This is a genomic window from Pseudomonas sp. MONT-RG-20F-20-E-7-02, from assembly GCF_022662395.1.
Lineage (GTDB): Bacteria > Pseudomonadota > Gammaproteobacteria > Pseudomonadales > Pseudomonadaceae > Aquipseudomonas.
Genome location: NZ_JAKNQN010000014.1, coordinates 1 through 83676, shown reverse-complemented (window position 1 = coordinate 83676; position 83676 = coordinate 1). Strand labels below are relative to the sequence as shown.

At 61.2% G+C, this 83676-nt stretch carries 76 protein-coding genes and 1 pseudogene; 40 read left to right on the top strand and 37 right to left on the bottom strand.

All coding sequences use genetic code 11. From position 1 onward, the window contains the following. Positions 1 to 18 precede the first annotated feature (18 nt). Positions 19 to 177 carry an aldehyde dehydrogenase family protein gene (locus L8I05_RS27820; RefSeq protein ID WP_242175775.1) on the top strand — a complete coding sequence of 53 codons (159 nt, stop codon included), beginning with the start codon at positions 19 to 21 and terminating at the stop codon, positions 175 to 177. A 195-nt stretch (positions 178 to 372) separates the two neighbouring features. Beyond that, positions 373 to 2265: a penicillin-binding protein 2 gene (gene mrdA / locus L8I05_RS27815; RefSeq protein ID WP_177017588.1), complete on the top strand. Its 1893-nt coding sequence runs from the start codon at positions 373 to 375 to the stop codon at positions 2263 to 2265. A 1-nt stretch (position 2266) separates the two neighbouring features. Here the strand turns inward: mrdA and L8I05_RS27810 are convergent, their stop codons facing one another. Further along, positions 2267 to 2668 (bottom strand): GFA family protein, encoded by a 402-nt coding sequence (locus tag L8I05_RS27810; RefSeq protein WP_242175754.1) that lies wholly within the window; start codon positions 2666 to 2668, stop codon positions 2267 to 2269. 96 nt (positions 2669 to 2764) lie between these two features. Here L8I05_RS27810 and L8I05_RS27805 point away from each other — a divergent pair, with 96 nt between their 5' ends. Further along, positions 2765 to 3232 (top strand): SRPBCC family protein, encoded by a 468-nt coding sequence (locus tag L8I05_RS27805; RefSeq protein WP_242175709.1) that lies wholly within the window; start codon positions 2765 to 2767, stop codon positions 3230 to 3232. 96 nt (positions 3233 to 3328) lie between these two features. Here L8I05_RS27805 and L8I05_RS27800 read toward each other — a convergent pair whose 3' ends face one another. After that, positions 3329 to 5563 carry a TonB-dependent siderophore receptor gene (locus tag L8I05_RS27800; RefSeq protein WP_242175688.1) on the bottom strand — a complete coding sequence of 745 codons (2235 nt, stop codon included), beginning with the start codon at positions 5561 to 5563 and terminating at the stop codon, positions 3329 to 3331. 217 nt (positions 5564 to 5780) lie between these two features. On the opposite strand from L8I05_RS27800, the gene L8I05_RS27795 reads away from it, so the two are divergent. The 4 genes from L8I05_RS27795 to L8I05_RS27780 all read left to right on the top strand — a co-directional run bounded on the left by L8I05_RS27795 (position 5781) and on the right by L8I05_RS27780 (position 10186). Beyond that, positions 5781 to 8138: a DNA polymerase II gene (locus tag L8I05_RS27795; RefSeq protein WP_242175661.1), complete on the top strand. Its 2358-nt coding sequence runs from the start codon at positions 5781 to 5783 to the stop codon at positions 8136 to 8138. Between the two features lie 73 nt (positions 8139 to 8211). Next, complete coding sequence (locus L8I05_RS27790) at positions 8212 to 8790, top strand: GNAT family protein (protein WP_242175650.1); 579 nt, start codon at positions 8212 to 8214, stop codon at positions 8788 to 8790. Positions 8791 to 8803: 13 nt separating this feature from the next. Next, entirely contained in the window at positions 8804 to 9436 is a 633-nt protein-coding gene (locus tag L8I05_RS27785; RefSeq protein WP_242175647.1) for a glutathione S-transferase, read from the top strand. Between the two features lie 165 nt (positions 9437 to 9601). Further along, on the top strand, positions 9602 to 10186 hold the full coding sequence (locus tag L8I05_RS27780) for a DUF4174 domain-containing protein (protein WP_242175643.1): 585 nt from the start codon (positions 9602 to 9604) through the stop codon (positions 10184 to 10186). Between the two features lie 48 nt (positions 10187 to 10234). Here the strand turns inward: L8I05_RS27780 and L8I05_RS27775 are convergent, their stop codons facing one another. The 12 genes from L8I05_RS27775 to L8I05_RS27720 are packed head-to-tail and all read right to left on the bottom strand — an operon-like array spanning position 10235 to position 25610. Further along, complete coding sequence (locus tag L8I05_RS27775; protein ID WP_242175634.1) at positions 10235 to 11290, bottom strand: acyltransferase family protein; 1056 nt, start codon at positions 11288 to 11290, stop codon at positions 10235 to 10237. 22 nt (positions 11291 to 11312) lie between these two features. Beyond that, the gene (locus L8I05_RS27770; RefSeq protein ID WP_242175623.1) at positions 11313 to 12722 is read right to left on the bottom strand and encodes a lipid II flippase MurJ; all 1410 of its coding nucleotides are present in this window, start codon (positions 12720 to 12722) and stop codon (positions 11313 to 11315) included. 2 nt (positions 12723 to 12724) lie between these two features. Next, positions 12725 to 14158, bottom strand: a complete 1434-nt coding sequence (locus L8I05_RS27765; RefSeq protein ID WP_242175614.1) for an O-antigen ligase family protein — start codon at positions 14156 to 14158, stop codon at positions 12725 to 12727. Further along, on the bottom strand, positions 14155 to 15258 hold the full coding sequence (locus L8I05_RS27760) for a glycosyltransferase family 1 protein (RefSeq protein WP_242175604.1): 1104 nt from the start codon (positions 15256 to 15258) through the stop codon (positions 14155 to 14157). Before L8I05_RS27760 ends, L8I05_RS27765 begins: the two co-directional genes overlap by 4 nt. After that, positions 15249 to 16466: a glycosyltransferase family 4 protein gene (locus L8I05_RS27755; RefSeq protein WP_242175588.1), complete on the bottom strand. Its 1218-nt coding sequence runs from the start codon at positions 16464 to 16466 to the stop codon at positions 15249 to 15251. Before L8I05_RS27755 ends, L8I05_RS27760 begins: the two co-directional genes overlap by 10 nt. A gap of 8 nt (positions 16467 to 16474) precedes the next feature. Beyond that, positions 16475 to 17803, bottom strand: coding sequence for a cellulase family glycosylhydrolase (locus L8I05_RS27750; protein ID WP_242175572.1), 1329 nt, complete (start codon positions 17801 to 17803; stop codon positions 16475 to 16477). After that, entirely contained in the window at positions 17793 to 18983 is a 1191-nt protein-coding gene (locus tag L8I05_RS27745) for a glycosyltransferase (protein WP_242175554.1), read from the bottom strand. Before L8I05_RS27745 ends, L8I05_RS27750 begins: the two co-directional genes overlap by 11 nt. Further along, positions 18983 to 20974: an exopolysaccharide transport family protein gene (locus L8I05_RS27740; RefSeq protein ID WP_242175537.1), complete on the bottom strand. Its 1992-nt coding sequence runs from the start codon at positions 20972 to 20974 to the stop codon at positions 18983 to 18985. The genes L8I05_RS27745 and L8I05_RS27740 overlap by 1 nt, the downstream gene beginning before the upstream one ends. Before the next feature lie 14 nt (positions 20975 to 20988). Beyond that, positions 20989 to 21765, bottom strand: coding sequence for a polysaccharide biosynthesis/export family protein (locus L8I05_RS27735; protein ID WP_242175525.1), 777 nt, complete (start codon positions 21763 to 21765; stop codon positions 20989 to 20991). A 29-nt stretch (positions 21766 to 21794) separates the two neighbouring features. Next, positions 21795 to 22706 carry a glycosyltransferase gene (locus tag L8I05_RS27730; RefSeq protein ID WP_242175523.1) on the bottom strand — a complete coding sequence of 304 codons (912 nt, stop codon included), beginning with the start codon at positions 22704 to 22706 and terminating at the stop codon, positions 21795 to 21797. Position 22707: 1 nt separating this feature from the next. Beyond that, entirely contained in the window at positions 22708 to 24171 is a 1464-nt protein-coding gene (locus L8I05_RS27725; protein ID WP_242175512.1) for a mannose-1-phosphate guanylyltransferase/mannose-6-phosphate isomerase, read from the bottom strand. Continuing rightward, entirely contained in the window at positions 24171 to 25610 is a 1440-nt protein-coding gene (locus L8I05_RS27720; protein WP_242175502.1) for an undecaprenyl-phosphate glucose phosphotransferase, read from the bottom strand. The genes L8I05_RS27725 and L8I05_RS27720 overlap by 1 nt, the downstream gene beginning before the upstream one ends. 509 nt (positions 25611 to 26119) lie before the next feature. Between L8I05_RS27720 and L8I05_RS27715 the strand changes: the two genes are divergently transcribed. Beyond that, entirely contained in the window at positions 26120 to 26749 is a 630-nt protein-coding gene (locus L8I05_RS27715; protein ID WP_242175492.1) for a LysE family translocator, read from the top strand. A gap of 37 nt (positions 26750 to 26786) precedes the next feature. On the opposite strand, the gene inhA is transcribed toward L8I05_RS27715, so the two are convergent. Beyond that, a complete protein-coding gene (gene inhA, locus L8I05_RS27710; RefSeq protein ID WP_242175480.1) occupies positions 26787 to 27467 on the bottom strand; it encodes an isonitrile hydratase in 681 nt (226 codons plus the stop codon). A gap of 90 nt (positions 27468 to 27557) precedes the next feature. On the opposite strand from inhA, the gene L8I05_RS27705 reads away from it, so the two are divergent. Both L8I05_RS27705 and L8I05_RS27700 read left to right on the top strand, forming a co-directional pair. Continuing rightward, a complete protein-coding gene (locus L8I05_RS27705) occupies positions 27558 to 28526 on the top strand; it encodes a GlxA family transcriptional regulator (protein WP_242175469.1) in 969 nt (322 codons plus the stop codon). 108 nt (positions 28527 to 28634) lie between these two features. Then, positions 28635 to 30845 (top strand): ATP-binding protein, encoded by a 2211-nt coding sequence (locus tag L8I05_RS27700; protein ID WP_242175460.1) that lies wholly within the window; start codon positions 28635 to 28637, stop codon positions 30843 to 30845. A gap of 3 nt (positions 30846 to 30848) precedes the next feature. Here the strand turns inward: L8I05_RS27700 and L8I05_RS27695 are convergent, their stop codons facing one another. From L8I05_RS27695 to L8I05_RS27685, 3 genes are all read right to left on the bottom strand, one after another. Then, the gene (locus L8I05_RS27695; RefSeq protein ID WP_242175262.1) at positions 30849 to 31754 is read right to left on the bottom strand and encodes an alpha/beta hydrolase; all 906 of its coding nucleotides are present in this window, start codon (positions 31752 to 31754) and stop codon (positions 30849 to 30851) included. Positions 31755 to 31984: 230 nt separating this feature from the next. Then, positions 31985 to 33811, bottom strand: coding sequence for a glycoside hydrolase family 15 protein (locus L8I05_RS27690; protein ID WP_242175260.1), 1827 nt, complete (start codon positions 33809 to 33811; stop codon positions 31985 to 31987). Beyond that, complete coding sequence (locus tag L8I05_RS27685) at positions 33804 to 34604, bottom strand: glucose 1-dehydrogenase (RefSeq protein WP_242175258.1); 801 nt, start codon at positions 34602 to 34604, stop codon at positions 33804 to 33806. Before L8I05_RS27685 ends, L8I05_RS27690 begins: the two co-directional genes overlap by 8 nt. A gap of 162 nt (positions 34605 to 34766) precedes the next feature. Here L8I05_RS27685 and L8I05_RS27680 point away from each other — a divergent pair, with 162 nt between their 5' ends. The 7 genes from L8I05_RS27680 to L8I05_RS27650 all read left to right on the top strand — a co-directional run bounded on the left by L8I05_RS27680 (position 34767) and on the right by L8I05_RS27650 (position 41500). Beyond that, positions 34767 to 35267, top strand: a complete 501-nt coding sequence (locus L8I05_RS27680; RefSeq protein WP_197629554.1) for a sigma-70 family RNA polymerase sigma factor — start codon at positions 34767 to 34769, stop codon at positions 35265 to 35267. Between the two features lie 29 nt (positions 35268 to 35296). After that, positions 35297 to 36247 (top strand): FecR family protein, encoded by a 951-nt coding sequence (locus tag L8I05_RS27675; protein ID WP_242175256.1) that lies wholly within the window; start codon positions 35297 to 35299, stop codon positions 36245 to 36247. 97 nt (positions 36248 to 36344) lie between these two features. Then, entirely contained in the window at positions 36345 to 38750 is a 2406-nt protein-coding gene (locus L8I05_RS27670) for a TonB-dependent receptor (protein ID WP_242175254.1), read from the top strand. A gap of 194 nt (positions 38751 to 38944) precedes the next feature. Then, positions 38945 to 39919 carry a hypothetical protein gene (locus L8I05_RS27665; RefSeq protein WP_242175253.1) on the top strand — a complete coding sequence of 325 codons (975 nt, stop codon included), beginning with the start codon at positions 38945 to 38947 and terminating at the stop codon, positions 39917 to 39919. A gap of 312 nt (positions 39920 to 40231) precedes the next feature. Further along, positions 40232 to 40402, top strand: coding sequence for a type III secretion effector protein (locus tag L8I05_RS27660; RefSeq protein WP_242175237.1), 171 nt, complete (start codon positions 40232 to 40234; stop codon positions 40400 to 40402). Between the two features lie 185 nt (positions 40403 to 40587). Then, positions 40588 to 40950 (top strand): hypothetical protein, encoded by a 363-nt coding sequence (locus L8I05_RS27655; protein ID WP_242175236.1) that lies wholly within the window; start codon positions 40588 to 40590, stop codon positions 40948 to 40950. A gap of 13 nt (positions 40951 to 40963) precedes the next feature. Further along, positions 40964 to 41500, top strand: coding sequence for a type III secretion effector protein (locus L8I05_RS27650; protein ID WP_242175228.1), 537 nt, complete (start codon positions 40964 to 40966; stop codon positions 41498 to 41500). A 26-nt stretch (positions 41501 to 41526) separates the two neighbouring features. Here L8I05_RS27650 and L8I05_RS27645 read toward each other — a convergent pair whose 3' ends face one another. Beyond that, positions 41527 to 42678 carry an MFS transporter gene (locus L8I05_RS27645; protein WP_177017618.1) on the bottom strand — a complete coding sequence of 384 codons (1152 nt, stop codon included), beginning with the start codon at positions 42676 to 42678 and terminating at the stop codon, positions 41527 to 41529. A gap of 700 nt (positions 42679 to 43378) precedes the next feature. Here L8I05_RS27645 and L8I05_RS27640 point away from each other — a divergent pair. The 5 genes from L8I05_RS27640 (at position 43379) to L8I05_RS27620 (ending at position 50473) form a co-directional block, all read left to right on the top strand. After that, on the top strand, positions 43379 to 44356 hold the full coding sequence (locus L8I05_RS27640) for a diaminopimelate epimerase (protein ID WP_242175221.1): 978 nt from the start codon (positions 43379 to 43381) through the stop codon (positions 44354 to 44356). A 300-nt stretch (positions 44357 to 44656) separates the two neighbouring features. Then, entirely contained in the window at positions 44657 to 46690 is a 2034-nt protein-coding gene (locus tag L8I05_RS27635; protein WP_242175219.1) for a type VI secretion system tip protein VgrG, read from the top strand. Further along, positions 46690 to 47523 (top strand): DUF4123 domain-containing protein, encoded by an 834-nt coding sequence (locus L8I05_RS27630; protein WP_242175217.1) that lies wholly within the window; start codon positions 46690 to 46692, stop codon positions 47521 to 47523. The genes L8I05_RS27635 and L8I05_RS27630 overlap by 1 nt, the downstream gene beginning before the upstream one ends. Further along, positions 47520 to 48302: a hypothetical protein gene (locus tag L8I05_RS27625; protein ID WP_242175757.1), complete on the top strand. Its 783-nt coding sequence runs from the start codon at positions 47520 to 47522 to the stop codon at positions 48300 to 48302. The genes L8I05_RS27630 and L8I05_RS27625 overlap by 4 nt, the downstream gene beginning before the upstream one ends. 14 nt (positions 48303 to 48316) lie before the next feature. Next, positions 48317 to 50473 (top strand): lipase family protein, encoded by a 2157-nt coding sequence (locus L8I05_RS27620; protein ID WP_242175215.1) that lies wholly within the window; start codon positions 48317 to 48319, stop codon positions 50471 to 50473. A gap of 9 nt (positions 50474 to 50482) precedes the next feature. Here L8I05_RS27620 and codA read toward each other — a convergent pair whose 3' ends face one another. The 6 genes and pseudogenes from codA to L8I05_RS27590 form a co-directional block, all read right to left on the bottom strand. Continuing rightward, the gene (codA, locus tag L8I05_RS27615; protein ID WP_242175213.1) at positions 50483 to 51718 is read right to left on the bottom strand and encodes a cytosine deaminase; all 1236 of its coding nucleotides are present in this window, start codon (positions 51716 to 51718) and stop codon (positions 50483 to 50485) included. A 27-nt stretch (positions 51719 to 51745) separates the two neighbouring features. Beyond that, positions 51746 to 51961: pseudogene (locus L8I05_RS27610) on the bottom strand (helix-turn-helix domain-containing protein); the annotation flags it as partial. Between the two features lie 7 nt (positions 51962 to 51968). Then, positions 51969 to 53237: a cytosine permease gene (gene codB, locus L8I05_RS27605; protein ID WP_242175209.1), complete on the bottom strand. Its 1269-nt coding sequence runs from the start codon at positions 53235 to 53237 to the stop codon at positions 51969 to 51971. Positions 53238 to 53426: 189 nt separating this feature from the next. After that, complete coding sequence (locus tag L8I05_RS27600; protein ID WP_242175207.1) at positions 53427 to 53867, bottom strand: GNAT family N-acetyltransferase; 441 nt, start codon at positions 53865 to 53867, stop codon at positions 53427 to 53429. Positions 53868 to 53990: 123 nt separating this feature from the next. Beyond that, a complete protein-coding gene (queD, locus tag L8I05_RS27595) occupies positions 53991 to 54347 on the bottom strand; it encodes a 6-carboxytetrahydropterin synthase QueD (RefSeq protein WP_003237990.1) in 357 nt (118 codons plus the stop codon). 76 nt (positions 54348 to 54423) lie between these two features. Continuing rightward, positions 54424 to 55503 (bottom strand): patatin-like phospholipase family protein, encoded by a 1080-nt coding sequence (locus L8I05_RS27590; protein WP_242175200.1) that lies wholly within the window; start codon positions 55501 to 55503, stop codon positions 54424 to 54426. A 159-nt stretch (positions 55504 to 55662) separates the two neighbouring features. Between L8I05_RS27590 and L8I05_RS27585 the strand changes: the two genes are divergently transcribed. Genes L8I05_RS27585 through L8I05_RS27570 form a run of 4 tightly spaced genes read left to right on the top strand, consistent with a single transcriptional unit; the run spans position 55663 to position 58263 of the window. Continuing rightward, positions 55663 to 55965, top strand: coding sequence for a PepSY domain-containing protein (locus L8I05_RS27585; RefSeq protein ID WP_159955252.1), 303 nt, complete (start codon positions 55663 to 55665; stop codon positions 55963 to 55965). Next, positions 55965 to 56279 (top strand): PepSY domain-containing protein, encoded by a 315-nt coding sequence (locus L8I05_RS27580; RefSeq protein ID WP_242175190.1) that lies wholly within the window; start codon positions 55965 to 55967, stop codon positions 56277 to 56279. The genes L8I05_RS27585 and L8I05_RS27580 overlap by 1 nt, the downstream gene beginning before the upstream one ends. Further along, positions 56279 to 56947: a response regulator transcription factor gene (locus tag L8I05_RS27575; protein WP_197629509.1), complete on the top strand. Its 669-nt coding sequence runs from the start codon at positions 56279 to 56281 to the stop codon at positions 56945 to 56947. Before L8I05_RS27580 ends, L8I05_RS27575 begins: the two co-directional genes overlap by 1 nt. Continuing rightward, entirely contained in the window at positions 56944 to 58263 is a 1320-nt protein-coding gene (locus L8I05_RS27570) for a sensor histidine kinase (RefSeq protein ID WP_242175188.1), read from the top strand. The genes L8I05_RS27575 and L8I05_RS27570 overlap by 4 nt, the downstream gene beginning before the upstream one ends. A gap of 147 nt (positions 58264 to 58410) precedes the next feature. Here L8I05_RS27570 and L8I05_RS27565 read toward each other — a convergent pair whose 3' ends face one another. Continuing rightward, entirely contained in the window at positions 58411 to 60558 is a 2148-nt protein-coding gene (locus tag L8I05_RS27565; RefSeq protein ID WP_242175187.1) for a methyl-accepting chemotaxis protein, read from the bottom strand. 245 nt (positions 60559 to 60803) lie between these two features. Here L8I05_RS27565 and L8I05_RS27560 point away from each other — a divergent pair, with 245 nt between their 5' ends. Continuing rightward, positions 60804 to 62123: a Na+/H+ antiporter NhaC family protein gene (locus L8I05_RS27560; protein ID WP_162530306.1), complete on the top strand. Its 1320-nt coding sequence runs from the start codon at positions 60804 to 60806 to the stop codon at positions 62121 to 62123. Between the two features lie 67 nt (positions 62124 to 62190). Beyond that, entirely contained in the window at positions 62191 to 63870 is a 1680-nt protein-coding gene (locus L8I05_RS27555) for a methyl-accepting chemotaxis protein (RefSeq protein WP_242175178.1), read from the top strand. A gap of 190 nt (positions 63871 to 64060) precedes the next feature. Here L8I05_RS27555 and yegQ read toward each other — a convergent pair whose 3' ends face one another. After that, a complete protein-coding gene (yegQ, locus tag L8I05_RS27550; RefSeq protein WP_242175159.1) occupies positions 64061 to 65374 on the bottom strand; it encodes a tRNA 5-hydroxyuridine modification protein YegQ in 1314 nt (437 codons plus the stop codon). Between the two features lie 171 nt (positions 65375 to 65545). On the opposite strand from yegQ, the gene L8I05_RS27545 reads away from it, so the two are divergent. Next, positions 65546 to 66094: a thioredoxin family protein gene (locus tag L8I05_RS27545; RefSeq protein WP_242175141.1), complete on the top strand. Its 549-nt coding sequence runs from the start codon at positions 65546 to 65548 to the stop codon at positions 66092 to 66094. 107 nt (positions 66095 to 66201) lie between these two features. Beyond that, positions 66202 to 67269, top strand: coding sequence for an AI-2E family transporter (locus L8I05_RS27540; protein ID WP_242175123.1), 1068 nt, complete (start codon positions 66202 to 66204; stop codon positions 67267 to 67269). A gap of 3 nt (positions 67270 to 67272) precedes the next feature. Here L8I05_RS27540 and L8I05_RS27535 read toward each other — a convergent pair whose 3' ends face one another. The 3 genes from L8I05_RS27535 to L8I05_RS27525 form a co-directional block, all read right to left on the bottom strand. Beyond that, positions 67273 to 67455, bottom strand: a complete 183-nt coding sequence (locus L8I05_RS27535) for a hypothetical protein (RefSeq protein ID WP_242175121.1) — start codon at positions 67453 to 67455, stop codon at positions 67273 to 67275. 91 nt (positions 67456 to 67546) lie between these two features. After that, the gene (locus tag L8I05_RS27530) at positions 67547 to 67741 is read right to left on the bottom strand and encodes a hypothetical protein (RefSeq protein WP_104502410.1); all 195 of its coding nucleotides are present in this window, start codon (positions 67739 to 67741) and stop codon (positions 67547 to 67549) included. Positions 67742 to 67974: 233 nt separating this feature from the next. After that, the gene (locus L8I05_RS27525) at positions 67975 to 68328 is read right to left on the bottom strand and encodes a hypothetical protein (protein ID WP_078741781.1); all 354 of its coding nucleotides are present in this window, start codon (positions 68326 to 68328) and stop codon (positions 67975 to 67977) included. Between the two features lie 156 nt (positions 68329 to 68484). Between L8I05_RS27525 and L8I05_RS27520 the strand changes: the two genes are divergently transcribed. Continuing rightward, a complete protein-coding gene (locus tag L8I05_RS27520) occupies positions 68485 to 69303 on the top strand; it encodes a shikimate 5-dehydrogenase (RefSeq protein WP_242175119.1) in 819 nt (272 codons plus the stop codon). A 133-nt stretch (positions 69304 to 69436) separates the two neighbouring features. Here L8I05_RS27520 and L8I05_RS27515 read toward each other — a convergent pair whose 3' ends face one another. Then, positions 69437 to 70084 (bottom strand): DUF480 domain-containing protein, encoded by a 648-nt coding sequence (locus L8I05_RS27515; protein WP_242175103.1) that lies wholly within the window; start codon positions 70082 to 70084, stop codon positions 69437 to 69439. Between the two features lie 116 nt (positions 70085 to 70200). On the opposite strand from L8I05_RS27515, the gene L8I05_RS27510 reads away from it, so the two are divergent. Further along, on the top strand, positions 70201 to 70710 hold the full coding sequence (locus L8I05_RS27510; protein WP_053255427.1) for a DUF1993 domain-containing protein: 510 nt from the start codon (positions 70201 to 70203) through the stop codon (positions 70708 to 70710). A 67-nt stretch (positions 70711 to 70777) separates the two neighbouring features. On the opposite strand, the gene sstT is transcribed toward L8I05_RS27510, so the two are convergent. Beyond that, positions 70778 to 71998, bottom strand: coding sequence for a serine/threonine transporter SstT (gene sstT / locus L8I05_RS27505; RefSeq protein WP_242175095.1), 1221 nt, complete (start codon positions 71996 to 71998; stop codon positions 70778 to 70780). Between the two features lie 240 nt (positions 71999 to 72238). Between sstT and L8I05_RS27500 the strand changes: the two genes are divergently transcribed. Beyond that, positions 72239 to 73393 carry an MFS transporter gene (locus tag L8I05_RS27500; RefSeq protein WP_242175093.1) on the top strand — a complete coding sequence of 385 codons (1155 nt, stop codon included), beginning with the start codon at positions 72239 to 72241 and terminating at the stop codon, positions 73391 to 73393. Between the two features lie 4 nt (positions 73394 to 73397). Here the strand turns inward: L8I05_RS27500 and nhaR are convergent, their stop codons facing one another. Further along, the gene (nhaR, locus tag L8I05_RS27495) at positions 73398 to 74300 is read right to left on the bottom strand and encodes a transcriptional activator NhaR (RefSeq protein ID WP_242175091.1); all 903 of its coding nucleotides are present in this window, start codon (positions 74298 to 74300) and stop codon (positions 73398 to 73400) included. A gap of 134 nt (positions 74301 to 74434) precedes the next feature. Between nhaR and L8I05_RS27490 the strand changes: the two genes are divergently transcribed. The 4 genes from L8I05_RS27490 to mnmH all read left to right on the top strand — a co-directional run bounded on the left by L8I05_RS27490 (position 74435) and on the right by mnmH (position 77687). After that, positions 74435 to 74686, top strand: a complete 252-nt coding sequence (locus tag L8I05_RS27490) for a hypothetical protein (RefSeq protein ID WP_242175083.1) — start codon at positions 74435 to 74437, stop codon at positions 74684 to 74686. Positions 74687 to 74714: 28 nt separating this feature from the next. After that, the gene (locus tag L8I05_RS27485) at positions 74715 to 75464 is read left to right on the top strand and encodes a TerC family protein (protein WP_071483460.1); all 750 of its coding nucleotides are present in this window, start codon (positions 74715 to 74717) and stop codon (positions 75462 to 75464) included. Positions 75465 to 75558: 94 nt separating this feature from the next. Continuing rightward, positions 75559 to 76593 (top strand): selenide, water dikinase SelD, encoded by a 1035-nt coding sequence (selD, locus tag L8I05_RS27480; RefSeq protein WP_159955269.1) that lies wholly within the window; start codon positions 75559 to 75561, stop codon positions 76591 to 76593. Beyond that, the gene (gene mnmH, locus L8I05_RS27475; protein ID WP_242175081.1) at positions 76593 to 77687 is read left to right on the top strand and encodes a tRNA 2-selenouridine(34) synthase MnmH; all 1095 of its coding nucleotides are present in this window, start codon (positions 76593 to 76595) and stop codon (positions 77685 to 77687) included. The genes selD and mnmH overlap by 1 nt, the downstream gene beginning before the upstream one ends. Before the next feature lie 109 nt (positions 77688 to 77796). Here the strand turns inward: mnmH and L8I05_RS27470 are convergent, their stop codons facing one another. Then, complete coding sequence (locus L8I05_RS27470) at positions 77797 to 78852, bottom strand: permease (protein WP_242175080.1); 1056 nt, start codon at positions 78850 to 78852, stop codon at positions 77797 to 77799. A gap of 47 nt (positions 78853 to 78899) precedes the next feature. Further along, positions 78900 to 79601, bottom strand: coding sequence for a histidine phosphatase family protein (locus tag L8I05_RS27465; RefSeq protein WP_159955273.1), 702 nt, complete (start codon positions 79599 to 79601; stop codon positions 78900 to 78902). Positions 79602 to 79855: 254 nt separating this feature from the next. Between L8I05_RS27465 and L8I05_RS27460 the strand changes: the two genes are divergently transcribed. The 3 genes from L8I05_RS27460 (at position 79856) to hemB (ending at position 82491) form a co-directional block, all read left to right on the top strand. Then, the gene (locus L8I05_RS27460; protein ID WP_159955275.1) at positions 79856 to 80554 is read left to right on the top strand and encodes a glutathione S-transferase N-terminal domain-containing protein; all 699 of its coding nucleotides are present in this window, start codon (positions 79856 to 79858) and stop codon (positions 80552 to 80554) included. Between the two features lie 3 nt (positions 80555 to 80557). Then, positions 80558 to 81400, top strand: coding sequence for a PhzF family phenazine biosynthesis protein (locus L8I05_RS27455; protein ID WP_242175075.1), 843 nt, complete (start codon positions 80558 to 80560; stop codon positions 81398 to 81400). Positions 81401 to 81516: 116 nt separating this feature from the next. After that, positions 81517 to 82491 (top strand): porphobilinogen synthase, encoded by a 975-nt coding sequence (gene hemB, locus L8I05_RS27450; RefSeq protein ID WP_159955279.1) that lies wholly within the window; start codon positions 81517 to 81519, stop codon positions 82489 to 82491. Positions 82492 to 82610: 119 nt separating this feature from the next. Here hemB and L8I05_RS27445 read toward each other — a convergent pair whose 3' ends face one another. Both L8I05_RS27445 and L8I05_RS27440 read right to left on the bottom strand, forming a co-directional pair. Next, positions 82611 to 82907 (bottom strand): contact-dependent growth inhibition system immunity protein, encoded by a 297-nt coding sequence (locus L8I05_RS27445; RefSeq protein ID WP_242175072.1) that lies wholly within the window; start codon positions 82905 to 82907, stop codon positions 82611 to 82613. Next, positions 82904 to 83676: RHS repeat-associated core domain-containing protein (locus tag L8I05_RS27440; RefSeq protein ID WP_242175070.1), on the bottom strand; the 773-nt coding region annotated here is incomplete at its 5' end. The genes L8I05_RS27440 and L8I05_RS27445, both read right to left, overlap by 4 nt.

Here is an 83676-nt window from a genome sequence, read left to right as displayed (position 1 = left end):
TGGACGGTCGGAAAGCCAATGGAAGCGCTGACCATCGCCAATACGCCTTACGGTCTCCAGGCTTACATTCTGACTTCAAATCGACACAGAGCCGGCCCACTCGCCACACGCATCGATACAGGTCGTGTGCTGATCAACACGCTGGCCCACGAACCCCGCGCGCCTTCGGGGCTTTAAACAATCGGGCGGCACGTTCGGTTTGGAAGCCTTTCTGGAGCCAAAATCAGTCCTCGTCTGACAAAACAGCATGCCGTTGGGGAAATCGATGCAAAGTGTTTCTGCATTTTTGGTATGGTGCAGCACATTTTCACAAGGATTGATCTTTCATCCGCAGGACGCGGCGTCCACCTTCTTCAACGAGATGCTGTAGAAATGCCTGAACCGATACCGATCAAGGACCACGAAAAAGAAAACCGCCTGGTCAACAAGCGCCTGCTCGCCTGTGCGCTGTTGGTCATCGGCATCACCTGCGCCCTGGTGGGCCGCATGTATTTCCTGCAAGTGGTGCAGTACGACTACCACTCCACGATTTCTGAAAACAACCGCGTCCACGTACTGCCTATTACGCCGACGCGCGGGCTGATCTATGACCGCAACGGCGTGGTGCTGGCCGACAACCGCCCCAGCTACAACCTGACCATCACCCGCGAACGCACCACCGACCTCAAGGGTGAACTGGACGCCATCGTCAGCCTGTTGCACTTGCCCGCCGAAGACCGCGCTGTGTTTGACAAGGCGCTGAAGCAGGCGCGTCATCCTTTCGTGCCTGTAACGTTGTTCTACGAGTTGACCGAAGAACAGATCGCCGTACTGGCGGTTAACGAGTTCCGTCTGCCCGGTGTGGACGTCGAGCCGCAATTCGTCCGGCATTACCCGCTGGGCGCGCACTTCGCCCACTCGATTGGTTATGTCGGTCGCATCAACGAAAAAGAATCCAAAGCCCTCGACTCCGTGGAGTACCGCGGTACGCAGTCCATCGGCAAGACCGGCATCGAGCGTTTCTACGAGTCCGAGCTGCACGGCCACGTGGGCTATGAAGAGGTCGAGACCAACGCCCAGGGGCGCGTATTGCGCGTGCTCAAGCACACCGACCCGATCCCCGGCAAAAACATCGTCCTGAGCCTCGACGTCAAATTGCAGGAAGCGGCGGAAGAAGCCTTGGGCGACCGGCGTGGTTCGGTGGTCGCCCTCGACCCGCAAACCGGCGAAGTACTGGCGATGGTCAGCAAGCCCAGCTTTGACCCGAATCTGTTCGTCACCGGCATCAGTTTCAAGGAATACGCGGCGCTGCATGATTCCATCGACCGTCCGCTGTTCAACCGCGTGCTGCGTGGGCTCTATGCGCCCGGTTCGACCATCAAGCCGGAAGTCGCCATCGCCGGTCTGGACAGTGGCGTGGTCACCGCGCAAACCCGCGTGTTCGATCCCGGCTACTACCAATTGCCCGATTTTGACCACAAATACCGTAACTGGAACCACAGCGGCGACGGCTGGGTGGACATGGACGCCGCGATCATGCGTTCCAATGACACCTACTTCTACGACCTGGCCCACAAGCTGGGCATCGACAGGCTGCACGACTACCTGGCCGAGTTCGGCCTCGGCCAGAAGGTCTCCCTCGACATGTTCGAAGAGTCAGCCGGCCTGATGCCTTCCCAGGCCTGGAAGCGTGCGACACGGCGCCAGCCGTGGTTCCCGGGCGAAACCGTGATCCTCGGTATCGGCCAGGGCTACATGCAAGTTACCCCGTTGCAGTTGGCCCAGGCCACTGCGTTGATTGCCAACAAGGGCGTGTGGAACCGGCCGCACCTGGCCAAGACCATCAACGGCGTGCCACCAGTGGATGAAAACCCAATGCCCAACGTGGTCCTCAAGGACCCGCGTGACTGGGAGCAGGTTAACCACGGTATGCAGCTGGTGATGCATGACCCGCGCGGCATCGCCCGGGCAGCGGCGCTGGGCGCGCAATACCGCATCGCCGGCAAGAGTGGTACGGCACAAGTGGTGGCGATCAAGCAGGGCGAGCGTTACAACCGTAACAAGACCCTGGAACGCCATCGCGACAACGCCTTGTTTGTCGGGTTCGCGCCGGCCGAACACCCGAAAATCGTGATCTCGGTGATGATCGAAAACGGCGAGGCCGGTGGCCGTGTGGCAGGCCCCGTGGTGCGGCAAATCATGGACGCCTGGTTACTCGACCAGGAAGGTCACCTGAAGCCGCAATACGCGACGCCGGCCAAAGCTCCCGGTGACCCGCACGTCTAAATCAGGCCTTCCACTCGTCCCACTGCTCGACGCCCTCATAGGCAAGCCAGGGCACATTGTGGGACGTCCAGATGTGCGCGGTGGGCCGTACGCCCGGATCATCATCCAGCGTCGCCACCCGCACAATCACATGGGGCTGATGCCCACGCTCCGCCATCAGGTGTGAGCCGCAGCGCGAGCAGAAATGCCGGAGCTTGCCCGGCGACGATTCAAACGAGGACAGCAGCGCTTCGCCCTGGGTCCAGCGGAAATGCTCGCGCATCACCCCGGCCGTGGCCACAAACGCGGCGGCATGCACCTTGCGGCAGCTGTCGCAGTGGCAATGGCTGATAGGCATGTCCAGGTTGTCCACTTGGTAGCGCACGGCTTTGCAGAAGCAACTTCCATTCAACGGGTCAGTCATACACGTATTGCCTGATCAAGGAGAGGCTCATCATCGCGCACAACCCAAGGTTGCGCATCGGTCGATGTCGCCTACTGTCAATGGAGGAGGTGACTTATGCACGTATTAGATCGCATCGAACGAAAAGTCCTGCTCAACGCTTCACGTAAACAGGTGTGGGAAGCACTTACTGACGCCGAGCAATTCGGCAGCTGGTTTGGCATCGCCCTCAAGGGCAAACACTTTGCCACCGGGGAAACCATCAAGGCTCAGATTACTTATCCTGGCTACGAACACGTGGTATGGAACGCCAAGATCGAACGCATCCTGCCGCAAACGCTGTTCTCGTTCCGGTGGCACCCTTACGCGGTTGAAAAGGGCGTCGACTACGACAGCGAAACACCGACCCTGGTGGAGTTCACCATTGAAGACCGTGCGCCGGGCATTCTGCTGCGGGTAGTTGAATCCGGCTTTGACGCGGTGCCCGAAGGCCGACGCCAGAAAGCCTTCAAGATGAACTCCCGCGGGTGGGATGAACAAATGAGCAACATCGAAACCTATCTGGACCAGGCCCGTCGCGCCTGAGCCGAACGGGCATCTTGCTGATGCCCGCCCTTATTGTTGTCAGCCTTCGTGAGTCAGCGGTGCGCAAATCCGCTGACCCACTGCTTAGTCATGCGTTTAGAAATCCACCGTCGCCGAGAGCTTGGCCACGCGCGGGTCGCCTTGGGTCAGATAGCCTCCCAATGCCGATTCCCAGTACTTGGTATTGGCGACGTTCTCCACCGTCGCGCCCAAGGTCACATCACGCTGGGCGACCTTGAAGTTGTAGCGTGCGCCCACATCGAAGCGGTTCCAGGTCGGCAGGCTGAGGTTGTTGGCCGGGTCGGCGTACTGGCCGCCAGTGCGCAGCATGCGCCCGTTGACGGTCACGCCTTGCAGGCCCGGTACATCCCAGTCCACGCCGGCGTTAAGCTGGAACGTCGGCACGCCCACGGCGCGGTTGCCGTCGTTGGCGCCGTTCTGGGTGCCGTTGACTTCGGTGTGAATAATCGTCGCGCCGCCCAACAGGCGCAGGCCGGCAATCGGCTCACCGAATACGTTCAGCTCCACGCCTTTGTTGATTTGCTCACCCTGGAATACAAAGGTCGCACTTTGATCGGCGTTCAGTTGGGAGAAGCCCTGAGTCGGTTGCTCGATTCGGTACACGCCCAAAGTTGCCCCGTAGCTGCCCATATCCAGTTTCACCCCAGCCTCGGTCTGTTTCGAGCGCGCCGGTGCGAAGGTCTGGTTGGCGTTGGTGACCTTGGAGCCGCCAAACGTCGTCGGTGCAGTCGGCCCGGACGCCAGGCCTTCAATGTGGTTGGCGTAGAACGACACATGCTCCCACGGCTTGAACACCAGGCCATACACCGGCGTGGTGATGCCCTTGGCGTAGTTGGCGGTGCGCTCACCGGTTCCGTACGCATAGCCCTGAACCACCAGTTCCTGGCGACGCAGGCCGGCCGTGAACAGCAAGCGGTCATCCATAAACCCAAAGGTGTCCGACACCGCCGCGCTGCGGGCGAAAGTCTTGGCGGTGATGCCTGGGTCGTTCAGGTCGCTGCCGGAGGTGAAGCCGCCCTTGGCCGGTGCGCTCACGTCCGCCGGGTTGTAGATATTCGTCGGCTGGCTGCCGGACGCGAAGTCAAAGGCGTTGCGGGCCTGGGTCCAGATGCCGGTCAGGCCCAGGTTCAATGTGTGGCTGACCGCGCCGGTCTGGAACTTACCGTTGAGGCCGGCCATCAGGCTGGTGTTGTCTTCCTGGTGCGCGATGTTCGAGCCGCTGACGGTGGCGTTACCGAGTGAGTCGATCAGGGTGACCGACGAATAACGCCCGATCTCGTTGGTGTGCTTGGCGCCGCCGGCGATGTAGGCGGTCCAATTGTCGTTGAGGTCGTACTCGCCACGCAGCATGCCGAAGGTGTCTTCAAGGCTGGTGGTGCCCCAGCTCGGCGCGTAGTTGGTATCGGCCGACGGCGCGCTCGGAAGATGGGTCAACCCGTTGCCGAGCAATACCGTATTGCGCCCGCCGTTGACCTGCTGCTTCTGATACACAAAGTCGCCCGACACGCGCAGCGCATCGCCGCGGTAATCCAGGCCGATGGAGAACAGCTTGGAACGCTGGTTTTCATCATCGATGCCGGTATCGCCTTCGCGCTGGGACAGGTTCACCCGCGCGCCAAAGCGGTTGTCCTCACCAAAACGCTGGCCGATGTCGAGGTGTTCGCCCACGCGGCCATCGTTGCTGATGTCTGTGCTGAACCGGCGCAGCGGCACATCATCGGCGCGCTTGGGTTGCAGGTTCACACCGCCGCCAATCCCTGAACCGCCCGGCGTTACCCCGTTGATAAAGGCGTTGGGGCCCTTGAACACTTCAACCCGCTCCAGCGCGTCGGTGGACATGATCTGGCGTGGCAGGATGCCGTACAGGCCGTTGAAGGAAATGTCGTCGCCATTGAGCGGCAAGCCACGAATCACAAAGGCCTGGGCCTGGTTCGCATAGCCCGATGCCTGGCGCACGGACGAGTCATTGAGCAGCACATCGCCGACGTTTTCCGCCTGCTGGTCGCGAATCAATTTCTCGGTGTAGGAGGACATGCTGAACGGCACGTCCATGATGTCCTGGTTGCCCAGCACACCCAGTTGTCCGCCGCGTGCCACTTGGCCTCCGGCGTACACCGGGGGCAGGGCGTTCGGCGCGGGCGCGTCGGCATTGATGTTGGTGGCACCCAATTCCAGTGTGTGGCCGTCCTGACGGTTATTCGCATCCTGCGGGGTGACTGGGGTTTCAGCATGAGCAGCAAGGCTCACGGAGCAGCAAAGGGCGAGCAGGGTAGGGCGAAACGGCACGCAAGGTCGGGTACGGGAGGGCATGGTCGATCCTGACGGCGAACCGTCAATGGTGAGGAAAAGGGCAACAACGTTGCGCGTCCTCGCTGCGCGGATACGACTCCGGTGCGAATGATAGTGATTGTTATTAATGTTCTGCAACAAATTTGTGAGATTGCGGTCTGCGTGCGCGTTAACGTGCCGCGTGACGCGGATGCCGAGTAGAATCACGCCCTGAAAGCGATTCCTGAGGTGCGGTACGGTGGATTTACAGCAGGGTTTTGTCCTGACCCGGCATTGGCGCGACACGGCAGCGGGCACGGAGGTCAGTTTCTGGCTGGTGACCGACCAAGGCCCCCGGTGCGTGCGCCTACCCGTACAAACTTCGGTGATGTTTATCCCTGAGGCCTACCGCAAGCCGCTGGGCTGGCTGCTCAACGGCGAGCGCGATGTCGAACTGCGCCCGCTGCAACTGTGCGATTTCCATCACCGCCCGGTACTGGGCCTCTACACCCGACAGCATCGTCAATTGATGGAGCTGGAAAAGCGCCTGCGCGCCGCCGGTGTGGATGTCTACGAAGGCGACGTGCGCCCGCCCGAGCGCTACATGATGGAGCGCTTCATCACTGCCCCGGTGTGGTTCGGTGGCACACCTGACGCCAGCGGCACCTTGATCGACGCGCAGATGAAACCCGCGCCCGACTACCGCCCGCCGCTGAAGCTGGTGTCCCTGGACATCGAGACCACCGCCCAAGGCGATCTCTATTCCATCGCCCTCGAAGGCTGCGGCGAGCGCCAGGTGTACATGCTTGGCCCGCCGAACAAAACCGACGCGGTGGACTTCAAGCTCGACTATTGCGACACCCGCGCCCAACTGCTCGAACGCCTCAACCAGTGGCTGGCCACCCATGACCCCGATGCAATCATCGGTTGGAACGTGGTGCAGTTCGACCTGCGTGTGCTGCACGAACACGCCCAGCGCCTCAACGTGCCGCTGCTGCTTGGGCGTGGCGGCGAAGCCATGGCCTGGCGCGAACACGGCAGCCGCAATCACTACTTCGCAGCGGCGGCGGGGCGCCTGATTATCGATGGCATCGAAGCCCTGCGTTCGGCGACCTGGAGCTTTGAATCCTTCAGCCTGGAAAACGTCGCGCAAACCCTGCTCGGCGAAGGCAAGGACATCTCCACGCCGTACCAGCGCATGGACGAAATCAACCGCATGTTCGCCGAGGACAAGCCCGCCCTGGCGCGCTACAACCTCAAGGACTGCGAGCTGGTCACGCGGATTTTCGAGAAGACCGAGCTGCTCAAGTTCCTGCTCGAACGCGCCAGCGTCACTGGGCTGCCGGCCGATCGCAACGGCGGCTCCGTGGCGGCGTTCACCCACTTGTACATGCCGCTGATGCACCGCCAGGGCTTTGTCGCGCCGAACCTGGGCGACAAACCGCCCCAGGCCAGCCCCGGTGGATTCGTCATGGACTCGCGCCCCGGCCTCTACGAATCGGTGCTGGTGCTCGATTACAAAAGCCTTTACCCGTCGATCATCCGCAGCTTCCTGATCGACCCGGTGGGGCTGATCGAAGGCCTCAAACACCCCGAAGACAGCGAGTCGGTGGAAGGCTTTCGCGGCGCGCGTTTCTCCCGCACCCGGCACTGCCTGCCGTCCATCGTTACGCGCGTTTCCGAGGGCCGCGAAGCCGCCAAGCGCGACCACAACGCGCCACTGTCCCAGGCCTTGAAAATCATCATGAACGCCTTCTATGGCGTACTCGGCTCCAGCGGTTGCCGCTTCTTCGACACGCGGCTGGCGTCCTCGATCACGATGCGTGGGCACCAGATCATGCGCCAGACCCGCGAGCTGGTGGAGGCCAAGGGTTACGAGGTGATCTACGGCGACACCGACTCCACCTTCGTCTGGCTCGGCAGCGCGCATGCGGCTCAGGATGCCAGCCGCATCGGCCGGGAACTGGTGCAGCACGTCAACGATTGGTGGCGCGCGCATTTGCACAGCGAATACGGTCTGCAAAGCGCCCTCGAACTGCAATACGAGACCCACTTCAGCCGCTTCCTCATGCCAACCATTCGTGGCGCCGAAGAGGGCAGCAAAAAGCGCTACGCCGGCCTGGTCGTGCACGCCGATGGCCGCGAAGACATGATCTACAAAGGCCTGGAAACCGTGCGCAGCGACTGGTCGCCCCTGGCCCGGCAGTTCCAGCAGGAGCTTTACCAGCGCATTTTCCATCGCCAGCCCCATCAGGACTATGTGCGCGACTACGTGCGCCGTACCCTTAGCGGCGAACTCGACGACCTGCTGATCTACCGCAAACGCCTGCGCCGCCAACTCGACGACTACGAGCGCAACGTGCCGCCGCATGTGCGCGCCGCGCGCCTAGCGGATGACTACAACGACCGCCTGGGGCGCCCGCGCCAATACCAGCGCGGCGGCTGGATCAGCTACGTGATCAGCGTCAACGGCCCGGAACCGCTGGAAGTACGCCAGGCGCCCATCGACTACGACCACTACGTGACGCGGCAACTGCAGCCGGTGGCGGACGCGATCCTGCCGTTCGTCAATGATGATTTCGCCACCCTGGTCGGTGGGCAAATGGGCCTGTTCTAAAACGCTTGCTTCGCGCCGATCACAGCCTGCACTCTTGGCCTCTGATGACCACCCGCAGACGGCGCAGCTTTCCATGACCCAGATCACCTTGACCGGCACTCACGTCGAACTTCAACCCCTGCAGCGCGAGCACGCGAGCGCCTTGCTCGAGGCCGCCGCCGACGGCGAGCTGTGGAACCTTAAAGTCACCAACGTGCCCGGCCCGGACACTGTCGACAAGTACATCGACACCGCCTTGGCCGGGCGCGATGCAGGCAGCGTGATTCCGTTCACCATCGTGCGCAAAAGCAGCGGCCAGGTGGTCGGCAGCACACGGTTCTGGAAGGTCGACCGGGCCAATCGCAAACTGGAAATCGGCCACACCTGGTTGGCGCAGTCCACGCAAAAATCCGCAATCAACACCGAAGCCAAACTGTTGCTGCTGACCTACGCCTTTGAAGTCCTCGACTGCGTGCGCGTGCAATTCACCACCGACGAACTCAACGAAAAATCCCGCGCCGCGATCCTGCGCCTCGGTGCCGTGCAAGAAGGCATCGTGCGCCACGAGCGCATCATGCCCGACGGGCGCAAGCGCAACTCGGTGCGCTTCAGCATCATCGATTCGGAATGGCCGCAGGTGAAGGCCAACTTGCAGGCCAAATTGCTGCGATAAGGAGGAAACGCCCATGTACACGCTCTACGGCATTGATGAGTCCGGCTCCTGCATGATCGAAATTGCCCTGCAGCGTTGCGCCGTGCCATGGCGCCGCATCGACGCCAGCTCGTGGGCGGACGGCGAGGGCAGCGAGGCCTTGGCGCGTATCAACCCACTCAAACAGATTCCCACGCTGGTCACGCCCGACGGCCAAGTGCTGACTGAAAGCGCCGCGATCCTGATCCACCTGGGCCTGGAGTTTCCCGCCTCCGATCTACTCGCCGGCAACCGCGCGCAGATCCTGCGTGGGCTGGTGTACATCGCCGCCAATTGCTACTCGGCGATCGGCATCATCGACTACCCGCAACGCTGGCTGGGCCCCGCAGATGAAGCGCTGCAAACCCAACTCACCACCGGCACGCGGCGCTATCTGCACCATGCCTGGGTGGTGTTTGCCCAGCAGTTTGCCGAGCAGTTGTTTGCGCCCACGGGTGTGCCGAATGCACTGGGCATCATGGCCGCGGCGGTGTCGCGCTGGGATGAGGCGCGGGAGGTGTTGAACGACCTGTCGCCAGGCTTTGCTCAGGCGCTGGCGCAGGTGGACGCCGACCCCGTCGTGGCGCCTGTATTTGCTCGGCATTGGCCGGAGTGGGGCGCCGCGTAATTGTTTCCGCAATCAAAAGAAACAATCACCGTAGTGCCTGTCCAACCCCTTGCGTAGCAGACTTCCTGACCTACGCTTCTTAACGAGGTGTAGGAATCATCCTTGAAATTGACTGTCGCAGACATGAAACTCAAGAACCCTGCATGGAATTCAAAGGAGGTGCGCATGCTCATCCGGTCGCTGACCCTGGCTACCTTGATGGCTTTTACGGGGCCGCTGTTGGCCGTGGATGATATCAACCCACTCAAGCAGGACTTGAACAAGTCCCGCCCGCTGGTAGTGGTGGAACTTGATTCCGGCAACGAAACATTGGCAACCCTCAAGAAACAGCTGGACGAGCCTGCCAACAAGCAGTCCTTTGAAGAGCGCAATATGGTGTTCTACACCGTGAAGTTCGGCAGCATCGGTGCCGAAGGGGAGAAGTTCGCCAAGGACGCCAAAGACAACAAAAAGCTCACGCCACCTGAAACCAACGCGCTGATCCGCGCCCTCAAGCTGGGCGCCGGCAGCGGCACCAAAGTAATTCTGGTGGGCAAGGACGGCGAGAAGAAACTCGAGAAGACCGTGCCACCGGATACCCTCGACCTGAAGGAATTCTTCAGCGCCATCGACCAGATGCCCATGGCTGAAAAAGAACTCGCCGCGCCAGCGGAACCAGAGCCTGCCGCCGCTGCGCCAGCCAAGGGCGCCAAGGCTGCCAAGCCCGCCAAAGCCAACAGCAAACCTGCTCCCGCGCAACTCGATGATTAAACACACATAACCCCCTGTGGGAGCGGGCTTGCCCGCTCCCACAGGGGGTTATTGGTTTGCTGAAGGTTTAGCCACCTTACGCACCGGAAACGGAAAGTAGAAAAACCGCAAAAACGCCACCCGCTTGATCACTTCCCCGATCAACAACGGCACCACCACCGCAATCACCAACCCCACACACGCCGCCAGGAAGGGATGCACGCCCAGACGCTCCATCAGGTCGACGCTCTTGTGCTGGATCTCGCCATGAAAGATCAACAGGATCAGGGTCGACTGGCCGATGTAGGTCATCACCCGGGTCAGCAACGTCGACACCATCAACACCTGCGCCAGCGCCCAGCAGGCGTACACGCCGATCACCGCCAGCAGGCTGGTCCACAACCAGCTGTCATAACGACGTTGCGCCAGGTCCATGGTGGCCCAGGTCGGTATGAACACCACGGCAAACAGAACCACCGACACCAACAGCGTCAGCCACGAGCCGGCGTGCGTGCGCAGCCAATCGCGCAGCAGGTAGCCGGCAATGAAGTAAGTGCTGCTGATCAAGGTGATATCCAGGCTGAACGGCAGCCCCGGCAGCACCCAGTTGTAGCCGCCGAGTGTCACCGGCAATTGCCAGAACAACGGCAACAGCCAAATCCCGAGCAGCAGTTGAGCCGCGATCAGCAGGCCGCTCATCCACAGCGACAGCTTCAGGCGCTGGATTAGCCGCAGCATCACCCAACTGAACAGAATCGCCACCCAGAAGTGCGGCAGGAACCACATGGCCTGCCACGGAATGGTGTCCACCGAGGCATACAGCACGCCGCCAATATCCGGCAGCAGCGGTTGCCCGCGCAACACGGCGCGCACGATCACATACACCAGCATGGTGAAGAAAAATGGTTTGAGCAGGCCGTCGGCCTTGCGTATCGCCATCTCCACAAACGGCTGTTCGGGCTTGAAGAACACCCCCGAGAGGAAAAAGAACAGCGGCAAGATGAATGAGGCGAGGATCGGGTAAAGCAGGTCCGGCGAGGTCGCGACGAACCAGCTGTGGGCGAACACGATCACCAGGATGCCAATGCCTTTGGCGATGTCCATTTGTATCCAACGATGTTTCATCTGACGGTTCCCGATCGATCGTTCATGCCTTGCGCCACGGCTTCAGCCACAGCCCCATGCCCAGCAACACCACGGCGCCTGCCAGGGTGCTCAAACCCAGTTGCAGCCACACGCCTTGAATCCGAAACAGCACCAGCGCCGCCAAGCCCATCACCACGGCACTGAGCAGCCATTGCCGCGCCCAGGGCAGGGCTGCGAGCAACTGTTGGCGCTGCATCAGCAGCAGCCCAGTACAGATCACGCCCGCCAGTGCCGACAACGGAATACCCGCCAGGCCAAACACAAAGGGCAGGGCGCCGAGCAACAGCACATTGACCAGGCTGCCGAGCAGTTCGCAACGCAGTGGCTGGCGCGTGTCGCCGGCCGCATAGGCATAGCGTGCGAGCAACGCATTCCAGGCGCCGAACACCAGCGGCACGGCGAACCAGGCCAGCAGCAAGGGCAGCGGCGAATCCGCCGATTGCTTGGGCAGCAGCAACGCCACCAGGCTCGGCGCCGCCGCCACCAGGCCGACACCGGCCGGCAAGGTCAGCACACTGGCGGTTTCCAGGCCGCGCTTGAGCAGGGCCAGGCGCTCGTCGCCCTGACGGCGGCTCATCATGCCCAGCAGCACTTGGTTGAGGCTCATCAATGCAATCAGCGGCAGGTTCATCAGCTTGCGCGCGAGGTTGACCCAGGTCACTGCGCCTTCACCCAGCAGCGACGCCACCAACCGCTCGATCAACGCCAAGCCCTGGCTGGCGCCATTGCTCAACAGCAGTGGGCCGATGCGCTGGCCGAGTTCGCGCAGCGGCGTGAACGTCAACTGCCAGCGCCACGGCCGCCAGCCCTGACGCCAGATCGACGGCAGTAGTGCCAGCGGCATCAACAGGCTGCCGGCCAGACACGCCAGCGCAAGGGCGTGCGGCTGAGTCGCTGTGCCCGCCAGCGCGAGATACGTCACCGGCGGCAAATTGAACAGCAGCGAACCCAACCCCGCCAGCACAAAACGCTCACTGGCCTGCAGCGGGATACTGAACAGCGCATGCAGCATCAACCCCGGCACGCACCAAGCGACGATTTGCAGGTTGCTGCTGGCAAGCAGCGTCGCGCTGGCCGCCAGGCCCGGCCCGAGCAATTGCACCAGCCACGGCGCCAGCAGCGTCAGCAACAGGCTGGTGACCAGCGCGATCAGCAGCAACGCCGGGAACAACACCGCCAGCCAGTCCAAACGCTCGCCGTCCTTGCGCGCCAGGTACAGCGGCAGCGCGGCGGCGCTCAACACGCCACCGGCCAACGACATACGCAACGCTTCGGGCAAAAACAGCGCGATCAGGAACGCATCACTGCGCTCACCCGCGCCCCAGGCCGCCACCAGCAACCACTCACGGGCGAACCCCAGGCACAGGCCCAGCAGGGTTGCGAGCGTCAGCCAGACGGCGGAGCCAAGCACGGCTAAGGCTTCGCGCCGTCAAGCATCGGCTTGCGAAAAGCCACCGCCTTGACCTGCGGCAGGCGCGCCGGAAACAGCCGCCGCGCCTCCAGCACATTGAGGCCGACCATCAGCCAGAACAGCGCCACCATCACCACGGCAAAGCTGAAGTAGTGGTCAAACAGCCCGCTCACCAGGGCCGAGAGAATCCCGGCGGTGGTGCCCAGCCACAGCGCGTTGTCCTTGGTCAGGCGGATTGGGCCTTTTTCCGGGCGTGCTTCACGCCACCAGCGCACGGTGACGGCCACAAACAGCAACATGCCGACGATGCCGGTTTTGTAGATGAAGTTCAGCCACAGGTTGGAGATCCCCAGGAAATGGGTGCCCGGCACCGGCGGGTCGACCTTGAAGCCGATGCCGAACGGGTACGCCGCCATGGCCTGGGGGAACATGCGGTATTCATCGAAGCGCACTTCGGTACTGGCGTTGTCCGAGGAAAAAATCGTCGCCAGGCGGTCCTGCAACGGTGGGTAGGCCATCACCAGCGCGACCGTCAACGCCGCGCCGATCATCAACAGCCGCCCGGTGTAGGGCACGCGCCGCGTGGCCATCCAGATCAGCACCAGCGCCAGGCTGACCATCGCCCCCCGGCTACTGGCCAACAACAACGCAGCGGCGCCGAGGCATGCCACGCCCAGGCCCAGCCCGCGCTTCCAGCCTTGCTCGGTCATGCCGTAGCAAAACGCCAGCGGCAGCAGCAGCGCCATGATCCCGCCGATGGCATTCGGGTGCATCCACGGCGAGCCCATGCGCGACGACATCGCCTCCAGGCCGAATTTCAACATGTCGAAGTTGCCGTAATTGAACACCGCCAGGATCGGCGCAATGCCGGCCCCGGAACGCGTGCGCACAAACACCGCAATCGACAGCACCAGCATCGCCAGCGTGCCCAGCAGCAGGGCGATCACCAGCGCTTCACGGTGCTTGTAATCGGTGAGCAACTTGGCGCACAGGAACACCGCCGACAGGCTCAGCAACCAGCGCAGCCAGTTGGCCACGCCGCTGGTGTCGGCGTGGATGGTGACCTGGCCGACAATAAACGGGAACACGCTGAACAGCATCAGCCACAGCAGCATCTGGTCGGTGGGGCGGCGTGCCAGGCGCGGGGTGTCGGGCACGCGCGCCAGAAAGCTGTGCCACAGCACGGCGCCCCAGGTCAGCGCGAGGATGGCTTCGCTCACCGTACTGCGAATGCCCAGGTTGACGGTGGAGTAGGGCATGAAGGTCGCGATCCCGGCAAACAGCAGCAGGCCCCAGAGCGGGAAGCGCAGGATGGTCACCGCAGCCGCCAGGCCGATCACCGCGAGGAAGGCCTTGGCCGGTGACAGCAGCAAGGCGAGTGCGCCAAACAACAGGCCGAAGAGGATTGCGACGAGGCTGGCCAGGGAAAATCTCATGTCAATTCCTCGATCAATTCGGCCAGGCGGCGGCGATAGGCTTGATGGTTGAAACGTTGCGCCCAAAGCCTGCGTTGTTCGGGTGACTCTTCGGTAGGGCGAGCCACCAGGTCGAGCATCAATTGCACCAGCGCCGGGCCGTCGGTGGGCGAAAAACGCGGGGCCGACGGCGGGGTAATTTCATCCAGTGAGGTGCCGCTGGCGACCGCCACCGGCGTGCCGACGCTCAAGGCTTCAATCACCGGCAAACCAAAGCCCTCGGCATACGACGGCTGCCACAGGCGCGCGGCCTGGCGGTACAGCGCGTGCAACTCGGCATCCGACACGCCGCTCAAGGCGCGAATGCCCGGCAGGCTGCGCTGGGCCTCGGGCAAGTGGTCGAGGCTGCCCACCAGCACTAACTCCGGTACGGCGGCTGACAGGCTGCGCGCCTGCTGCCAGGCATCCACTAGAAATGGCACGTTCTTGCGCAATTCGCGGGTGCCCACCAGCAGCCAGTAGTGCGTGGGCAGGTTGCGCGCGCTGAGGTCCGCCGCCAATTCGACAAACCCATCCACCTGATTGGGCAGCACCCGAATCTTGCCCGCCGCCTTGGGAAACAACCGCGCGGTTTCATCGGCACTGTACTGCGAAGGCGTCCACACGCGGTCGGCGCTGTGCACCGCATACGCAATCGACAGGCGATCACTGGTCTTGTAGACCAGCGCTTTCAAGCGGTTGGCGTGGTAGTTGTTCAAGGTGATCTGGAACAGGTCATGCAACAGCACCACGGTGCGCAAGCCTTTGGGTTTGGGCGGCAGGGGCAGGCCCATATTGAAGGTGCTGATGTACAGGTCGATGTGCTGTTCGCGCAAGGCACGCGGCAAAAAGCCCGCTTCAAAACGCAGGCGATTCTGCGGCTGGTGCATCGCGGTTTTTGCGCAGCCCCAGGCCGGGCACTGTGCCTGCAAGCGGGTTTCGTCGCCCAGGGGCGCGACGGTAAAGCGCGTCAGCTCTACATCCGGCAGGGTGCGCAGAGCATTTTCCAGCGCGTACACCTGGCGGCTGATCCCCGATTGTGGCGAGGTGCCGACGGTGCGGTAATCCAGGCCTACACGCATGCGGGCTCCTTTTGATTGAGCGGCGCGAGCATCGCATACACCTTTTCCAACTGGCTGGCGGCGACACTCCAGTCATGGGCGCGGCGCACGTACGCGCGACCGGCTTCGCCCATGGGCGCTGCAGCTTCGGGAAATTGCAGCAGGCGCACCACGGCATCCGCCAGGCTGGCGGCGCTTTGCCCGCCGAGGTAATCCAGGCCTTCCACCAGGTCCAGGCCGGAGACGCCTTGCTCGGTACTCGCCAGTGGCAGCCCGGCGGCCAGTGCTTCGAGGACTTTCAACTTGGAGCCGCCGCCATGGCGCAACGGCGCCAGGAACACCGAACAGCTCGATTGCAAATTCAACAGGTTCGGCACAAACCCTTGCCACTCGATGCGCGGGTCTTGCCAGCGTTCACGCCAACTGGCGGGCATGCCGAAGCCGCACACGCTCATGCGTGCGTCGGGGCAGTGCTCCCAGACTTTGGGCAGGATTTCATCCAGGGCCCACTCGATGGCGTCGACGTTGGGCGCGTATTCATAGTTGCCAAGGAACAGCACGCGGCGGGTCGACGGGTCCGGATGCGCGGCGGCGAAGTGATCGCAATCCACGCCGTTGACCACCACCGGCACCGGTTTACCGGCGATGTTGGCCAGCACTTGCGCGTCACTGTCGGTGACCGCCACCACCTGCGCCGCCTGGCGCATCACGCGGTGTTCCCAGCGCGTGTAGCGCCACTGATCGTAGCGAATGAACGGCAGCGCCCAGCGGGGCAGGCGATCGTAGGTGGCCGCGCCGAGCGCCGATTCAACGTTGTGTTCGGTCAGCACGAACGGCTGGGATTTGCGCGCCAGCGCGTCTTCGTACGGCTGGAACGTGTAGCTGTGTTCGATCTGCACCGCGTCCCAATGTTCGTTGAGCAATTGATTGAAGGTGTCCTGCAGCGCGCCCGACAGGCCGTTGACGCTGGCCAGCAGCGGGTAGGGCGCAAACAGCCCGGCCACCAGGGTTTTCAGGCTGCGCAGCGGGCGGCGCGGCAAGATGATCAACTGCTCAAGAAAGGCTTCCAGCACTTGGCGATCGGTCAGCGACACCGGGTTTTTATCATGCAGCAGCAAAGTGATGCGATGCCCACGCGCCGCCAGGCTGCGCAGCAGATGGAACTGGCGCGTCTTGCCGCCGCTGGTGGCGGGCCAGGGCGAATAGGGCAGGATCCATAAAATGCGCATGGCGGGCTTCAATCCCATAACAGAATTTGCAAGTTCGACTTGACGGGTACGGTCAACCCATCGCTGCCGCTGACCGGGGTTTGTGTACCGCGCAGCGGATCGTACAGGGTGGCGCTGGTCAGGCCCGGCAAATGCGCGTTGCCGCCTTCGGCCGACCAGAATAACCACAATTTGTGGCCGTCGGCACGGGTCCAGCCGATGCTGAACAGGCCGTCCGGCAATTGGTCGGCGCTGGGCGGGTCGCCGGGGGTGAGTTGCGGCCCACTGACGTCGAGGAAGTTCTTCAGCGCGGTGTAGACCGGCTTGGGGTTGGCGTCGATGTCGAGCAAGCCGTAGAACTGGTCACGCACGCTGGCGCGCTGGTCGAGGTCGCTCAAGGTGAATAGGAAGATTTTGTCGTAATCCATCGCGCTCATCAGGGCCACGCGGCGCACCACGTAATCGGCCTGGCCCTGCAGGGTGATGAGGTCCTGGGCGTCTTTTGGCCCTGGGTAGGTTGACCAGCCCCACTCGGTGCTCCACAGCGTTTGCACGCCGGCGTTGCGCAGGGCCTGGTTGAGGGCGGTGGTCTTGGCAATAAAGTCCAGGTTGGAAGGGTCGTTGCCCTCGGGCAGTTGGGTATAAGGATGGTAGGAAATGGTGGTGTTCAGGCTGGCCACGCCGAGGGCGCCCAGGGCGTCGAACATGGTCTGGCCATTCGGCATTTCGCTGAAAAAGGCCATGCCGGCCGCCACCACCGGTTTGTTCGGGTCCACCGCGCGCAGTGCGCCGGCGGTGGCGGTCAGCAGGTTGGCATAGCCGGCCGGGTCGGCCACCGGTCGCCAGAAGCCGAGCAGGTTAGGTTCGTTCCACACCTGCCAGGCGTTGACGCTGGGGTAGCGTTGCGACAACAGCGCCATGCGGTTGGCGAACACGTTCGGGTCCTTGGGCGGGTACTGGTCCTGATACGGCGCACCGGCCGGCGCCGTGGTAGCGAAAGGCGCCGAGCCGACGAGGTAGAACACGGATTTGAGCTGGTTGGTTTGCAGGTTGCCGACTAACTGATCGAGTGTGGCGAGCTGGTACTGATTCTCTGCAGGCTCCAGCTGATCCCAATGCAAATCCAGGCGCACCCATTCCAGGCCCAAGGCCTTGAGGCGGTTGATCTGCAGTTGATACAAGCTGGGGCTGAACCACATGAACTGCGCGTTCACACCGAGGAAATCCTTCCACACCACCACCTTGTTGCCCTTGAGCACATGGCTCTCGGCGTCGGCCTGGCGCCCCCACATGAAAGCCGTCAGGCCGAGCGCAGCCACCACCGCAAGCATGGCGAGGTAGGTCCGTTTACGCGCCATAGGAAGCTCCTGCAATCGCCTGTTCAAAGAGCTGCTTGAACCTCTGCGCGGTCAACGGCCACAGACGCTCACGGCCAATTTCCCCGGCGCGTTCGGCCCAATCCCTAGCCAACAGCGGGCTGCGTGCCAGGCGCAGCAGTTGTGCGCTCAAGGCCGCCACGTCGCCTTGCGGATAGATCGCGCCATTGCCGCTGGCGACCTCTTCGGCAAACGCACGCGCATCCGAAGTAATTGCCCCGCGCCCGCATGCAGCGGCCCAGGACAGCGCGCCGCTGGTGCCACGCTGGCGTCCCAGCAGGCCGAGTTTTTTCGATTCGCGGTACGGCAGCACCATCACATGGTGTGCCTGGATTGTCTGGGCAATCTCGCTGGCCGGCAGGTTCAGCCGCCAGTCGATCACGCCCGCCAGGCCGAGTTCGGCGATTTGAGTGTTCAACTGCTCCAGATAATTGCCGCCCGCGCCAAAGGCCATTTCGGCAGCCGTGCCACCAGCCAGGGTCAGGCGCACGCGGTCACGCAATTCGGGGGCTTGCTTGAAGACGTCGGCCAGGGCCTGTAACAGGTCTTCAATGCCTTTGCCGCGGTAGATAAATCCGAAATACAGCAATTGCAACGTGTCCAGCGCCGGTAACGGCGCCGGAGCAATGGCCAGGTTGGCGTGATTGATCACCGCCACTTTGTCGGCCGGCAATTGCATGCGTTGGCTCAGGCATTCGGCACCCAGGCGGGTGAGGGTGATCAGCCGCGTCAGGCCCTGGGCGACGTGGCGTTCTTCGCGCAATGTAAGTGGGTCTGCCAACACCACCGCCGCCTGGGGCAGCGGGCTGGGCAAGCGTTCCAGCAGGTTCAGCGGAAAGGGCAGGTGCTCGCGGCGCCAGACGATGCGTTCGGGGTCATGCACGGTGGCCGTCAGCGGCAGCGTGGGGTGAGCTTTGCGTAACTCGCGCAGCGCCAGGAATTCCCCCAGCCGCCCGCCACCCAGCTCGGCGTGGACCAGGTCCACGCGCTGCCAGTCGAATCGGGCGATTGCCTGTCGGATCGCTTCGGTGCTGCCGTCCACGCCACTCAACGGTGTCGCCACCGTCACGCCCAGCTGCTCCAAGGCCGTCTTGAAATGGTTCGCGTAGTCGGCGATGCCATTTTTTTCCGGTGGCAATGGGGCGAGCAGGGCGATGCGCATCAGAACGCCCCCCGGTACTTGGCGATGGTCCTGAGCACCTTGGCCGGCACTTCGAATTTGCGGCGGTTGATGATGATGCCGTCCACTTTGCCGAACGCGGTGTTGAGGATCGACAGCGCGTGTTCCACCACCGGCACCGTGCTTTTCTGCGCTTCCACCACCAGGCCGATCAGGTCCGCGCGGCGCAAGGTGATGAACGCATCACGGTTATCCAGCAGCGCCGAGGCGTCCAGCAGCACCACTTCGCCAGGTTCGGCGATGGCCACTCCGCCCACGCGCACATTGATGCCGTTCTCCTGCAGCAACTGGCGCAGTTGCTCCACCACAAAGGTCACGCCTTCGCCGTGGCGCGCCGAGGTCAGCCCGAGGGTCAGGCCCTGCTCGGCAATGCGCTTGGGCTGCAGCAAGCTGTACAGCCGGTAGATGCTCGCATTGAACGCGTTGGTACTTTGCGCGGTGCTGGTGTCCAGCTCCGGCAAGGTGGTCCACAGCGGCAGGCCGAACTTGCGCTCCACCAGGCCACCGTCGTGAATACGCTGGTCGAGCAGGTAGCACAGGTAAATCACCAGCAAGCCGACGACGATTGCAAACGGGATCGCCAACACCAGCATCACCAGGGTTTTCGGGAAGATGCGGCCTGGGTTCAGGGTGGCTTCTTCGATCACCGCGATGTTGCTGATCTGGCTGTCATCCAGCTCGCGGTCGATGCGCGATTTTTCCAGGTTGTCGACATACAACGCGTAGTTGCGCTCGGTGGCATTCAGCTCGCGGGAAAGGCGTGCCAACTCCGGTTCAATCTCCAAGGCTTGCTTGCGCTGCGCTTCGAGGTTGACCAGCTGTTTCTGCTGCTGCACCAGCTGGGTACGCAGCGCCTGGTTGTTGCTCGATTCATCCAGCAGCACGCGCTGCAAGTGGATTTCCAGGGTGTTCGGCGCACGGTTTTCCGAGGCTTGCACGGTATTGCTCTCATTCGCCACCTGGGCTTGCATCGCCCGAATCGACGCGTCCAGGGCTTTGACCGGCGGCGCGTTGTCCGTGTAGGTGCGCATCATGTCGGCTTTTTCCAGCAGCTTCTGGTTGAGCAGGCGACGCAAATCCTGCTGCTGCGGGTTCAGCGCAATCTGGCGAACCGTGGTCACTTCCTTGGGCTGGCTCTTGAGCTGGGTGCGCGTGCTGTCGATGGCGCTGTCGGAGGAGGCGATCAAGCGGGTGGTATTGAAGGTCTCGCCGCGCAGCACGTTGATGCGCTCGGACAAGTCCTCCAGGCGATCGGTAATGCTCGCCGCACCAATCTCATTCAGGTGCGTGAGGATCTGCTGCTTGTAGCTCTTGATCTCGTTGGCGCTGGTGTTGACCTGGCCTTCGTAGAAAGCGTACAGGCTCTTGCGCCCCAAGGCCTGGGTGCGTTCGGCGATGTAGGTCTCGACCCAATCCTTGACCACCGCCTGGGCAATTTCCGGGTCGCCCCACTTGAAGCTGATGTCCATGACTGTGGAGCCCGCGGCGTGGCTGACCTCGAAGCTCTTCTCCAGGCTGGCGGCGAGACGCTCCACCGGCGTGGTTTTTTCGACGATGCCAACGGTTTCCAGCACCACGCGAATGCCGTCGAACACCGCGCCTATGCCGGCCTTTATGTAGTGCTTGGTGCGCTTCCAGAAGCCTTCCGGCGGCGGCGCGTTTTCGATCACTTCCAGGTAATGCTCGGCCACCGTGCGCACAATCGGGCGACCGGTGAGCAAGCGTTCCTCATCGACAATCGGGTCGCGCTGGGTGCTGGGCATTACCAGCGCCTGACGGTTGCTGATCTCGATCGGCAAGGTCGAGTCGCGCCCTGGCTTGACCAGCAGGCGTGCGGTGGATTCGTACTTGGCCGGCAGCAAAAACGCGCCCAGCAGAATGATCACCAGCGCCGCGATGGCCGCCAGTTTGAACTCGTGCCGGAAGATGAAAAACAGGCGCAGAAGATCACGAAAAGAACGGATCTCGATCATGGGATGTCGCTCCTTTAGTTATTGCCGCCGCTGGTTTTGGTGTAGTTGTAGCCAACCCCAATGGATTTGGTGAACGGGATCAGTTGGTTCAAGTAGGTATCCACCCCTTGGATGCGTTCGCCCACATTCGATTTGGGCACGAACACCACGTCACCGCGTTGCAGGTGCACCGGTTTACGCCCATTCGGGCCGGGCTTGAGGTACTGGCTGAAATCCAGGAAGTAGGCGTGGTAGGCGCCCTGGGCATCTTCGCGCAGCAGCGCGACCATGCTGGCATTGCCCGACGGGTTCACCCCGCCGGCGGCGACAATCGCTTGTTCCAGGGTGTTGGCCGTGCCCAGCTGCACCGCCGTCGGGTTATTCACCGCGCCGCCGACGATCACCGAGTTACCCGGCGCCTGGTTGATGTTCACCGTTACCCGAGGCTCGCGATACACCGGCGCGAGCTTGTTGCTCAGCTCAGCGGCCAGTTCCGATGGCTGGCGCCCGGCGACCTGAATGGGCCCCAGGAACGGGTAGTTGATCTTGCCGTCGGTCTGCACCGTGTACAGCGTCAGCTCATAGATGGTGCTGACGTTGAACGCCGACAGCGTCGGCATCTCCCCGGCATCGCGCACAATACGCAATTGGTCGCCGATGCGGATGCGTTCCACCGCCGGCGGCAGCTGTGCAAGCTGGTCGAGGGCGCGCTTGCCGTCTTCCACGGTCTGGTCGTCCGGGGGCACGATGCGAGCCGGCGTATTGCAGGCGGCCAAGGCCATCATGGCCAGGATGAGCACGGTTTTTTTCATACGGGGGGATTTCCTGTTGGTCATGCTGCTCACCTCCAATAACCGGGGAACATGCTGATGCGCCGCTTGAGGGCGATGGGGAGCCGGCGTTCCAGATGGCCCAGCCGATAGCCGAGCAACTTGAACGCGCTGCGCACCAGTACTTCGGGTACGCGGTGCAATGCACCGGCTGCGCGCAATGCCGCAAGCTCAGCCAGTACATAGCGTTTACCTTCACCGCCGGCATCGCCAAAGGCCTGGCGAATCCACGGCTCGCGACCGTAAAACACGCCAATGTCGAAGTAGCGGTGAAACTCATCCATGAGTCGGTAATCGTGGGAGTGGTACACCCGGGCCGACGCGGCGTAGCGCACCTTGTAGCCGTCGAGCAGCATGCGCGCCGCGACGTAGGCGTCTTCGCTGCCGATCACATCGGCGGGGAAACCGCCGACCGCCTGCAACGCGCTGCGTCGGTATACGCTGAACGAGTCCGAGCTGAAGCAGGTCTTGATCCCCAGCTCTGGCGCATCGGCCAGGCTTTTGCTGCGGCTGTGTTCGGGGTAATTGAAGTGCCGCGATTGCGCGCCCAACACGCCGGCGCCGGGGTGCGGCAGTTGGCGGCCGTAGGCCACGCCGTTGAGCGGGTCTTGCTGCAACTCGTCGAGCAGGTTGGCGAAGGTCTCGGCGTCGGCCGGGATCGCGTCCTGGGTCATCACGATCAGCGCGTCGCCGCCGACTTGCTCACTGGCCCAGCGCCGCGTGCCGCCGTGGTTGAAATCGCGCGCGTCAATCACCTCGACCCGCGCACCGAAGTCGCGAAAGCGCGCCACGGTGTCGTCGCTGGAGGCGCTGTCGACCACCAGCATCTCGTCCGGTTGCACGGTCTGCATGCTCAGTGCGGGCAGCAACCGCGCCAGGTGGCTGGACGCGTTGCGGGTCGGGATGATCAACGAGGTACGCATATCACTTTTTCACTTCTGCGGCGGGCGCACGCCCGTAGATGTCGTCAAAGCGCACGATGTCGTCTTCGCCCAGGTACTCGCCGCTCTGCACCTCGATCATCACCAGGTCGATGATGCCGGGGTTGGTCAGGCGGTGTTTGTGCCCGGCCGGGATGTAAGTGGACTCGTTGGCGTTGATCAGGAATTCGCGATCGCCATTGGTGATCTGCGCCGCGCCGCTGACCACCACCCAGTGCTCGCTGCGATGGTGGTGCATCTGCAACGACAGCGAGGCCTGGGGCTTGACCACGATGCGCTTGATCTTGAAGCGGCTGCTTTCTTCCAGCACCGTATAGGTGCCCCATGGCCGGGTAACGGTGCGGTGCAGGCTGAACGCCGGATGGTCCTGGCGCTTGAGTTCGGCGACGATGTAACGCACATCCTGGCTGCGGTGGGCGTCGGCGATCAGCAGGGCGTCGGGGGTGTCGACGATGATCAGGTCACGCACGCCGACGGCGCCGAGCACGCGCTTGGGCGAGTCGATGTAGCAGTTGTGCACGTCATGCAAAATCGCTTCGCCATTCACCTGGTTGCCCTGCGCGTCGCTGGGCGTGAGCTGGCGCAGCGCTTCCCAGGAACCGATGTCACTCCAGCCGATGTCGCAGGGCACCACGGCGACTTGTTTGGATTTTTCCATCAACGCCACGTCGATAGAAATATCCGGCGCGGCACCGAAGCCTTCGGCGCTCAATTCGCGCTGGCGTGAGGTTTTATTCTGCAGGGCCTGGCTGTGCTCCAAGGCGGCTTTTGCGGCGGCCAATACATCGGGGGCGTGGGCGGCGAGTTCGTCGACCAGGGTGCTGGCCTTGAAGCAGAACATGCCGGCGTTCCACAGGTGTTTACCGCCGTCGAGGTAACCCTGTGCGGTGGCCAGGTCGGGTTTCTCGACAAAGCGTTTGACCCGGTTGCCGGTGCCCAGCGCTTCGCCTTTTTCGATATAGCCGAAGCCGGTTTCCGGGTGGTCGGGCTGGATGCCGAAGGTCACCAGGTAGCCGGCTTCGGCGAGGTCGCGGGCTTGGGTGACGGCGGCGGCGAACGCGTTTTCGTCGCTGATCAAGTGGTCGGCCGGCAACACCAGCAGTTGCGCCTGATCGCCGAAATGTTCCTGCACATGCAACGCCGCGACCGCGATGGCCGCCGCCGTGTTGCGCCCGAACGGTTCCAGCAGCAGGTCCAGCGGCAGGTGCGCCGTGTTGACCACGCGGTAGTCATCCAGGGTGCGAAACAGCAGGTCGCGGTTGGTCACCGTGAGCACGCTTTCCACGCCCGGCAGGCGCGCGGCGCGCTCGAAGGTCTTTTGCAGAAGGCTCTGGCCGTCACGCATGCGCATGAAGGGCTTGGGCATGTTCTGCCGCGACACCGGCCACAGCCGTGTGCCCGAACCGCCGGAAATGATGCAGGGAATCAATCCGTTGAGGGTATTCATCAATAGACCTCCTTGGTGGAGAGGACGGCCGGGACCGTCATGAAGACGATGTACAGGTCAAACCACACCGACCACTTCGAGATGTATTCCAGGTCGTACTCGACGCGCTTCTGGATCTTGAACAGGGTGTCGGTCTCGCCACGGTAGCCGTTGATCTGCGCCCAGCCGGTGATGCCCGGCTTGACCCGATGCCGCGAGCTGTATTCGCTCACCGCCACTTCAAACGGGACGCCCGCCGCCTTGGTCGCCGTGGCGTGAGGGCGCGGGCCGACCATGGACATGTTGCCCAGCAGCACGTTGAACAGCTGCGGCAACTCGTCGATGCTGGTTTTGCGGATGATGCGGCCCACGCGCGTGATGCGTGGGTCTTTGCGGGTGGTTTGTTGCTCGGCGGTGAAGTCGCTCTGATCGGTGAACATCGAGCGGAACTTGAACACGCGGATTTCGTTGTCGTTGTAGCCATAACGGTTCTGACGAAACAGCACCGGGCCTTTGGAGTCGAGCTTGATCGCAATCGCCGTCGCCAGCATCACCGGGGACAGCGCCACCAGCGCCAGGCTGGCCAACAGGACATCCTCACAGCGCTTGATCACCGGCGACCACCCACGCAGCGGCAACTGCGAGGTGTTGAACATCAGGATGCCGCCCACGTCGGTGATGCGGCTGTGGCCGTAGCGCAGGGCGGCCATGTCCGGCACCAGCATCACGTTCACCGACATCTGGCGCAGGCGGTTGACCAGCCCGTGGATGCGTTGCTCGGCCGCCCACGGCAGGCAGATCATGACTTGATTGACCTGCTCGGCGCGGATCAGCTTTTCCAGGTCACGGGTATTGCCAAGCAAGGGCAGGTTGCTCAGTTCCTTGGGAATGCGCTCGGTGCGGTCGTCGATAAAACCGATCAGGCCGGAGCGGATATCACCATTGCGTTGCAGGTGGTCGGCGACATGCACGGCGGTGTCGGTGAAGCCCAGGATCACCGTGCGTTGCAGGTATTTGCCCTTGCGCATCAGGTTGCGGTACAGGCGCAGCATCACCAGGCGCTCAAGGCACAACAGGCCGAGACTGGCGAAATACCAGGCCACCAGGTTACGCGGGGTCAATTGCGGGAAAAACTGCAGGATCTGGTACATGAACAGCAAAATGCAGAACGCCGCCGACCAGGCAACTATCTTGGCACGCAGGCGCAGGCGGTTGCTGAACAGCTCTTCGGAATAGATGCCCAGGGCCTGGAACAGAATAATGGTCAGCACCGCGAAAAACAGCAGCAGGCCGAGAAAATGGGAGCGCAGCTCAGGGGCCAGTGGGTCGAGGAACAACACCAGGACCAGAGGCGGCAAAATGGCAGTCAGGCCATGGATCAACTTGACGAAAACTACAAAGAATTCAACAAAACCGGCGCGGGTCAGAAACAGGCTGTCGACTGACGACTTTTCTCGCATAAAAACATCCCTCATTGCACTCCAGACTTTCTGTTCTGCCTGCTTAAGTAGTTGGCAAGATGAACGACGGCTACTCTGGGTAAAACGCAACTGTCCCTTCAGTTGGAACTATCCAAATGAAGGCGTTTGCGGGGGCAGTGACTTAAGGAGTGTTCCTTTGAGTTGCTTTGTCAATTAATTGACCGTGGAGCGGAGGTGGCGTGCTAGACACGTTAATTAATCTTTTTTGTGGCATTTTATTGACTTTCCTTGTCTGGACACGCGGTGATTGGGTGTGTTTTTGAGTGTAGGAACAAATGTGAGAATTTTCCTGCTAGTTGCGGAAACCTTTTTTTGAAAGGTGGTAGGAAAAGGTGACAGTAAGAGCACGCTAAGTGCCGGAAAGTAGGGCGTTAAGGGCGGAAGACGTTATTTTCAAAGGGCAGATGAAAATGTATCCAGCACAATTTTTTGTGGGTTTTTTGACGGCCATTTAATCTGTTGGCTCTTATTCGGCGGGCGGCTTGGGCATGATCGATTTCACAACGTTGCTGATGTTCTCGGGTGCTGTCTTGCTGTTGCTGCTATCGCCGGGGCCGAACATGGCGTTTGTGATCAGCCATGGCATGAGTGATGGCTGGCGCGGTGGTGTGGCCTCAAGCCTGGGCATCTGCGTGGCCGATGTACTGCTCACCGTGTTGACTGCCAGCGGGGTGACGGCGCTGGTTGCCAGTTGGCCGCCGTCGTTTGATGTGATTCGCTACGCCGGAGTCGTCTACCTGTTGTGGCTGGTGGTTAAAACCTTGCAGAACCGTGCGCGCCTGGACACTGCCCGGGTCAAGCGCGTGCGCCTGAGCCGTGTGTTTGTGCAGGCGCTGCTCAACAGCCTGCTCAACCCCAAGGCGCTGCTGTTTTTCCTGGTGTTTTTGCCGCAGTTCGTCCGGCCCGAGGCCGGGAGCATCGCGGTGCAACTGCTGGTGTTGGGCGGTGTGCTGACCCTGATTGCCGGGGTATTTCACGCGCTGCTGGGGATTTTTGGTGGTGCGCTCAGCCGGGTATTTGCGGGAAATGCCCAAAGCGCCAGGCTGCAGAAATGGGGCCTGGCGAGCGTGCTGATGCTATTGGCGGCGCGGCTGGCGTTGATGTCGCGGCCAGCGTGATGCAGTTGTGGCGAGCGGGCTCGCCACTAATAAGCTCTCAGCCCAACCGAGCCGCCGCCCGCGCTACGATCTCGCCACGCACCCGACGCGATTCCGCTGTGCGCTTTCTGGCTTCTTCCAACACGTGCTTGGGCGCGGTCTCCGGGCTGCCCGAATCGAACGGCGGTGCCGGTGCGTATTCGATCTGCAACTGCACCAATTGCGCGGCAGCCTCGCTGTACAACTCGGCGGCCAGGGTCAGCGCAAAGTCGATGCCGGCAGTGATCCCGCCACCGGTCAACAGATTGCCGTCACGCACCACGCGCGCTTGCACCGCGTTGGCGCCGAGTGGGGCGAGCAGGTCGTGGTAAGCCCAGTGGGTGGTAGCCCTGCGGCCGCGCAGTAAACCCGCCGCGCCGAGTACCAGCGAACCGGTGCACACCGACGTCACGTAGCGCGCGGTCTGGGCCTGGGCCTTGAGGAAGTCCAGGGTGTGCGGGTCTTCCATCAAGGCGCCAACGCCGGAGCCACCGGGCACGCAAATCACGTCCAGGCGCGGGCAGTCGGCATAGGTCATGGTCGGGGTAAACACCATGCCGGTACTGGAGGTGACCGGCGCCAGGTCTTTCCACACCAGGTGCAGCTTCACGTCGGGCAGCGACCCCAATACGTCATACGGCCCGGTGAGGTCCAGTTGCTGAATGTCGGGGAACAACAGAAAGCCGATCTGCAAGGTCATGAATGAAGCTCCGATAAAGGGGTAGACGGCTTCACTCTAGAGGCCTAGGCTTTGGCGAATACGCCATTGAACCCACACATTACGCCAACCATGCCTCGGATCATTCACGTACTCACATTCCCTAATGCCCAGGTGCTTGATGTGACCGGTCCGTTGCAGGTGTTCGCCACCACCAACGACCTGGCGCGCCAGCGCGGTCTGCCGTTGCCCTACGCGGTGTCAGTAATCGCTGCACAGACCGAGCCGGTCATGACCTCCGCCGGCCTGGCGCTGGTGGCCGAGCCGCTGCCTGCGGCTGACGCGCCGTGCGACACGCTGGTCATTGCCGGCGGCTGGGGCGTGTACGGCGCCGCCGAGGACCTTGAGTTGGTCGATTGGGTCAAGCAAAAAGCCCGGCACACCCGGCGCATGACTTCGGTATGCACTGGCGCTTTCCTGCTCGCCGCCAGTGGTTTGCTCGACGGCTGCCGCGTGGCCACGCACTGGACGCGCTGTGAGGAGCTGGCGCGCAAATTCCCTGCGCTGACCGTCGAGTCCAACCCGATTTTCATCCAGCAAGGCGCGGTGTGGACGTCCGCCGGCGTCACGGCCGGCATCGACTTGTGCCTGGCCCTGGTGGAAGAAGACCTGGGCCGCGCGGTGGCCCTGGAAGCCGCGCGGCACTTGGTGGTGTTCCTCAAGCGCCCGGGCGGCCAGTCACAATTCAGCGCGGCGCTGGCCCTGCAAAAAGGCGACAGCCGCTTCGCCGACTTGCACGCCTGGATGGTTGAAAACCTCACCCTCGACCTGAACATTCCCACCTTGGCCGCCCAGGCTGGCATGAGCGAGCGCAGTTTTGTGCGTCACTACCGCGCCGAAACCGGCCAGACCCCCGCGCGGGCGGTCGAGCTGATTCGCGTGGAAACTGCGCGCCGGCAACTGGCCGACAGCACGGCGTCGATCAAACGCATCGCCGTGCAATGCGGTTTTGGCTGTGAAGAGACCCTGCGGCGCAGTTTCCTGCGCGCTTTGCAGGTCACGCCCCAGGCCTACCGCGAGCGTTTCTGCGACCCGGTTTGAACGAAAACGTACACAGTTGTACCAAGGTGCTATGTTGGCGGGACTCTCTTACGCAGTGACTTCTCCAACTGCGCCGCTTTTCCCTCCGCCCCCGGCGTGACCTGCCCCATGAAGCCATTGCCTGCGATCAGCGCCGATCCCCTGCGGGACGATTGCGCGAGCGAGCCGATTCACATCCCTGGGACGATCCAGCCCCACGGCCTGTTGCTGACCTTGAGCGAGCCGACGCTGGTGGTGCTGCAAGCCAGCTCTAACCTGAATGTCGCGTTGGGCCTGGGCCCGGAAGCGTTGTCCGGGCAGGGCTTGGGCAGCCTGATCGGCGTTGACGCGCTGGCGCAGATTCGCCTGGCTCTGCTCGAGCTGGATGCCGATGAAGACGAGCTGCATCAGGTGATGCTCAACGGCGCACTGTTTGACGCATTGCTGCATCGCCATCAGGGCCTGTTGTTTCTCGAGTTGGAACGCTCCGAGGCGCCCCGGCACGCTGCTGCGCTGCACGTGGCGCGCACCCTGCGTCGTTTGCAGGCGGCCAAAACCCTCGATGGTTTGTACCAGACCTGCGTCACCGAGATCCGTGCCTTGACCGGCTATGACCGGGTCACCCTGTACCGCTTTGAGCAGGAGGGTCACGGTAAAGTCATCGGCGAATCCCTCAGCGACGGCATGCAGCCGTACTTGGGCCTGTGCTTCCCGGCTTCGGATATTCCGCCCCAGGCCCGCGAACTCTATCGGCTGAACTGGATCCGGGTCATCCCTGATGCGGCGTACATGCCGGTGCCGATCTTGCCGGCCCTGCGCCCCGACACCGGCCAGGCCCTGGACCTCAGCTTTGCAGTGCTGCGCAGTGTCTCGCCGGTGCACTGCCATTACTTAAAAAACATGGGCGTGCACTCGTCGATGAGCATTTCCCTGCTCAAGGACGATCAACTCTGGGGCTTGATCACCTGTGGCCATCGTGAACCGCTGCGCGTGCCCTACGAATTGCGCACGGCGTGCATCAGCATCGGCCAGTTGTTGTCGATGCAGATCACCTTGCTGCAGAACAAAGATGCCCACCGCCAGCAGTTGGAAAAAACCAGCATGATCGATGCATTGGTCAGCGCGATGGCGGCGGGTGCGGGGGATGTGGTGGAGAGCCTGCTGCCGTACACGCAAACTCTGGTGAACCTGACCACCGCCGATGGGCTGGCGATTCTGGTGGAGGAGCGCCTGCACCGGTTTGGCGTTTGCCCGACGGAAGATGAAATTCGCGCCCTGTACCCTTGGATTGAGCAGCAGGGCAAAGGCGTGGTTGCCACACACCAATTGTCCGCCGACTTCGCCCCGGCCGCCGCCTATCAAACCGTGGCCAGCGGCCTATTGGCCTTTCGCTTGCCCAAGCCCGTGGACAACGCGGTGATGTGGTTTCGCCCGGAGGTCAAAACCACGGTGCAGTGGAGCGGCGAACCGATCAAACACCGCGAGGCGGGGGCCACGGCGTTGAGCCCACGGCTATCCTTTGAACGGTGGAAGCAGCAGGTCGACGGCAAGGCATTGCAGTGGTCGGGCTCCGAGCTGCAGGCGGTGGAGAACCTGCGCCGCAACGCCCTCGAACATGACCTGGCGCGCCAGGTGCAGCGTGAACATGCCGCCGTACGCGCGCGCGATGAGATGGTGGCGGTGGTCTCCCATGACTTGCGCAGCCCGCTGACGATTCTGCTGATGCAATGCGGCATGATGAGCAAAATGGTGCCCGTCGATGACACCAAGACCACCCATCGTTTGAACATTGCGATTCAAACCATGCAAACCGCAACGTCGCGCATGAACACGTTACTCGAAGACTTGATCGATATTTCCCGCATAGAGGCCGGGCGCTACCACGTGAACCTGCAACCGCTGGAAGTGGCGGCGACCCTGGAGCAGCTCGGCCTGATGTGGCACCCGCTGGCGGCGGCCAAGGGCGTCAACCTCACTTGGCGCAGCGAGCCAGGCCTGCGTATTCAGGCCGACCCGGAGCGGCTGTTTCAGGTGTTTTCCAACTTGCTTGGCAATGCGCTGAAATTCACCGACGTGGGCGGGGCCATTGAAGTGATTGCCCAGGCGGCAGGCGCAGAAGTGCTGTTTCGCGTGTGTGACAACGGCGCCGGCATCGGCGCGGCGCAACTGCCCAACATTTTCGAGCGCTACTGGACATCCCGCGAAGGCAACCCCAGTGGCAGCGGCCTGGGCTTGTATATTTCCCACGGCATTATCGAGGCCCACGGCGGCACCATTTGGGCCGAAAGTGCAGAGGGGCAGGGCAGCGTCTTCAGCTTCAGAATCAGCGCTGCCTGGTAACGTTCAGCCTCGATCCAGTAACTCGCAGATTGCCGCGAGTGTCGCCTGCGGTGCTTCCTGGGGGATGTTGTGACCCACGCCGGGCAAAACGTGGCGGCGGTAATAGCCGCTGAAGTTTTCCACATCGTCATCCACCGCTGGCGCCGGGCCCACACCATCATCGGCGCCACACAGCGAAATAGTCGGCACTGAAATCGGCGGCTGCGCGGCTAAAGCCTGTTCGATGCCTTCCAATGCCGGGTCGCCCGGCGCGTACATGAAGCGGTGGCGATAGGAGTGAATCACCACCTCGACAAAATCCGGGTTATCAAACGAAGGCGCGGTGTTGCCGTACAGGTGTGGCCCTTCAGCCCAGGTCGGTGACCAGAGTTTCCACAACAACTCGCAGAGCTCGCGGCGGTTGGCCGTCAGCCCGTCGACCCCGCGCTGGGTGTGGAAGTAAAACTGATACCACAACCGATGCTCCGTTTCAGGCGCCCGTGGCTTGAGCGACTTGGCAATGTCCTGGATGTTGTAACCGTCCCCGGTCACCAACCCGCGCACCCGCTGCGGCCACAGCGCCGCGACGATGCATGCGGCGCGGCCACCCCAGTCATAACCTGCCAGGGTCGCTTGCTGGATGGACAAGGCATCCATGAAATCCAGCAGGTCCTGGGCCAACGCCGCCTGTTGGCCAGAACGCATCACCTGATCATTGATAAACCGCGTCGGGCCATACCCGCGCAGATACGGCACTAGCACCCGGCACCCACGCGCGGCCAGCGCCGGCGCGATGGCATCGTAGCCGCGTGGGTCGTAGGGGAAACCGTGCAGCAGGATAACCGGGGCGCCGCCTTCCGGGCCGTGGGCTTCATAAGCCACGTTGAGCATGGGCGTGCACACATGGAGCAGCGGGGCGACAGTGGTCATGATCGGTTCCTTGGGGCTGGCCAAAAGTGCTGCGACTCTAGTCGAATGCTGTGACTGGACATCGGTCGTATAGATGGCATTGCGCTGACTTGTCTAGTCACCGCAACTGCAGATCGGCGCTGCTCACCACATGTTTGAAATGATGCAGCCACAGATCCACACCCAATTTCCCCGAGCGGTCCCACATTTGGATCTCATTAGATCAGGAAGCGCTGTGTTTTAAGGTCTGCTCAAGGTTGCCAGGTGGTCTTTTCCCCGCTGAGTTTGCGGTCCAGGAAGGTCGCCGCGCTGATCAGGGCCAAATGGCTCAACGCCTGGGGTGTGTTGCCCAGGTGATGCGCCTGGCTGTCGAACTCTTCGGCGTACAGCCCCAGTGGGTTGGCGTAGCGCAGCAGCTGTTCGAATTCCAGGTGGGCTTTCTCCACTTGGCCGGCGCGGGCCAGGCATTCGACGTACCAGAACGAGCAGGCGGCAAACGCGCCTTCGGTGCCTTGCAGGCCGTCGATCTGGCTGTCGTCGTTGCGGTAGCGGTAGACCATGCCGTCGCGTACCAAGCTTTTCTGGATCGCTTCGAGGGTCGACAGCCAACGCGGGTCGGTGGCCGCGACGAAGCGCACCAGCGGCATCAGCAGCATCGAGCCGTCCAGTGCGGTGCTACCGATATGCTGCACAAAATGCCCGCGCTCTTCATTCCAGAAATTGCTCCAGATATCCGCATAGATCGCCTGGCGGGTCTGGTCCCAGCGCGCGAACGGGGCGGGCAGCGAGCGCTTGGAGGCCAGGCGGATTGCGCGGTCCAGCGCCACCCAGCACATCAGCCGTGAATGCAGGAAGTGATGTTGTTCCCCGCGCATTTCCCAGATGCCCACGTCCTTGGTGTTCCAGATTTCGCAGACCTGATCCGCCACTTCCACGGTGTGTTTCCAGCCTTCGTGGGAAATCGCTTCGCCGTACTTGTTGACCAGGTACACCGCGTCCATCAGCTCGCCGTAGATATCCAGCTGGATCTGATCAAACGCTTCATTGCCGATGCGCACCGGCTTGGCGCCGCCGTGGCCGCTGAAGTGATCCAGCGTGGTTTCCGGCAGCTCCTGGCGGCCGTCGATGCCATAGAGGATATTGATTTTGGTCGGTTGGCCGCAGCAGTCGCTGACGCGGCCTTTGAGCCAGCGCATGTAGGCGTTGGCTTCTTCGATAAAGCCCAGGCGCATGAACGCGTAGACGGTGAACGAGGCGTCGCGGATCCAGGTGTAGCGGTAGTCCCAGTTGCGCTCGCCGCCTGGGGTTTCCGGCAGGCCGAACGTCGCGGCGGCGATAATTGCGCCGTGTTTGCGCGAGGTCAGCAGCTTCAACGCCAGCGCCGAGCGGTTGACCATTTCGCGCCAGCGCCCACGGTAATTCGATTGCGCGATCCAGCCGCGCCAGAACTTCAAGGTGTGCGCCAATGCCAGGTCAGTGCAGCCGTTGTTGACGCGCGGGTCGTCCTGGCCGCCGAGCACGAACTCCGCGCCTTCTTCCTGGGCCAGGGTGAAGCTGGCCACGGCGGCATTGTCTTCGATCTGCAGCGCGTGGCTGCTGGCCAGGCGCACGCCGGGCAGGCCGTCGGCGGCGAAGTAGGCGATGCCGTCATCAAGGCTGGCTTGGGTCGGGATGCGCGCATAGTCGTGGCGCACGGCGCAGCGCAGGTGGATTTTCGCGCTGCCGCTGACCACACGCACGCGGCGAATCAGCAGCGGCAGGTCGTCGATTTCTTCACTGATGACCAGCAGGTCGGTGATTTCCACCACGGCCTCATCGCTCAGCCAGCGGGTTTGCAGCACGTTGGTGTCGGGCAGGTAGATTTGTTCGCGACGGGCGTTTTTCAGCTCGGGCGTCAGTTGGAAGGCGCCGGCGTCGGGCGTGTCGAGCAGCGAGCAGAAGATCGACGGGCTGTCGAATTCCGGCCAGCAGAAAAAGTCGATGCTACCGCGGTCATTCACCAAGGCCGCGCTGCGCATATCGCCAATAATGCCGTGGGCATCAATGGCGCTTTGGGGTTCGTTCTTGAAATCAACCATTGCCACGAAACTCCGGATAAAGGCTCATGCCGCCATCAATAAACAGGGTGCTGCCGACCACGTAATCCGACGCGTCGCTGGCCAGCCATACCACCGCATTGGCTACGTCTTCGACGTCGCCGACCCGGCCGTAGGGAATCAACTTCAACAGCTCTTTTTCGGCGGCGCCTTCGGTGGCCGCACGGTTGATCGCCGTGCGAATCGCCCCCGGCGCAATGCCGTTGATGCGGATGCGCTGCTCACTGACTTCCTGGGCGAGGGTGCGCATCAGCATCTCGACGCCGCCCTTGGAGGCCGCGTAGTTCACATGCCCGGCCCACGGAATGATCTGATGCACCGAGCTCATGTGGATGATTTTGCCGGCGGCGCGCGACACGCCCTCGCGCACGCCCTGGCGATTGAAAATCCGCACGGCGGCACGCGCACACAGGAATTGGCCGGTGAGGTTGACGCCGATCACGGTGTTCCAGTCGTCGAGGGTCATGTCGACCAGGTTGGCGTCTTTTTGCAGGCCGGAATTGGCCACCAGAATGTCGAGGTGGCCGAAAGCGTCGAGGGTTTGGGCGAACAGGCGTTCTACGTCGGCTTCCTTGGACACATCGCCGCCGATGGCAATCGCCCGACCGCCGTTGGCGTTGATCTGCGCGGCGAGGGCTTCGGCCGGCGCCGCCTGGGAGTTGTAATTGAGCACCACCGCCGCACCGGCTTCGGCCAGTGCCTTGGCGGCGCCTGCACCAATGCCGGAACTGGCGCCCGTGACCAGGGCCACTTGTTGCTGCAACGAAATCTGCATCGCCCACCCACCGTTTTATGAGAGTCCTTTCAGCTGACTGGCGGCGCGTGGCGGAAGTTCACCGGTTGTCTCAAATGCAACGATGGCTTTGAACGGCGGGTGATTGCCCCGCTTAATAGGAAGCATTACTATTCACGCCCCCGCCTCCCCAGTGCTCACGCGATGATTCCTCAGCCGCCCCGCAGAACAGGCTTTTTCGAGCATTACGAAGAGTTGATCGGCACCTGGACCCGCCGCCTGAGAAACCGTCAGCAAGCTGAAGACCTGGCCCACGACACCTTCGTGCGGGTGCTTGAGTCGCGTTCGAGCGAGGTGGCGCAACCGCGCGCCTATCTGCATCAAACGGCGCGCAACATCGCCGTGGATGCCTACCGCCGTGAAGACCGGCGCGAGGCGCTGGCGCTGGACGCCTTTGAGCACAGTGCGCCCCACAGTGGCGACCCGGAGCATTTCATGCACGCGATCCAGTTGGCGGACTCCATCGAGCGGGCGTTGGCCGAGTTGCCGCTTAACTGTCGCAAGATATTTATCTGGCAGAAGATCGAGGGGCTGACCCAGCAGGAAATCGCCGTGCGCCTGGGCCTGTCTAAAAACATGGTGGAAAAGTATATGATCCGCACCTTGCGGCATCTGCGTGACCGCCTGGATGCGATGGCCCCATGACCCGCTTTGATGAAACAGGATCTTCCATGATGGATAGCCGTGCTCGCGACGAAGCCGCGCATTGGTTTGTACGCCTGCAAGACGCCGAGTTGAGCATCGAAGAGCGCCAGCGCTTCGACGCATGGCGGGCAGAACGGCCTGAGCACCAATATGAATTCGACGTGTTGCAAGGTTTGTGGAGTGCCACTGACCTGCTGCCCAAAGCCCGATTGCAAGCCTTGTGCGATGCGCCGGTCGAGCGCCCCAGGCGCCGGGCCATTGCGCGATATGCCGTCGCCGCCAGTGTGGTGGCGGTCGCCTTGGGGCTGGGTTTGTTCAGCGGGCTTGAACACCCAAAACCCTACAGCGCCGAGTTCAGCACGCGCCTGGGTGAGCATCGCCAGGTGGCCTTGCCCGACGGTTCGGTGATGGACCTGAACAGCCGCAGCGTGGTCGCGGTGCACTATGAAAAGGGCCGGCGTGGCGTCGAAATCAAACAGGGCGAAGCGATGTTCAGCGTCGAGCACGACACCCGCCGGCCATTTGTCGTCGCCGCCGGGGCAGGGCAGGTGACGGTCACTGGCACGCGCTTTGACGTGCGCCGCGATGATGACCAGACCCGCGTGGTAGTCGAAGCTGGCACGGTCAAGGTGCAGGGGCGCGCGTCCGATCAGATCGTCACGCTGACAGCGGGCCGGGGTACGCAAGTCGATGCCCTGGGGCACGTCGCTGCCGCATACGCGGTGAATACCGATGAATTGACGGCCTGGCGCAGCGGCAAGCTGGTGTTCAATAACGCCAGCCTCGGTGAAGTGGCGCGGGAAGTGTCGCGCTACCGCGAGCAACCGTTGCGGGTCAGTACCGCTGCGGTGAGCAACCTGCGCGTGACCAGCGTGTTCAAATCCACCGACACCGATGCCTTGCTCAAAGCCTTGCCGCATATCCTGCCGGTGGCCTTGCGCACCTTGCCGGACGGCAGCCAGGAAATTATTTCGCGCTGAGGTTCAGGTTTTTTTCGAGTTCTTCGTCTTCTCCTGCAACTGCAACTGGTTTGCATTAACAGCCGCACACTCTTGCGATCACAGGATTAGGCTCGACGTGAAAAAACTTACCGTCTCCAACAATAAAATTTCCCGCTGGGCACCCTTGGCCCTGGCGCTTGCTGTCAGTGCCGCTGTGCCTGCTGCCTATGCCGACGACGGTATCCATATCCGCGCCCAGCCGTTGGGCGCGGCACTGAGCCAATTGGGCCAGCAGACGTCGCTGCAAGTGTTTTTCAGCCCGGACATGGTCGCAGGCAAACAAGCGCCCGCTGTCGACGGCAACCTGTCGCCCGAACAAGCCCTGCGCCAACTGTTGCAAGGCAGCGGCCTGGATTACCAGATCGATGCGGGCTCGGTCACTCTGCGCCCGCTGAGCAGTGGCACTGGGGAGGCCGGCTCGCCGCTGGAGCTGGGCGTTACCGATGTCAAAGTGGTCGGCGACTGGTTGGGCGATGCGAACGCCGCCGTGGTGCAAAACCACCCCGGTGCACGCACAGTGGTGCGTCGTGAAGCCATGGTGGAGCAGGGCGCGATGAACGTCGGCGACGTGCTGCGCCGCGTGCCTGGCGTGCAGGTGCAGGAGTCCAACGGCACCGGTGGCAGTGATATTTCCCTCAACGTGGGCGTGCGCGGCCTGACGTCGCGCCTGTCGCCACGCTCCACGGTGCTGATCGACGGCGTACCGGCGGCGTTCGCCCCGTATGGCCAGCCGCAACTGTCGATGGCACCGATTTCCGCCGGCAACCTGGACAGCATCGACGTGGTGCGTGGCGCCGGTTCCGTGCGTTATGGGCCACAGAACGTTGGCGGCGTGATCAACTTCGTGACCCGCGCCATTCCGGAGAAATTCTCCGGTGAAGTCGGCACGACCTTGCAGACGGCTGAACACGGTGGCTGGAAACACGTCGACAACGCCTTTATAGGCGGCACCGCCGACAACGGCATTGGCGTCGCGTTGCTCTATACCGGCGTGAACGGCAACGGCTACCGCGAAAGCAACAATTCCAACGACATCGACGACGTGATCCTCAAGACCCACTGGGCGCCGACCGATCAAGACGATTTCACCCTTAATTTCCACTACTACGACGCCAGCGCCGACATGCCCGGCGGTTTGACGCAGAAGCAATTCGACGCCAACCCGTACCAATCGATACGCGACTACGACAACTTCAGCGGCCGCCGCAAGGACGTGTCGTTCAAGTACATCCGTCAGATCGATGACCGTACCCAGGCGGAAGTGCTGACCTATTACACCGACAGCTTCCGGGGCAGCAACATCGCCAACCGCGACCTGAAGACCATCGTCTCCTACCCGCGCACCTATTACACCTTTGGCATCGAACCGCGGGTCTCCCATGTGTTCGATGTGGGCCCCAGCACCCAGGAAGTCAGCCTCGGTTATCGCTACCTCAAGGAAGGCATGCATGAGCAGGCCAGCAGCCTGAACCTGGTCAACAACGTGCCGACGCCGGGCGGGCAGAATGACGGGCACGTCTACCAGGACCGCACCGGCGGCACTGTGGCCAATGCGTACTATATCGATAACAAAATCGATATCGGCAAATGGACCGTCACGCCGGGTATTCGCTACGAAAATATCGAAACCCATTGGCATGATCGCCCGGTGGTCGCCTTGAATGGCGTACGCACCGTGGAAAAGAACCGCAAGATCCAAAGCAACGAGCCGTTGCCGGCGTTGAGCGTGATGTACCACATTTCCGACGCCTGGAAACTGTTCGCCAACTACGAGACCTCGTTCGGCAGCCTGCAGTATGCGCAGATCGGGCAGGGCGGCCGGGTCAATCAGACGGCCAATGGCCTGAACCCGGAAAAAGCCAAGACCTACGAGATCGGTACGCGCTACAACGACAGCGTCTGGGGTGGCGAAGTGACGTTGTTCTACATCGACTTCTCGGATGAGTTGCAATATGTGAGTAACGATGTGGGCTGGACCAACCTGGGCGCCACCAAGCACCAGGGCATCGAAACCTCGGCTCATTATGATCTGTCGAACCTCGACCCACGCCTGGACGGCCTGACCGCCAGTGCCGGTTTCACCTACACCAAGGCCACCTCGGAGGGCGATGTGCCGTTCAAGGGCCGCGACCTGCCGCTGTACTCCCGTGAGGTGGCGACGGCGGGCCTGCGTTACGACCTCAACCACTGGACCCATAACCTGGACGTCTATGCCCAATCCGGCCAACGTGCGCCAGGCACTGGCACCACCTACGTCACCCAAGGCACTGCCGACGGCCAGTACGGCGATATTCCCGGTTATGTCTCGGTCAACGTGCGCAGCGGCTATGACTTCGGTGCGCAACTGTCGAACCTGAAGTTGGGCGTGGGAGTGAAAAACGTCTTCGACCAACAGCACTACACGCGCTCCAGTGACAACAATGCCGGGTTGTACCTGGGTGAGCCACGTACGTTCTTCGTACAGGCGAGCGTCGGGTTCTGACCGATCTTTGATACGAACAATCGCAGCCCAAGGGCTGCGATTTTTTTTGCCTGTTTCCTACACACCTTCAAGCTGCTTTCTGCCTGATCAGGAACCTATTCTGACGGAAACGCCACACAGGGGCAGACCTGGTCGACTTCGATGTTAGCGTGGAGCGACAGGTTGATAATCGCACCCTTGCCCTGGAGGCACTTATGTCGGTATCGGCTACCACTCCATCAGTATCTGTTTCATCCAGCGCGGACACCCCGCAGGTTGATTCAAAGTCCCACGCCAAGGTCAATGTTACGGCGTCGACTGCGCCGTCCTACCACAGCCACAACGCTGGAGGCGTCAATTTCAATGCATCGCATAGCCAGAATGGGCCGGTGTTTGGTCAGCCGCAGCAGGCAGCGAGTCATCACAGCCACTTCAATAGTCGCCCGGCCCAGAGTCCAGATTTCTCTGCAATGATGCAACAAGGCTCGCATCAGGGCTCATACCACGCCTCATACCACGCTTCACCCCAAGGCGGCACGCAGCAGCACCAGCAATGGGGGAACCCTTGGTTGGGCAGGCCCATGCCACCGACTAACGCTCATGGCCCCTACCCGATCACGCTGGATAAACCAGACCCTATCTACTCGAAGAAGAGCGACGATCAACTGTTGACCGGTATTCTAAGAGACGCCAGGGCGTATGGAACGCCGTGTAACCCTTCGACTTTCAGCAGGAGCGCTATTGAAGAAATGGCGCAAAAAGAATTGGGTCGCGACCCTGCAATGAATCGAGCAATTCGCAGCGCCAAGGAGGCTGTGAGGCGTCCCGAGACGATGGATGCCTGGTTCCGGCAGGGTGATCCGGCCTCAATCAGCGATCTCAGGGCGTTCAGCCAAAACCCCAACCCCTTGAAATACATCACTGATAAGCAAGCAGTCCAAGAGCTGATCAGCCATTTCAATCAATTAGCAGGGGGGTTCGGTAAAAGCGAAATCGATCTTAATGACCTCAAATATCTGGCCGGTCTAGAACGGACGGGCGACAGTTCAATCGACCACCTACGTAACGTGAGTGACAGGACCGTCAATAGCCCCCGTTTGACGGGCATATTGGATGAACTCTTGAGTGACTCCGGGGACAACAAATTCAGTCAAGCGGGGCTCGTGTTGGCTTCTTACTTGATCGCATAACCCATAGCAATAAGGCGCTGCGAACGCTTGGCAGCGCCTCGTGCTTCAAATTGTGCAAGGAACTATTTCCACACTCTCGCCACTCAGGGCATACCTATCCAGCGGCTTTATCGGAGCCGGTCGCCTTTTCAGATACTGAATCAGGGCCAAGACATGACCTCAACTTCGTTTCAATCCTGCCAAACCGTCGGCTGTGAGGCTTTTCCCAGCGGCCCTGACGTTGATCGCTCAACATCCCTGAAAAGGGACGCGGCGTCGAATGACATCTTCCATGCCGCCTTGTCGAACGGATACGCCGCAGAAACCCAGCGAATGAAAGCCTATGCCGGCCAGCGTAAGTTCCGGGCACCGGTGGCCGCTGATTTCGCCCGCGGCATGGTTGCCCCAGGTCATCCCGGCGACCCGGATACCCAGGCGTCCAGGCACTCCAATAGCCTGTGGGCCGCATTGATCAATGGCCTTACCGCGTGGTGGCGTGGGTAAACGCCTGTCTGACGCACCCGCTCACTTTTACATGCTGTCATGGGTATCCAGCGGTTGCCCGGAACTATTGAGTTCAGCTGACCACATATCGGTTGCTTGCTACCCGGGAATCGACTCGAAGATCCAAAGCGCCTGTGTGGTGGCTTTCAGGCAAGCATAGATCTGGAAAAGGTGGGAACTAACACATGAAAATTAACAGTGCTGTATCGCGCGGGCAGTCGCCGGCGATGGACCGGCCTGAGGCACGCTGGCCTTTGTCGTCGCCCGTTGCACACCCGCCTAGCGATGATCACTTCAACACGCGGGATGTGCCACGCCAGCCGTCGTCGTTGCGCACAAGCGCGTCCTTGCTGCGTTATCAGGCCTTGCAGAACGCGCCGATTGCTCGCGCGGACACAACCCCTCCGGGGCCGAAATCGGCGGATAACGTCTTGTTGGACGTGTTGGCAAAAGACTTCAGCGATTTGTGCATTTCTCTAGGCATGACCCGGGGCCTGACGCAGTCGGCTTTGCTGAAAATTGCAGCTCAACCGTTGCGGGGCGATTAACGTGCGGGACCGTGTGATCCTGGCAGTCAGGGAGATTCTCAAACGCCCAAGGTTGAACGATGCGATCATCGACAGTGACGGGTATATCACCCGCGATAGCCTGAGCGCCGCCGCCGCAGCCTTGCGCGGTAACAGCTCCCCTGAAGCCTTTAGCCAGGACCCTTTTCATGATCAGGGCAACGCCAAGGTCGTGCAGGCTCTGCAAGGCTATTTCAAGTTATTGAGGGATGAATCCAAGGACCGCACGGTTTTTTTTGAAACCCTTGAATACATGGAAATTGCGCTGCTCAAAAACGTGATGAATGACCCCGATGACAGCGACTCAGAAGGCCTGCCCATTCTGGATCCAGCGACCGGGCTGCCCGGAAAAAAGTACAGCGAGCACTGTGTGTACACGGCAAAAAACATCATTGAACGGCCGGGTTTATTGCGATCATTGCAGCGTGTCAACACGCTGCGCCTGTTTGGTCGCCCGAAAGACGAAGAGTGGCTGTGCAATAAAAGCCTGGGGCGCTGGCTGGAGCAACATGAGGCACACAAGGCCAGGTAGCGACCCGGCCTTGTGCGCTGAGCGGTTCACACTTTGAGAATTTTGCCGCTGATGGCTACACCGGCCAGCAACAGTGCAATCAGTACAAAGGCCGTGCTCAAACTGCTGCCGTGGGCGATAAAACCGATCACAGCGGGCCCGGCGAGAATACCGGCATAACCCAGGGTGGTGATGGCCGGCACTGCAATATGCTCCGGCATCACCTTTTGCTTGCCCACGGCGGTGTACAGCACCGGCACGATATTCGAACAACCGGCCCCCACCAGTGCATACCCCAGCAGTGCGGTTTCCCAGGCGGGTAAAAGTGTCGCGAGCAACATGCCGGCAGTGGCCAACGCGCCACCAATCACGATGACGCGTGTGGCGCCCAGGCGTCTGACGATGGCATCACCTGTCAGGCGGCCAGCGGTCATGGTCAGGGCAAAGGCGGCATAACCAAGACCGGCGTAAGCCTCATCGAGGCCACGCTCGGCACTCAGGAACACGGCGCTCCAATCCAGCACGGCACCTTCAGCCAGAAACACGATGAAGCACAAGCAGCCAATGAACAGCACCACGCCGTGAGGCACGGCAAACGCCGGGCCCGAGCTTTCACTGCCGTAGGGCAACAAATGTGGCCCGGCCTTGAGCAGCGCCGCCGCCATGATGACAATCACCACCAGCGTCGCCTGCAGCGGCGACAGGCCCAGCCCCAGCAGTCCGGCGACGCCCGCTGCGCCGACGATGCCGCCCAGGCTGAACAAGCCATGAAAGCCCGACATCATGGTTTTGCCGCTGGCGCGCTCCACAATCACCGCTTGCAGGTTGACCGTGGAGTCCACGGTGCCCAGGCCTGCACCAAACAGGAACAACCCGGCCATCAGTAACGGAATCGAGCTGACCGTGGCGAGCATCGGCAGGGCCAGGCAGATCATTATCGTGCCGGCGGTCAGGACACGGCGGCAGCCATAACGTGAAGCCAGCGCCCCCGCCACGGGCATGGCGATGATCGAGCCCACCCCCAGGCACAACAGCAACAGGCCAAGCGTGCCCTCATTGAGTTGCGCGCGAGCTTTGGCGTATGGCACCAGCGGAGCCCAGGCCGCGATACCGAAGCCGGCGATGAAAAATGCAATACGGGTCGACATTTGCTCCAGCCGCCCGGGAACCACGGGCGCTGGGGTGGGGATGGCAGTCATGAAAAAATCCTTGGTTTTGCGTTCAACGAACGATGTCCGGTGCGACATCCTTGCACATCAGGCCTTATCGAGCGAACTGGGTTCCCAAGGCAATAGAGATTTGCGTGCAGGTCGGTAATTTTATTTTTACCAAAAGGGAACGAGAGGGTATCGGGCGACCACATAAAGAATGTCAGGCAGGCGGGAGGTGGCCTGGAAAGTGAGTAATCCCCGTGAGAACTGGTGAACCCCGGGCGTCTTGCGGCGGATTGCCACTTTCCAGGCCACTTCTGAACTGTCTTCAGTTTAGCGTAGGCAAATACGCCCGCACTTCAATTACCTCGGCGTCCTTTACGCGAACCAGCAGCGTGCCACGAGGCGTTGTTTTCCTGCCGATGTAGCTCTCGATAATTACCCGGTCCGCCGCAGTGGCGTGCAGTGACAACCGATGAGGTTTGCGCAGCAGTTTTTTGCTCTGAGCGTCGAGTGCAAATGACGGCTGGCCTCTGCGCACACTGTCGCAGAATGGAAAGAGGACGGCGTTAGCTCGACTGCGCACGGACTTCGGCCTGATGAAAACGTCCATCCAGGGGAAATAGGAGTGTAGGGCGCGCCTGGTTTTTCGCCATGACCAACGGGTGGTTTCAATCGACGCTATCCCACACAATCGCACAGCATTTTTTCTTTTTGATGTTCAGCGACAACGGATGTGGATGACCCCATGACCCAGTTCTACGATGCCCGCGGCAATATCTATGGCGTGATCAACCCGGCCTCGTTAAGGCGCGCGGGCATTGAAGTGCCGTACAGCGCCGCTCAGGCCGCGAGCACTGCCCAGGCCTGGGCATCGTTGGCGATTGCGTCTGAGTGTGGATGGGGCACGCTGCCGCGTCCGGCGGATGCGAAGGCGCACCGCTGCGATGGTTTGTTGGTCGGGCCGTTCGACTGTGTGCCGCCGTTTGACCTGCTCATCGTCAATACCGATGGCACACTCGCCGAACGCAGCGGCAACGGTTTGACGATTTTTGCTCAGGCGCTGACCGATCAGGGCTTGATGACGCAGGGCTGTGATTTGCGCGTGCATCACAACAAAGCCGATACCGCGTCACCCGTTGCAACGTTTGTGGAACCTGCGATCTATGAACAGGTTGCGGGGTTCTGGCTGGCCTTGGGGCAGCCGACGTTCGGGCCTTCAGCGGTTGGCGCTGAGGGTGTGGATGGGCGCAATCTTGGCTTCAGTCATGTACCGCCCCTGGCTGTGATCAACCCGCAATGGGCACACAGCCAGTTTGTCCGTGTCGGCAATCCCCACTGTGTGACGCTCGTCGAGCACGCTTGGGCGTTACCTGACAATCAGGCGATGCACGAGCGCGGCCTGTTTGAAGCGTTGCAGGCAATTGCCTTTGCGCCACCTGTCGGGCGCGGCCGACCCTGCGTTGCCGGGATCAATCTGCAATGGGCCGCTCGCTCTTCAGGCAATCAGGTACTCGCGCGGGTGTTTGAGCGGGGCGAGGGCCCTACCGCGTCCTCCGGGACCAGCGCCAGCGCCGTGGCCTGTGCGGCGTGGCGGGCAGGTTGGGTCGAGGCTGGGGACGTGGCCGTGGTCATGCCGGGTGGCACGGCGCCGGTACGGTTGCATGTTCAGGCCGAAATGTTGCTGAGCGTCAGTTTATTCGGGACTGCACGACCGCAAGCCTGAATGTGCAAGTGCGGCTGATATCCTGGATGAGTGTCAGCCGTTTCTCTTCAAGATACTTATGCGTGTCCTATTAACGTAGGAGTTTTCTTGTTATTGGTAGTTGTAAAAATAATGCCTTGTCTTGTTTTGTAAAAGACACTTCCGACTACGCCGTACGAATCTTCTTTTTTATTTTTGAAGGCCCGAATCTCGCCTGAAATCGCTAAGATTCAATGCATTCAGGCGCTTTTTTCCGGCAGTTAAATCAACATTCAACGGGGGAAAGTCTTTCAGTCAAAACGTGAAGACGGGTAACTAAGGATGGTTGGCGATTTTGTTTTGCCGCGATTTAAATTGATATTTTCCGAACCAACTTTTGCAGAATTAAACCGTGACTTTCAGGTGCTGGCTTTCAACGGCAGCGAGCGTCTTGATCAGCCCTACTTTATTCACCTGCAGTTAGTCAGTGAAAACCCCGCCCTGGATCTCGACGCGCTGCTGCACCAGCCGGTCTATCTGGATTTTGGCGAGGCGGATGCGGGCCTGCATGGCCAGGTCTACGCCATTGGCCGGGATGATCCCGGGGGGCGGTTCACCCGCTACCACCTCACGCTGGCGCCCCGCCTGGCGTGCCTTGCCCATCGGCGTGACCAACGGATTTTCCAGCAGCGCAGCGTGCCGCAGATCATCGCTGCCGTACTTGCACATCACGGTATCCTTGCCGATGCGTACACTTTCGAACTTGGCCCTGTGGTCTATCCGCCACGCGCGTTCTGTGTGCAGTACGCAGAAAGCGACTTGCACTTTATCCAAAGGCTGTGTGAAGAAGAGGGTATTCACTACCACTTTCGCCACAGCCCGGATAATCATCTGTTGGTGTTTGGTGATGACCAGACTGTGTTTCGGCGTTTGCCTGCGCAGCATTACCGCGCGGTGGGCGACTTGGCGGCTGATACGCGGGCGATCCGGCGCTTCGATGTGCGCCTGCGAATCCGCAGTCGGCAAACCGTGCGCCGCGATCATGACTTCGAACACCCTTCGTTGCGTCTGCAGGAGCAGGCCGGTGCAGCCTCGGTACACAGCCTTGAAGATTACCGCTACCCCGCCGGCTTCAACGGTCACGCACGTGGCAAGCAACTGGCGCGCCGGGGTTTGGAACGTCTTCAAGGCGATTGCTTTCGAGCACTGGGTAAGAGTGATCAACCGGCATTGAGCAGCGGCCACTTTCTCGAATTGCGTGATCACCCGGACCCAGCCTGCAACGACCTCTGGTTAATCAAGTCGGTACGCCATGAGGGTTATCAACCGCAAGTGCTGGAGGAAGCGGGGTTTGAGCCTGCTGCATTCCAGGGCTATCGCAACCGGTTTACCGCTACGCCATGGCGCGCAGCGCATCGGCCGCCGCTCAAACACCCAAAGCCGACCATTCATGGCAGCCAGACCGCCACGGTGACGGGCCCCGCAGGCGAAGAGGTGCATTGCGATGCCTACGGTCGGGTGAAAGTACGTTTTCACTGGGACCGCCTGGATAAAAACGATGACAAAAGCAGTTGCTGGGTGCGCGTGGCTTCCGGCTGGGCGGGCGATGGTTTTGGCGCGATGCTGATTCCTCGGGTGGGCATGGAAGTACTGGTGACTTTCCTTGAAGGCGACCCCGACCGGCCCTTGGTCAATGGCTGCCTGCCCAATGCATCGCACATGCCGGCTTATCCCTTGCCGCAATACAAGACGCGCAGTGTGTTGCGCAGCCGCAGTACCAGGGGCGGCGGCGGGGCTAACGAGTTGCACCTTGAAGATCGCCACGGCGAGGAGCTCATCTACCTGCGTGCCCAGCGCGACCTGCAACAGCACGTGGGCCGCGACAGTCGTTTGGAGGTGGCCGGAGAGCGCCATGAAGTCATTCGAGGCTCAAGCACGGTACACCTGGAAAGCGAAGAGCACCGTCACACCTCGGGCGATCGCAATGTTGTGCTGAAAGCCAGCGATCGCTTGGATGTGCATGGCAACAGCGATACCTATGTTCGGCAGACCCTCGTCATCAAAGCGGGGCAACAGCTGTACCTGGAGGCCGGTGCCAGCCTGGTGATCAATGCGGGTGCACACATCAGCCTCCAGGCAGGCGGAGAACATGTGCTGATCCAGGCGGGTGGCATCTTCAGCAGTCGGCCAATTACGGTGGGAGGCTTACCGCCCGCAAGCCGCTCGACGGCGCCTTTTTCTGCTGCGACTGCCCCGAAGATTTCGGCGGCGCAGGGCGCTCTCATGGCGCAGGCCCGGCAGCTGGGCGCTGACTATTGCCCGGTGTGTGAGCAATGCCGCGAAGGCCTGTGCAATATCCCAGGGAGGGCTGCTTGATGGAGAGTATGCCCGGCCGTTGGATGGCCCGACAGCATCAGGCGGGGCGCCGATTGTGCTTGATCCTTGACGGAAAACACGCCGCCCGGGAGCCGTTGTTGATGGTCCGCCATGTGCCGCAGTATTGCTGTCTCTACGCTGAGACTGCTGTGGCCGAGCTGGCCTCTACCGGTCCGATGATCCTGCTACTGGACCAATTAGGGGAGCCCGCGCTGGTCGAGTTGCTGCAACACCCGCAGACGAACTGGGGCTGGCTGTGCAGTCTGCCGGGCGATGACCTGCAAGGACTGGCTCGACACTGGCGCGAACGTCTGTTGGTAGGGCCGGCAGGCAGCCAAGCGGTGTATCGCATTCACGATAACCGCACCCTGGCTCGCGCGCTGGCCCACTTGTCGATCAATGATTGGCCGGTCTTCCTCGGCCCGCTGATCTCTGTGTACTACTGGCATGAAGACCGCTGGTGCGAGGGCGAAAACCCCGCGCCGGGAGAGTACCCGGCGCCTGTGCCTGCGCCTTGGCTGAACACGCCCAACCCCCAAGCGCAAGCCATCCTGCACGCCAACATCCTGCGCTACCTGCTGACCGAACACAGCGAAGGTCTCGCCGCGCTAGTCGAATTTCAAGACCCCAGGATCTGGCTGACCCAGGTGTTGGAACAAGCCCGAGCCTGGCAGTGGAGCGGGCCGCAGCAACTTGAATTCCTGGTAGTACGCAGGTTGGAGGAGGCGACGCAAACCAGCGTGATTCGCTGGCAACCGATGCAAGAGGAAGCGCCCGGCGATCATTTCGAAAGGGTGCTGGAGCAGTGGCGAAGGTTGAGGGAAAAAGTATGAGCAGGTGCATGCGTGGCGCATTAGCTGTGCTGGGAGCGGCATGGCTTTCGGGTTGTGCGGTAGGGCCGGTTAACCACTTTACGTTGGAGGTGGATTTGCCGGCGCAATTTCGATTTGTTGGCGCGGCGAATTACCGTCCCGCCAGATATCAACTCTGCAAGTTGCCGCAGCGACGGGGTAAAAGGCCTGAACGAAAAATCATTATTGCTGATTACAAACCCGTAGCCGGGCGGGTGAGTTATGACCTGCCGTTGACTGAAACCATTGAGGGCTGCCCCACGGCGCTGCGCAGTGTGGAGTTCGATTTTTATGCGAAGTGGGGGGCACGCAGCACTGATGTCGGTGGGTCCCTGGGGGGTATCTACTTTACAGATCCTATTGAGTCTGAGGATGTAGCGGGGGTGCCAGCCTCGGGTGTGCAGGAGTTGCGTGGGCAATGTATGTGGCTTTTTCGCACGGTCGGGCGGGCGCATACGATCAGGAAACTGCTGAGATGCAGGGCGTTGGACGAGAGCGGGCAGCGGCAAAAAATGCTGGCGGGTGGGGTTGCACAACGAGCTCTGCTACCAGGAAAGACACTCAGGCTGGTGCTGACACTTACGGATGAGGAGGAGCCGGCTTTTGATCGACGATGGATCGCTGTACCCGGCGGATGGAAACGCTGCCGAGGGACCAGTTTTGAGGATCTGCAAGGCGCTTGCGACGACGATACACCCGAGTTTAAACCGATAACGATGCCGGATGGACGCACCTGTGATGTCTATCCCACGTGCCAATAACAAGGAGTTGAGTCATGAGCCAGGACGCATGGAAGCAACCTTTTTTCAGTAGCAAGATGCCTGCTTGTGCAGTGAAAGGGCATTGGGCAAGTTTTTGTCTGGTTGATGAAACGGGCAGCGGAAAGGCTTACGGTGGGCTTGCGTACACGGTCCACGACAGCGTGGGGCAGCAGTACAGCGGAAGACTGACCGGCGAGGGGTTCGCCAAGCTACAAGGGTTTTACTGCGGTCCCGTCGTTCTGGTTCTGGAGCGGCTGTATTCTGGGAAAGAGGCGCCGTATTTTGGATTGAGCGGGCGCGAGACTTACAAACTACCCATCACCGAACTTCAGGTCCGTGCCGAACAGACCCGCTTTTTCGCTGCTGATGGTCAACGCACTGAGAGTAACCCGGCACAGCATCAAGCGGACCGGTTTTATCAGGTGGAAGTACGCGATCTGGTCCGACATGTTGCTCACCTGCCGCCATTGGCGCCGCGGACACATCAACCTCAACGGCACGCGCTAAGAATGATGGCTGAGTTGGGGTTTGGTCCGCCTCAACCGGCTTTGGCGGGCGTGGTGCTGTTTCCTAACCTGCATACGGTGCTGGAAGTACGACCGTTGCGTGCCCTGCGACCGATGCTCTGCGGTGATGATCAATTTTGTGCCTTGAACCTGTATCAACTGGCGTTGATGTCCACCTTGAGTTACTGCGACTTTGGCCAGGAGCCTCCAACCCGACCCGTGGATAGTGTCAGCTTTCCCCTGGATCCAAGCGTGGGGAATGTGTTCGCCGAAAAACTTGCCGGATATCAGGAAGCCTGGAAGGTCGACCGTGAGCAGGTTCAACGCTTTTACCCGCTGTATGAGGATGTTCCCTACTCCCTGCGTTTTGAAATTGTGCCCTTCGATCCGCAGTTGTATCCGCAGAACCGTTTGGAGCTTGGAGACGAACAGGAGCATCCTGCTCGCGTGCACTTTTTCGACGATAAACAGTTCGGCACTGATACGCAGGCGTTTATCACTCATCACGACCAAGTCATCCTGATTGCGGTGCGAGGCACCGCCAGTGGTGCCGACGCACTGCGAGACGCCAATGCCCATCAGGTGCCCTTTGGCGGCGGAGTAGGAAAAGCCCACGAGGGCTTCTATCAGGCGTATCAAGCGATGCGCGATTTCGTCCTGCACTACCTCAATCAGTTCCACGACGGCCAGCGCATTGTGATTTGCGGCCACAGCCTCGGTGGCGCCATCGCCTTGCTCCTGGCAGAAGGGCTGCGCCGAATCTCCGGCGCCGACTACAACGTTCTCCTTTACACCTACGGTGCGCCTCGCGCGGCTGACTCCGAGTTCACTGAAGGCGCCTCGTCTCTGGTCCATCATCGCATCGTCAATCACAACGACCCGGTACCCAGCGTGCCCGCTCGGTGGATGAATACCACCGCCAAACTCTGGGTTCCCGGAGCCGTGGTGCTGTTCAGCGCGCCTGCTTCGGGAGGCTTGTTATTCGCCGCCGGGCTGGTGCGCGTCGGTGGTAACCCTTACCAGCATCACGGTGAACAACAGCACTTCATGCCGATCAAGCTCCCGGATGGCACCCAATCCTCTGTGTTATGGAAGCCCAGTTGTGAGTCCGTTATCGAGGCCGGTTGCAACCAAGCGTTGCAGCTCCACGGCGACATGCCTGACCGCGCCAACCTGTTGAAACAACTGTTCCAGGCCAACCAGCACTTCATGACCGCCAGCTACATTCCGGCAGCCTGGGCCACGTTGCGTCGCTGGCAACAGACCGTCGATAGCCAGGGGTCTTTGGTCACGCCAAGGGAATTCGAGTTGATCGACCGTGCGCTTGAGACCATGACTCAGCAATTGCGTGACAAGAACCGTGAGCTTGATCGTCGGCGTCCAACCAACCAGCGCAGCGACGGGCACGAATATAACCAGGCATTGAACGCTGAAATCGACCGCTTGCGCACCAGTCGCCAGCGTCTGGAATCCCTGCGCTGGCGTCGCCTTGAGGCGCGTGATGTATACGGCAGCCAAGCCCACTCCACCCAACTGCCGCACAGCCTCAAGCGTTGGTTCAGCCACCGTGAAAACCGCGAAATATCACAAGTTGCGAGTATTCCGCCACCCTCCCACAACGACCGGGGGAGGGCACAACCACTGGATATCGACTCGATTGTTTAGCCGGGCCGTTTACAAAAACGCCACCTGCGCCGGTTGCCGCTTCATCAACACGTTGCCGTTACGGATCGAGTACAGCGGCAGGCCTTGGCTGCGGATGACTTCGTAGTCGCTGTCTGCCGACAGGATCAACAGGTTGGCCGGTCGCCCGGGCTCCAGGCCATAGCGGTCGCCCAGGGCCATGGCCTTGGCGCTGTTGTCGGTAACCAGGTCCAGGGCGCTTTGCAGGTTGCGGTAGCCGAGCATGTGGCAGATGTGCAGGCCGGCTTCCAGCACGCGCAGGATGTTGCCGTTACCCAGCGGATACCAAGGGTCGACAATCGAGTCCTGGCCGAAGCACACGTTCATGCCGGCTTCGAGCAGTTCGTTGACGCGGGTGACGCCGCGGCGTTTTGGGAAGCTGTCGAAGCGGCCTTGCAGGTGGATACTTTCGGTCGGGCAGGAGACGAAGCTGATGCCTGAGTGCCCGAGCAGGCGAAACAGTTTGGCGCAGTAAGCGTTATCGTAGGAGCCCATGGCCGTGGTGTGGCTGGCGGTGACGCGCGCGCCCATGTCGCGGCTGCGGGCTTCTTCGGCGAGCACTTCAAGAAAGCGCGAGTGCGGGTCATCGGTTTCGTCGCAGTGCACGTCCACCAGGCAACCGGTGCGCTCGGCCAAGTCCATCAGGAACTTCACCGAACTCACGCCTTGGTCGCGGGTGTATTCGAAGTGGGGGATGCCACCTACCACGTCGGCACCCAGGCGGATGGCTTCTTCCATCAACTCGCGGCCGTTGCGGTAGGACTCGATGCCTTCCTGGGGAAACGCGACGATTTGCAGATCGATCAGGTGCGCGCTTTCTTCGCGCACCTCAAGCATGGCTTTAAGTGCGGTGAGGTCGGGGTCGGTAACGTCGACGTGGGTGCGCACATGCTGGATGCCATGGGCGGCCAGGGCCTGGATGGTTTTCTTGGCGCGGGTCTTGGTGTCTTCCTGGGTGATGGTGGCCTTGCGCTCGCCCCAGCATTCGATACCCTCGAACAGCGTGCCGCTCATGTTCCAGCGCGGTTCGCCGGCGGTCAGGGTGGCGTCGAGGTGAATATGTGGCTCGACAAACGGCGGGATGACCAGGTTGCCGGCGGCGTCCAGGTCGCTGGCCGTTAACGCAGGCACAGCCGTTTGTGGGGTGATACTGGCGATCCGGCCGTGTTCCAGGTGCAGATCATGCAGGCCTTCACGGTTGCGCAGGCGGGCGTTGATGATATGCATGGGCAAGTTCCTCTTGGCTAATAACAGTCAGGCAGACAGCCGCCAGATCATCAGGGCGATGCCGATGTCCAGGCGGTCATATGAGTGGTCCAGCCTCAGCCCACAAAGGGCTTCGATGCGCTGGACGCGGTGTGTCAGGGTGTTACGGTGCACGGCCAGGCGCTGGGCGGCGGCCACCAGATTAGCATTCTCGTGAAGCCAGGCTTCCAGGGGCGGCATCAGGCTCGGGCCATCGTGCAAGTCGCCAGACTCATGCCGAGGCATCTGCCAGTGGCGCGCGTACGCGTAACACTGAGGTCAGCACGATGTAGGTCAGTGACGCGGCAACAATCCCCACCAGGGGCGCCACCCACGGCGAGTGAAACGCCAGCACGGTGCCCACCGCATAAGCCACCAGCCCAGGCCAATTGAATGCCGGCAGGCGAGTCTCGGCCAGGCGCGGGTAGTGGCCGCGATAGCGGTAGAAGAAGTCGGCCATGATCACCCCGCCAATCGGCGGAATCACCGTGCCCAGCAAAATCAGGTAGGGCACCAGCATGTCGTACATGCCGAGCAGAGCCAGCAAGGTGCCGATCACCGCCCCCGCCAGGGTCACGGTCTTGCGGCGTTTAGTGCGCAGCAAATTGCAGCCGGCGACGGCGAAGTTGTAGATGGTGTTGTCCTGGGTGCTCCAGATATTGAGCAGCAACATGGCCATTGCCGCCATGGCGAAGCCTTGCAGCAGCAACACTTCCACCACGTCCGGCTGCTGATAGACGATGGCGCCATACGCGCCGATCAACACCATCAAGCCATTGCCGATGAAAAATCCGATCAGGCTGGCCAGCACCGCGACCTTAGCGGAGCGGGAAAACCGTGTCCAGTTGGTGGCCTGGGTCGCACCGCTGACAAAGGTGCCGAACACCAGGGTGATCGCCGTGGACAAGTCCAGTTCACCCGTCGGCACCACGGCCAGCAGGCCATCCAGCCCACCGACGGCTCCAGTAGCGACCCACATCGACAGGAGCAGCAAAATGCCCATGGCCGGCACTGCGATGTAGGACAGAATCTCCAACCCGCGATACCCCACATACGCCGTGGCGCAGAACACCATGCCGAACAGCACCATCAACCCGAGCACGCTGCCCTGGCTCAGTTCGAAATACTTGCCCAGCACCACGGCGGCGGTGGCGGTGCCCCAGGCGTACCAGCCGATCTGGGTGAAGCCGAGGATCAGGTCACTGAGCTTGCTGCCGACTTCGCCAAAGCAGAAGCGGCCCATCAACACCGAGTTCAAACCGCTCTTGAAGGCAATGTAACCCAGGCCTGCGGCGTAAATGCCCAGCAGCAGGTTACCCAGGGCCACAACACCGAGCATGTCGGTAAAGCTGAACGCCACGCCGAGCTTGCCCCCGGCAAACATGGTCGCGGTAAAAAACGTGAACCCCAGCAGCACCATGGCCGTGGACGCCAGGCCCTTGCGCGCATGCATCGGCACTTCGCTGAGGGGGTAATCGTTGCCCGGTTCTTGCTGCGTCATGGCCCTGCTCCCTGAATGAGTGACGCAGGCCTGTTGCACCGCGCGTGCCAAACCGGCGGCAGTGAAGGACGCTGTGCACCGTGCACAGTATTGATAGCCAAACCGTGGTGAATCGCCGGGAGAGGTGTTCTTTATGTCCAGTCGGGCACGAAAGCGGTGCAGCGGTGATACAAATTGGCTCAGTTTCTGCTAAAGGCGCTTGGTCATGTACACGCGGCGCAGACCCCGTTCCACGGCGCGATGGGTTTCTACGTAGCCACGGCGTGTGTAGAGCGCGATGTTCTCGGTCATGGTTTCGTGGGTGTACAGCTGAATCGTGGCATAGCCGGCGTCGATAGCGTGTCGTTCGGCAAATTCCATCAGTAATCGCCCGAAACCCAAACCCTGGGCATCAGGCGCTACGGCGAGGTTATCCAGCAGCAAAGCACCATCGCCCGCCAGTAGAATAACGAAACCCTGAACCGTCCCGGCGTTATCCAGTACATGCACTCCGCCAGCCTCGACTAACTGGCGATAGTCCTCAAGCATCGGCCCGGGCTTGCGGCCGATCCGCGCGATGTAAGGCGAGTAGGCGGCTTCAACAATCGCTTCGATGGCAGCAACATCATCGGCAGTGGCGGGGCGCATCATTGCAGTGTGCTCCTGTGAAAAAATCAGTCCGTTGGCGCTTCGAAGATCGCCTCGATCGGCCGCACTATAAAGGTCGTCGGGCATAAAAAAACCACCCGCAGGTGGTTCTTCAACGTGCCATGCTTACTCGCCGCGATAGATGCAGCCGCTGGTGCAGGTCTCGTGGATACGAATCGCACTGAGTTCCGGCAGCAGCGGTTTCAGCTCAGTCCAGATCCACTTGGCCAGCACTTCGCTGGTCGGGTTTTCCAGGCCGGGGATGTCATTCAGGTAGTTGTGGTCGAGGCGCTCATACAGCGGCTTGAATATCGCCTTGATCTCCGAGAAGTCGCGAATCCAGCCGGTATGGGGATCCAGGTCGCCGCTCAGGTGGATCGCCACCTTGAACGAATGCCCGTGCAGGCGCCCGCATTTGTGGCCTTCCGGTACGTGGGGCAGGCGGTGGGCGGATTCGAAAGTAAACTCTTTGAAGATTTCCACAGTATTTTCAGCTCGGTCAGGTATCTGGCAGGCGGCGAGTTTAACAGCTTGATCCCTCGCCGCGCATACCGCTGGGTCATAGCGCTTGCAAGTGCTCGCCCAACTTGCCGTTGTCCGCCAGGTCGAGGAACGCATCGCCCAGCCGCTGGCTCTCGCTCATCGCGGTCTGCCAGTATTTGTTGCGGCTCGGGTCATCGCCCATGAAGCGCTTGAAGTCGCTGCGGTCCGGCAATTTGCCGTGGGGCAGGCGGGCCAGGTAGTCCTTGGACGGGGCCAGCAGCAACACGTCCTGCAAGCCCTGCTGATTACTGCGCCGCCACGGCAGGCCCTTGTCGAACCAGCCGGGGATGACCCGGTCGGTGAAGTGCGGGTACAGCACGATGTCGTCGCCGTGGTAGGGCAGGTCGAGGTGGTAGTCCAGCAGGCCGCCGTCGCGGTAGGTGCCAGTGCCTGCGCCGGGCAGGTCGCGCACGCCTTGCATCACCATGGGGATCGAGCCGGACGCCAGCAGCGCCTGGCGCAGGTTGCCCAGCTCCAGGTTCACAAAGCGCGAGGGGAAATCCTGCAGCGGATGCAGCGGCGGCGCCTGGCGCGGGTCGTGGATGATCAGCCGTTCGAAGTGTCGCGACAGCCGTGCGCGGCCGCGCAGGTTATCGGCAATCACCGATGACAGGCCCAGCCCGAGCCGACCGCGGTGGTCATCGGCGAGCAGGCCGTGGCTTTTGACCACCATGATGTTCAAGCGATAGTCGGGGTTGTCCAACACCCGCGCATCACGGCCCGCGAGCAAGTCATCGAGCATGCGCTGGCAGCTGCGGCTGACCTCGGCCATGGTCACGCCCTTGGCAAAGCGTTGTTCGTTATACAGGCGGCCAAGGTCGAGCAGGCCTTGCACCGGGTCGGGCAGGCAGGCACTGGCAAACCGCCAGGAACCGATGGAGGCGCCGATCAGTGCGCGTTCGCGCGGCGCGCGCGGCAGCCAGTCGCCGAACAGGGCCAGGTCCAGGCCCTGGATGCCCAGCGCCTTGGGGCCACCGGCCGCGCCGGGGAGGGTGCCGACATCCGCAGGCTTGAGGCCCTGTTCGCGAATGCGTGCGAAGGCGCGTTTACCGGCCTTGAGCGTCAAGGCGGGAAACTTGATGTGGATGGCTGTCATACCAGTCTCTGTTGAAGCGAGCGGAGCAGTATAGAAAAACTCGCGGATGATGGGGAAAGATGCCGATTGAAAAATGCCATGGTGGCAATTCAGTTTCAGTTAAGTTGCAGTGCGTACGGTGGCCTGCGTAGGAAAAACATCCTGAAACGGAGACTTATCATGAAGCGCCTCACAGCGCTGGTCGCCGCCGGTATCATCGCCTCCACGGCGGCACAGGCCCGAGCAGTGGACCCCGACAAACCGCTGAAATTGCCTGGCACTGTTACAATTGTCGCCTTTGATCAGCTGGAGGCCGCGGCCCTGGCGCTGCACCCAGGTTCGAGCCTGCTGGACACCGACCTGGACGAGGCCTACGGCAAGTACATTTATCAAGTAGAACTGGAAGATGCCAATGGCATCGAGTGGGAAGTCGAATTGGACGCGCTCACCGGGCACGTACTCAAGAATCATCAGGATACGTAATGAAGGTATATCGACGCGCCAGCGGTTGGAGGGTGCTGGTGCTCCTGGCTTTTTGTTCCAGCCTGTCCGCCCGCGACCTCAATCAGGATGAAGCCTTGGCACTGCGCCAGCAGGGCGTGATCCTGCCGCTGGAGCAACTGCTGCAACAGGCCATGGCGCGCCACCCTGGCTCGCGGCTGCTGGAAGCTGAACTTGAGAAAAAGCACGGCCGATATGAGTATGAGGTGGAGTTGGTGACCACCGAGGGCGTGGTGCGCGAGATCAAGCTGGATGCAACCACGGGTGTGTTGCTCAAAGATAAGGAAGACGACTGATGCGCCTGCTTCTGGTGGAAGACAACGTTCCCCTGGCCGATGAACTGCTGGCCGGCCTGCAGCGCCAGGGCTACGCCGTCGACTGGCTGGCCGATGGTCGCGATGCTGCGTATCAAGGCCGCAGCGAACCTTATGACCTGATCATCCTCGACCTCGGTTTGCCCGGTCTGCCGGGGTTGGAGGTGTTGGCCCAATGGCGCGCGGCCGCCCTGGTCACGCCGGTGCTGGTGCTCACCGCCCGTGACTCCTGGGCCGAGCGTATCGAAGGGCTCAAGGCCGGCGCGGACGATTACTTGAGCAAACCCTTTCACCCGGAAGAACTGCACTTGCGCATCCAGGCGTTGTTGCGCCGCTCCCACGGCCACGCCAACCAACCCACCTTGCAAGCTGCCGGGCTGCACCTGGATGAAGGCCGCCAGTGCGTGCTGCGCGATGGCGAAGAGATCCAGCTGACCGCCGCCGAATTCCGTCTGCTGCGCTACTTCATGCTGCACCCGGAACAAATCCTGTCGAAAAGCCACCTCGCCGAGCACCTGTATGACGGCGAGACCGAGCGTGACTCCAACGTGCTCGAAGTGCACGTCAACCACCTGCGCCGCAAGCTCGGCCGCAGTGTGATCGAAACCCGGCGCGGCCAGGGTTACCGGTTTGGCGCCGGGCCTGCATGAGGTCCATTCAGCGACGCCTGAGCCTGGGGCTGATCAGCGTGATGGTGATTGTTGGCCTGGTGCTGGCGCAAACCAGCTTGTGGTTGTTCGAGGCCGGTTTGCAGCGCTACCTGGAAGCCGGGCTGCGCAACGACGCCGAGAACCTGCTGGTGGCGCTGGTGCGTGGGCCGAATGGTGTGCAGCTGGACGAGCAGCGCCTGTCACCGGCCTATCAGCGGCCGTTTTCCGGGCATTATTTCCGCATCGACTTTGCCGATATTCACTGGCGTTCCCGCTCGCTGTGGGATCAGGAGTTACCGCGCCTGCCCGAAGCCGGGCTCAAGGGCAACCTGCAACTGGGCCCGGAAGGCCAGCAACTGCTGGTGTTGCGCGCGGACTACAAACGCTTTGGCCAGTCGATTTCCATCAGCGTGGCCCAGGACTACACACCGGTGCGGGAAAGTTTCCGTTTGATGCGTCAGATCGGTCTGGTAATGGGCCTAGCGGCCTTGCTGCTGGTGCTGATCCTGCAGCGGGTTACCGTGCGCCGTGCCTTGCGCCCGCTGGAAACCGCGCGCAACCAGATCGCCCAGTTGCAACAGGGCCAGCGCTCCCAACTCGACACCCAGGTGCCGCTTGAACTGGAGCCGCTGGTGGCGCAGATCAACCACTTGCTGGCCCACACCGAAGACAGCCTCAAGCGCTCGCGCAACGCGTTGGGCAACCTGGGGCATGCGTTGAAAACCCCGTTGGCCGTGCTGTTGAGCGTGGCATCCAGTGAGCAGCTCAAGGCGCACCCCGAACTCGGCAAACTGTTGCGCGAGCAGTTGGAACAGGTGCAGCAACGCCTTAATCGCGAACTCAACCGTGCGCGCCTTGCCGGCGAAACCTTGCCGGGTGCCTTGTTTGATTGCGAAAAAGAGCTGCCCGGGCTGTTGGCCACGCTAAACATGATCCACGGCGAACACCTGGACTTGAGCTACCACGTCACGCCCGGCCTGCAATTGCCCTGGGACCGCGAAGACCTGCTGGAGCTGTTAGGCAACCTGCTGGACAACGCCTGCAAATGGGCGGATGCCGAAATCCGTTTGAGCGTCAGTGAAGCGTCGCACAGCTACTTGTTGGCCATTGAAGACGACGGCCCAGGCATTCCGCAAAGCCAGCGCGACCAGGTGTTCAGCCGTGGTACGCGCCTGGATGAACAGATCGACGGCCATGGCCTGGGGCTGGGGATTGTGCGCGATATCGTCGAGGTGTGGGGCGGGGTATTGCAGTTGCAGGAGAGTGAATTGGGCGGCCTGAAAGTGCTGATCGAATTGCCCAAGCGCCACGCCTGATACACCACAAAATAAAAAATGTGGGAGCGGGCTTGTGTGGGAGCTGGCTCGCCTGCGATAGCGTCACCTCGGTGGCACTGATACACCGAGGTGACGCTATCGCGGGCAAGCCCGGCTCCCACACTAGCTATTCACCCTCTTGACGATCTACACACGAAACTGATCCATCAACCCCTGCTGCTGATTCGCCAAACTGTTCAACGCCTGGCTGACCCGCGCTGATTCGTTCGCCTGCTCCGACAGCGACTCGGTCACATCGCGAATGGTCGCCACGTTGCTGTTGATCTCCTCGGCCACCGCGCTTTGCTCTTCGGCGGCGCTGGCGATTTGCAGGTTCATGTCGCTGATCACCGTGACCGCCTCACCAATCTGGCGCAGGGCGGTGACGGCCTGGCCGACTTGCTCGACACTGCCTTGGGCCTGGCGATAGCTGTTGCCCATGGAGCCGACCACATCGGTGGTGCCGTTTTGCAGTTGTTCGATCACCACACGGGTTTCTTCCACCGATTCCTGGGTGCGCCGCGCCAGGTTGCGCACTTCGTCGGCGACCACGGCAAACCCACGGCCGGCTTCACCGGCGCGGGCGGCTTCGATGGCGGCGTTGAGCGCCAACAGGTTGGTCTGCTCGGCAATGCCACGAATCACTTCCAGCACCGAACCGATTTTCTCGCTGTTAGCCGCCAAGCCTTCAACTTGAGCCATGGCGGTGCTCATGTCGGCGGCCAGGTGGCCGATGTTGGTGGTGGTGCGGTCGATCACGGTCAAGCCTTCGCGGGTGGCCTGGTCGGCATCGCGCGCGGCCTGGGCTGCCTGGGCGGCGCTGCGGGCCACGTCCTGGGCGGTGGCGCTCATTTCATGGGAGGCGGTGGCCACTTGGTCGACCTGGCGGTATTGCTGTTCCATGCCGGCGCTGGTTTCGGTGGCAATCGCGGCGGATTGGTCGGCGGTGCCACGGGCGTCCTGCACCGAGCGTTTGACCTCGGCAATAATCGGTTGCAGCTTGTCGAGGAAGCGGTTGAACCAGCCGGCCAATTGCCCCAGCTCATCCTGTTTGTCGTAGGCCAGGCGGCGGGTCAGGTCGCCTTCGCCACTGGCGATGTCTTCCAGCATGCGCGCCACGCCCAAGATCGGCCGGGTCACGCTGCGCGCCATCAGCCACACCAGAATCAGGCCGACCACGGCGGCAAGCAGGCCCAGGCTCAGCTCCAGCAAGGTGCCGCGGGTGTTATCGGCGTCAAGTTGCGCCTTGAGCGCTTCGGCGGGGCCGACCAGGACTTTTTCCGGCACATCCAGCAACACGCCCCACGGCTTGCCGCCGGGAATCGGTGCGAAGGGCGCCAGCACCTTGAGTTGATGGTCGGTGCGCAGGCTGCGGATCTGCGTGCTGGCGGCCAGCGCGCTGATCAATTGCGCGCCGCTGGTGGTGTCGACCTGGTCCAGGCGCTGGCTGAGTTTGCTCGCGTCCGGGCTGTAGCCGGCGAGCAAACCGGTGGGGCTGAGAATGCTGACCTGGGTCTGGCCGTCATACAGCTTCTGGCTGGCCTGTTGGCTCACGGCTTGCAGGCTGTTGAGGTTGATGTCCACCGACAACGAGGCGATGACTTTGCCGTTGACCATCAGCGGGAAGACGATGCTGGTCATCAGCACGTTTTGCCCGTCGATCACATAAAAGTAAGGCTCAATCACGCAGGGTTTCAGAGTGGTGCGCGGGCAGGTGAACCAGGCGTTGGCTTTTTCGCCGCTGGGGCCGACGCGGGTGTCGGCCATGTCGCTTTCAGGCAGCGACATCGAGGTCAATTTGCCCGGCGTCGGTTGCGACCAGTACAGGGCAAAGCGGCCCTTGTCGTTACTGCCCAGCTCCGCCTGGTTGGCGAACAGCTCATCCTTGCCGTCCAGCGCATTGGCTTCGAACACCAGCGACAAACCGAGCAGGTCCGGGTTGGCCTGCAGCGCGGCCTTGACCTGGCGGGTCAGGTCTTCGCGGGTGTCGAAGGCGTCGAGGAAGCGTTTTTCCGCCTGCTCGCGCAAAAACAGCACTTGGCGGGAAAAACCGTGGCCGTACTGGTAGGCGTCCATGAATTGCTGGCGAATCCCCAAGGCCTGCACTTCACCTTGGGCCTCGATGCGCGCCTGGGCGGACTCGTCGAGCATCTGCATGCTGGAGGCTTTGACCTGCTGTGAGCTCTGCTCCATGCGATACAGCGACAGACCCACCAGCAGGGTCACGATCCCCAGCAGGCAGAGGCCGGCGAGCAGGGTGATTTTCCATTGAATGGAGAGCTGTCTGAGGGACATCGAGGAGCATCCTTAACCTGAAAACACAGAGAGCCTCTGTATCGGCCGCTTTTTGCGCTTCTTTATTATTTAAACGTTCAATTGAATGCTCAAAGCGACGCCGTTTTTTGACATGCGCGCCCGCCTGCTGCAAAGTGCGCGCCCTTCTAATAAAACCTCCTTAAGCCTGCACGCTGGCAGCCAAGCCTATGGCCGCCTGGATGCGGGCATGCCTGTTTTTTAGTTTCTGTCTTGAGGTAACCATGATTAACGCAGTCATCGCCGCGGTCGGCACCATGCTGGTGCTCAGCTTATCCCGCGTGCATGTGGTCATCGCCATTATTGTCGGCGCCCTGGTGGGTGGCTTGACCGGTGGCCTGGGCATCGAGGCCACGCTCAAGGCCTTCAACGGCGGGTTGGGCGGCGGCGCGACGGTGGCGTTGTCCTACGCCTTGCTCGGCGCTTTCGCGGTGGCGATTGCCAAGTCCGGCCTGGCCCATGCGTTGGCGGACAAGGCGCTGATGCTGGTTGATCGCCAGGAAGCCACGGGCGGCAGCCACGTCAAATGGTTGCTGATCGGCTTGTTGTGGGTGGTGGCGATTGCCTCACAGAACATCCTGCCGATCCACATCGCGTTTATCCCGCTGCTGGTGCCGCCGCTGCTGTACGTGCTGACCAAGCTGCAACTGGACCGCCGCTTGATCGCCTGCGTGATGACCTTCGGCCTGATCACGCCGTATATGTTCCTGCCGGTGGGCTTCGGCAATATCTTCCTCAACCAGATCCTGCTGGCCAACGTGGCCAAGAGCGGTGTGGATATCAGCCAGGTCAACGTCACCCACGCCATGGGTTTGCCGGCATTGGGCATGGTCGTCGGCCTGCTGGTGGCGGTGTTTGTCAGCTATCGCAAAAAACGTGTGTATGACCTGGAGAAAATCGAGCGGGTCGAGCAAGTGGCGGTGCAGTACAACCCACTGACTTTGCTGGTGGCCGGCCTGGCGATTGCCTCGGCGTTCATCATTCAGCTGTGGCTGGACTCGATGATCATCGGCGCCCTGGCCGGGTTCCTGATCTTCTCGGTGTCGGGCATCGTGCGCTGGCGCGAAACCGACGACCTGTTCACCGAAGGCATGAAGATGATGGCGATGATCGGCTTCATCATGATCGCCTCCTCGGGGTTTGCCGAAGTGCTCAAAGCCACCGGCGACGTGCGTTCTCTGGTGGAAGCCTCGGCGGCGTTCATCGGCCACAGCCGTGGCGTGGGCGCATTGCTGATGTTGCTGGTCGGGCTGCTGGTGACCATGGGCATTGGCTCGTCGTTTTCCACCGTGCCGATCCTCGCCGCGATTTTTGTGCCGCTGTGTGTGCAACTGGGCTTCAGCCCGCTGGCGATTGTGTGCATCGTTGGCACCGCCGGTGCGCTGGGCGACGCCGGTTCACCGGCGTCGGATTCGACCCTCGGCCCGACCTCCGGCCTGAACATCGACGGCCAGCATCACCATATCTGGGACACCGTGGTGCCGACGTTCCTGCACTACAACATTCCCTTGCTGGCGTTTGGCTGGTTCGCCGCCATGACCCTCTGACACCCGCCTACAGATCCCTGGCAATTGGCCGATAGCCTCTCAAGTCGCCTAATAAGAGAGAAAAGCCATGCGTCTGAGTTTGAAGGCCAAAGTCCTGTCCCTCGCCGTAGTGCCGGTGTTGCTGTTCGCCGTGGTCATCAGCCTGACCACGGTGTGGATTCTGAAGGGCCAGGCACGCAACGAGGTGGATGAAACCCGCCAGCGCCTGCTCAACGACGCCAAGGCCACACTGCAAAGTTATGTGGAAGTGGCCATGACCACCATCAAGCCGCTCTACGACGCCGCCGCCCCGGGCGACACTGCCGCGCGGGCGCAGGTGGTCAAGTTGCTGTCCAACACCAGCTACGGCAAGGACGGCTACTTCTTCGGCTACGACTCCGAGACCATCCGCCTGTTCAAGGGCAACAGCCCCGACGGCGTAGGCAAGAGCTTCAAGGACAACCGCGACCCCAACGGCGTCTACGTCAATCGCGACCTGGTCAAGGTCGGCAAGGACGGCACCCATTACCTGCAATACAGCTCGACCCAGCCGGGGCAGACCGAACTGGTGCCCAAGCTCGGCTACACCGAGTACTTGCCGAAGTGGGACATGGTGATTGGTACGTCGGTTAACCTCGACGGCATCGAAGCCCAGGTGGCGGTGGTCGAGGCCAAGGTCGAGAAACGCATGGAAGGCGTGCTCTGGAGCATCCTCGGCGTGGCCGTGTTGGTGCTGTTGGTGATTGCCGCCGTGGGCCTGGTGACGGCCAATACCATCTTGCGTCCGCTGAACCTGATGAAAGCCAACCTCGACGATATTGCCGCAGGCGAGGGCGATTTGACCCGCCGCCTGGCCATCACCAGCCAGGATGAACTCGGCGATCTGGCCGGCGCCTTCAACCGCTTTGTCGACAAGATCCACGGGCTGGTGCGCCAGATCACCGAGATGACCTCGCAACTCACTGGGCTGGTCAGCCAGGTGTCCGAGCAGGCCCAGCGCTCGGAAACCGCCATGGAACGCCAGCGTCACGAGACCGACCAAGTCGCCACCGCGATCAACCAAATGTCTTCCGCCGCCCATGAAGTGGCGCGCAGTGCCCAGGGCGCCGCCGTTGCCGCGCAACAGACCGACGCCGAGGGCCAGGCCGCCAAGCGCGTAGTGGACGGCAGCATCGCGCAGATCCATGCGCTGGTGAACGATATCCGCAGCAGCGGCGTGTCCCTCGACAGCCTGCAACAGGACGTGTCGTCGATTGTCAGCGTGCTTGACGTAATCCGCTCGATTGCCGAACAGACCAACCTGCTGGCGCTCAACGCCGCTATCGAAGCCGCGCGGGCCGGTGAGGCCGGGCGCGGGTTTGCCGTGGTCGCCGACGAGGTACGCGCCTTGGCCAGCCGCACCCAGACCAGCACCCAGGAAATCCAGGGCATGATCGACCGCCTGCAAAAAGGCACCGAAGCCGCCGTGGACGCAATGCGCCGTTCCAGCGATGCCGGCGACGGCACCTCGGCCCAGGCCAACCAGGCCGGGGCGTCGCTGGACACCATGGCGCAGTTGATCGGCACCATCAATTCAATGAACGCACAAATTGCCAGCGCCGCCGAAGAGCAAACCGCCGTGGCCGAGGAGATCAACCGCAGCGTGCATCAGATTGCCGTGGCGGTAGACAGCGTGGCGGATGAAACCCAACTGGGCGCGCAGACGTCCCGAAGTTTGGCGGATTTGGGTCAGCGTTTGGGGCAATTGGTGGGGCAGTTCAGGATCTGATCTTTCATAGGTTCAGGGTATGTTGACTTAACGTATATACGAATATACCTCCCACCGCCCCTCGGTAAGACTTGAGCCCCAATCACAGCGCCTTCGGCCTGGCTCCTTACCTGCGCATCGCCTACGCCCTGGACGATGACTCGCTGTTGTAGGCGTGCGAGGCGATACGCCAGTTTTGCGCGGCGACGCGCTAGAGATCGCGCATCAACAGGCCAAACTGCAGGTCCATGTCGGCAGGAAGCGGCACATACGCCGTGTGCCCGTCTCCCGGCGCAACCTCGATGGCTTCGCCCTTGGCGTTATGCAGGCTGGCCAGGTCGAAGTGAAAGTTGCCGGTGGGTGTCATCAACTCCAGATGATTGCCCACGGCAAAGCGGTTCTTCACCTTGACCTCGGCCAGCTCGCCACGGCGCGCGCCGGTCAATTCGCCGACAAACTGCTGACGTTCCGACACCGAGCTGCCGTTCTGGTAATTCTGGTATTCGTCGTGCACATGGCGGCGCAGGAAACCCTCGGTGTAGCCGCGTTGGGCCAGTGACTCAAGGTTAGTCATCAGGTTGCGGTCAAAGGCGCGACCGGCCACCGCATCGTCGATGGCCTGGCGATACACCTGGGTGGTGCGCGCGCAGTAGAAATGCGATTTGGTGCGGCCTTCGATCTTCAGCGAGTGCACGCCCATGTGCGTCAGGCGCTCCACATGCTGCACGGCGCGCAGGTCCTTGGCATTCATGATGTAGGTGCCGTGTTCATCCTCGAAGGCGGGCATCTGCTCATCCGGGCGATTGGCTTCCTGCAACAGGAACACCTGGTCGGTCGGTGCACCGATGCCCAGGGTCGGTTGGAATTGCTCGACGATGTCGCCCGTGGTGTTTTCCACGGCTGGCGTGGCCTGGTATTTCCAACGGCATGCGTTGGTGCACGTGCCTTGGTTGGCATCGCGCTTGTTCATATAGCCCGAGAGCAGGCAACGCCCGGAATAGGCCATGCACAGGGCGCCGTGCACAAACACCTCCAGCTCCATGTTTGGCACCTGTTGGCGGATTTCGCCGATCTCTTCCAGCGACAGCTCGCGCGACAGGATCACCCGGCTGATGCCTTGCTGCTGCCAGAACTCGACGCTGGCCCAGTTCACCGTGTTGGCTTGCACCGACAGGTGAATCGGCATCAACGGGAAGTGGCGGCGCACCAGCATGATCAGCCCCGGGTCGGACATGATCAGCGCGTCCGGGCCCATGGCGATGACCGGGGCCAGGTCCTTGAGGAAGGTCTTCAGCTTGGCGTTGTGCGGCGCGATGTTCACCACCACGTAGAAGCGCTTGCCCAGCGCATGGGCTTCCTGGATGCCGAGCGCCAGGTTGGCGTGGTCGAACTCGTTGTTGCGTACGCGCAGGCTGTAGCGCGGCTGGCCGGCGTAGACCGCGTCGGCGCCATAGGCGAAGGCGTAGCGCATGTTTTTCAAGGTGCCGGCGGGGGCGAGCAGTTCGGGGGCGATCACGGGGGGCATGGGCTCAAGTCGCAAAAGGTCGCGAGCGTAGTGGAGCCTGGGCGAGTTTTTATTGATCCAGGTCGCCCTTTTGGGATTTTGTATCGCTGTGTATCGGCGGGGGCTTGTCGACATAGGCGCGATACGTCAGGCGGTTTCAATGGCGTCCCCCGTCTCGACAAGGTCATTGCCATGCGACTTATCTCAGCCCTGTTCGTCGGCCTGCTGGTGGCCTTCGCCCTGGTTTCCAACCAGGTCGCCAGCCGTGAAAGTGAAAATGCCCAGGGCGCCATGCCTTCGCTGGCGGGTGCAGTCGAATGGCTTAACTCGCCTGAGCTGAGCGCGCAGTCGCTCAAAGGCAAAGTGGTGCTGGTGGATTTCTGGACCTACGACTGCGTCAACTGCCGGCGCGCGCTGCCGTACGTGCAGGCCTGGGCGAAGCGGTACGAGCAGGATGGCCTGGTGGTCATCGGCGTGCACACCCCGGAATACGCCTACGAACACATCACCGGCAATGTCAGGGAGCAGGTGCGCAAGCTGGGCATCACCTACCCGGTAGCCGTCGATAACAACTACGCGATCTGGCGCAGCTTCGAAAACCAGTATTGGCCGGCCCACTACTTGATTGATGCCAAGGGGCAGGTGCGTTACAGCCACTTTGGCGAAGGCCGTTATGACGCTCAGGAACAGATGATCCAGACGCTGTTGAGCGAGGCCAGGGCGGCTGCGTCAAGCCCGTGAATCAAGCGGTCTATGCTTGTTGGAGAATCGAGGGCACTCCGAGGTTTCGCAGCGGACTAAGCAACAGGGCCTACACAGGGCCTCTGCTTTTCTGACATGGACCGGACATGAATCAAACCAACCTGCAATTCAAAACCCTGCTGTTGCTGCTGGCCCTGGTGACCATCGCTTTTATCTGGATATTGCTGCCGTTTTACGGCGCAGTGTTCTGGGCGGTGATCCTCGGCATTATCTTTGCCCCGATGCAGCGGCGCCTGCAACAGCGGTTCAACTGGAACCGCAACCTGACGTCGCTGGCGACCCTGACGGTGTGCCTGGTGATTGCGATTCTGCCGGTGATCATCACCAGCGTGTTGCTGGTGCAAGAGGGCGCGACGCTCTACAAAAACATCGAAAGCGGCAAATTGGACGTGGCGGGGTATATCGAGCAGTTCAAGAACATCCTGCCGCCGTACTTCCAGCATTTGCTCGACCGCTTCGGCATGGGCAACCTGGAAGGCCTGCGCGAAAAGATCGTCAAGAGCGCGATGCAAGGCAGCCAGTTCTTCGCGACCCAGGCGTTCAGCTTTGGCCAGGGCACGTTTGATTTCCTGGTGAGCTTTTTCATCATGCTGTATCTGCTGTATTTCCTGCTGCGCGACGGCCCCGAGCTGGTGCGCAAGGTGCGCACGGCGGTGCCGTTGGCCGAGCCGCAAAAGCGCCGTTTGCAGCTCAAGTTCAACCGCGTGGTGCGGGCCACGGTCAAGGGCAACGTACTGGTGGCCGTCACCCAAGGTGCGTTGGGCGGTTTGATTTTCTGGTTTCTGGATATTCCCAGCGCGTTGCTCTGGGCGGTGCTGATGGCGTTTCTATCGCTGTTGCCGGCGGTGGGCGCGGGGATCGTCTGGGGGCCGGTGGCCGCCTACTTCCTGTTGAGCGGTTCGATCTGGCAGGGCGTGGTGCTGGGGCTGTTCGGGGTGTTTGTGATTGGGCTGGTGGACAACGTGCTGCGCCCGATCCTGGTGGGCAAGGACACCAAGATGCCGGACTACCTGATCCTGATCTCGACCCTGGGCGGGCTGTCGGTGTTTGGTTTGAACGGGTTTGTGATCGGGCCGCTGGTGGCGGCGTTGTTTATGTCCAGCTGGGCGTTGTTCGTGGAGAGCAAGCCACGGGTCAAGCTGCCGTTGCCTTGAATATCAGGCGTGCAGCCTGAACGTCGAGGTTTGTTGCAGTTGTTTTTTGGCGGCGGATAACGAGGTGAGCGGGCCGCTGATGGGCTCGCCATCGCGTACCAGGTACCAACAGGCCAGCAACCCATGCGCGCGAAGCGAGGCGGGGACGGCGCTGCCGATGACGGACATGATCTGGACAGTGGGCATGAATACCTCCATTTGCTATGGAGGCCACGTTACGGGGTGAACCCGCGCAAGAAAAATCACCTGGCTCGATAGTCGACATCAACGCCACGCGTCAATCCACCACTTGATCGAGCATATGCACCACTTCCTGCTCACTGAGCAGGCCTTTGCGCACCAGGTTTTCCGCCAGCAGCGAGAGGAACTTCGCGCTGCGGTGGCCTTCGAGGTGCTTGAGTTCGGTCAGCGCGCTGTAGACCTTGCTGGACGTGCACAGGCCAGCGGTGCGGTGCGGGTTTTGCGTGGGCATGGTCGGTCGTCCTTGTTGTTATTGGGTGGACAGGGTCAATAGTGAGTCTGTTTCGTGACGTAAACATGACAGCACGCGTATCGCCCCGGCAAGTAGACATTGGCCTTAATCATGTGCGATTACAGCTCGGCTATTGTCCTCATAGCGACCTTGGCCGTATGAATCCGGACTCTACAGGCAAAAAAAAGGCCCCGCGTGTAAGCGAGGCCTGTTCCTGTCATGTCAGTTCAGCATTACCAGCCGCGACCGTAATAGCCGTGGGGAGGGCCGTAATAGCCGCGCGGTGGGCCGTAATAGACCGGCGCCGGGCGGTAATAAACCTGCTGCTGCACATACACCGGTGGCGGCGGTGCGTAGTAGACCGGAGGAGGCGCGGCATACACCGGTTGCGGCTGCACATACACCGGTTGCTGCACGTAGACCGGCTGGGATTGACTGGCAACTACGGAGCCAACAACGGCTGCGCCGATCAAACCACCCAATATGGCCGGGCCACCCCAACCACCACCGTGGGCGGAGGCTTGGCCTGCCATAGCGAGTGCGCCGATCAGCAAGGCGATTTTGGGGATTTTACGAATCATGGTCATTCCTCGGTTAGCCCCTGCGCTTGTGGTCTGCAATCAATAGACTCAAGGATTGTCGCGGGGATACTTTTAAGACAACGTATTTCTGAAAAACAGCACAGCCGATAGGTAAAGGTTGTGTAAGGTCTGTACCGAATTGCTTACTCACAGGAGTTTTCCATGCAGATGCACCCCAACAAGGACACCCAGCTGTGCATGTCATTGTCGGCGCGCCCCGGTAATTTCGGCTTGCGTTTCCATAACCATCTGTACGAACAGCTGGGTCTGAACTTCTACTATAAAGCCTTCAGCAGCCAGGATTTACCCGGCGCGATCGGCGGTATACGGGCGCTGGGCGTTCGCGGCTGCGGTGTTTCGATGCCGTTCAAGGAAGCCAGCATCGCCTTGGTCGATGAGCTGGACGACTCGGTCAAGGCCATCGCGTCCCTCAATACCATCGTCAACACCAATGGCCACCTCAAGGCCTACAACACGGACTACATCGCCGTCGAACAACTGCTGAAAAAACACGCGGTGCCCAAGGACTCGACCTTTGCCTTGCGTGGCAGCGGTGGCATGGCCAAGGCCGTGGCCAGTGCCTTGCGCGACGGCGGTTATGCCAATGGCGTGATTGTGGCGCGCAACGAGGCGGCGGGCCGGGCGTTGGCCCAAAGCCTGGGGTATGAGTGGCAGGCGGAGCTGGGTGACCTGCGCCCACAGATGCTGGTCAACGTGACGCCGATCGGCATGACCGGTGGGGCCGAGGCGGACCACTTGGCGTTTGACGCTGAAGCGGTGGATGCGGCCGACACGGTGTTTGATGTGGTAGCGATCCCCGCCGAAACGCCACTGATCTTGCGCGGGCGTGCCAAATGCAAGCGGGTGATTACCGGGTTGGAAGTGATTGCGATCCAGGCGCTGGAGCAGTTCGTGCTGTACACCGGCGTGCGGCCGACGGATGAGCAGTTCCAGGCCGCAGTGGCCTTCGCCCGAAATTAACGCCCTGCGCAGATCCAAATGTGGGAGCGGGCTTTTGTGGGCGCTGGCTTGCCTGCGATAGCCTCAACTCGGTCCTGATGAAAAACCGAGGTGTCTGCATCGCAGGCAAGCCAGCTCCCACATTGTTATCGAGTTACGCCTGTTCCAGTTGTGCCAGGCGTTCTTCCAGCGCCGCAATCCGCGCTTCCAGTTCTTCAATGCGGTCCGCAGAAACCCCAGTTCCACGCTCCACCGGACTCCCCCGCGCCGCCAGAATCACCTCGATATCCGCCGGGTCCCCCAGCGCATGGGTATAACGGTCTTCCCGCTGCCCGGCCTGACGCGGCACCAGCAGCGCCAGCCCGCGCGCAATCAAACGCTCCAACTGGTGCACGACTTGCTCGGCATCTTCAAAATCATGCATGCGCCCGCTGCGGGTCAGCAGTTCATTGACCGTCTGCGGCCCGCGCAGAAACAGCAGGCCGATCAGGATCACCTGGGCCGGCACCAGCTCCAGCGCCTTGTCCACGCGATGCTCCCAGCGGTCGGCGCGGCTGCCCATCACCAAGCGGGTAAAGCCTTGGCCTTCGAGGGCACGCAGGCTCTGGCCGACCTGGCCCTGGCTGAGGTTGGTCACCGGTTCGCGGCTGGTCTTCTGGTTGCAGGCCAGCACCAGGGCGTTGAGGGTCAGGGGATACGTCTCCGGGTTGGTCGCCTGTTTTTCGATCAGGCAGCCCAGGATGCGGATTTCCGTGCTGTTCAGGCGCGGCTCAGGGGTCTCGGTGTCGTGCTCGGCGGTCATCGCGCTTTCCCTATGCAGTGAATGCACTAGCCTAAGCCCGAAAAAATAAAAGACAAGCGGCGGGCATGTCTATAATCGCCGCTGGTTCCAAACCCTGCCATTACCGCGAGACTGTCATGACTATTTCCCTGTACGCCGCCTCCATCCCGGTTTTCAAGCAAATGCTCAACGCCCTGAGCGATGTGCTGAACAAAGCCGAAGCCCACGCCACCGCCAAGAACATCGAGCCGAACGCCTTGTTGCAAGCGCGTCTGTTCCCGGACATGTTCCAACTGGTGCGCCAGGTGCAGATCGCCGTCGACTTCGCCAAGGGCGTTTCCGCCCGCCTGGCCGAGATCGAAGTGCCGAAGTACGAAGACAGCGAAGTCACCTTCGCCGACCTGCAAGCCCTGATCGCCAAAGTGTTGGCGTTTGTCGACACCATCAAGCCTGAGCAAATCGACGGCAAAGAAGGTATCGAGATCATCACCCGCCCAGGCACGCCGAAAGAGAAGCGCTTCAGCGGCCAGTCCTACCTGCTGACCTACGGCCTGCCGCAGTTCTTCTTCCACGTCACCACCGCTTACGCCTTGCTGCGCCATAACGGCGTTGAAGTGGGCAAGCGCGATTACATGGGCGCTTTCTAAGCATCCAGATACAAAAAAGCCCGGGGCGTCCTTCGTTGAACGCCCCGGGCTTTTTTGCGCCTGATGTTTAAGCTGGCTGCTGTTCCTTGCCTAAACACGCCGCTGCGGTAAACAGCACATCGGTGGACGAATTAAGCGCGGTTTCCGCCGAGTCCTGCAGCACGCCAATGATGAAGCCGACGGCCACCACTTGCATGGCGATCTCACTGGGAATGCCGAACAGGCTGCACGCCAGGGGAATCAACAGCAGCGAACCGCCGGCCACACCCGACGCCCCACACGCACACACCGCCGCGACCACGCTGAGCAGCACGGCGGTCGGCAGGTCCACGGCGATCCCAAGGGTGTGCACGGCGGCCAGGGTCAGCACGGTGATGGTGATCGCGGCACCGGCCATGTTGATCGTCGCCCCCAGTGGAATCGACACCGAGTAGGTGTCTTCATGCAGGCCCAGGCGTTTGCTCAGCGCCAGGTTCACCGGGATATTCGCCGCCGAACTGCGCGTGAAGAACGCGGTAATACCGCTTTCACGCAGGCACATCAACACCAGTGGATACGGGTTGCGGCGCAGTTTCCAGAACACGATGGCCGGGTTGACCACCAGCGCCACGAACAGCATGCAGCCGATCAACACCACCAACAGGTGGGCGTAGCCGAGCAGGGCGTTGAAACCGGAAGTGGCCAGGGTCGAGGCCACCAGGCCGAAGATGCCCAGCGGCGCAAAGCGAATCACCACGCGCACAATCAGTGTCACCCCGTTGGACAGATCATCGAGCACGGTACGTGTGGTTTCACCGGCATGGCGAATCGCGACGCCCATGCCGATGGCCCAGGCCAGGATGCCAATAAAGTTGGCATTCATCAGCGCGCTGATCGGGTTGTCCACCACGCTGAGCAGCAGGCTTTGCAGCACCTCGCCGATGCCGCCGGGGGCACTCACCGTGACGTCATGCGTGGCCAGCACCAGGAACGATGGAAACAGTGTACTGGCGACCACCGCCACGACGGCGGCGGCAAATGTCCCCAGCAAGTACAGGAACAAAATCGGCTTGATATGGGTTTCCTGGCCGTGTTTATGGTTGGCGATCGAGGCCATGACCAGCACAAACACCAGAATCGGGGCGACGGCTTTCAATGCGGTGACAAATACCTTGCCGATAAAACCGGTGGCTTTGGCCGCTTCGGGCAACAGCAGCGCTAGCAGAATGCCTGCGATCAAGCCGATAAGGATTTGCGTGACCAGGCTGACGCGTGTCAGTCGCTGGAAGAGGGAAGGGGCAGCAGTCATAAACAGTTGTCTCTAGTTCTTTTAGTGGGACGCAGCATTGCAGGCAGGAGGCCCTGGAGGAAGCAGGCGCAAAGTCTAACATGCTGTAGGAAATGTCCTTGTTGGTGCGGCATTCCGTCACCGCGCCCGTAGGCTTTGGCCAAATCCAGACATACTCTGTTAACATTCTCGCCTGTCACCTTTCCTATCCGTCAGCGAGCCCATCGGGCTGTCGTTGATGTCGTCGTTTCTGGAGTTTTCATGCTGTTTCCCATCCTGCTGCTGTCGGCCGCCGGCTTTACCGTGCTGACCACAGAATTCATTATCGTCGGGCTGTTGCCGTCTATTGCCCGGGACCTGAATGTCAGCGTTTCCCAGGCGGGGCTATTGGTGACGTTGTTCGCCTTTACCGTGGCCGCCTTTGGCCCGTTTTTGACGGCGTACTTCGCGCGCTTCCCACGCAAACGCCTGTTTATCAGCATCCTACTCATGTTCGGCGTGGCCAACACCGTGGCCGCATTGGCGCCGAATATTTGGGTGATGGCGTTCGCACGCTTGATTCCGGCGTTGGGCTTGCCGGTGTTCTGGGCCTTGGCCAGCGAGACGGCGGTGGATATCGTCGGCCCGGAATACGCCGGTCGGGCGATCGAAAAGATTGGCTTTGGCATTGTCTGTGCCACGGTGTTCGGCATTCCCGTGGGCACCTTGATTTCCGACATGTTCGGCTGGCGCACTGCGTTCGCCATCCTCGCCGTGGTGGCGTTGGCCAAGGCCTTGCTGCTGTTTATCTACTTGCCGGTGACCCAACCGAAGAACGACCTGGTGACACTGCGCTCGCAGTTCAAGATCCTGCGCAACCCGCTAATGCAGGGGCATATTTTGTTGTCGATCCTGGTGTTCAGCGGCATGTTTACCGCCTACACCTACCTGGCCGACATCCTTGAGCGCCTGGCCGGGTTCGACGGCACGCTGGTGGGCTGGTGCCTGATGGGGTTTGGCGCGGTCGGCCTGCTCGGCAACTCCCTGGGCGGGCGCGCGGTGGATCGCCACCCGTTGATCGCCTCCATGGTGTTTTGCGGGTTCATGATCGCGGGGATGGTGGCATTGGTTCCGGCGATCCACTCAACAATCGGCCTGGCGGCGGCGATGGCGGTGTGGGGCGTGACCCAGGCGGCGATGTTCCTGGTCAGCCATGTACGGTTGATGAAGGCCGCACCTCACGCACCGGCGTTTGCGGCGTCGTTGAACATTGCCGGGGCCAACCTGGGCATTGGCCTGGGCGCGATGGTCGGCGGGCATGTGATCGACACCCTCGGCCTGGGCAGCCTGGGCTTTGCGGCGTCGGGCTTTATTCTGGTGTCGATCCTGCTGGCGCTTTGGCTGATGACTGCCAAGCCGACTGCCGCCAGCGCCTGAATGATTAGGGCAGGGTGGTAAACAATTCGCGCCGTGCACCTTCGGTAATCGCCACGATGCCGGGGTGCTTGACCTTGCGCTCCACCGAGATCGCGTAGAAGGACTCCGTCACCGCATCGGTCTGGCCAATCAGCGCCACGCCGTACTGGCGCACCACCTCATCGGCAATCACGCTGGGAGCGATAAAGATGCCACTGCCGGATTGGCCAAACGCCTGCATCAACGCGCTGTCGTCGAATTCGCCGATGATCTTCGGTTGAATCTGTTGCTCGGCAAACCAGCGCTGCAAACGGCTGCGCACCACCGTTTCTGCGCCTGGAATCAGCAGCGGCGCGCCCTGCAGGCAGCGTGGGAAATCGCCGCCGTATTGGTCAGCCAATGCCTGGGTGGCGAAAAAGCTGATGCCGCATTCGCCCAACTTCTGGCTGTAGCCTTTGATGTCCAAGTGCGTCGGCATGGGGCTGTCGGAGATCACCAGGTCCAGGCGCTGGATCGCCAGGTCGGCCAATAAACGTTCGAGTTTATCCTCGCGACAGGTGATACGGATCGGTTCGCTCAGCTCCATGGTCGGCGCGATCAGCCGATAGACGATGGATTTAGGTACCACATCCGCCACCCCAACCCGGAACAGAATCTGCTGTTCATTGGGCTCTGCGCGCAACAGCGCCTCCAGTTCATTGCCGGTCTGGAACATTTGCTCAGCATAGGGCAGGGCCCGTCGCCCGGCCTCGGTGAGTTCCAGCTGACGCCCCACGCGCTGAAACAGCGCAACGCCGAAGGTTTGCTCAAGCAGGCTGATCTGCCCGCTGATGGTCTGCGGCGTGAGGTTCAGTTGCTCGCAGGCGCGCACGATGCTGCCGGTCTTGGCCACCACCCAGAAATAATGCAGCTGTCGGTAATTGAGCATGGCGACCTACACTTCGGAAAAAGCGAAGTATACGTGAGAAAAATACGAATTTTTCTGAACTGTTCATCTGCATAGAATGCCTCGCTATCGAGGGGCCACTATTTGGACCCAATGGTTCTAACGAGGAATACATCATGAAACTCAATTCCCTGGGCGCCGCGTCGTTGCTTGCGCTTTCATTGGTAATGGTCAGCGGCTGTGATCAGGTGGAAAAGAGCGCGCAGCAAGTGCTGGGCAAAGCCACCGAATCCGCCAAGCAAGCCATCGATGACACCCATAAGGCTGCCGAGCAGGCATTGAGTGAAGCGACACAGGGCTTGATCAGTCCGCAGAAAAAAGATGATCAGCCAGAAAAAGAACCAGAATCGAACAGTAAAGAAGCCTAATTCCCCAGCACAACGTCAGGACTGACCTATGGATTACCTTTTACAACTGGCTGCCAGCCCCACCGCCTGGGTCGCACTGGCCACCTTGATCGTCATGGAAATCGTGCTGGGCATCGATAACCTGATCTTTATCTCGATCCTCACCAACAAATTACCCGAGAAGCATCGCGCCAAGGCACGACGCATCGGTATCAGCATGGCGTTGGTATTGCGCCTGGGCCTGTTGAGCACCATCGCGTTTATCGTGCAGTTGACCGCGCCGGTGTTTGAAATCTTCGGCCAGGCGTTTTCGTGGAAAGACATGATCCTGATCGCCGGTGGCCTGTTCTTGGTGTGGAAGGCGACCACCGAGATCCATCACAGCATGGACCCGGAGCCCGAGGAGAAAGCCAGCACCGGCGCCGTGGTGTCCATCGGTTTCGCGGCGGCGATTGGCCAGATCCTGTTGCTCGACCTGGTGTTCTCCATCGACAGCATCATTACGGCGGTGGGGATGACCGAGCACTTGCCGATCATGATCATTGCCGTGGTGACCTCGGTCATCGTCATGCTGGTGGCGGCTGAACCGTTGGCCAAGTTCATCAACGACAACCCGACGGTGGTAATGCTGGCCCTGGGCTTCCTGATCATGATCGGCATGACGCTGATCGCTGAAGGCTTCGGTGCCCATGTGCCAAAAGGCTACGTGTATGCAGCCATGGCGTTCTCGGCGGTGATCGAGTGCCTGAACATCGCACGGCGCAATCGCCACAAGCGTCTGCTCGCCGCCAGGCAGTAACAGCGCAAATGCAAAAGCCGGCTGAGCTCACAAGAGCCCAGCCGGCTTTTTGCTGTCTGATAGAATCCGCGCACTTGTTACCTTGAGGTCCACCATGAACGAGCCGATTCGCCTCACCCAGTACAGCCACGGCGCGGGTTGCGGCTGCAAGATCTCACCCCAGGTGCTGGAAGTGATCCTCGCCGGCAGCGGCGCACAGAACCTTGACCCCAACCTGTGGGTCGGCAACGCCTCGCGCGACGACGCGGCCGTGTACGCCATCGACGACGAGCGCGGGGTGGTCTCCACTACCGATTTCTTCATGCCGATTGTCGATGACCCTTTCGACTTCGGCCGCATTGCCGCCACCAACGCGATCAGCGATATCTACGCCATGGGCGGCGACCCGTTGATGGCCATCGCCATTCTGGGCTGGCCCGTGAATGTCCTGGCGCCGGAAATTGCCCGTGAAGTGATCCGTGGTGGCCGCTCGGTGTGCGACGCCGCGGGTATCCCGCTGGCGGGTGGGCACTCCATCGACGCCCCGGAGCCGATCTTCGGCCTCGCCGTGACCGGCATCGTGCAAAAGCGCCATATGAAACGTAACGATACCGCCACCGCCGGGTGCAAGCTGTACCTCACCAAACCATTGGGTATCGGCATCCTCACCACCGCCGAAAAGAAGGGCAAATTGCGCGAGGCGGATATCGGCCTGGCGCGTGACTGGATGTGCACCCTGAACAAACCCGGTAGCCGTTTCGGCAAATTGGCCGGCGTGACCGCCATGACCGACGTCACCGGTTTCGGCCTGCTCGGCCATCTGGTGGAAATGGCTGACGGCAGCGCGCTGACGGCGCGCATCGAATATGAAAAAGTCCCACGCCTGCCAGGGGTCGAGGACTACCTGGACCAGGGCTGCATGCCCGGCGGCACGTTGCGCAACTTCGACAGCTATTCGAGCAAACTCGGGCGCCTGCAAGAGCTGCACAAGCGCGTGCTGTGCGACCCGCAAACCAGCGGTGGCTTGCTGATCGCCGTTACCGCCGAGGGCGACGCCGAATTCCACACGGTGGCCGCAGAGTTGGGCCTTAGCCTTGAGCCGATCGGCGAACTGGTTGAGCGACAGACCCACGCGGTAGAGGTGTTTTGATGGCAACTGACATCACCGACTACCGCGACATCTTCCTCAACGACCGGCCGATGATGGATACCCGCGCGCCGATCGAGTTCATCAAGGGCGCGTTCCCCGGGGTGATCAACTTGCCACTGATGACCGACGACGAGCGCCAGCGGGTCGGCACCTGCTACAAGCAGCAGGGCCAGCAGGCAGCAATCGTTTTGGGGCATGAATTGGTGTCCGGAGCGATCAAGGCCGAGCGTATCGAACAATGGGCGCAGTTCGCCAAGGCCAACCCTGACGGTTACTTGTATTGTTTTCGCGGTGGGCTGCGTTCGCAGATCGTGCAGCAATGGTTGAAGACCGAAGCCGGCATCGAGTATCCGCGCGTCGGCGGTGGCTACAAGGCCATGCGCACCTTTCTGCTGGAGACGCTGGAGCATGCGACAGCCGAGTGTGATTTCGTGTTGTTGGGCGGCATGACCGGCACCGGCAAGACCGAAGTGCTCGGCCAACTGCGCAACGCACTGGATCTTGAAGGCCACGCCAACCATCGCGGTTCCAGCTTCGGCAAACGCGCGACCTCACAACCCTCAAACATCGACTTCGAAAACCGCTTGGCGGTGGACCTGCTGAAAAAACGCACCGGGGGGATCGAGCAATTCGTGGTCGAGGACGAGAGCCGCATGATCGGCAGCTGCGCGTTGCCGCTGCCGCTGCACAAGGGTATGCAGACGTTCCCGATGGTATGGCTGGAGGACAGCATCGAGGGCCGCGTCGAAAGAATTCTGTGCGATTACGTGGTGGATCTGTGCGCCGAGTTCGTCCAGGTATTCGGCGAAAACGGCCAGGCGCTGTTTGCCGAGCGTCTGACCCAGAGCCTTGCCAATATCCACAAACGCCTGGGTGGTGAACGCTTCCAGCGGCTGCAGGCGGTCCTGCAGGACGCCCTGGCAGAACAGGCCCGCAGCGGCGCGGTAGACTTGCACCGCGTGTGGATCGAAGGCTTGCTGCGTGAGTATTACGACCCGATGTACGCTTTCCAGCGTGAAAGCAAAGGCGCGCGGATCGAGTTTGCGGGGGAGCAGGGCGCGGTGGTGGAGTACTTGCGCGAAAGGCTGGGGTGACTTTATTGGTGCCATCGCAGGCAAGCCAGCTCCCACATTTGAGGGCATTCACCGATCAAATTGTGGGAGCTGGCTTGCCTGCGATAAGGCCCTCAGCCTCACCAGTAACCTAAAGAATCACCGCCCCGATCAACCCACACACCACCCCCACCAACATCGTCAGCCCCGCCACCGTCACCAGCACCCGCGCATCGAAATCCTTGCGCAGCATCAACAGCGACGGCAGGCTCACGCTGGGCAGGGTCATCAGCAAGGCTACAGCCGGGCCGGTGCCCATGCCCAGGGTCATCATGGTTTGTACGATAGGGATCTCGGCGGCGGTAGGAATCACGAACAGCGTGCCGACGATCGCCAGCGGCACCAGCCACACCAGGCTGTTGGCCATCGCCCCGTCGACGTGGGGGAACAGCCAGACCCGCGCGGCCCCCAAGACCAGCACGGCCAGGATATATACGGGGATCGTGCTCCAGAACAACTGCCACAGGGTACGCAACCAACGGGTCAGGAACGGCTGCGACTCGCTTTGACTGACGTCGGCCACCGCATCCAGCGCGGCTTCCGGCACCTGATCGGGCCGAGCAATTCGCTGTGCCACCAAGGACACGCCCACCACCAACACAATCCCTGCCACCAGCCGCAATGCGGTAAAGCCCCAGCCCAGCACAAAACCCATGAACACCAGGGTTGCCGGGTTCAATACCGGGTTGGCGATCCAGAACGCCAGCGCCGCGCCCACCGACACCTGCTGACGGCGCATGCCTGCCGCCACCGGTGCCGCACAGCAACTGCACATCATCCCTGGCAGGGCGAACAGGCCACCGCGCAGGGTCGACCCCAGCCCGGCTCGACCAAACAGGCGTAACAGCCAGTCTCGGGGGATCAACACTTGCAGCAGTGAACCCAGAATCACCGCCAGCACGGCGGCTTTCCAGATTGCCAGGAAATACACTTGGGCATAGGCCAGCGCGGCCGCCAGGGGGGCGGTTTGCTGATCATTGAGAATCGAGGCGCCGATGCTGTGGTTATCCGCTGCCACGAACGCCTTGAGGTAGTAGGGCGACCACTTCACGTAGTAGAGGCCGATGCAGGCCACCAGCACGAACAGCGCTGGTTTCCACCAGAACGACCAGCCCCGGTTAGGCTGGGTGGAGATGAGGTTAGGCATGGTGCAGGTCCGCAGATGATTCAATAGCGGGGCATCATACGCCTGTGTCAGATATCCGCAGCTGGCTGAGTTGCATCCGGGCACGTTTGCTGGCCGTTATCCAGGCCTTGCTTGTAGTTGCGGCTCAGCAGCGATGCCTTGCCGTTGTGCCAGGTCAACGTCAGCACATACAGGGTGTCGTAGTCACTGCCCGACCAATCGTCGGTGATGGTGTGTTTTTCACCCGAGGCTTCACTGGCGACCTTGTTGATCAGCTCCGGCAGGTAGCCGTGGGACCACGCGGTGTAGATGATCGCGTTGTGGTACTTGTCTTCCACCAGCTCGTCCGCGAGGTCGCTGGTGTCGTTGGCGGAGAACTTGATGTTGACCGGCAGGCCGAGCTTGATGGCGCTGGGGCTGATGGTCATCAATGGCCGAATGTAGCTGTAGGAGTTGTCCTTTTCGCCTTCCTCGACATTACGCGTCGGGTCGGGGGCGAACACGTAGTTGGCCTTGCCGAATTTTTGCGGCAGCACGGTGGCCAGGTTCATCGCGCGGTTCAAGCCCTGGCAGTTGAGCTGGCCGAGGCCGCCGGCAGGTTTTTCGCCGTGGCGCAGGAATACCAGGGTTTGCACGCCGTCCACGGGGCCGGCGCTGCTGATGCGTGATTCCAGGCTCAGGCCGATTGCGCCGCCCGCCACGAGCAGCGGCAACATGATGTATGAATAACGTTTAAGACGTCGCGCAAGGCACAGAGGCTTGATTCTCATTGTGGGTTCGAGTCTTCAGTGCATCGGATTAAGGCGGACAAGCCCGGCCCCAGCGACGCATCCAGCGTCCTGTGGTTTTTCCGTGTCGTTGTAACAGGGTGTCTCCTTTCACCGTCATGGCGCACTTAAGAGTGCACATCGGCGCTTTGGTTCGCCTGCGCGCAAGATTAGCGCGGCTATGTTGCGCAATGATGACCCATGCAGGACGGCGTGCACGTGGCTATTATGGGGGCTTTCCGCCTGGGGATTTCCCGATGAACGCACTTGCCGCCTTTCCGATCAACAGCAAATGGCCCGCCCAGCACCCGGAGCGGTTGCAGCTGTATTCGTTGCCCACGCCCAACGGCGTCAAAGTGTCGATCATGCTTGAGGAACTGGGCCTGCCGTATGAAGCGCATAAGGTCAGTTTCGAGACCCAGGACCAGCTATCGCCCGAGTTCCTGTCCCTGAACCCCAACAACAAAATCCCCGCGATCATCGACCCCAATGGCCCGAGCGGCCAGCCGCTGGCGTTGTTCGAGTCCGGCGCGATCCTGATCTACCTGGCGGAAAAAACCAGCCAATTGCTTTCCGAAGACCCGGCCACCCGCTACGAAACCCTGCAATGGCTGATGTTCCAGATGGCCGGCATCGGCCCGATGTTCGGCCAACTGGGCTTCTTCAACAAATTTGCCGGCAAGGCCTACGAAGACAAACGCCCGCGTGACCGCTACGCCGCCGAATCCCGGCGTTTGCTCGACGTGCTGGAAAAGCGCCTGCTGGGCCGCACCTGGATCATGGGCGACGACTACAGCATCGCCGACATCGCTACCTTCCCGTGGATTCGCAACCTGATCGGCTTCTACGAATCCGGCGACTTGGTCGGCATTGCCGACTTCCCCAACGTACTGCGTGCACTGGACGGCTTTGTCGCACGGCCAGCAGTGATTCGTGGCCTGAACATTCCGAGCTGAAGTATGCCAACTTTCGATTTTAAACAACTGGATGTCTTCAGCAGCGTTGCCCTCAAGGGCAACCCGCTGGCGGTGGTGCACGGTGCTGACAGCCTTACCGACCAGCAAATGGCCGATTTTGCCAACTGGACCAACCTCAGCGAAACCACGTTTTTGCTGACGCCGCGCGATGCACGAGCTGACTATCGGGTGAGAATTTTCACCACGCTCAAGGAGCTTCCGTTCGCCGGGCATCCGACGCTGGGCAGTTGCCATGCCTGGCTGCAGGCGGGCGGTATGCCCAAAGGCGATGAGATCATTCAAGAGTGCGAAATCGGCCTGGTGCGTGTCCGTCGTGAAGGTAACGAGTTGGCGTTTATTGCGCCGCCGTTGTTGCGCACTGGGGCGGTTGAGGCCGTCTTGCTGGAGCGTGTTCGCCGTGGTTTGGGTTTGGCGCCCGACGCCATTGTGCGTAGCCAATGGGTCGACAATGGTGCGGATTGGCTGGCAGTGATGCTCGCTGATCGCGACCAAGTGTTGGGGCTACAGCCGGATTACTCGCAACTGCACGGTCTGGCGATTGGCGTTATCGCGCCCTGTGACCCGGCGCGTGACGCCATAGACACGGACTTCGAAGTGCGCGCCTTTGTCGCTGGCGACGGTGTCCAGGAGGACCCGGCCACCGGCAGCCTCAACGCCGGCATCGCCCAGTGGCTGTTGCGCGAAGGCCTTGCGCCCGAGCGCTACGTGGTCAGCCAGGGCTCGGCCATTGGGCGCGCCGGGCGTATTCGCGTGGCGCGCCACGGCGATGAAATCTGGATCGGCGGTGCGGTGGCGGTGTGTATCGAAGGGCGAGTACAGCTCTAAATCAATGAATTGTTACGGGCTGCGCAATACACTATTGGCCCCTTGGCGTTTGTACTGCCGGGGCCAAGGGGCATAAGCTTTCGCCCCAACTATTTCTGCTGCCATCCAGGAAACCCATGACCAGCCAGTTCCCCCAAGCCCGCCCACGTCGCCTGCGCCGCTCCCCGGAGCTGCGTGGCTTGTTCCAGGAAACCGAATTCACCCTCAACGACCTGGTACTGCCGATTTTCGTCGAAGAAGAAATCGACGACTTTGTGCCGATCACCAGCATGCCGGGCGTGGTGCGTATTCCAGAAAAGAAACTGGCCGGTGAGATCGAGCGCTATGCCCGCGCCGGGATCAAGTCGGTCATGACCTTTGGCGTGTCCCACCACCTGGACGCCAACGGCAGCGACACCTGGAAGGAGCGCGGCCTGGTTTCGCGCATGTCCTCGATCATCAAGGACGCCGTGCCGGAAATGATCGTAATGTCCGACACCTGCTTCTGCGAATACACCGACCACGGCCACTGCGGCGTGATGCACGGCGCCCATGTCGACAACGACGCGACCCTGGTCAACCTCGGCAAACAAGCCGTGGCCGCCGCCCGCGCCGGTGCTGACGTAATCGCACCGTCTGCTGCTATGGACGGCCAGGTCCAGGCCATTCGCCGCGCCCTGGACGACGCCGGCTTCACGCATATTCCGATCATGGCTTACTCCACAAAATTCGCCTCGGCCCTCTACGGCCCGTTCCGCGAAGCTGGCGGCAGCGCACTTAAAGGCGACCGCAAAAGCTACCAGATGAACCCAATGAACCGCCGCGAAGCCGTGCGCGAATCGCTGCTCGATGAGCAGGAAGGCGCAGACGCGCTGATGGTCAAACCGGCCGGTGCCTACCTCGACATTATCCGCGACATCCGCGAAGCCTCGCGCTTGCCGGTGGCGGCGTATCAGGTCAGTGGTGAGTACGCGATGATCAAATTCGGTGCCCAGGCGGGCGCGATTGATGAAGCGCGGGTGGTGCGGGAAACGTTGGGGTCGATTAAGCGTGCGGGGGCGGATTTGATTTTTACGTATTTTGCGATGGATTTGGCGTTGGCGGGGATCTAAAGTGGGGGCGTAATGTTGTGGCGAGCGTAACTACTCGTTCGCCACATTTCTAATGTACTAAGAAGAACTCGGCTCACGCTGCCATCGCTGCTGATCAAAACTTAGATATTTTGGGGTATTCAGACTTTACTCAGAACTGAATACACATGCTTTAGCCATGATGTTCCATCTCTCCACTCGTTAGGGTAGTAATAGTAGCAGCCGATATTAGAAAATAAAAAATCTTGAAGCTCTTGTTCGGTTTGGTCGATTAATATTAACGTATTAAGCTCTTGCTTTACTTTTGCTATAGTTTCCTCTGATGCTTCAGATATGAAGCTTGCAATCACCTCGTTCGCGTTTTTATGCTCGTCTACCCAGTCTTGGTTAAAGTAGCCTGCTAGAAACTGCTGTAACTCGGGAAAGTCTTTATTCATGGGTTTGGATATCCAGTATGAATTCTATAACCAATTGGCATTTTTTTATCTCTTCGGATGATAAGGTAAATTTCTTTTCCTGGAACTGTTGTTTGGGCTCCTCTTTTCAAACTGGTGCCAATGGGTTCTTGAGTTTTTTGGATGATGACAGTTTGGCTATCCTTTCCTTTTAGGAAGTTATTTATTCTAGACTGATTGTCGGCAAGTACTTTTGAAATCGCTAACTCGGCGGATGCCCGATCAGAAAAAGTAGACGCGGTGGGAACATGGGGCTCCTTCTGCAAGCGCTCAGCGAGTTGTTGATTGGTTCTACCTATGTGTTTTTCTATTAAGTGGCCACCAGCAGACTCATGCGCGTCCAGGCCGCCGCCAGGAACTATTACGCTATACGGGCCTTCAGGACAGTTTTTAGGCTTACAGCTCAACCCCAGCGGATCTACCCACCCAGTAGGATTGGGCACGTACTGGTACGCGTTGATCCCACCCGCAAGCTTCACCGGGTCCGGCGTCAGGTAACGACCAATATCTGGATTGTAGTAGCGATGGCGGTTGTAGTGCAGCCCGCTCTCCGGGTCGAGGTATTGGCCTTGGAAGCGCAGCGGGTTGTCGATTTTTTCGATGTCGAGGCGGCTGATTTGGCCGTAGGCGCGGTAGTGCGCGGACCAGACGATTTCGCCTTCGGGGGCGGTGAGTTCTTGCGGTGTGCCTAGATGGTCGAGTTGATAGTGGAAGGGCTGGGTGTCTTTTGGACCAAAGCCTTCCAACAGTA

Excerpts from the sequence above, each read along its gene's own strand:
- L8I05_RS27820 (WP_242175775.1), top strand. The coding sequence starts at position 19 with ATGGAAGCGCTGACCATCGCCAATACGCCTTACGGTCTCCAGGCTTAC.
- L8I05_RS27700 (WP_242175460.1), top strand. The coding sequence starts at position 28,635 with ATGAAGCCATTGCCTGCGATCAGCGCCGATCCCCTGCGGGACGATTGC.
- L8I05_RS27790 (WP_242175650.1), top strand. The coding sequence starts at position 8,212 with ATGACCCAGATCACCTTGACCGGCACTCACGTCGAACTTCAACCCCTG.
- L8I05_RS27720 (WP_242175502.1), bottom strand. The coding sequence starts at position 25,610 with ATGCGAGAAAAGTCGTCAGTCGACAGCCTGTTTCTGACCCGCGCCGGT.
- L8I05_RS27485 (WP_071483460.1), top strand. The coding sequence starts at position 74,715 with ATGGATTACCTTTTACAACTGGCTGCCAGCCCCACCGCCTGGGTCGCA.
- L8I05_RS27490 (WP_242175083.1), top strand. The coding sequence starts at position 74,435 with ATGAAACTCAATTCCCTGGGCGCCGCGTCGTTGCTTGCGCTTTCATTG.
- L8I05_RS27810 (WP_242175754.1), bottom strand. The coding sequence starts at position 2,668 with ATGACTGACCCGTTGAATGGAAGTTGCTTCTGCAAAGCCGTGCGCTAC.
- L8I05_RS27755 (WP_242175588.1), bottom strand. The coding sequence starts at position 16,466 with ATGCGCATTTTATGGATCCTGCCCTATTCGCCCTGGCCCGCCACCAGC.
- L8I05_RS27675 (WP_242175256.1), top strand. The coding sequence starts at position 35,297 with ATGGATAGCCGTGCTCGCGACGAAGCCGCGCATTGGTTTGTACGCCTG.
- L8I05_RS27600 (WP_242175207.1), bottom strand. The coding sequence starts at position 53,867 with ATGATGCGCCCCGCCACTGCCGATGATGTTGCTGCCATCGAAGCGATT.
- L8I05_RS27765 (WP_242175614.1), bottom strand. The coding sequence starts at position 14,158 with ATGAGATTTTCCCTGGCCAGCCTCGTCGCAATCCTCTTCGGCCTGTTG.
- codB (WP_242175209.1), bottom strand. The coding sequence starts at position 53,237 with ATGACGCAGCAAGAACCGGGCAACGATTACCCCCTCAGCGAAGTGCCG.
- L8I05_RS27460 (WP_159955275.1), top strand. The coding sequence starts at position 79,856 with ATGAACGCACTTGCCGCCTTTCCGATCAACAGCAAATGGCCCGCCCAG.
- L8I05_RS27640 (WP_242175221.1), top strand. The coding sequence starts at position 43,379 with ATGACCCAGTTCTACGATGCCCGCGGCAATATCTATGGCGTGATCAAC.
- hemB (WP_159955279.1), top strand. The coding sequence starts at position 81,517 with ATGACCAGCCAGTTCCCCCAAGCCCGCCCACGTCGCCTGCGCCGCTCC.
- L8I05_RS27465 (WP_159955273.1), bottom strand. The coding sequence starts at position 79,601 with ATGAGAATCAAGCCTCTGTGCCTTGCGCGACGTCTTAAACGTTATTCA.
- L8I05_RS27705 (WP_242175469.1), top strand. The coding sequence starts at position 27,558 with ATGCCTCGGATCATTCACGTACTCACATTCCCTAATGCCCAGGTGCTT.
- L8I05_RS27590 (WP_242175200.1), bottom strand. The coding sequence starts at position 55,503 with ATGACAGCCATCCACATCAAGTTTCCCGCCTTGACGCTCAAGGCCGGT.
- L8I05_RS27545 (WP_242175141.1), top strand. The coding sequence starts at position 65,546 with ATGCGACTTATCTCAGCCCTGTTCGTCGGCCTGCTGGTGGCCTTCGCC.
- selD (WP_159955269.1), top strand. The coding sequence starts at position 75,559 with ATGAACGAGCCGATTCGCCTCACCCAGTACAGCCACGGCGCGGGTTGC.
- L8I05_RS27585 (WP_159955252.1), top strand. The coding sequence starts at position 55,663 with ATGAAGCGCCTCACAGCGCTGGTCGCCGCCGGTATCATCGCCTCCACG.
- L8I05_RS27575 (WP_197629509.1), top strand. The coding sequence starts at position 56,279 with ATGCGCCTGCTTCTGGTGGAAGACAACGTTCCCCTGGCCGATGAACTG.
- L8I05_RS27630 (WP_242175217.1), top strand. The coding sequence starts at position 46,690 with ATGGAGAGTATGCCCGGCCGTTGGATGGCCCGACAGCATCAGGCGGGG.
- L8I05_RS27515 (WP_242175103.1), bottom strand. The coding sequence starts at position 70,084 with ATGACCGCCGAGCACGACACCGAGACCCCTGAGCCGCGCCTGAACAGC.
- sstT (WP_242175095.1), bottom strand. The coding sequence starts at position 71,998 with ATGACTGCTGCCCCTTCCCTCTTCCAGCGACTGACACGCGTCAGCCTG.
- L8I05_RS27535 (WP_242175121.1), bottom strand. The coding sequence starts at position 67,455 with ATGCCCACTGTCCAGATCATGTCCGTCATCGGCAGCGCCGTCCCCGCC.
- yegQ (WP_242175159.1), bottom strand. The coding sequence starts at position 65,374 with ATGCCCCCCGTGATCGCCCCCGAACTGCTCGCCCCCGCCGGCACCTTG.
- L8I05_RS27470 (WP_242175080.1), bottom strand. The coding sequence starts at position 78,852 with ATGCCTAACCTCATCTCCACCCAGCCTAACCGGGGCTGGTCGTTCTGG.
- L8I05_RS27780 (WP_242175643.1), top strand. The coding sequence starts at position 9,602 with ATGCTCATCCGGTCGCTGACCCTGGCTACCTTGATGGCTTTTACGGGG.
- L8I05_RS27625 (WP_242175757.1), top strand. The coding sequence starts at position 47,520 with ATGAGCAGGTGCATGCGTGGCGCATTAGCTGTGCTGGGAGCGGCATGG.
- mrdA (WP_177017588.1), top strand. The coding sequence starts at position 373 with ATGCCTGAACCGATACCGATCAAGGACCACGAAAAAGAAAACCGCCTG.
- L8I05_RS27805 (WP_242175709.1), top strand. The coding sequence starts at position 2,765 with ATGCACGTATTAGATCGCATCGAACGAAAAGTCCTGCTCAACGCTTCA.
- L8I05_RS27620 (WP_242175215.1), top strand. The coding sequence starts at position 48,317 with ATGAGCCAGGACGCATGGAAGCAACCTTTTTTCAGTAGCAAGATGCCT.
- mnmH (WP_242175081.1), top strand. The coding sequence starts at position 76,593 with ATGGCAACTGACATCACCGACTACCGCGACATCTTCCTCAACGACCGG.
- L8I05_RS27750 (WP_242175572.1), bottom strand. The coding sequence starts at position 17,803 with ATGGCGCGTAAACGGACCTACCTCGCCATGCTTGCGGTGGTGGCTGCG.
- L8I05_RS27725 (WP_242175512.1), bottom strand. The coding sequence starts at position 24,171 with ATGAATACCCTCAACGGATTGATTCCCTGCATCATTTCCGGCGGTTCG.
- L8I05_RS27690 (WP_242175260.1), bottom strand. The coding sequence starts at position 33,811 with ATGGTTGATTTCAAGAACGAACCCCAAAGCGCCATTGATGCCCACGGC.
- L8I05_RS27555 (WP_242175178.1), top strand. The coding sequence starts at position 62,191 with ATGCGTCTGAGTTTGAAGGCCAAAGTCCTGTCCCTCGCCGTAGTGCCG.
- L8I05_RS27570 (WP_242175188.1), top strand. The coding sequence starts at position 56,944 with ATGAGGTCCATTCAGCGACGCCTGAGCCTGGGGCTGATCAGCGTGATG.
- L8I05_RS27740 (WP_242175537.1), bottom strand. The coding sequence starts at position 20,974 with ATGATCGAGATCCGTTCTTTTCGTGATCTTCTGCGCCTGTTTTTCATC.
- L8I05_RS27635 (WP_242175219.1), top strand. The coding sequence starts at position 44,657 with ATGGTTGGCGATTTTGTTTTGCCGCGATTTAAATTGATATTTTCCGAA.
- L8I05_RS27715 (WP_242175492.1), top strand. The coding sequence starts at position 26,120 with ATGATCGATTTCACAACGTTGCTGATGTTCTCGGGTGCTGTCTTGCTG.
- L8I05_RS27530 (WP_104502410.1), bottom strand. The coding sequence starts at position 67,741 with ATGCCCACGCAAAACCCGCACCGCACCGCTGGCCTGTGCACGTCCAGC.
- L8I05_RS27730 (WP_242175523.1), bottom strand. The coding sequence starts at position 22,706 with ATGCGTACCTCGTTGATCATCCCGACCCGCAACGCGTCCAGCCACCTG.
- L8I05_RS27695 (WP_242175262.1), bottom strand. The coding sequence starts at position 31,754 with ATGACCACTGTCGCCCCGCTGCTCCATGTGTGCACGCCCATGCTCAAC.
- L8I05_RS27760 (WP_242175604.1), bottom strand. The coding sequence starts at position 15,258 with ATGCGTGTAGGCCTGGATTACCGCACCGTCGGCACCTCGCCACAATCG.
- L8I05_RS27525 (WP_078741781.1), bottom strand. The coding sequence starts at position 68,328 with ATGACCATGATTCGTAAAATCCCCAAAATCGCCTTGCTGATCGGCGCA.
- nhaR (WP_242175091.1), bottom strand. The coding sequence starts at position 74,300 with ATGCTCAATTACCGACAGCTGCATTATTTCTGGGTGGTGGCCAAGACC.
- L8I05_RS27510 (WP_053255427.1), top strand. The coding sequence starts at position 70,201 with ATGACTATTTCCCTGTACGCCGCCTCCATCCCGGTTTTCAAGCAAATG.
- L8I05_RS27800 (WP_242175688.1), bottom strand. The coding sequence starts at position 5,563 with ATGCCCTCCCGTACCCGACCTTGCGTGCCGTTTCGCCCTACCCTGCTC.
- L8I05_RS27785 (WP_242175647.1), top strand. The coding sequence starts at position 8,804 with ATGTACACGCTCTACGGCATTGATGAGTCCGGCTCCTGCATGATCGAA.
- L8I05_RS27655 (WP_242175236.1), top strand. The coding sequence starts at position 40,588 with ATGAAAATTAACAGTGCTGTATCGCGCGGGCAGTCGCCGGCGATGGAC.
- L8I05_RS27500 (WP_242175093.1), top strand. The coding sequence starts at position 72,239 with ATGCTGTTTCCCATCCTGCTGCTGTCGGCCGCCGGCTTTACCGTGCTG.
- codA (WP_242175213.1), bottom strand. The coding sequence starts at position 51,718 with ATGCATATCATCAACGCCCGCCTGCGCAACCGTGAAGGCCTGCATGAT.
- L8I05_RS27645 (WP_177017618.1), bottom strand. The coding sequence starts at position 42,678 with ATGACTGCCATCCCCACCCCAGCGCCCGTGGTTCCCGGGCGGCTGGAG.
- L8I05_RS27520 (WP_242175119.1), top strand. The coding sequence starts at position 68,485 with ATGCAGATGCACCCCAACAAGGACACCCAGCTGTGCATGTCATTGTCG.
- L8I05_RS27745 (WP_242175554.1), bottom strand. The coding sequence starts at position 18,983 with ATGCGCATCGCCCTGCTCGCCCCATTGCCACCGGAAAAAAATGGCATC.
- L8I05_RS27455 (WP_242175075.1), top strand. The coding sequence starts at position 80,558 with ATGCCAACTTTCGATTTTAAACAACTGGATGTCTTCAGCAGCGTTGCC.
- L8I05_RS27660 (WP_242175237.1), top strand. The coding sequence starts at position 40,232 with ATGAAAGCCTATGCCGGCCAGCGTAAGTTCCGGGCACCGGTGGCCGCT.
- L8I05_RS27775 (WP_242175634.1), bottom strand. The coding sequence starts at position 11,290 with ATGAAACATCGTTGGATACAAATGGACATCGCCAAAGGCATTGGCATC.
- L8I05_RS27685 (WP_242175258.1), bottom strand. The coding sequence starts at position 34,604 with ATGCAGATTTCGTTGCAGCAACAAGTGGCCCTGGTCACGGGCGCCAGT.
- L8I05_RS27565 (WP_242175187.1), bottom strand. The coding sequence starts at position 60,558 with ATGTCCCTCAGACAGCTCTCCATTCAATGGAAAATCACCCTGCTCGCC.
- L8I05_RS27680 (WP_197629554.1), top strand. The coding sequence starts at position 34,767 with ATGATTCCTCAGCCGCCCCGCAGAACAGGCTTTTTCGAGCATTACGAA.
- L8I05_RS27665 (WP_242175253.1), top strand. The coding sequence starts at position 38,945 with ATGTCGGTATCGGCTACCACTCCATCAGTATCTGTTTCATCCAGCGCG.
- L8I05_RS27735 (WP_242175525.1), bottom strand. The coding sequence starts at position 21,765 with ATGAAAAAAACCGTGCTCATCCTGGCCATGATGGCCTTGGCCGCCTGC.
- inhA (WP_242175480.1), bottom strand. The coding sequence starts at position 27,467 with ATGACCTTGCAGATCGGCTTTCTGTTGTTCCCCGACATTCAGCAACTG.
- L8I05_RS27445 (WP_242175072.1), bottom strand. The coding sequence starts at position 82,907 with ATGAATAAAGACTTTCCCGAGTTACAGCAGTTTCTAGCAGGCTACTTT.
- L8I05_RS27580 (WP_242175190.1), top strand. The coding sequence starts at position 55,965 with ATGAAGGTATATCGACGCGCCAGCGGTTGGAGGGTGCTGGTGCTCCTG.
- L8I05_RS27540 (WP_242175123.1), top strand. The coding sequence starts at position 66,202 with ATGAATCAAACCAACCTGCAATTCAAAACCCTGCTGTTGCTGCTGGCC.